At 70.5% G+C, this 113,007-nt stretch carries 108 protein-coding genes and 2 tRNA genes (2 of these 110 only partly in view); 41 read left to right on the top strand and 69 right to left on the bottom strand.

The window, feature by feature from the left end:
* On the bottom strand, positions 1–5 hold the start of the coding sequence (gene gatC / locus KZC57_RS01370; protein WP_025103377.1) for an Asp-tRNA(Asn)/Glu-tRNA(Gln) amidotransferase subunit GatC. It extends 295 nt beyond the left edge of the window; the window shows 5 of its 300 coding nt (coding positions 1–5); it begins with the start codon at positions 3–5; its stop codon lies off the left edge, out of view.
* A 64-nt stretch (positions 6–69) separates the two neighbouring features.
* Between gatC and KZC57_RS01365 the strand changes: the two genes are divergently transcribed.
* The 3 genes from KZC57_RS01365 to KZC57_RS01355 are packed head-to-tail and all read left to right on the top strand — an operon-like array spanning position 70 to position 4,161.
* A complete protein-coding gene (locus KZC57_RS01365; protein ID WP_247640885.1) occupies positions 70–1,770 on the top strand; it encodes a long-chain-fatty-acid--CoA ligase in 1,701 nt (566 codons plus the stop codon).
* 46 nt (positions 1,771–1,816) lie between these two features.
* A complete protein-coding gene (locus KZC57_RS01360) occupies positions 1,817–3,670 on the top strand; it encodes a DEAD/DEAH box helicase (RefSeq protein ID WP_374206591.1) in 1,854 nt (617 codons plus the stop codon).
* A gap of 11 nt (positions 3,671–3,681) precedes the next feature.
* Positions 3,682–4,161, top strand: coding sequence for a GNAT family N-acetyltransferase (locus KZC57_RS01355; RefSeq protein ID WP_060923553.1), 480 nt, complete (start codon positions 3,682–3,684; stop codon positions 4,159–4,161).
* A gap of 3 nt (positions 4,162–4,164) precedes the next feature.
* Here KZC57_RS01355 and ligA read toward each other — a convergent pair whose 3' ends face one another.
* From ligA to KZC57_RS01340, 3 genes are read right to left on the bottom strand one after another with little or no spacing between them, the layout of a single operon-like run.
* On the bottom strand, positions 4,165–6,480 hold the full coding sequence (ligA, locus tag KZC57_RS01350) for an NAD-dependent DNA ligase LigA (RefSeq protein ID WP_247640884.1): 2,316 nt from the start codon (positions 6,478–6,480) through the stop codon (positions 4,165–4,167).
* Between the two features lie 38 nt (positions 6,481–6,518).
* A complete protein-coding gene (gene mnmA, locus KZC57_RS01345) occupies positions 6,519–7,616 on the bottom strand; it encodes a tRNA 2-thiouridine(34) synthase MnmA (RefSeq protein ID WP_247640883.1) in 1,098 nt (365 codons plus the stop codon).
* A gap of 9 nt (positions 7,617–7,625) precedes the next feature.
* Positions 7,626–8,801, bottom strand: coding sequence for a cysteine desulfurase family protein (locus KZC57_RS01340; RefSeq protein WP_247640882.1), 1,176 nt, complete (start codon positions 8,799–8,801; stop codon positions 7,626–7,628).
* A 101-nt stretch (positions 8,802–8,902) separates the two neighbouring features.
* On the opposite strand from KZC57_RS01340, the gene glgX reads away from it, so the two are divergent.
* From glgX to glgB, 3 genes are all read left to right on the top strand, one after another.
* Positions 8,903–10,975 carry a glycogen debranching protein GlgX gene (glgX, locus tag KZC57_RS01335; RefSeq protein ID WP_247640881.1) on the top strand — a complete coding sequence of 691 codons (2,073 nt, stop codon included), beginning with the start codon at positions 8,903–8,905 and terminating at the stop codon, positions 10,973–10,975.
* Positions 10,976–11,039: 64 nt separating this feature from the next.
* Positions 11,040–13,109: an alpha-1,4-glucan--maltose-1-phosphate maltosyltransferase gene (locus tag KZC57_RS01330; protein ID WP_247640880.1), complete on the top strand. Its 2,070-nt coding sequence runs from the start codon at positions 11,040–11,042 to the stop codon at positions 13,107–13,109.
* Positions 13,106–15,307, top strand: a complete 2,202-nt coding sequence (glgB, locus tag KZC57_RS01325; RefSeq protein WP_247640879.1) for a 1,4-alpha-glucan branching protein GlgB — start codon at positions 13,106–13,108, stop codon at positions 15,305–15,307. The genes KZC57_RS01330 and glgB overlap by 4 nt, the downstream gene beginning before the upstream one ends.
* Before the next feature lie 54 nt (positions 15,308–15,361).
* Here the strand turns inward: glgB and KZC57_RS01320 are convergent, their stop codons facing one another.
* Together KZC57_RS01320 and KZC57_RS01315 are read right to left on the bottom strand one after the other, a co-directional pair.
* On the bottom strand, positions 15,362–16,288 hold the full coding sequence (locus KZC57_RS01320) for a tetratricopeptide repeat protein (RefSeq protein WP_281732348.1): 927 nt from the start codon (positions 16,286–16,288) through the stop codon (positions 15,362–15,364).
* Positions 16,289–16,293: 5 nt separating this feature from the next.
* Positions 16,294–18,237, bottom strand: coding sequence for a glycosyl transferase (locus tag KZC57_RS01315; RefSeq protein WP_247640878.1), 1,944 nt, complete (start codon positions 18,235–18,237; stop codon positions 16,294–16,296).
* A gap of 178 nt (positions 18,238–18,415) precedes the next feature.
* On the opposite strand from KZC57_RS01315, the gene KZC57_RS01310 reads away from it, so the two are divergent.
* Complete coding sequence (locus KZC57_RS01310) at positions 18,416–19,477, top strand: AI-2E family transporter (RefSeq protein WP_060922797.1); 1,062 nt, start codon at positions 18,416–18,418, stop codon at positions 19,475–19,477.
* 18 nt (positions 19,478–19,495) lie between these two features.
* Here KZC57_RS01310 and KZC57_RS01305 read toward each other — a convergent pair whose 3' ends face one another.
* The 9 genes from KZC57_RS01305 to rpsB all read right to left on the bottom strand — a co-directional run bounded on the left by KZC57_RS01305 (position 19,496) and on the right by rpsB (position 26,261).
* Positions 19,496–20,218: an alpha/beta hydrolase gene (locus KZC57_RS01305; RefSeq protein WP_247640877.1), complete on the bottom strand. Its 723-nt coding sequence runs from the start codon at positions 20,216–20,218 to the stop codon at positions 19,496–19,498.
* Complete coding sequence (locus tag KZC57_RS01300) at positions 20,215–20,502, bottom strand: hypothetical protein (protein WP_082750107.1); 288 nt, start codon at positions 20,500–20,502, stop codon at positions 20,215–20,217. The genes KZC57_RS01305 and KZC57_RS01300 overlap by 4 nt, the downstream gene beginning before the upstream one ends.
* Positions 20,503–20,511: 9 nt before the next feature.
* Positions 20,512–21,201: a transglycosylase SLT domain-containing protein gene (locus tag KZC57_RS01295; protein ID WP_247640876.1), complete on the bottom strand. Its 690-nt coding sequence runs from the start codon at positions 21,199–21,201 to the stop codon at positions 20,512–20,514.
* Between the two features lie 67 nt (positions 21,202–21,268).
* Positions 21,269–21,850 (bottom strand): DivIVA domain-containing protein, encoded by a 582-nt coding sequence (locus KZC57_RS01290; protein WP_060922799.1) that lies wholly within the window; start codon positions 21,848–21,850, stop codon positions 21,269–21,271.
* 20 nt (positions 21,851–21,870) lie between these two features.
* Positions 21,871–23,016: a phosphatidate cytidylyltransferase gene (locus KZC57_RS01285; protein WP_247640875.1), complete on the bottom strand. Its 1,146-nt coding sequence runs from the start codon at positions 23,014–23,016 to the stop codon at positions 21,871–21,873.
* A 5-nt stretch (positions 23,017–23,021) separates the two neighbouring features.
* Complete coding sequence (gene frr, locus KZC57_RS01280; RefSeq protein WP_060922801.1) at positions 23,022–23,576, bottom strand: ribosome recycling factor; 555 nt, start codon at positions 23,574–23,576, stop codon at positions 23,022–23,024.
* A 67-nt stretch (positions 23,577–23,643) separates the two neighbouring features.
* Positions 23,644–24,360, bottom strand: a complete 717-nt coding sequence (gene pyrH / locus KZC57_RS01275; RefSeq protein ID WP_060922802.1) for a UMP kinase — start codon at positions 24,358–24,360, stop codon at positions 23,644–23,646.
* A 90-nt stretch (positions 24,361–24,450) separates the two neighbouring features.
* Positions 24,451–25,278, bottom strand: coding sequence for a translation elongation factor Ts (gene tsf / locus KZC57_RS01270; RefSeq protein ID WP_060922803.1), 828 nt, complete (start codon positions 25,276–25,278; stop codon positions 24,451–24,453).
* Positions 25,279–25,319: 41 nt separating this feature from the next.
* Positions 25,320–26,261, bottom strand: a complete 942-nt coding sequence (gene rpsB / locus KZC57_RS01265; protein WP_025103356.1) for a 30S ribosomal protein S2 — start codon at positions 26,259–26,261, stop codon at positions 25,320–25,322.
* Between the two features lie 361 nt (positions 26,262–26,622).
* Here rpsB and KZC57_RS01260 point away from each other — a divergent pair, with 361 nt between their 5' ends.
* Complete coding sequence (locus KZC57_RS01260) at positions 26,623–27,168, top strand: peptidoglycan DD-metalloendopeptidase family protein (protein ID WP_247640874.1); 546 nt, start codon at positions 26,623–26,625, stop codon at positions 27,166–27,168.
* A 21-nt stretch (positions 27,169–27,189) separates the two neighbouring features.
* On the opposite strand, the gene KZC57_RS01255 is transcribed toward KZC57_RS01260, so the two are convergent.
* The 9 genes from KZC57_RS01255 to KZC57_RS01215 form a co-directional block, all read right to left on the bottom strand.
* Complete coding sequence (locus KZC57_RS01255; protein ID WP_247640873.1) at positions 27,190–28,092, bottom strand: tyrosine-type recombinase/integrase; 903 nt, start codon at positions 28,090–28,092, stop codon at positions 27,190–27,192.
* A gap of 56 nt (positions 28,093–28,148) precedes the next feature.
* The gene (gene dprA, locus KZC57_RS01250; protein ID WP_247640872.1) at positions 28,149–29,339 is read right to left on the bottom strand and encodes a DNA-processing protein DprA; all 1,191 of its coding nucleotides are present in this window, start codon (positions 29,337–29,339) and stop codon (positions 28,149–28,151) included.
* On the bottom strand, positions 29,336–30,865 hold the full coding sequence (locus KZC57_RS01245) for a YifB family Mg chelatase-like AAA ATPase (RefSeq protein ID WP_083370851.1): 1,530 nt from the start codon (positions 30,863–30,865) through the stop codon (positions 29,336–29,338). The genes dprA and KZC57_RS01245 overlap by 4 nt, the downstream gene beginning before the upstream one ends.
* The gene (locus KZC57_RS01240; RefSeq protein ID WP_060922195.1) at positions 30,862–31,224 is read right to left on the bottom strand and encodes a YraN family protein; all 363 of its coding nucleotides are present in this window, start codon (positions 31,222–31,224) and stop codon (positions 30,862–30,864) included. The genes KZC57_RS01245 and KZC57_RS01240 overlap by 4 nt, the downstream gene beginning before the upstream one ends.
* Before the next feature lie 111 nt (positions 31,225–31,335).
* Positions 31,336–31,662, bottom strand: a complete 327-nt coding sequence (locus KZC57_RS01235) for a DUF2469 family protein (protein WP_017204525.1) — start codon at positions 31,660–31,662, stop codon at positions 31,336–31,338.
* Positions 31,663–31,718: 56 nt separating this feature from the next.
* Positions 31,719–32,378: a ribonuclease HII gene (locus tag KZC57_RS01230; RefSeq protein ID WP_105949775.1), complete on the bottom strand. Its 660-nt coding sequence runs from the start codon at positions 32,376–32,378 to the stop codon at positions 31,719–31,721.
* Positions 32,375–33,100 (bottom strand): signal peptidase I, encoded by a 726-nt coding sequence (gene lepB / locus KZC57_RS01225; protein WP_060922197.1) that lies wholly within the window; start codon positions 33,098–33,100, stop codon positions 32,375–32,377. The genes KZC57_RS01230 and lepB overlap by 4 nt, the downstream gene beginning before the upstream one ends.
* A gap of 119 nt (positions 33,101–33,219) precedes the next feature.
* Complete coding sequence (rplS, locus tag KZC57_RS01220; RefSeq protein ID WP_025103348.1) at positions 33,220–33,570, bottom strand: 50S ribosomal protein L19; 351 nt, start codon at positions 33,568–33,570, stop codon at positions 33,220–33,222.
* A gap of 169 nt (positions 33,571–33,739) precedes the next feature.
* Positions 33,740–34,228 carry an MFS transporter permease gene (locus tag KZC57_RS01215; RefSeq protein WP_144881039.1) on the bottom strand — a complete coding sequence of 163 codons (489 nt, stop codon included), beginning with the start codon at positions 34,226–34,228 and terminating at the stop codon, positions 33,740–33,742.
* Between the two features lie 108 nt (positions 34,229–34,336).
* Between KZC57_RS01215 and map the strand changes: the two genes are divergently transcribed.
* On the top strand, positions 34,337–35,119 hold the full coding sequence (gene map, locus KZC57_RS01210) for a type I methionyl aminopeptidase (RefSeq protein WP_060922199.1): 783 nt from the start codon (positions 34,337–34,339) through the stop codon (positions 35,117–35,119).
* Here map and KZC57_RS01205 read toward each other — a convergent pair.
* The 6 genes from KZC57_RS01205 to rpsP are packed head-to-tail and all read right to left on the bottom strand — an operon-like array spanning position 35,082 to position 38,341.
* Complete coding sequence (locus tag KZC57_RS01205) at positions 35,082–35,564, bottom strand: pyrimidine dimer DNA glycosylase/endonuclease V (RefSeq protein WP_144881038.1); 483 nt, start codon at positions 35,562–35,564, stop codon at positions 35,082–35,084. The two genes, map and KZC57_RS01205, sit on opposite strands and share 38 nt — an antisense overlap.
* Positions 35,561–36,295, bottom strand: a complete 735-nt coding sequence (locus KZC57_RS01200) for a class I SAM-dependent methyltransferase (RefSeq protein ID WP_247640871.1) — start codon at positions 36,293–36,295, stop codon at positions 35,561–35,563. The genes KZC57_RS01205 and KZC57_RS01200 overlap by 4 nt, the downstream gene beginning before the upstream one ends.
* 46 nt (positions 36,296–36,341) lie before the next feature.
* Positions 36,342–37,046, bottom strand: coding sequence for a tRNA (guanosine(37)-N1)-methyltransferase TrmD (trmD, locus tag KZC57_RS01195; protein WP_105949770.1), 705 nt, complete (start codon positions 37,044–37,046; stop codon positions 36,342–36,344).
* A 19-nt stretch (positions 37,047–37,065) separates the two neighbouring features.
* On the bottom strand, positions 37,066–37,665 hold the full coding sequence (rimM, locus tag KZC57_RS01190; protein ID WP_105949769.1) for a ribosome maturation factor RimM: 600 nt from the start codon (positions 37,663–37,665) through the stop codon (positions 37,066–37,068).
* Position 37,666: 1 nt separating this feature from the next.
* Positions 37,667–37,897: an RNA-binding protein gene (locus tag KZC57_RS01185; protein ID WP_025103341.1), complete on the bottom strand. Its 231-nt coding sequence runs from the start codon at positions 37,895–37,897 to the stop codon at positions 37,667–37,669.
* Positions 37,898–37,903: 6 nt separating this feature from the next.
* Positions 37,904–38,341, bottom strand: coding sequence for a 30S ribosomal protein S16 (gene rpsP / locus KZC57_RS01180; RefSeq protein ID WP_060922204.1), 438 nt, complete (start codon positions 38,339–38,341; stop codon positions 37,904–37,906).
* Between the two features lie 208 nt (positions 38,342–38,549).
* Between rpsP and KZC57_RS01175 the strand changes: the two genes are divergently transcribed.
* Positions 38,550–39,701, top strand: coding sequence for a glutamate--cysteine ligase (locus tag KZC57_RS01175; RefSeq protein ID WP_247640870.1), 1,152 nt, complete (start codon positions 38,550–38,552; stop codon positions 39,699–39,701).
* A 12-nt stretch (positions 39,702–39,713) separates the two neighbouring features.
* Here the strand turns inward: KZC57_RS01175 and KZC57_RS01170 are convergent, their stop codons facing one another.
* Positions 39,714–40,685 carry a sugar-binding transcriptional regulator gene (locus tag KZC57_RS01170; RefSeq protein WP_247640869.1) on the bottom strand — a complete coding sequence of 324 codons (972 nt, stop codon included), beginning with the start codon at positions 40,683–40,685 and terminating at the stop codon, positions 39,714–39,716.
* 102 nt (positions 40,686–40,787) lie between these two features.
* On the opposite strand from KZC57_RS01170, the gene KZC57_RS01165 reads away from it, so the two are divergent.
* The 3 genes from KZC57_RS01165 to glpK all read left to right on the top strand — a co-directional run bounded on the left by KZC57_RS01165 (position 40,788) and on the right by glpK (position 44,913).
* A complete protein-coding gene (locus tag KZC57_RS01165; protein ID WP_060922207.1) occupies positions 40,788–42,497 on the top strand; it encodes a glycerol-3-phosphate dehydrogenase/oxidase in 1,710 nt (569 codons plus the stop codon).
* A gap of 91 nt (positions 42,498–42,588) precedes the next feature.
* Entirely contained in the window at positions 42,589–43,362 is a 774-nt protein-coding gene (locus KZC57_RS01160; protein WP_060922208.1) for an MIP/aquaporin family protein, read from the top strand.
* 36 nt (positions 43,363–43,398) lie between these two features.
* Positions 43,399–44,913 (top strand): glycerol kinase GlpK, encoded by a 1,515-nt coding sequence (gene glpK, locus KZC57_RS01155; RefSeq protein WP_060922209.1) that lies wholly within the window; start codon positions 43,399–43,401, stop codon positions 44,911–44,913.
* Between the two features lie 89 nt (positions 44,914–45,002).
* On the opposite strand, the gene KZC57_RS01150 is transcribed toward glpK, so the two are convergent.
* Complete coding sequence (locus tag KZC57_RS01150) at positions 45,003–45,878, bottom strand: LysR family transcriptional regulator (protein WP_247640868.1); 876 nt, start codon at positions 45,876–45,878, stop codon at positions 45,003–45,005.
* Positions 45,879–45,956: 78 nt separating this feature from the next.
* Here KZC57_RS01150 and KZC57_RS01145 point away from each other — a divergent pair, with 78 nt between their 5' ends.
* Positions 45,957–46,862: an EamA family transporter gene (locus KZC57_RS01145; RefSeq protein ID WP_247640867.1), complete on the top strand. Its 906-nt coding sequence runs from the start codon at positions 45,957–45,959 to the stop codon at positions 46,860–46,862.
* Positions 46,863–46,873: 11 nt separating this feature from the next.
* On the opposite strand, the gene ffh is transcribed toward KZC57_RS01145, so the two are convergent.
* Positions 46,874–48,436, bottom strand: a complete 1,563-nt coding sequence (ffh, locus tag KZC57_RS01140; RefSeq protein ID WP_105949766.1) for a signal recognition particle protein — start codon at positions 48,434–48,436, stop codon at positions 46,874–46,876.
* A 149-nt stretch (positions 48,437–48,585) separates the two neighbouring features.
* Positions 48,586–49,173, bottom strand: coding sequence for a TetR/AcrR family transcriptional regulator (locus tag KZC57_RS01135; RefSeq protein WP_105949765.1), 588 nt, complete (start codon positions 49,171–49,173; stop codon positions 48,586–48,588).
* 87 nt (positions 49,174–49,260) lie between these two features.
* Here KZC57_RS01135 and lipB point away from each other — a divergent pair, with 87 nt between their 5' ends.
* Both lipB and lipA read left to right on the top strand, forming a co-directional pair.
* The gene (gene lipB, locus KZC57_RS01130; RefSeq protein WP_144881035.1) at positions 49,261–49,911 is read left to right on the top strand and encodes a lipoyl(octanoyl) transferase LipB; all 651 of its coding nucleotides are present in this window, start codon (positions 49,261–49,263) and stop codon (positions 49,909–49,911) included.
* Positions 49,908–50,897 carry a lipoyl synthase gene (gene lipA / locus KZC57_RS01125; RefSeq protein WP_105949763.1) on the top strand — a complete coding sequence of 330 codons (990 nt, stop codon included), beginning with the start codon at positions 49,908–49,910 and terminating at the stop codon, positions 50,895–50,897. The genes lipB and lipA overlap by 4 nt, the downstream gene beginning before the upstream one ends.
* A gap of 10 nt (positions 50,898–50,907) precedes the next feature.
* On the opposite strand, the gene KZC57_RS01120 is transcribed toward lipA, so the two are convergent.
* The gene (locus KZC57_RS01120) at positions 50,908–51,408 is read right to left on the bottom strand and encodes a DUF2004 domain-containing protein (RefSeq protein WP_060922216.1); all 501 of its coding nucleotides are present in this window, start codon (positions 51,406–51,408) and stop codon (positions 50,908–50,910) included.
* A gap of 43 nt (positions 51,409–51,451) precedes the next feature.
* Positions 51,452–52,324 carry a signal recognition particle-docking protein FtsY gene (ftsY, locus tag KZC57_RS01115; RefSeq protein ID WP_025103328.1) on the bottom strand — a complete coding sequence of 291 codons (873 nt, stop codon included), beginning with the start codon at positions 52,322–52,324 and terminating at the stop codon, positions 51,452–51,454.
* 28 nt (positions 52,325–52,352) lie between these two features.
* On the opposite strand from ftsY, the gene KZC57_RS01110 reads away from it, so the two are divergent.
* On the top strand, positions 52,353–53,030 hold the full coding sequence (locus KZC57_RS01110; protein WP_083370850.1) for an alpha/beta hydrolase: 678 nt from the start codon (positions 52,353–52,355) through the stop codon (positions 53,028–53,030).
* A gap of 111 nt (positions 53,031–53,141) precedes the next feature.
* On the opposite strand, the gene smc is transcribed toward KZC57_RS01110, so the two are convergent.
* Positions 53,142–56,687: a chromosome segregation protein SMC gene (gene smc / locus KZC57_RS01105; protein ID WP_247640866.1), complete on the bottom strand. Its 3,546-nt coding sequence runs from the start codon at positions 56,685–56,687 to the stop codon at positions 53,142–53,144.
* Positions 56,688–57,208: 521 nt separating this feature from the next.
* Here smc and KZC57_RS01100 point away from each other — a divergent pair.
* The 4 genes from KZC57_RS01100 (at position 57,209) to KZC57_RS01085 (ending at position 60,792) form a co-directional block, all read left to right on the top strand.
* On the top strand, positions 57,209–57,493 hold the full coding sequence (locus tag KZC57_RS01100) for a hypothetical protein (RefSeq protein ID WP_060923102.1): 285 nt from the start codon (positions 57,209–57,211) through the stop codon (positions 57,491–57,493).
* Between the two features lie 109 nt (positions 57,494–57,602).
* Entirely contained in the window at positions 57,603–58,682 is a 1,080-nt protein-coding gene (locus KZC57_RS01095; protein ID WP_105949761.1) for a GNAT family N-acetyltransferase, read from the top strand.
* A 98-nt stretch (positions 58,683–58,780) separates the two neighbouring features.
* Positions 58,781–59,476 carry an ABC transporter ATP-binding protein gene (locus KZC57_RS01090; protein WP_247640865.1) on the top strand — a complete coding sequence of 232 codons (696 nt, stop codon included), beginning with the start codon at positions 58,781–58,783 and terminating at the stop codon, positions 59,474–59,476.
* The gene (locus KZC57_RS01085) at positions 59,473–60,792 is read left to right on the top strand and encodes an FtsX-like permease family protein (protein WP_105949760.1); all 1,320 of its coding nucleotides are present in this window, start codon (positions 59,473–59,475) and stop codon (positions 60,790–60,792) included. Before KZC57_RS01090 ends, KZC57_RS01085 begins: the two co-directional genes overlap by 4 nt.
* 50 nt (positions 60,793–60,842) lie before the next feature.
* Here KZC57_RS01085 and mutM read toward each other — a convergent pair whose 3' ends face one another.
* The 6 genes from mutM to KZC57_RS01055 form a co-directional block, all read right to left on the bottom strand.
* Entirely contained in the window at positions 60,843–61,706 is an 864-nt protein-coding gene (mutM, locus tag KZC57_RS01080; RefSeq protein WP_247640864.1) for a bifunctional DNA-formamidopyrimidine glycosylase/DNA-(apurinic or apyrimidinic site) lyase, read from the bottom strand.
* Positions 61,699–62,391 carry a ribonuclease III gene (gene rnc / locus KZC57_RS01075; protein ID WP_060923098.1) on the bottom strand — a complete coding sequence of 231 codons (693 nt, stop codon included), beginning with the start codon at positions 62,389–62,391 and terminating at the stop codon, positions 61,699–61,701. The genes mutM and rnc overlap by 8 nt, the downstream gene beginning before the upstream one ends.
* Positions 62,392–62,401: 10 nt before the next feature.
* Complete coding sequence (rpmF, locus tag KZC57_RS01070; RefSeq protein WP_013586329.1) at positions 62,402–62,611, bottom strand: 50S ribosomal protein L32; 210 nt, start codon at positions 62,609–62,611, stop codon at positions 62,402–62,404.
* Positions 62,612–62,613: 2 nt separating this feature from the next.
* Positions 62,614–63,108 (bottom strand): DUF177 domain-containing protein, encoded by a 495-nt coding sequence (locus tag KZC57_RS01065; RefSeq protein ID WP_025103319.1) that lies wholly within the window; start codon positions 63,106–63,108, stop codon positions 62,614–62,616.
* Between the two features lie 136 nt (positions 63,109–63,244).
* The gene (coaD, locus tag KZC57_RS01060) at positions 63,245–63,742 is read right to left on the bottom strand and encodes a pantetheine-phosphate adenylyltransferase (protein WP_060923097.1); all 498 of its coding nucleotides are present in this window, start codon (positions 63,740–63,742) and stop codon (positions 63,245–63,247) included.
* Between the two features lie 31 nt (positions 63,743–63,773).
* Positions 63,774–65,948, bottom strand: coding sequence for an ATP-dependent DNA helicase RecG (locus tag KZC57_RS01055; protein ID WP_060923096.1), 2,175 nt, complete (start codon positions 65,946–65,948; stop codon positions 63,774–63,776).
* A gap of 60 nt (positions 65,949–66,008) precedes the next feature.
* On the opposite strand from KZC57_RS01055, the gene rsmD reads away from it, so the two are divergent.
* Positions 66,009–66,623: a 16S rRNA (guanine(966)-N(2))-methyltransferase RsmD gene (rsmD, locus tag KZC57_RS01050; protein WP_105949758.1), complete on the top strand. Its 615-nt coding sequence runs from the start codon at positions 66,009–66,011 to the stop codon at positions 66,621–66,623.
* Here rsmD and thiL read toward each other — a convergent pair.
* Positions 66,593–67,588 carry a thiamine-phosphate kinase gene (gene thiL, locus KZC57_RS01045; protein WP_247640863.1) on the bottom strand — a complete coding sequence of 332 codons (996 nt, stop codon included), beginning with the start codon at positions 67,586–67,588 and terminating at the stop codon, positions 66,593–66,595. The two genes, rsmD and thiL, sit on opposite strands and share 31 nt — an antisense overlap.
* 23 nt (positions 67,589–67,611) lie before the next feature.
* On the opposite strand from thiL, the gene KZC57_RS01040 reads away from it, so the two are divergent.
* Positions 67,612–68,094, top strand: a complete 483-nt coding sequence (locus KZC57_RS01040) for a DUF3515 family protein (RefSeq protein ID WP_105949756.1) — start codon at positions 67,612–67,614, stop codon at positions 68,092–68,094.
* 22 nt (positions 68,095–68,116) lie between these two features.
* Here KZC57_RS01040 and KZC57_RS01035 read toward each other — a convergent pair whose 3' ends face one another.
* From KZC57_RS01035 to leuC, 6 genes are all read right to left on the bottom strand, one after another.
* Positions 68,117–69,199, bottom strand: a complete 1,083-nt coding sequence (locus KZC57_RS01035; RefSeq protein WP_247640862.1) for a D-alanine--D-alanine ligase family protein — start codon at positions 69,197–69,199, stop codon at positions 68,117–68,119.
* Positions 69,099–70,220, bottom strand: a complete 1,122-nt coding sequence (locus KZC57_RS01030) for an NAD(P)H-dependent glycerol-3-phosphate dehydrogenase (protein WP_247640861.1) — start codon at positions 70,218–70,220, stop codon at positions 69,099–69,101. Before KZC57_RS01030 ends, KZC57_RS01035 begins: the two co-directional genes overlap by 101 nt.
* Before the next feature lie 7 nt (positions 70,221–70,227).
* The gene (locus KZC57_RS01025; protein ID WP_247640860.1) at positions 70,228–70,983 is read right to left on the bottom strand and encodes a 1-acyl-sn-glycerol-3-phosphate acyltransferase; all 756 of its coding nucleotides are present in this window, start codon (positions 70,981–70,983) and stop codon (positions 70,228–70,230) included.
* Between the two features lie 5 nt (positions 70,984–70,988).
* Entirely contained in the window at positions 70,989–72,356 is a 1,368-nt protein-coding gene (gene murA, locus KZC57_RS01020; protein ID WP_060922898.1) for a UDP-N-acetylglucosamine 1-carboxyvinyltransferase, read from the bottom strand.
* A gap of 61 nt (positions 72,357–72,417) precedes the next feature.
* Complete coding sequence (gene leuD / locus KZC57_RS01015) at positions 72,418–73,038, bottom strand: 3-isopropylmalate dehydratase small subunit (RefSeq protein ID WP_060922897.1); 621 nt, start codon at positions 73,036–73,038, stop codon at positions 72,418–72,420.
* Positions 73,039–73,040: 2 nt separating this feature from the next.
* Positions 73,041–74,477 (bottom strand): 3-isopropylmalate dehydratase large subunit, encoded by a 1,437-nt coding sequence (gene leuC / locus KZC57_RS01010; protein ID WP_144881027.1) that lies wholly within the window; start codon positions 74,475–74,477, stop codon positions 73,041–73,043.
* A gap of 187 nt (positions 74,478–74,664) precedes the next feature.
* Here leuC and KZC57_RS01005 point away from each other — a divergent pair, with 187 nt between their 5' ends.
* Together KZC57_RS01005 and KZC57_RS01000 are read left to right on the top strand one after the other, a co-directional pair.
* A complete protein-coding gene (locus KZC57_RS01005; protein WP_247640859.1) occupies positions 74,665–75,960 on the top strand; it encodes an O-acetylhomoserine aminocarboxypropyltransferase/cysteine synthase family protein in 1,296 nt (431 codons plus the stop codon).
* A complete protein-coding gene (locus KZC57_RS01000) occupies positions 75,957–77,270 on the top strand; it encodes an LLM class flavin-dependent oxidoreductase (protein ID WP_247640858.1) in 1,314 nt (437 codons plus the stop codon). Before KZC57_RS01005 ends, KZC57_RS01000 begins: the two co-directional genes overlap by 4 nt.
* 16 nt (positions 77,271–77,286) lie before the next feature.
* On the opposite strand, the gene KZC57_RS00995 is transcribed toward KZC57_RS01000, so the two are convergent.
* Positions 77,287–78,294, bottom strand: coding sequence for a TerC/Alx family metal homeostasis membrane protein (locus tag KZC57_RS00995; RefSeq protein ID WP_105949750.1), 1,008 nt, complete (start codon positions 78,292–78,294; stop codon positions 77,287–77,289).
* A 265-nt stretch (positions 78,295–78,559) separates the two neighbouring features.
* Between KZC57_RS00995 and KZC57_RS00990 the strand changes: the two genes are divergently transcribed.
* The 4 genes from KZC57_RS00990 to KZC57_RS00975 all read left to right on the top strand — a co-directional run bounded on the left by KZC57_RS00990 (position 78,560) and on the right by KZC57_RS00975 (position 82,056).
* Positions 78,560–79,117 (top strand): RNA polymerase sigma factor, encoded by a 558-nt coding sequence (locus tag KZC57_RS00990; RefSeq protein WP_105949749.1) that lies wholly within the window; start codon positions 78,560–78,562, stop codon positions 79,115–79,117.
* Positions 79,114–80,202: a DUF4349 domain-containing protein gene (locus tag KZC57_RS00985; RefSeq protein ID WP_247640857.1), complete on the top strand. Its 1,089-nt coding sequence runs from the start codon at positions 79,114–79,116 to the stop codon at positions 80,200–80,202. The genes KZC57_RS00990 and KZC57_RS00985 overlap by 4 nt, the downstream gene beginning before the upstream one ends.
* A gap of 64 nt (positions 80,203–80,266) precedes the next feature.
* Entirely contained in the window at positions 80,267–80,815 is a 549-nt protein-coding gene (locus KZC57_RS00980) for a helix-turn-helix domain-containing protein (protein WP_247640856.1), read from the top strand.
* Positions 80,815–82,056: an MFS transporter gene (locus KZC57_RS00975; protein WP_247640855.1), complete on the top strand. Its 1,242-nt coding sequence runs from the start codon at positions 80,815–80,817 to the stop codon at positions 82,054–82,056. The genes KZC57_RS00980 and KZC57_RS00975 overlap by 1 nt, the downstream gene beginning before the upstream one ends.
* A 60-nt stretch (positions 82,057–82,116) precedes the next feature.
* Here the strand turns inward: KZC57_RS00975 and KZC57_RS00970 are convergent.
* Positions 82,117–82,189, bottom strand: a tRNA-Glu gene (locus KZC57_RS00970).
* A gap of 151 nt (positions 82,190–82,340) precedes the next feature.
* Between KZC57_RS00970 and KZC57_RS00965 the strand changes: the two genes are divergently transcribed.
* Positions 82,341–82,979, top strand: coding sequence for an MBL fold metallo-hydrolase (locus KZC57_RS00965; protein WP_247640854.1), 639 nt, complete (start codon positions 82,341–82,343; stop codon positions 82,977–82,979).
* The gene (locus tag KZC57_RS00960; RefSeq protein ID WP_231919612.1) at positions 82,976–83,506 is read left to right on the top strand and encodes a GNAT family N-acetyltransferase; all 531 of its coding nucleotides are present in this window, start codon (positions 82,976–82,978) and stop codon (positions 83,504–83,506) included. Before KZC57_RS00965 ends, KZC57_RS00960 begins: the two co-directional genes overlap by 4 nt.
* Here KZC57_RS00960 and pepN read toward each other — a convergent pair.
* The 4 genes from pepN to KZC57_RS00940 all read right to left on the bottom strand — a co-directional run bounded on the left by pepN (position 83,503) and on the right by KZC57_RS00940 (position 89,039).
* On the bottom strand, positions 83,503–85,986 hold the full coding sequence (gene pepN / locus KZC57_RS00955) for an aminopeptidase N (RefSeq protein WP_247640853.1): 2,484 nt from the start codon (positions 85,984–85,986) through the stop codon (positions 83,503–83,505). The genes KZC57_RS00960 and pepN overlap by 4 nt on opposite strands.
* A gap of 49 nt (positions 85,987–86,035) precedes the next feature.
* Positions 86,036–87,046, bottom strand: coding sequence for a DNA topoisomerase IB (locus KZC57_RS00950; RefSeq protein WP_060923370.1), 1,011 nt, complete (start codon positions 87,044–87,046; stop codon positions 86,036–86,038).
* A 73-nt stretch (positions 87,047–87,119) separates the two neighbouring features.
* A complete protein-coding gene (locus KZC57_RS00945) occupies positions 87,120–87,626 on the bottom strand; it encodes a hypothetical protein (RefSeq protein ID WP_247640852.1) in 507 nt (168 codons plus the stop codon).
* 9 nt (positions 87,627–87,635) lie between these two features.
* Entirely contained in the window at positions 87,636–89,039 is a 1,404-nt protein-coding gene (locus tag KZC57_RS00940) for an MFS transporter (RefSeq protein WP_374206590.1), read from the bottom strand.
* On the opposite strand from KZC57_RS00940, the gene KZC57_RS00935 reads away from it, so the two are divergent.
* Positions 88,998–89,792, top strand: a complete 795-nt coding sequence (locus tag KZC57_RS00935) for a hypothetical protein (RefSeq protein ID WP_144881018.1) — start codon at positions 88,998–89,000, stop codon at positions 89,790–89,792. The genes KZC57_RS00940 and KZC57_RS00935 overlap by 42 nt on opposite strands.
* A 144-nt stretch (positions 89,793–89,936) precedes the next feature.
* Positions 89,937–90,470: a DUF1269 domain-containing protein gene (locus KZC57_RS00930; RefSeq protein WP_247640850.1), complete on the top strand. Its 534-nt coding sequence runs from the start codon at positions 89,937–89,939 to the stop codon at positions 90,468–90,470.
* 36 nt (positions 90,471–90,506) lie between these two features.
* On the opposite strand, the gene KZC57_RS00925 is transcribed toward KZC57_RS00930, so the two are convergent.
* Genes KZC57_RS00925 through KZC57_RS00910 form a run of 4 tightly spaced genes read right to left on the bottom strand, consistent with a single transcriptional unit; the run spans position 90,507 to position 95,348 of the window.
* The gene (locus KZC57_RS00925; RefSeq protein ID WP_247640849.1) at positions 90,507–92,030 is read right to left on the bottom strand and encodes an MFS transporter; all 1,524 of its coding nucleotides are present in this window, start codon (positions 92,028–92,030) and stop codon (positions 90,507–90,509) included.
* A 36-nt stretch (positions 92,031–92,066) separates the two neighbouring features.
* Entirely contained in the window at positions 92,067–93,425 is a 1,359-nt protein-coding gene (locus tag KZC57_RS00920) for a dipeptidase (protein ID WP_247640848.1), read from the bottom strand.
* 40 nt (positions 93,426–93,465) lie between these two features.
* On the bottom strand, positions 93,466–93,882 hold the full coding sequence (locus KZC57_RS00915; RefSeq protein WP_247640847.1) for a hypothetical protein: 417 nt from the start codon (positions 93,880–93,882) through the stop codon (positions 93,466–93,468).
* A complete protein-coding gene (locus tag KZC57_RS00910; protein WP_144881014.1) occupies positions 93,879–95,348 on the bottom strand; it encodes an APC family permease in 1,470 nt (489 codons plus the stop codon). Before KZC57_RS00910 ends, KZC57_RS00915 begins: the two co-directional genes overlap by 4 nt.
* Before the next feature lie 196 nt (positions 95,349–95,544).
* Between KZC57_RS00910 and KZC57_RS00905 the strand changes: the two genes are divergently transcribed.
* Both KZC57_RS00905 and KZC57_RS00900 read left to right on the top strand, forming a co-directional pair.
* A complete protein-coding gene (locus tag KZC57_RS00905) occupies positions 95,545–95,955 on the top strand; it encodes an SHOCT domain-containing protein (protein ID WP_247640846.1) in 411 nt (136 codons plus the stop codon).
* Positions 95,956–95,977: 22 nt separating this feature from the next.
* Positions 95,978–97,183 carry an AI-2E family transporter gene (locus tag KZC57_RS00900; RefSeq protein ID WP_247640845.1) on the top strand — a complete coding sequence of 402 codons (1,206 nt, stop codon included), beginning with the start codon at positions 95,978–95,980 and terminating at the stop codon, positions 97,181–97,183.
* A 3-nt stretch (positions 97,184–97,186) separates the two neighbouring features.
* Here KZC57_RS00900 and KZC57_RS00895 read toward each other — a convergent pair whose 3' ends face one another.
* The gene (locus tag KZC57_RS00895; protein WP_247640844.1) at positions 97,187–98,599 is read right to left on the bottom strand and encodes an ATP-binding protein; all 1,413 of its coding nucleotides are present in this window, start codon (positions 98,597–98,599) and stop codon (positions 97,187–97,189) included.
* A gap of 236 nt (positions 98,600–98,835) precedes the next feature.
* Between KZC57_RS00895 and KZC57_RS00890 the strand changes: the two genes are divergently transcribed.
* Together KZC57_RS00890 and KZC57_RS00885 are read left to right on the top strand one after the other, a co-directional pair.
* Positions 98,836–99,687 carry a class II glutamine amidotransferase gene (locus tag KZC57_RS00890; protein WP_085606952.1) on the top strand — a complete coding sequence of 284 codons (852 nt, stop codon included), beginning with the start codon at positions 98,836–98,838 and terminating at the stop codon, positions 99,685–99,687.
* Positions 99,662–100,906, top strand: coding sequence for a glutamate--cysteine ligase (locus KZC57_RS00885; protein ID WP_247640843.1), 1,245 nt, complete (start codon positions 99,662–99,664; stop codon positions 100,904–100,906). Before KZC57_RS00890 ends, KZC57_RS00885 begins: the two co-directional genes overlap by 26 nt.
* On the opposite strand, the gene KZC57_RS00880 is transcribed toward KZC57_RS00885, so the two are convergent.
* The 3 genes from KZC57_RS00880 to KZC57_RS00870 form a co-directional block, all read right to left on the bottom strand.
* Entirely contained in the window at positions 100,903–101,265 is a 363-nt protein-coding gene (locus tag KZC57_RS00880; protein ID WP_144881010.1) for an SHOCT domain-containing protein, read from the bottom strand. The genes KZC57_RS00885 and KZC57_RS00880 overlap by 4 nt on opposite strands.
* 26 nt (positions 101,266–101,291) lie before the next feature.
* Positions 101,292–101,711 carry a DUF6325 family protein gene (locus tag KZC57_RS00875; protein WP_247640842.1) on the bottom strand — a complete coding sequence of 140 codons (420 nt, stop codon included), beginning with the start codon at positions 101,709–101,711 and terminating at the stop codon, positions 101,292–101,294.
* Positions 101,712–101,788: 77 nt separating this feature from the next.
* On the bottom strand, positions 101,789–104,422 hold the full coding sequence (locus KZC57_RS00870; RefSeq protein ID WP_247640841.1) for a LuxR C-terminal-related transcriptional regulator: 2,634 nt from the start codon (positions 104,420–104,422) through the stop codon (positions 101,789–101,791).
* A gap of 248 nt (positions 104,423–104,670) precedes the next feature.
* Here KZC57_RS00870 and KZC57_RS00865 point away from each other — a divergent pair, with 248 nt between their 5' ends.
* The 4 genes from KZC57_RS00865 to KZC57_RS00850 all read left to right on the top strand — a co-directional run bounded on the left by KZC57_RS00865 (position 104,671) and on the right by KZC57_RS00850 (position 109,091).
* Positions 104,671–105,660, top strand: a complete 990-nt coding sequence (locus tag KZC57_RS00865; protein WP_144881007.1) for an alpha/beta fold hydrolase — start codon at positions 104,671–104,673, stop codon at positions 105,658–105,660.
* 237 nt (positions 105,661–105,897) lie between these two features.
* Positions 105,898–107,742 carry a glycoside hydrolase family 15 protein gene (locus KZC57_RS00860; protein WP_247640840.1) on the top strand — a complete coding sequence of 615 codons (1,845 nt, stop codon included), beginning with the start codon at positions 105,898–105,900 and terminating at the stop codon, positions 107,740–107,742.
* A gap of 4 nt (positions 107,743–107,746) precedes the next feature.
* Positions 107,747–108,439 (top strand): ion channel, encoded by a 693-nt coding sequence (locus tag KZC57_RS00855; protein ID WP_247640839.1) that lies wholly within the window; start codon positions 107,747–107,749, stop codon positions 108,437–108,439.
* A gap of 112 nt (positions 108,440–108,551) precedes the next feature.
* Positions 108,552–109,091, top strand: a complete 540-nt coding sequence (locus tag KZC57_RS00850) for a hypothetical protein (RefSeq protein WP_247640838.1) — start codon at positions 108,552–108,554, stop codon at positions 109,089–109,091.
* Between the two features lie 54 nt (positions 109,092–109,145).
* Here the strand turns inward: KZC57_RS00850 and KZC57_RS00845 are convergent.
* The 5 genes from KZC57_RS00845 to KZC57_RS00825 all read right to left on the bottom strand — a co-directional run.
* A tRNA-Gln gene (locus KZC57_RS00845) sits at positions 109,146–109,217 on the bottom strand.
* Between the two features lie 100 nt (positions 109,218–109,317).
* On the bottom strand, positions 109,318–110,823 hold the full coding sequence (gene gltX, locus KZC57_RS00840; protein ID WP_247640837.1) for a glutamate--tRNA ligase: 1,506 nt from the start codon (positions 110,821–110,823) through the stop codon (positions 109,318–109,320).
* A gap of 29 nt (positions 110,824–110,852) precedes the next feature.
* Positions 110,853–111,617: a class I SAM-dependent methyltransferase gene (locus tag KZC57_RS00835; protein WP_247640836.1), complete on the bottom strand. Its 765-nt coding sequence runs from the start codon at positions 111,615–111,617 to the stop codon at positions 110,853–110,855.
* Positions 111,614–112,873, bottom strand: coding sequence for an MFS transporter (locus tag KZC57_RS00830; RefSeq protein ID WP_247640835.1), 1,260 nt, complete (start codon positions 112,871–112,873; stop codon positions 111,614–111,616). Before KZC57_RS00830 ends, KZC57_RS00835 begins: the two co-directional genes overlap by 4 nt.
* A protein-coding gene (locus KZC57_RS00825; protein ID WP_060922668.1) for a fumarylacetoacetate hydrolase family protein crosses the window boundary here: on the bottom strand, positions 112,870–113,007 show its final stretch. The gene runs 642 nt beyond the window's last position; the window shows 138 of its 780 coding nt (coding positions 643–780); its start codon lies off the right edge, out of view — the gene reads right to left on this strand; it ends in the stop codon at positions 112,870–112,872. Before KZC57_RS00825 ends, KZC57_RS00830 begins: the two co-directional genes overlap by 4 nt.

Here is a 113,007-nt window from a genome sequence, read left to right as displayed (position 1 = left end):
GACACGCCCCCAGTCTAGTTGGCGAGCCGCCCGCCGCTCGGCGCGGCGCGGCCCGCCTAAGCTGGGCGCGTGAGCACGTTCCAGCCCCCTCGCCCGTGGATCGCCAGCTACGCCGACGGCGTTCCGGAGGACCTCGCCCCCGTCAGCGGCTCCCTCGTGGACATCGTCGCCGCCTCGGCCCGCGACTACCCCGACGCACCGGCTCTGCAGTTCTTCGGCAGGGAGACCACCTACGCACAGCTGCAGGAGGCGATCGATCGCGCCGCCGCGGGACTCCGGGATCTCGGCGTCCGTGCGGGCGATCCCGTCGCGATCGTCCTGCCGAACTGCCCGCAGCACATCGTCGCGTTCTACGCCGTGCTGCGTCTCGGTGCGGTCGTGGTCGAGCACAACCCGCTCTACACCCCTCGCGAGCTGCGCAAGCAGTTCGAGGACCACGGCGCCAAGCACGCGATCGTCTGGAACAAGGTCGTCGCGACGGTGCAGGAGTTCCCGAGCGACCTCGCCGTCTCCACACTCATCTCGGTCGACGTTACGCGAGCCATGCCGGCCCTCACCCGCTTCGCCCTCCGGTTGCCGGTCGCGAAGGCGAGGGAGTCACGGGCCGCACTGACCGAGCGCGTCCGCGGCACCGTCCTCTGGGAGTCGGTACTCGCCGGTGCCCCGATCCCCACCTCGCATCCGAAGCCGGGCACGGACGACCTGGCGATCATCCAGTACACGTCCGGGACCACCGGCACGCCGAAGGGCGCCGCCCTCACGCACCGCAACCTGCTCGCCAACGCGGCCCAGTCCCAGGCGTGGGTCCCGTCCATCCAGCGCGGCAAGGGCTGCGTCGTGTACGCCGTGTTGCCCATGTTCCACGCCTACGGCCTGACGCTCTGCCTCACCTTCGCGATGTCGATGGGGGCACGTCTGGTGCTGTTCCCGAAGTTCGATCCCGATCTCGTGCTGGACGTGGTCAAGAAGCACCCCGCGACCTTCCTGCCGCTCGTGCCGCCCATCGCCGACCGGCTGCTCGCGGCCGCCAACGCCAAGGGCGTCTCGCTCGAGGGCATCGAGGTCGCGATCTCCGGAGCCATGGCCCTGCCGCACGAGCTCGTCGTCCCGTTCGAGGCCGCCACGCACGGCTACCTTGTCGAGGGCTACGGTCTGAGCGAGTGCTCGCCCGTGCTCATGGCGAACCCGGTGGCCAACAACCGCGTCCCCGGCACGGTGGGGCTCCCGCTCCCCGGGACGGAGTGCCGCGTCGTCGATCCGGAGAACCCCACCGAGGACGTCCCGGCCGGTTCCGCCGGCGAACTCGTCGTGCGCGGCCCCCAGGTCTTCTCCGGGTACTACGGCAAGCCGGAGGAGACCGAGGCCGTGTTCGTCGACGGCTGGTACCGGACCGGCGACATCGTCACGATCGACGACGCCGGATTCGTGCGCATCGTCGACCGCATCAAGGAGCTCATCATCACCGGCGGCTTCAACGTCGCCCCGACCGAGGTGGAGAACGCGCTGCGCCAGCATCCGTCGGTCGCGGACGCCGCGGTCGTCGGACTGCCCAGCGACCACTCGGGCGAGGAGGTCGTCGCGGCGATCGTCGTCGACCCCGGCGCCGATGTCGACGTGGAGGCGATCCGCGAGTACGCCCGCAGCATCCTCACCCCGTACAAGGTGCCGCGCCGCGTCTTCGTCGTCGACGAGCTGCCGAAGTCCCTGATCGGGAAGGTGCTCCGCCGGCAGGTGAAGGAGAAGCTGCTCGCCCTCACGTCGGGGGTCTGAGCCGGCCCCACAGGAAGCGGGGGGCCTGGCGCGCTACCCTTGGGAAGTGACCCCTGAAGAAGTGACCCCCGCCGACGCCCCCGACGAGTCCCCTGCCACCCCCGGATTCGAGGACCTCGGCATCACCGGGCCGGTCCTCAAGGCCATCAAGGATCTCGGCTACGAGACCCCCTCGCCCATCCAGGCCGCGACCATCCCGACGCTGCTTGCCGGCCGCGACGTGGTCGGCATGGCGCAGACCGGAACCGGCAAGACCGCCGCCTTCGCCCTGCCCGTGCTGGAGCGGCTCGACATCGCGCAGAAGACGCCGCAGGCCCTCGTCCTCGCCCCGACCCGTGAGCTCGCGCTGCAGGTCTGCGAGGCGTTCGAGTCGTACGCCTCCCGCATGAAGGGCGTGCACGTGCTGCCCGTCTACGGCGGTCAGGGATACGGTGTCCAGCTCTCCGCGCTCCGCCGCGGCGTGCACGTCGTGGTCGGCACCCCCGGCCGCATCATGGACCACCTGGCCAAGGGCACCCTCGACCTCTCGGAGCTGCAGTACCTCGTCCTCGACGAGGCGGACGAGATGCTGAAGATGGGCTTCGCGGAGGACGTCGAGCAGATCCTCGCTCAGACCCCCGAGGAGAAGCAGGTCGCCCTGTTCTCCGCCACGATGCCCGCGCAGATCCGCCGTCTCGCGCAGCAGTACCTCCGCGACCCGGAGGAGATCACGGTCAAGTCCAAGACCGCGACCAACACGAACATCACCCAGCGCTACCTCGTCGTCTCGTATGCGCAGAAGGTGGACGCGCTGACCCGCATCCTCGAGGTGGAGAACTTCGACGGCATGATCGTCTTCGTCCGCACGAAGAACGAGACCGAGACCCTGGCCGAGAAGCTCCGCGCCCGCGGGTACTCCGCCGCCGCGATCAACGGCGACGTGCCGCAGGTGCAGCGCGAGCGCAGCGTGAACCAGCTCAAGGACGGGAAGCTCGACATCCTCGTCGCGACGGACGTCGCCGCCCGCGGACTCGACGTCGAGCGCATCAGTCACGTCGTCAACTTCGACATCCCCACCGACACCGAGTCGTACGTGCACCGCATCGGACGGACCGGGCGGGCCGGGCGGACGGGCGACGCGATCAGCTTCATCACCCCGCGGGAGCGCTACCTGCTCAAGCACATCGAGAAGGCGACGCGGCAGCAGCCCACGCAGATGCAGCTGCCGAGCACCGAGGACGTGAACACGACGAGGCTCGCGCGCTTCGACGACGCCATCACGACTGCACTGTCGGAGACGTCGCGCATCGACGCGTTCCGCGACATCATCGCCCACTACGTGCGGCATCACGACGTGCCGGAGGGCGACGTCGCGGCCGCTCTCGCCGTGGTCGCCCAGGGCTCCACCCCGCTGCTCCTCGACCCCGCAGACGACGCCCTGTCGCAGGCGGTCGCCGCGGACAACCGCCCGCCGCGCGAGCGGCAGACGCGGGAGCCCCGGGAACCCCGGGAGCGTCGCAGCCGCGGCGACTACACCCCGTACCGCATCGAGGTGGGTCGGCGGCACCGCGTCGAGCCGCGGCAGATCGTGGGCGCGCTCGCGAACGAGGGCGGTCTGGGCCGCGACGACTTCGGCGCGATCAACATCCGTCCCGACTTCTCGATCGTCGAGCTCCCGGCGAACCTCGACCCCGCCGTCCTCGACAAGCTGCGCGACACCCGCATCTCGGGACGGCTGATCGAGATCGCCCCTGACCGCGGTCCCGGCGCACGGCGCGGTTCGTCCTCGCGCGACGGCGAGGGCCGCGGCCGGCCGGCCCGCTACGACCGGACCGATCGGCGCGACCGCGACGATCGCCCGGCGCCCCGCGACCGCGACCGCGAGGAGAAGCCCTTCCGGAAGCCCCGCCACAAGGCCTGAGCGGACCGACGATGCGCATCGACCGCGCCGGCAGGGAGGATCTCGCCGCGCTCGCCCAGCTCAAGTGGGAGGACGTGCCCGCGGACCTGACGGCCGGTCGATCGCTCGACGCCTTCACCGCCGAGCTGGGCGCCTGGTGGCGGGCCCACGACCGCACCCACGTGGCCTTCGTCGCGCGGGGCGATGACGACGACCACATCGTCGGCGCGGCCTGGGTCGCCCTCGTACCGCGCGTGCCGCGGCCGGGCGCTCCGCACCGCCTCTCCGCGGACATCCAGAGCGTCTTCGTCCTTCCCGGGCATCGAGGACAAGGAGCGGGCCGCGGCCTCGTCGCCGCGGCCTGCGCCCACGCGGTCTCCGTCGGCGCCGAACGGATCACCGTGCACTCGAGCGAGGCGGCCGTCGGGCTCTATCAGGAGCTGGGGTTCGCGGACTCCCCACGGCTGCGGCAGTTCCTCGCTCCCACCACGGCAGCGCCGGAGAGCGCCTGATCCTCAGTCCAGCGCCGCTGGACCCTCGGTGACCAGCACATGGAACTGTGCGGCGTCGAGGATGCGGACGCCGAGCTCCTCCGCCTTCGCGAGCTTGGAGCCCGCTCCCGGCCCCGCGGCCACGAAGTCCGTCTTCTTGGACACACTCGAGGCGGCCTTTCCGCCGGCCTTGATGATCGCCTCCTGCGCCCCCTCGCGGGTGTACCCGTCGAGAGATCCCGTCGCCACCACGGTGAGACCCTCCAGCACTCCCCCGGCCGCGACCGCTGCTCCGGGACCGGGGTGCCCCGGCGTCGCCCACTGCACGCCCGCGTCCGCCCACTGGCGGACGATCTCCTGGTGCCAGTCGACCTCGAACCAGGCGCGCAGGGAGTCGGCGATGATGCCGCCCACGCCCTCGACCGCCGCCAGCTCCTCGCGCGACGCGGCACGGATCGCATCCAGCGACCCGAACCACTGCGCGAGCGCCCGCGCCGCGACCGGTCCGACGTGCCGGATGTTCAGCGCGACGAGGAGCCGCCAGAGGTCTTTGGTCTTCGCCTTCTCCAGCTCCGCCAGCAGGGTCAGCGCCTGGGAAGACGGCTGCGGGCCCTCCAGACCCGACTTCTTCTCGGCCGCGGTCGGGTTGCGTCGGAACGGCGCGCGGGTCTTCACGAGGCCGTCCTCGTCCTCGCGCGGCAGACCCGTCTCCGCATCGCGCACGACGACCTCGATCGGCACGAGCTGCTCCAAGGTCAGGGCGAACAGGCCCGCCTCCGTGACCAGTGGAGGCTCCGCCGGACTCGTGGGTTGGGTCAGGGCCGCCGCCGTCACCTCGCCCAGGGCCTCGACATCGAGGGCTCCCCGCGAGCCGATGTGCTCGACACGTCCGCGCACCTGGGCGGGGCACGACCGGGCGTTCGGGCACCGGAGATCGATGTCCCCTTCCTTCATGGCGCGCAGCGGCGTGCCGCACTCGGGGCAATCGACGGGCATGACGAACTCCCGCTCGGTCCCGTCCCGCTTCTCGACCACCGGGCCGAGCACTTCGGGGATCACGTCGCCAGCCTTGCGCAGCACCACGGTGTCGCCGATGAGAACGCCCTTCGCCTTCACCACGTCCTTGTTGTGGAGCGTGGCCTGACGGACCACGGATCCGGCGACGTGAGCCGGCGCCATCACCGCGAAGGGCGTCGCGCGACCGGTGCGACCGACGGAGACGACGATGTCGAGCAGCTTCGTCTGCACCTCCTCCGGCGGGTACTTGTAGGCGATCGCCCAGCGGGGCGCCCGGCTCGTCGCTCCCAGCTCGTCATGCAGGTCGAGCTCGTCGACCTTGACCACGATGCCGTCGAGCTCGTGCTCGATGTCGTGCCGGTGCTCGCCGTAGTACTCGACGAAGGCGACCACGTCGTCGATGCTGCGGCACACCTTCGTGTGCGGACTCGTCGGCAGCCCCCAGGCGGCCAGCAGCTCGTAGACCTGGCTCTGGGCCGCGACCGGCGGGTTCGTCCAGGCACCGATGCCGTGCACGTACAGCGCGAGCGACTCGATGCGCAGCAGCCCCGCTTCCAGCTCCAGGCCGTCCTTCTTGTCGATCTGCTGACGCAGGCCGCCGCTGGCCGCGTTGCGGGGATTCGCGAAGGCCGGGAAACGCCGTGCCGCCGCGGTGCGCGCCTTCTCCTCGTCGAACGGCTTCTTCGCGCCTCCCCTGGCCTCCCAGCGCGCAAGGGCGTCCGCGTACGCCCGATCTCGGAACGCCGCCTGCGCCGCGTTCAGCCGCTCGAACGCGGCGACGGGGATGAAGACCTCTCCGCGCACCTCGACGATCGGCGGGTGCCCCTCCCCGGCGAGCCGTTCCGGGATCTCCGGGAGGCGGAGCGCATTCTCGGTGACGATCTCGCCGACACGCCCGTCGCCACGGGTCGCGGCCGACGTCAGCACGCCGTCCTCGTACCGCAGGTTGATCGCGAGGCCGTCGATCTTGAGCTCGGTCAACCAGTCGACGTCCCGCCCGGCGGCGGCCCGCGTCTTCTGCGCCCACTCGCGCAGCTCCTCGATCGAGAAGACGTTGTCGAGGCTGAGCATGCGCTCGGCGTGCTCGATGGTCGCGAGCCCCGTCGCCTCGGCCGCGCCGACCATCTGCGTCGGCGAGTCCTGTCCCTGGAGCTCGGGGTGCAGGCGCTCGAGCTCTTCCAGGCGCCGCATCCAGCCGTCGTACGTGGCATCGTCGACGAGCGACGTGTCACGCCCGTAATACGCGTCCTTCGCCTCGAGGATGCGGGTCGTCAGCTCCTCCGCCTCGCTGCGGGCGTCTTCCAGTGAGATGTTCTCCGGCACTCCGTCAGTCTAGGAGCGGCGACCGACATCCGCCCGGATCAGACGCCGACGGGTACCGCGGACACGGTGGAATCGATCGTGAACTGCCCGAGAACGCGCGTGCCGATGTAGAGCACGGCGGTCTGCCCGGGGGCGACACCGTCAAGCGGAGAATCGGGAACGACGCGGACGCCCTCCGTCGTCACGGTGGCCGTGGCGGGTACCGGCTCGGCATGCGCGCGGATCTGCACGTCGCACGCGAACACCGACGCGGTCGGCGCAGCGCCGGCCCAGCTGAACCGCTCCCCGGAGATCTCGGCGATCGCCAGGGCCTCCTTCGGGCCGACGACCACCGTGTTCGACACGGGGCGCACCTCGAGCACGAAGCGCGGCTTGCCGTCCGCCGCCGGGACGCCGAGCTTGAGTCCGCGCCGCTGACCGACAGTGAACGCATGAGCGCCCTCGTGCGCGCCGACGACGGCACCGGAGCGGTCGACGATCTCGCCGGCGGCGGTGCCGACCTTCTCGGCCAGCCAGCCCCGGGTGTCCCCATCCGGGATGAAGCAGATGTCGTGGCTGTCCGGCTTCTGCGCGACGCTGAGACCACGCGCCTCGGCCTCCGCCCGCACGAGCGCCTTCGACGGCGTGGTGCCCAGCGGGAAGTAGGTGTGTGCGAGCTGGTCGGCCGTCAGGACGCCGAGCACGTAGGACTGGTCCTTCGCGTTGTCCGATGCCCGGTGCAGTTCGAGACCCTCCGCGCCGTCGACGAGGGTCGCGTAGTGTCCCGTGCACACGGCGTCGAAGCCGAGCTCCAGGGCGCGCTCCAGCAGGGCGGCGAACTTGATCTTCTCGTTGCACCGCATGCACGGGTTCGGCGTCCGACCCGCACGGTACTCGGCGACGAAGTCGTCGATCACGTCGTCGCGGAACCGCTCCGAGAAGTCCCACACATAGAAGGGGATGCCGAGGAGGTCGGCGGCGCGACGCGCGTCGAGGGCGTCCTCGATCGTGCAGCAGCCGCGGCTGCCGGTGCGCAGGGTCCCCCCGGCGCGGGAGAGCGCGAGGTGCACGCCGACCACATCGTGCCCCGCCTCGACGGCCCGGGCGGCCGCGACAGCGGAGTCCACACCACCGCTCATGGCCGCAAGGATTCGCATGGGTCCAGTCTACGAGCGCTCGGCTGCACGGGCCCCGGATGCCCGTGCGTAGGCCTCGCCGATCACCGCCAGCACCGCGTCCACATCGGCATCCGCCGATGTGCGCCCGAGGGAGAAACGCAGCACGCTCCGGGCGTCCGCCTCACTTCGCCCCATCGCCATCACGACGTGCGAGGGCTCGGCGACCCCCGCCTGACACGCGGAGCCCGTGGAGGCCGAGACGCCGGCCATGTCCAGCAAGAACAGCAGGCTCTCCCCCACTGCGCCGGGGAAGAGCAGATGAGCCGTGCCGGGGAGGCGGTGGTCGGGGTCGCCCAGGAGCTCGGCGGCCGGCACCCGCGCACGGATGCCCTCAACCAGGCGGTCGCGCAGCTCGCCCACCCGGACGCTCTCGGCGGCCCGCTCACGCTCGGCGAGTTCGAGCGCTGTCGCCAGCGCCGCCGCTCCCGGCACGTCCTGGGTGCCCGCGCGCAGACCCCGCTGCTGGCCGCCGCCCCGCAAGAGCGGGGTCAGCCGGGCCGACCGCGCCACCACCAGCGCCCCGACGCCGACCGGCGCTCCGACCTTGTGGCCGGCGATGCTGAGCGCCACAAGGCCCACAGCGTCGTCGGCGCGGCCCCGCAAGTCGCGGAACGACAGCGGCAGGTGTCCGAGCGCGGCGACCGCGTCGAGGTGCAGCGGGACTTCGGCATCCGCAGCCGCAGCGGCGAGGGCGGGCGCGTCGTTGATGGTCCCGGTCTCGTTGTTCGCCACGAGCGCCGTCGCGAACGCTGCCCCGGGAAGGGCGGCTGCGAAGCGGCCCTCGTCGATCCGCGCCTGCGGAGACAGCGGAACAGCGCGCACCTCGGCCCCGTCGGCCACCAGGGCTGCGATCGTGTCCATCGTCGCGTGATGCTCGCCGTCCGGCACCACGACGGCCGTCGTCCCCGGACCACGCGAGTGCCACAGTCCCTGGAGGGCGAGGTTGATGGACTCCGTCCCACCGGAGGTGAGCACGACCTCGATCGGGTCGGCCCCGAGGACCGCGGCGATCCGCTCCCGTGACTCCTCCAGCACCCGGCGCGCGTCCTGCCCGGCTCCATGCGTCGATGACGCGTTGCCGATGATGGCCGACGCCTCCAGCCACGCGTCCCTGGCCTCCGGGCGCAGCGGCGTCGTCGCCGCGTGGTCGAGATAGTGCCGCATGCTTCGATTCTCCCCGATCCACGCCCCGGCCGGTCCGTCTGCGCGTGAGACCGGGTGCGTCCTGTCATGAGACTGAAATGCAACACGTTTAGGGTGTATCCATGTCTTCGTCCCCCGACTCCGTCGTGCCCGGTGGGGCGATCCTCGACAACCTCGGCGTCCGGCTGCACGACCGCGTCGGCACGCTGCGGGTCTGGTCGCAGAACGCCTCCGCGGTCGAGCTCGTCGTCTTCGACGCGACGGACCTCGACTGGGTCGTCGACCAGGCGCCGCTCGAACGGCGGCCCGGAGGCGTCTGGGAGGTGACGACGCCGTTGCTGCAGCCCGGAGTCCGCTACGCACTCCGCGTCGAGGGTCCGCACGGCCCCGGCAACACGTTCAACCCGGAGACGCTGCTCCTCGATCCGTACGCGCGGGGCCTCGCAAAGGGACACGGCTACCAGGAATGGCGAGCCGTGGTCATCGAGGACGGCTTCGACTGGGGCGATTCGACCAAGCCACGCGTCCCGGCGGACCGCACCGTCATCTACGAGGGCCACTTGAAGGGCCTGACCAAGCGGCACCCCGACATCCCGCCCGCGCTGCACGGCACCTACGCGGGCCTCGCGCATCCGGCCATGATCGCGTACCTCCGCACGCTGGGGGTGACGTCGGTGGAGCTGCTCCCCGTCCACGCCTTCGTCCCGGAACCGCGGCTGCTGGAGCGGGGGCTGACGAACTACTGGGGCTACAACACGCTCAACTTCTTCACACCGCACGCCGCCTACGCGACGGAGGACGCCCGGAAGCGGGGACCCGAGGCGATCATCGCCGAGTTCAAGGGCATGGTCAGGCTGCTGCATGAGGCCGGCCTCGAGGTGATCCTCGACGTGGTCTACAACCACACGTCGGAAGAAGGTATCGGCGGACCGCGCTCCAGTCTCCGCGGTATCGACAACGCGCGGTACTACCGGCAGGACGACGCGGGCGTCTACATCGACACCACGGGATGCGGCAACACGCTCAACACGGCCACCGACGCGGGCGCACGACTGGTGCTGGACTCGCTCCGGTACTGGGCCGAGGAGATGCAGATCGACGGCTTCCGCTTCGACCTGGCGACGGCGATCGCGCGCGACGGCGCTCACGCCTACACTCCGGATCATCCGCTTCTGCAGGCGATCGCCGCCGACCCCGTCCTCGCGGAGACCAAGCTCATCGCGGAACCCTGGGACGTCGGACTGGGCGGCTGGCAGACGGGCAACTTCCCCGCCGGGTGGCACGAGTGGAACGACCGGTACCGCGACCGGGTGCGCAACTTCTGGCTGAGCGACATCGACTACGCGCGGCGGGCCTCGGCACCGGTGGGGATCGGCGGCTTCGCCACCCGCCTCGCCGGATCGTCGAACACCTTCAGCGAGGAGCGCGGGCCGCTCGCGAGCATCAACTTCGTCACGGCGCACGACGGGTTCACGCTGCACGACCTCGTCTCGTACGACGTCAAGCACAACGAGGCCAACGGCGAGCACAACCGCGACGGCGCCGACCTCAACCGGTCCTTCAACCACGGCGTCGAGGGACCGACCGACGATCCCGCGATCCTCGTGGCCCGGCGCAAGGCCATGCGCAACCTGCTCGGCACCCTGCTGCTCTCGGCCGGCATCCCCATGCTCACCGCCGGGGACGAGGTGGGGCGTAGCCAGCGCGGCAACAACAACGCCTACGCGCAGGACTCGCAGCTGTCATGGCTGTCCTGGGAGTTCGAGCCCTGGCAGGAAGACCTCCGGGCTCACGTCGCGCGCCTGGTGCGGCTGCGGCAGGAGAACCCCGCACTGCGTCCGAGCCGGTACGCGCGCCTCGGCGAGCACATCCCGAACGCGTCGGTCATGGACTGGTACGACCAGGACGGCGCGACCATGGAGCCGAACCAGTGGACGGATCCCGGCAACCGCACCCTGCAGTACGTCGCCGCGTCCACGCCGGACAAGGAAGCCGCCAACCGCATCCTGCTGATCGTGCACGGGACGGAGGCGCCGATCGATGTCCGGCTGCCGGAGGAGATCGATGACGCCACGCGGTTCGTCTCCCTCTGGTCGAGCGCCGACGAGCGCCCGTCGGAGGCCGAGGAGATGTTCGCGCCTGGCGATGTCCTGCCGATCCCCGGCACCTCGATGCGCCTGTTCCGGGTGGAGTGATAGCACGGTTCGCCGCCGGGGTCGAGCGGTAGGTTCCGACAGGCCCGAGCGGTAGATTCGGCATGTGACTGCACGTGCTGGAACCCGACCCACGGCTCTACGGAGCCCCGTTCAGATCCCGACGCGCGCCGCCGACGCGGATCTCCCCGGAGCTCTGCGGACGACCCGTATCCCCTTGCTCGACGGTACCCCTGCGGTCCCCGGCGGTTTCCCGGCCAAGGCCTTCGCTGGCGAGGTCGTCCCCTTCCGGGTCGTGGCATTCCGGGAAGGGCACGATCTCATCGGTGTGCATGTACGACTGACGTCTCCGACCGGCGAGGAGAGCCTGCACCGGCTGACGGCCCTCGCGGACGGCACCGACCGCTGGGAAGCCGAGATCGCGCTCGACGCGGAGGGCGTCTGGCGGTACCGCTTCGAGGGATTCTCGGACGACTTCGCCACCTGGGCTCATGCCGCGCACCTCAAGATCGCCGCGGGAGTCGATGTCGAGGTGATGGCCGCCCTGGGCGCCGAGCTCCTGCAGCGCGCCGCCGGAGAGAAGGACCGCCCCGCGGCGCAGCGCACGCGGCTACGCGCCCGTGCCGAGGAGCTCCGGAGAGGTGACGCCGCCACGACCGCTGCTTCGGCCGTCGACCCCGAACTCGCGGCGATCTTCCGCGACCGTCCGGTCACGACCCTGCGCTCCGCCTCCGCGGAGCAGGTCCTCCGCGTCGAGCGCACCCGTGCGGGTGTCGGCTCCTGGTACGAGTTCTTCCCACGATCCGAGGGTGCCCGTCGCCTCAAGGACGGCACGGTCCGCAGCGGGACGTTCCGCACCGCCGCGAAGCGCCTGCCCGAGGTCGCCCGGATGGGATTCGAGGTGATCTACCTCGTCCCGGTGCACCCCATCGGCACGACCAACCGCAAGGGTCGCAACAACACCCTCGTCGCCGAAGCGGGTGACCCGGGCTCGCCGTACGCGATCGGAGCGGCGGAGGGCGGACACGACGCGATCCATCCCGACCTCGGCACCCCGCAGGACTTCCGCGCATTCGTCCGCGCCGCGCGGAAGGAAGGACTGGAGGTCGCCCTGGACCTCGCCCTGCAGGCCTCCCCCGACCACCCATGGGTACGCGACCACCCGGAATGGTTCACGACCCTGCCGGACGGGAGCATCGCCTACGCGGAGAACCCGCCCAAGAAGTACCAGGACATCTACCCGCTGAACTTCGACAACGATCCGGAAGGCATCGCCGCCGAGATGCTCCGGATCGTCCGGCACTGGGTGGGCGAAGGCGTCCGGATCTTCCGCGTGGACAACCCGCACACCAAGCCGCTGCAGTTCTGGGAGTGGCTGATCGCGACGGTGAACGAGACGGATCCCGACGTCATCTTCCTCGCCGAGGCGTTCACCCGACCCGCCGTGATGCGTGCGTTGGCCGCGGTGGGCTTCCAGCAGAGCTACAGCTATTTCACCTGGCGCAACACCAAGCCCGAGCTGGAGGAGTTCCTCACCTCGATCTCCCACGAGACGGCCGACTACATGCGTCCGAACCTCTTCGTGAACACGCACGACATCCTCACCGAGTACCTCCAGTTCGGTGGTCGCGCGGCGTATCGCATCCGTGCCTGCATCGCCGCGACGGCCGGGCCCGTGTACGGCGTCTACGCCGGTTACGAGCTCATCGAGAACGTGGCCCGTCCGGGTTCCGAGGAGAACATCGACAACGAGAAGTACGAGTACAAGTTCCGGGACTGGGCGGGGGCCGAGGAACGCGGGGAGTCCCTGGCTCCGCTGCTCCGGCGACTGAACGAGATCCGTGCGGCGCATCCGGCGCTGCGGCAGCTCCGCAACCTCGAACTGCACTGGAGCGACGACGACGCCGTCCTCGTGTTCAGCAAACACCTCGACGCTGCCTTCACCGGCACCGGCAAGCCGGACACCCTCATCGTCGTGGTGAACGTCGACCCGCACTCGGTGCGCGAGACCACGGTCCACCTCGACACCACGCGTTGGGGGGTTCCCCTGGGTGAGACCTTCGAGGTAGAGGATCTCCTGACCGGCAGCGTCTGGACCTGGAGCGACCACAACTACGTCCGGCTCGACGCCTTCGCCGAGCCCGTCCACATCCTGAAGGTGAGGGAGCGCGCATGAGCCGCATCGAGGACACCGCCGACGCCGAATGGGAAGCGGTCGCTGCCGGTCAGCATCACGACCCGCACTCCCTGCTCGGTGCACACCCCGCCAAGGACGCCGCCGGCCGTACGGTCACCGCCGTCCGCGCCCGCCGGCCGCTCGCCGAGACCGTCGAGGCCGTCTTCGGAGACGGGAGCAGGCTCACCCTGTCCCACGTCGCGCACGGCGTCTGGGAGGGCACGCACCCCGGACCGCCGCTCCCGTATCGCGTCGCGACACGCTACCGCGGCGAGGAGGAGACCGTCTCCGGTGACCCGTACCGGCATGCACCGACGCTGGGCGACCTCGACCTGCACCTCATCGCCGAGGGTCGGCACGAGCGACTGTGGGAGGCGCTGGGTGCCCATCCCCGCACCCAGGGCGACGAGCAGGGTGTGTCCTTCGCGGTGTGGGCTCCCGATGCGTCGGCCGTCCGGGTCGCGGGCGACCACAACGGTTGGAACGGCGAGAGCCACGCCATGCGCTCGCTCGGGGCCAGCGGCGTCTGGGAGCTCTTCGTCCCTGACCTCCCCGTCGGCACCCGGTACAAGTACCAGATCCGTACGCGGAGCGGCGCCTGGGTCCTCAAAGCGGACCCGATGGCTCTGGCGGCACAGGTGCCCCCGGAGACCGCGTCGGTCGTCACCGCGTCGTCCTACGTCTGGGAGGACGCCGCGTGGATGACCCGGCGTGCCGCGACCCACGCCGTCGCGCAGCCGCTGTCCGTGTACGAGGTGCACGTCGGCTCCTGGCGCGGGGGCCTGGGTTATCGCGAGCTGGCCGATCCGCTGATCGCGCACGTGCAGGAGACCGGGTTCACGCACGTCGAGTTCATGCCGCTCGCCGAGCATCCGTTCGGCGGATCGTGGGGTTACCAGGTCAGCGGCTACTACGCTCCGACGAGCCGGTACGGCTCCCCCGACGACCTGCGGTACCTCATCGACCGCCTGCACCAGGCCGGCATCGGCGTCATCATGGACTGGGTGCCGGGGCACTTCCCCAAGGACGACTTCGCCCTGGCCCGGTTCGACGGTCAGCCCCTCTACGAGCACCCCGACCCTCGGCGCGGCGAGCACCAGGACTGGGGCACGCTCATCTTCAACTACGGCCGACCCGAGGTCCGGGGGTTCCTCGTCGCGAACGCGCTGTACTGGCTCGAGGAGTTCCACGTCGACGGTCTGCGCGTCGACGCCGTGGCTTCGATGCTCTACCTCGACTACTCGCGCCGCGAGGGTGAGTGGGAGCCGAACATCCACGGCGGACGCGAGAACCTCGAGGCGATCCGCTTCCTCCAGGAGGTCAACGCCACGGCCTACCGGCTGCACCCCGGGATCCTCATGATCGCCGAGGAGTCCACGAGCTTCCCCGGCGTCACAGCGCCGACGGATCATGCCGGCCTCGGATTCGGTTTCAAGTGGAACATGGGCTGGATGAACGACTCGCTGCAGTACATCGGCAGAGACCCGATGTACCGGGCGCACCACGAGGGCGAGATGACGTTCTCGTTCGTCTACGCGTTCGGCGAGAACTACGTCCTGCCGATCAGTCACGACGAGGTCGTGCACGGCAAGGGCAGCCTGTTGTCGAAGATGCCGGGCGACCACTGGCACAAGCTCGCGAACGTCCGCGCCTACCTCGCCTACATGTGGGGACATCCGGGCAAGAAGCTGCTGTTCATGGGACAGGAGTTCGGACAGCTCGCGGAGTGGTCCGAAGGGCGTGAACTGGATTGGTGGCTCCGCGACCAGCCCTCCCACGCCCAGCTGCAGGACTTCGTCGCCGCGATGAACGCGGTGTACCGGTCGCAGGCTCCGCTCTGGGAGCGTGACAACGACGGCTCCGGATTCACGCGACTCGGCGCACCGAGCTGGGACCCGTCCGTGATCGCCTTCGAACGGCGGGACGCGCACGGCGGCCGTCTCGTCGTCGTCAGCAACTTCGCCGGAGTGGAGCGCACCGGGTACCGTCTCGGGCTCCCGCGCGAAGGCGTGTGGCAGGAGATCCTGAACTCGGATGCTGACGCCTACGGTGGGCGGGGCTCGGGCAATCTCGGAATGGTGCTCGCCGAGTCGGCGGACGCCGGCGCCCCCACCGCCTCGATCACGCTGCCCGCGCTGTCGACGCTGTGGCTCCGTCATCAGCCGGAGCCGCACGTCCCTACCGTGAACAACGGCTGACGGACGGCCGACGACGACCGATCTGCGCGGAGCAACGAGCTCCGCGCGGATCGATCAGAACAGCAGCGAGGAGAGTCGGTTACGAGCCGCGATCACGCGCGGGTCGCTGGCGCCGATGAGGCCGAACAACTCGACGAGGCGCTCGCGGACGGGTGTCCGCTGGTCGGACGGCAGCTGCGCGAACAGGTCGAGGAGCCGGCCGAAGGCGTCGTCGACGTGTCCGCCGGCGAGGTCGAGGTCCGCGACGTCGAATTGGGCCTGCACGTCCAGCGGAGCCGCTGCGGCCGCGGCTCGGGCCGTCTGCAGGTCGAGTCCCTGCACACGGTCCAGCAGTCGGACCTGGCCCAGGCCGGCGATGGCGTCCTCGTCACGCGGGTTCTCCGCGAGCGCCTTCTCATAGGCGGCGATGGCCGCACGGTAGTCGCCCCGCTCGATGGCGGAGAACGCCTCCGCGTGCAGCGGCGGTAGCTCGGGCTCGGCGGGAGATTCAGCCTCCCCTGCCTCGGAGTCGCCGACCGGGAGCGATCCCGAGACGCCGTTCTGCGCGGCCACCTGCAGCAGCTGCGCGAAGACCTCACGCACCTGCTGCTCAGGAACGGCGCCCGTGAACATCGGCACCGGCTGGCCTGCGATGAGGGCGACGACCATCGGGATCGACTGCGCACGGAAGCTCTGCGCGAGCTGCGGATTCGCATCGACGTCGACCTTGGCCAGGAGCACCCGGCCGCCGAGCTCCCTGGTCACCTTCTCGATGATCGGGCTCAGCTGCTTGCACGGCCCGCACCACTCGGCCCAGAGGTCGACGACCACGGGGACGGTGCGGGACAGCTCGAGCACCTGGCCGAAGTTCTCATCTGTCGCATCCACGACGACATCGGCCACCGGGGAGTTCGAGGGGGCAGCCGCACCGCTCGCGGGCGCGGACGGACGGTTGCGCAGACTGGACAGATCGACAGCGCCTCGCAGGGCGGCGGGAGACATCTCACTCACTTGATCACCTTCACGGAGACGAGATCCTGACGCGAGGCCAGGAGGCGGATCGGTTCACTCGAGCCCTGAGACGGCACGGCGAAGAACAACTGGAACTCGTATGTCGTCTCGGCGCCCTTCGCAGACTCCTTCGCCCCGGTGAGCGCCTTCGCCTCCTCGTTGTCACCGAAACGGATGACGACGTCGGAGGACGTGGGGGTGATCGTCTCGACATCGAGAACGGAGACCGCGACGATGGCGCCGCTGTCCAGCGTCGTCATCGAGACCGGATCCGCCGTCGTCGGCTTCATGTCGAACGCCGCCTTGGACGTCTTCGCGGCGCCGGCATCAGCCAGCCCCTGCACCAGGTTCTGCCTGCTGTCCCTGATCGACGTGGCGAGGTTGAGCGCCAAGTCGTCGAACTGCCCGTACGAGGCACTCTTCTCGCCCTTGTCGACGACATCGGCGAACGCCGCCGCGACCTCGTTCGGCGGCACGGACAGGAAGGCCGAGTCCGCCGGGACCAGCGAGGTCCCCAGCCAGCTTGCGGCCACCTCGGGGAACACCGCATCCGCCGACATCTCCGCCATGTTGATCACCTTGTAGTTGGACCAGGGGTCGGCCTGCGTCATGGTGAGCACCACCGGCGGCACTGTGTCGTCACCGGTGCTCTTCGAGAGCATGAGGACCGTGCGCGGCCAGCGATCCGTCGCCTCCGGGAGCACCACCTCGATGTCGTCTGTGGGGATCGCAGCGGGCGCGGCCCGATCCGGGAGCGTCGCCCGCAGGGCGTAGTCAGTGGTCCTCGTCGTCAGCGGAGCGCCGTCGAGACGGGTCGCCGCGAGGTCGAGGTCTTTCGCCTCATCGGCCTGCACCAGAGTTTCGGAGACCTCCCGGAGGATCCGCTCGGCCTGCGTCTCGGTGACCGCCGGCGGCTTCTGGTTCTCGGGGGCGATCACGGTCGGCGTCGGAGACGGCGATGCGGAGGCGTCCCCGAACTCCGGCCAGGAGTCGGCCGTGCAGCCTGAGGCCAGCAGAGCGGTCAAACCGATCGCGGGGAGGGCGAGCAGGCGCCGACGACGCCTCGGGCGCTCGGCTCGCATCGTACTCTTCCCGTCCTGCTCCTTCTCGTCGACGATCTCCGTGTCGTCCACGTCGTCCTTCCCCGCCGGTGTCGGCGACTGCGCCCCGTCCGCGGCCTCCAGGGCATCCCGCTCGGATGGCGGAAGGGCCGCCACGTCGATCGGCTGGGTCGAGGGAAGCGGCCCGGGACCCTTCCGGCGCGGGCCCCGACCACGGCGCTGGTGGCGGATCGCGAGCACGTAGAGGACCAGCCCCACGAGGAGCACCAGGCCGCCGGCCGCCATGAGCGGTCCTGCCAGAGGCGTCCGCGTGTCCAGCGGCCAGGAGACGACGATGTCGTCCGGCGCGTCCTTGGTGCCGTCGTAGGCGATCAGCACGCTGGTCCCTTCCGGGAGCTGCATCTTGTCGGTGGAGAGGAAGTTCTCATCGGTGAACGAGTCGAGCCACAGATCAGAGCCGGCGGGGTTGCGACCCGCGGGTGCATCGGCGTCGGCTTCCGGCGACGGTGTCTCCGTGGCCTCGGGCGCCGGCGTCTCGGTCGACCCCTCGTCGTCCGCGGCGGCGACGTGGTCGACGACGAGTTCGTCGTCGTCCCCGACGGTCACGTGGTTGTACTCCGAGTCGGAGAGCCAGGCCTCCATGTCGGCCGTGCGCCCGTAGCTGGTGAAGATCTCGCCCTCGCCGCGGATGAGCAGCTTCTGCGCGCCGGCGTTGATCCGCAGGACGTCGCCGTCCAGGAGCACGAAGGGCGCGGGCTCCTCGATGTCGACGCGGGCTTCCTCAGACGACGGGCCGACGAAGATGGTGCGTTGGGCGATCCCCGCACCGATCAGCACGGCAGCCAGCACGAAGGCCACCACGGCCCATACGAAACGCACGAATAGTCTCCTCACGCATCGCGGCTTCCCGCCCGCGACGCCACACTCGACATTTCAGACTAGCGAACCCACCTGTGTGTTGACCACGAGGGCCCTCCCTCCTCCGTCGCGCGGCACGTCGGCGGCGCGTCGAGCCGCGGCATGGGTAGCCTTGCTGCAGCCGTACCGAGGAGTCCGCATGAAGATCCACAACCCGTTCCGCACCGCCCTCGTGGCGACACTGGGCGTGGGCCTCGGGATCGTCCTGATCAGCAGCGTGCAGACGCTGTCGACCGTGCTGCTGTACATCGGGACCGCGCTCTTCCTCAGCCTCGGACTCGATCCCCTGGTCACGTTCCTCGAGCGTCGACGCCTGCCCCGGTGGCTCGCGGTCCTCGTGACGATCGTCGCCGTGCTGGCCGTCTTCGTCGGGATCATCCTCATCGTGCTGCCGGTGCTGGTCGACCAGATCTCGCAGCTCATCGCCCAGATCACGGCGATCGTGCAACGCGGAACCGCGATCGAGGACCTGCGGAGTTGGATCCAGGAGACGTTCCCCAACCTCCTCGTCGACGACGTCTTCGCGTACGTGGAGGACTGGCTGACCACCAATCTCGCGGAGATCGGCGGGTCGATCGGTCAGGGCGTGCTGATCGCCAGCGGCGCCGTGCTCAGCGGTGTGTTCGGCGCGTTCATCGTCCTCATCCTGACCATCTATCTCACGGCCTCGACGCCCTCGCTCAAGCGCGCGGTGTACCAGCTCGTCCCGGCGTCCAAGCGGGATCGCTTCATCGATCTCTCGGAGCAGATCACCGACTCGGTCGGCTACTACGTCATGGGCCAGGTCAGCCAGGGCGTGATCAACGGCGTCCTCAGCGCGATCTACCTCACGATCATCGACGCGCCGTTCCCCGCCGTTCTCGCGGTCGTCGCCTTCTTCTTCTCGCTCATCCCACTGGTGGGCACCCTGACCGGCTCGACGATCATCGTCCTCGTCTGCCTCATCCCTGGCCTCGGCTCCCCCGGCACGGCTCTCGCGGCGGCGATCTACTACCTGATCTACATGCAGATCGAGGCGTACGTGATCTCGCCGCGCATCATGAGCCGCGCGGTCTCCGTGCCCGGCGCCGTCGTCGTGGTGGCCGCCCTCGCCGGAGGCAGCCTGCTGGGCCTGCTCGGGGCGCTCATCGCGATCCCGGTGGCCGCCAGCATCCTGATCCTCTACCGCCAGGTGCTCATCCCGCGTATGAACGAACGATGACCAGGGTCGCCCGCGGCGTCAGTCCTCGGTCGACCAGTCGGTCGGCAGCGGCAGAGCCGACGGATTGACCGCGGCGACGATCTCTGTGAGCACCCGGCGCGTCTGGGTCTCCCCCACCCACAGGTGCTTGCCTCCTTCGACCGCGATCAGCTGCGCCTGGGGGATCGTCGCGAAGCGCTCCCGCGCTTCCGCCGGGCGCAGGTAGTCATCGAACTCGGGCACGAGGATGACCACGCGGTGGCCGGTCTTCCCCCAGGCGGCGACCTCCTCCGCCGTAGCGCGATGCAACGGCGGCGAGAGGAGGATGATGCCCTCGATGTCGTGGTCGGCACCGTACTTGAGGGCGAGTTCCGTCCCGAAGGACCACCCGACGAGCCACGGGCGCGGCAGCGCGCGGTCACGGACGAAGTCCATGGCGGCTGCGACATCGAACTGCTCCGCAGCGCCGCCCTCGAACGTTCCCTCGCTGGTGCCGCGCGGCGATGTGGTGCCACGCGTGTTGAACCGCAGCACCGCGAGATCGGCCAGGGCGGGCAGCCGCGCGGACGCCTTCCGGATGATGTGCGAGTCCATGAAGCCGCCGGCGGTCGGCAGCGGGTGCAGCGTGACCAGGGTCGCGGCCGGCGCGTCGGCCTCCGGCATCGCGAGCTCGCCGACGAGCGTCAGGCCGTCCGCGGTGTGCAGCTCGATGTCCTCACGACGCGCCGGAAGCTCCAGCGGTCCCCGGATCTCGATGGTCATGCGATCCTCCAACAGTGGTTGTGCCAGTGTCTGCGGTCGGCGAGAGCCGCGGCGTCGCCGAGAACACCGTCCGCGCGCCAGGCGACGAGGTGGGCGGTACCGGGCTCGACGGACCGTCCGCAACCCGGGCAGACGTACGCCTTCTGCGCCTGGAGTGCGGAGACGGGCTGCACCGTCCACTCCACGCCTCGGCGGACCTCGGTGCGCTTCCAGCCGGCGAGGAGACGCTCGAAGGAGTCATCGCCCTCAGGGCGCGCGGAAGGACGTCGGCGTGAGCGGGGCATGGTGCCGGCTCACCACCAGTGGTTGGTGACCCAGAAGTTGTACGCGCCTGCCCAGCTGCCGTAGCGACCGGTGGCGTATCCGGTGGCCCAACGGAGGTTGTCCACCGGGTTGTAGCCGTTGCCCGGCACCTTGCTGCAGGGCAGCGCCTGGACGAGGCCACAGGCGCCGGAGGACGAGTTGGTCGCGTTGGGGTTCCAACCGCTCTCCCGCGAGACGATGTAGTCGACGTACTGCCAGTCGCTCTGCGCGATCCCGGCGGCTGCCATCCACTCCGCGGGAGCGCCGCCGCCGCTGTACGGCGGGAGCCCACCGCCGCCGGAGGATCCGCCCTCCGGCTCGTCGGACGACGAGGACGTGGTCGCCGGGGCCGGCTTCGGCTTGGGCTTCGGCTTGGGCTTGACGTAGATGTCGAACGACCCGCGCTCGACGGGGGTGATCGCCGCTCCTTCCACCGTGACGGTGAGGTTCTGCGTGTCCGCCAGTGCTACCGCATACACGGAGTCCGGTGCGTCCGTGGCCATGGGCTGCGCCAGGGCGACACCGGTGGGCGCGACCATCGCGGCGGCGAATCCGACGACCGCGAGAGAGCTGAAGACCCCGACGACACCGCGGCGGCGAGACCAGCGGCGGGTGCCGCGGGAGGCCGACGCGGACGTCGCTGCGGGTACCAGCAGGGCGTCGTTTCGATCGGGCATCATGTCGTTTCGGGAGTTCACGATGGAGGACAGTTTACGCATACCTGCCTGAAGAGGCCATCAGACGTGCTCAGCGGACCGCCAGGATCACGTCGATGGTGGCGTCCAGGAGCGCGTCGACCTGCTCTTCGCGGTAGCCGCCGCGCTGCATGCGGAACGCCGCGGACCGCAGCTGCTCGGCCGACAGCGCGTCGCCGTCCCGCAGGTAGCGGACGATGCGGGAGGTGACGTGATCGACCTCGTCGACGCGGTAGCCGAAGGTGAGGAATCCGGTGCGGGCGAACCGGTGCCGACGCGGACGCGCCAGGTGGTCCAGGATCACCTGCGCGTCGGCCCTCGCCTGCTCCACCCATGCGCCCGCTCCGAGGGAGCGCACGGCGCGCTCCCGCTCGCGCGCGGCGAAGGCATCCTCGACGCGTCCGAGGGCCGCGTCGACGTCCGCCACCACGTAGCCCTCCTTGACGAGCGGGAAGGAGACGGTGCGCACGTCCTCGGCCGTGAGGTCGTCCGCACCGCTCTCGAATGTCTGTCGCGCCGACGCGAGGAACCCGTCCACCGCGGCGCGGTGGTACCCCTTCGTGCGTCCGGTCGTGAGTGCGAACGCCGGCTTGGCCGTGCTCTGCACGGTGCCCTCGCGGCGGTCGTCGTCCATCACAGCACCACTGTCGTTCATCACAGCACCAACCAGGGAGAGAGGAGGAAGTACAGGCAGAGGGCGGGGATCGTCGACGGCAGGATGCTGTCCAGCCGGTCGAGGAGTCCTCCGTGCCCTGGAAGCCACGAGCTCATGTCCTTGATCCCGAGGTCGCGCTTCAACATCGACTCGCCGAGGTCCCCGAGCGTCGCGGACAGCAGGATCGCGGCGCCGAAGATCACGCCACCCCACCAGGGCAGATCGAGCAGGAAGATCGCGAGGAGCACGCCCGCCACGAGCGACGCGACCACGGCGCCGCCGAAGCCCTCCCAGGTCTTCTTGGGACTGATCCGCGGTGCCATCGGGTGCCGCCCGAAGGCGAGTCCAGCCGCATACGCACCGGTGTCCGCGGCGACCGCGATCGCGATGAAGCTGAGCACCCACCACTGCCCGCCCTCCTGCTCGAGCAGGATGAGGGCCACGCCGGCGAGGAACGGCACGTACACCTGCACGAAACCGCCGATCACGGCGTCGGTGAGCACATCTCCGTATGTGCGGCCGTCCTTCGCGACCATCTGGGCGAGCAGGCGCCAGACGATGACGAAGGCCACGGAGACGAACAGCATGACCCAGCTCAGCCACGGCTCGGCGAAGTACGCGGACAGGACAAGGAACGTCGCGGCGATCAGCTGCGGGACGACGTCGACACGACGCCCGGCCGCTCGCAGGGCGCGGGAGAGCTCGTACACGCCGAGGAGGGCCGCAGCCAACGCGAACGGCACGAACAGCGCCTTGATGAACAGCAGCGAACCGAGCAGTGCCGCGCCGAATGCGAGTCCGATGAGGATCGCGAGGATCAGATCGCGACCGGTGCGCTGCTTGATGCGCTCGTTCGCCTGGTCGAGCTGATCGCGCGCATGGGAGACATGCGTGCCGAACTCGTCGCGCGCCTGACGCCACTGCTCGCGGATCGCGTTGTGGTCGGCGGTGTCGAGGCGGTCGGCGGTGACAGGAGCCGCACCCGGCGGCGCCGGGAGTGGTGGCCGGGGTGGCACCCGATCCGCGTCGAACGCCGGGAAGGCGGCGTCGGCGAGCGGCACGCCGCCGTCAGGACCGGCCTCCGGCCGCTCCTCCCGGCGCGTCACCGGAGTGCCCTCCTCAGCGCCGCGCGATTCATCGGACATACGAGCTACACCTCGAGGAGTTCGGCCTCTTTGCGCTTGAGCGCGTCGTCGATGAGATCGACGTGCTGACGGGTCAGCGCGTCCAGCTCCTTCTCGCCGCGGGCGATCTCGTCCTCACCGAGCTCGCTCTTCAAGCCGTCCAGCTCGTCCTTCGCCTTCCGGCGGATGCCGCGGACGTGGACCTTGGCGTCCTCGGCCTTGGACTTCACGAGCTTCACGTACTCCTTGCGCCGCTCGGCGGTGAGCTCGGGCATCGTGACCCGCACGAGGTTGCCGTCGTTCGTGGGGTTCGCCCCGAGGTTCGGCATGTCGCGGATGGCCTGCTCGATCGCCTTGAGCGCGGACTTGTCGTACGGCGTGATGATGAGCGTGCGTGCTTCCTGGTTCGCGAGCGAGGCGAGCTGCGCGAGCGGGGTCGGCGTGCCGTAGTAGTCGACCAGCACCTTCTGGAAGAGCTGCGGGTTCGCACGACCGGTGCGCACCGTGGAGAAGTCCTCCTTGGCAGCCTCGACGGCCCGGGACATGCGGGTGGTGGTTTCAGCGAGGACGTCCGCGATCACGGTGGCTCCTATCGTCGGGGTGTTCTGGAAATTCTATCGGGAGCGGGCTCCCGTCCCGTGCAGGCGCTCAGGCGGTGACGAGCGTGCCGATGGGCTCGCCCAGGAGCGCGCGGGTGACGTTGCCCGCCGGCTCCATGCCGAAGACGCGCATGTCCATGTTGTTGTCCATGCACAGGCTGAACGCCGTCGAGTCGACGACCTTGAGGCCCTGCTGCAGAGCATCGCGATAGGTCACGCGATCGATGCGCTCCGCGTCGGCGTGCTTGTTCGGGTCGGCGGTGTAGATCGCGTCGACGCCGTTCTTGGCCACGAGGACCTCCTGCGCGCCGATCTCCAGTGCGCGCTGCGCGGCGACCGTGTCGGTGGAGAAGTACGGCAGGCCCGCGCCGGCGCCGAAGATGACGACGCGGCCCTTCTCCATGTGCCGCTCCGCCCGACGCGGGATGTAGGGCTCGGCGACCTGGGTCATCGAGATCGCGGACTGCACACGCGTCGCGGCACCCGCCTGCTCGAGGAAGTCCTGCAGAGCCAGAGCGTTCATCACGGTGCCGAGCATGCCCATGTAGTCGGCGCGCCCGCGATCCATTCCTCGCTGGCTGAGCTCGGCCCCACGGAAGAAGTTGCCTCCGCCGACGACGACCGCCACTTCGACCCGGTCGACCGCGGCGGCGATCTCCCGCGCCATCTGGCTGACCACGTCGGGGTTGACGCCGAGCTGCCCGGCGCCGAACGCCTCTCCGGAGAGCTTGAGGAGGACGCGACGGCGTCCGGTGCGTTCAGTCATGGGGGGTGTCCTCTCGTCCCGATTCAAGATAGTGCCTGGTGGGCATGAAGAAGGGGTTCGGATCGAGCGATCCGAACCCCTTCGACAGTGCTACGCGCCGACCTTGAAGCGCGCGAAGTCCGTCACGGTGATACCGGCGTCCTTCGCCACCTGGGCGACAGAGAGCTTGTTGTCCTTGGCATAGTCCTGCTCCAGCAGGGCGACCTGCTTGATGAACGCGGAGACGCGGCCTTCGACGATCTTCGGCAGAGCGGCCTCGGGCTTGCCCTCGTTGCGGGAGATCTCGGTGACGATCTCGCGCTCCTTCTCGACCGCATCCGCCGGCACGTCCTCGCGGGACAGGTACGACGGGTTCGCGAACGAGATGTGCTGGGCGATGCTGCGCGCGGTCTCGGCGTCGTCACCCGTGTAGGCGACGACGACACCGATCTGCGGCGGCAGGTCCTTGCTCGTGCGGTGGAGGTAGACCTCGACGCTGTCACCGGAGACGGTGCGCACGCGACGGAGCTCGACCTTCTCACCGATGATGGCGGCCTCTTCCGAGATGAGCTGCTCGACGGTCTTGTCGCCCGCCGGAGCGGCGAGGGCGGCCTCGACCGAGTCGGCCTTCACGGCGGCGACGGCGTCGGCGACCTTGTCGGCCAGCGCGATGAAGCGCTCGTTCTTCGCGACGAAGTCGGTCTCGCAGGCGAGCTCGACGAGCGTCACGGCGCCGTCCTGCTCACGAGCGACGACGAGGCCCTCGCTGGTCGAACGGTCGGCGCGCTTGGCGTTGCCCTTCGCACCCTTCAGGCGCAGGATCTCGGTGGCCTTCTCGACGTCGCCGTCAGCCTCCTCGAGCGCCTTCTTGGTGTCGACCATTCCCGTGCCGAGCTGCTCACGCAGCGCCTTGAGGTCGGCGATGGTGAAGTTGGCCATGTGTGGTGGCTCCTTGCTTCGTTGTGTGGGTGTACGAGGGATTACTTGGCGTCTGCGGCCTCGGCGGCGGCGACCTCGGCGGTCTCCTCACCGGAAGCGGCGGCGATCGCCTCGTCGTGCGCCTGGGCACCGGCCTCGTCGGCGGCGGTGGCGTCAGCGGCCGGGGTCTCGACGACAGCGGCCTCGTCGTCCGCGGTCACGACCTCGGCGGCGTCAGCGGACTCCTGCACGGGAGCCTCGAGAAGCTCCTTCTCCCACTCGGCCAGCGGCTCCGCGTCGCCCGACTCCGGGTTGTGCTTCTGCTGCAGGCCCTCGGCGGCGGCGTCGGCGATGATGCGCGTCAGCAGCGACACCGAACGGATGGCGTCGTCGTTGCCGGGGATCGGGTACTGGAAGTCGTCCGGGTCGGCGTTGGTGTCGAGGATGCCGATCACCGGGATGCCCAGCTTCTTGGCCTCGTCGATGGCGAGGTGCTCACGCTTGGCGTCGACGACCCAGAGGGCGGACGGCGTCTTGGTGAGGTTGCGGATACCACCGAGCGACTTGTGGAGCTTGTCCAGCTCGCGCTTCTTGAGCAGCAGCTCCTTCTTCGTGAAGCCGGAAGCGGAGGGGTTCTCGTAGTCGAGCTCCTCGAGCTCCTTCATGCGGGCGAGACGCTTCGCGATGGTGGAGAAGTTGGTGAGGAGGCCGCCGAGCCAACGCTGGTTCACGTAGGGCTGGCCGACGCGTGTGGCCTGCTCCGCGAGGATCTCCTGCGCCTGCTTCTTGGTGCCGACGAAGAGGATCGTGCCGCCGTGCGCCACGGTCTCCTTGACGAAGTCGTAGGCCTTGTCGATGTAGCCGAGCGACTGCTGGAGGTCGATGATGTGGATGCCGCTGCGCTCCGTGAGGATGAAGCGCTTCACCTTCGGGTTCCACCGACGGGTCTGGTGTCCGAAGTGCACGCCGCTGTCGAGCAGCTGGCGGATGGTGACCACAGCCATGGTCGTCTCCTGATTCTGGCGCGGGGCGCCGTTGAGGTTGTCATGCCGACCGGACGGTCGGACATCCTGGTGCCCGGCTCACCCCCACCCGTTCGGAAACGGGACCTGCGGGAGTGGATGCCACGACAGAGTCGCTCTGGGCACGCGTAGTCACCCCGAGATCGAGGTGCTCGTCCAGCATACAGGATCATGCGGCGCCAGCTCGTCCTCCACAGCGGCGCGATGCTCGGCCTTCTCCCCTGCCACCGGCCCTGGCGGAGAGCGGCCGCTCCGCCGGCCCGCACCGGTCACGCACACTCGCGTGATGACTCCTCCGTCCCCTCCTCGCCCTCGCTCTCGCCCGCACCCCTCTCTCCTCCGGGTGCTGATCGCCACAGTCCTCGCCGCTGTCGCACTCCTGTGTGGCGGTGCTCCGTTCCCGTCTCCGCCCGCCGCCCGAGCGGCGTCGGCGGCACACGGCCTCGCGCCCGTGCCCGACGAGTTCGTCTCCGACATCCCCTGGCAGTGGCCCGTCGACGGGACGCGCCGCGTGAGCGTCGCCTACCGCGCGCCAGCGCACGCCTACGGCCCCGGACACCGCGGCGTGGACGTCGCTGCGGCTGCGGGCGGCACCGTCGTCGCCCCGGCGGAGGGGATCGTCGCGTTCCAGGGCGTCGTCGTCGATCGTCCGCTGCTCACGATCCGACACGCGGATGGCCTCGTGAGCACGTTCGAGCCCGTGGAGTCGCCCCTGCGCGCGGGAGACCCGGTCCGCCGAGGCCAGGACATCGGCCGTGTCGCCACGGGTGGTCACACTCCACCCGACTCACTGCACGTCGGCGTGCGACGCGACGGCGAGTACATCAACCCGATGCTCCTGTTCGGCGGCCTCCTGCGGGCGCGGCTCCTGCCCTGCTGCGACGGATGATCCGACGGGCGGGCTCCGCGCTCAGGCCCGCGGGTGCGCGAGGCGATACGTCGCCGTCAGCCGCTCCGCCGACACGTGCGTGTAGATCTGCGTGGTCCCCAGGCTCGCGTGCCCGAGGATCTCCTGCACGGCACGGAGATCCGCACCACCGTCCAGCAGATGGGTCGCCGCCGTGTGACGGAGGGCGTGCGGCCCGACGGTCTCCGCGCCGACGACGGGTGCGAGCGCACGGGCGACGACCTCGTAGACCGTCCGCGGACCGACGCGCCCACCGCGACTGCCGAGGAAGACGGCGGGCGAGGCGGCCCCGGCCCGTGCGAGGAGAGCTGGTCGAGCGCGACGCAGGTAGGCGGTGAGCGCATCCCGCGCCGGAGCGCCGAACGGGACGACGCGCTCTTTGTCGCCCTTGCCCCGCACGCGGGCCGTCCCCCGATCGAGATCCAGGTCGTCGATGTCGAGGCCGCAGAGTTCGGAGACGCGGACCGCCGCACCGTAGAGGAATTCCAGCACCGCGTGGTCGCGGAGGGCCGCGGGATCGCCCGAGGCCGCCGCCTGCCGATGTCGCTCCAACAGCTCCGACATCGCGTCCTTCGATGCCACCGTCGGCAGCGTCTTCGCGCGCTTCGGTGCCACGAGCCGCAGGCTGGGGTCGACAGGGACGAGGTCCTGCTCGCGCGCCCACCCGAAGAACGCTCGCGCCGTGGCCGCGCGTCGGGCCAGCGTCGCACGGGCGTCACCCCGCTGAGTCGCCTGCCACAGCCATTCGCGCAGCATCTCCAGGTCGATACGGCTCACCGGGCCACCCCCCACGCTCGTCCCGAGGTCCCGCAGATCGGAACGGTACGCCTTCACGGTCGCCGGAGAGAGCCGACGCACCTTCTCGAGGTGGTCGGCGAACGCCTCGACAGCGACCGCGAAGTCCATATCCCCAGCCTGCCGCTCCCCCGCCTTCAGAGCGACGCGCCCCGCCGGGACCCTGCCTACGATGTGCGTGCCGCGCCCACGCCACGCCAGCCGTCGCCGTCGCGTCGCGCGAGCCCGTCGAGATCGAGCAGGCCGAGCACGGCGCGGGTCCGGTCGACGGTGAGATCGGCGCGCTGGGCGAGCTCCGCCTCCGTGCGAGCGGCTCGCGTGCTGAGCGCACGGAGGAGCACGACCCGCGCGTCGTCCGTCGCATCGAGTCCCCGTTGCGACCGCGCGCCGGCCGGGAGCAGCTCGGCCACCTCCGCCGCGGAGGTGACGCACACCGCGTCGTACTCGCGCAGCAGCCGGTGACAGCCGGCCGACGAGGCGGACGTCACGGGACCGGGCACCGCGCCGAGCGGCCTGCCGAGCGTTGCCGCATGCCCCGCCGTGTTGAGGGAGCCGCTGCGCCAGCCCGCCTCCACGACCACGGTGGCCTGCCCCAGCGCCGCGATCAGCCGGTTGCGCGCGAGGAAGCGCCACCGCGTCGGGGCCGTCCCGCACGGCACCTCGCTGACGACGGCTCCGTCGACCGCGATGCGGGACAGAAGGTTCCGGTGACCGGCGGGGTACGGGCGGTCGACGCCCCCGGCGAGGACCGCGATCGTCCCCCCGCCGACGGTCAATGCGGCGCGGTGCGCTGCGCCGTCGATGCCGTACGCACCGCCGGACACGACCGCCGTCTCCCCGACAGCCAGGTCTCCGGCGATGTCGGCGGCGACACGCTCCCCGTAGGCGGTGGCCGCCCTGGCTCCCACGATCGCAACGCGCGCCGCGCTCGACAGGAGGTCGCTGCGCCCGCGCACCCACAGCACCATCGGCGCCTCCGCATCGAGATCATCGACGGACAGCGGCCAGTCGGGGTCTCCGGGGAGCAGCAGCTTCGCACCTGCCTTCCGTGCGCCACGGACGGCGCCGATCACCGCCGCCGGATCGGCGCGCTGCCGCCACCGGGCGCGCGCGTCGTCGAGGGCCCGTCGTGCCCCCACGGCTCGGACCACCGGCCACGGCCGTCCCGCCCCGTCCAACGCGAAGCGCAGCCCGTCGGCCGGCCCGAACTCGCGCACGAGGGTCGCGGCGACGGCGTCCCCGGGGTCGGCGATGACGGACCACGCGACCCGCGCCAGCGCCTCCGTCACCTCGTCTGTTCCGCGCACGCCCCGCGCCGCGTCGAGTGCCTCCTGTTGAGAGAGGAGTCCGTCGATCATCGTGCCACCCCCGTCCGCAGGAGCAGCGCCCGCCCGACCTCGTCCGTGCCGGGGCGGTCGCGTCCGGCCAGATCGGCCATGGTCCACGCCACCCGGAGGACGCGGTCGTAACCGCGGAGCGTCAACGCCCCGCGTTCCAAGGCGCGATCGAGCCCCGCCCGCACGTCCGACGGGAGACGGTAGCCGCCATGCCGGAGCACAGTGCCGGGGATCTCCGCATTCCGACGCCACGGTGTGCCGCGCCAGCGCCGCTCGGCTCGTGCGCGGGCCGCGCCGACGCGATCCCGGGCCTCGGCGGTCGTCGCTCCGGAGCGCTCCCCCGCGATCGAACGGGAGGCTGCGACGCGCGTGACCGGCAGATCGATGTCGAGACGATCGCGCAACGGCCCGGAGAGCCGCGTGGCATAGCGTCGCAGCGCCTGAGGCGGGCAGATGCAGTCGCCATCACGGACGCCGCGGTTGCCGCAGGGACACGGATTCATCGCCAAGAGCAGCTGGAACCGCGCCGGGAATCGCACCACGAAGCCCGAGCGATGCACATCGACGAATCCCGTCTCGAGCGGCTGGCGGAGCGCGTCCAGGGCCACCCGCGGGAACTCCGCCGCCTCGTCCAGGAACAGGACGCCCCGATGCGCACGGGCGACCGCGCCGGGGCGCGCCGTCCGCGATCCGCCTCCCACCATCGCCGCCACCGAGGCGCTGTGGTGCGGAGCGACCAGCGGGGGCTGGTGGTCGAGTCCGGTCACGGCCTCACCGCAGAGGGAGCGGACCGAGGCCACCTCGATCGCCTCCTGCTCGGTCAGCGGCGGCATGATGCCGGGCAGGCGCCCTGCGAGCATGGTCTTCCCTGCTCCCGGTGGACCGCTCAGGAGCATGTTGTGGCCACCGGCGGCAGCGACGATGAGCGCCTCGACGGCTTCCTCCTGCCCGAGGACGTCGCTCAGGTCGCGCTCGTCCGCTTTCTCCTCCGGCGGCTGCGGCCCCGGAACCGGCTCGACATCGGGCACCTCGACGTCCGCGCCGTGCCAGGCGGCGACCTCCGCGAGTGAGGCGGCGGCACGCACCTCCACGCCGCCGACGAGAACCGCCTCAGCCGCATTGCCGTGCGGCACGATCACGCGGTCGAAGCCGGCACGAGCGGCGGCGAAGACGGCCGGCAGCACTCCCGGCACGGGACGCAGCCTCCCGTCCAGCCCGAGTTCTCCCAGATGCACGGTCTGCCGGACGGCGCGACGGGCGATCACGTCGCCCGCGGCGAGGCAGGCCACCGCGATCGCCAGGTCGAAGGCGGCCCCGTGCTTCGGCAGACTCGCGGGCGAGAGGTTGACGGTCAGCCGTCGCCGCGGCAGCGGGAGGCCGGAGTTCCCGCAGGCGTTGTGCACGCGCTGCACGGCCTCGCCCAGGGACTTGTCCGGGAGGCCGATGATGCGGAACTCCGGCGTCTGCGCTGAGAGGTCGGCCTCGACCTCGACGACATGCCCCTCGGCCCCGGTGAGCGCCACGGACCAGGTTCGCGCCGTGCTCATGCGATGTCCTCGAGGTGCTCGATCGAGGCCGTCGCCACGGACGCGCCGATGATGCCGACCGCTTCCACCCGGAGGGCCCGTCCGCGCGCCAGCTCGGGGTGTGCCGCACGCCAGGCGTAGGCGAGACGCCACAGCCGGCGCCGCTTGCGGTCATCGATCGCATCGAACGGGTGCCCGAACGCCGCTGACCGCCGTGTCTTGACCTCGACCACCGCGACATGGGGGCCGATGATCGCGACGATGTCCAGCTCCCCCTGGGGACACCGCCAGTTGCGGTCGACGATCCGATACCCGCGCTTCGTCAGATAGTCCGCTGCCTGCTGCTCCCCGGCTCGCCCGAGGTCGTCTTTCGCTGCCATCCCGACAGAATGGACGTCAGCACCCCGTCACCGCCGTGGTCCCGCGCGAACAGTCCAGAGGCTGTGGAAACGACGAAGAATGTCACCGCTGTGCAGAAACGGCGCGCCGCGTCACTCTCCGTCGAGGGAGAGCTCCTGCGGCAGTTCGAACTCGCGGCGCTGGAGCTCCTCGACGTTCACGTCCTTGAACGTGAGCACCCGGACGGCCTTCACGAAGCGGTCAGCCCGGTAGATGTCCCACACCCACACGTCGCTCATGGAGATCTCGAAGTAGAAGTCGTGCTCGGTGTCCCGCCGCACGACGTTGACCTCGTTGGCCAGGTAGAAGCGACGCTCGGTCTCCACGACGTACTGGAACTGAGAGACGACGTCGCGGTACTCGCGGAACAGCGCGAGCTCCAGCTCGCGGTCGTAGTCGTCGAAGGCTTCCTCATCCATGATGAGTCCATCCTATGGTCGTCCGGCGCCGGTCGCGGCATCCCGGGCGCGGCCGCTCAGAACAGCGTCGGCGCGTCGGCGATCGCCCACGAGGACCGGTGGAACGGGGAGAGCCCGAACGAGCGGATGGCCTCCCGGTGCTCCGGGCTCGCGTACCCCTTGTTGCGATCCCACTGGTAGTCGCGGTGACCCTCGTGCAGCTCCGCCATGTGACCGTCTCTCGCGACCTTCGCGATCACCGACGCCGCGGACACCGAGGCGCAGTCGCGATCCGCCTTGATGACGGGCCGCACCCGCAGGGGCACGGGATGCACTCGCGAGACGTAGTCGTGATTGCCGTCGAGCAGGACCAGGGCGTTCTCCACCGTCGCGCCCTGTGCGACCACCGCCTCCACGGCCCGCGAAGCGGCGAGGCCCAGGGCCCGCATGATCCCGACCTCGTCGACCTCCGCCGCGGTCGCCCAGCCGACGGCGGAGGCCTGCACCCAGGCGGCGGCGCGGGTGGCCACGTCCGGGCGCCGGCGCTCGGGCACCAGCTTCGAGTCGCGCAGGCCCTCCGGAACCCGACGGCGGGCGCCTTTGGCGTCCATCACGGCTGCTCCGACGGCCACAGGTCCCGCCAATGCGCCGCGACCGACCTCATCGAGGGCGATGATGAGGTCGCACTCCCCCAGGAGCTTCCGCTCCAGGGTCAGTCGAGGCGTGATGACGGTCATTCGGGATCCGGGACCCCGTTGAAGATCTCGTGATGGCCGTCGATCGGTCCGAATCGGTCGAGCGGCCACGTCGTCAGGAACGCCTTGCCCACGATGTTCGAGACGGGGACGAATCCGCCGCTGGGCAGCTCCTGGTGTGCGCGGGCGTCGCGGGAGCGGTCGCGGTTGTCGCCGAGGAGCCACACGGAGTCTTCCGGCACGACGACGTCGAACGGCTCGTTGGAAGCCGCGGTGTCCCCTTCGGGAAGGTTCAGGTAGCTCAGCTCGTCGATCGGGGCCCCATTGATGGTGATCTGCCCCAACGCGTTGCAGCACACCACGTGATCGCCTTCGACCCCGATCACCCGCTTGACGAGGTGGTCCTGCGTGTCGGTGGCCGAGATGCCCACGAAAGTCAGCACCCAGTCGACGGCCTTGACCAGCGGCGGCTGTGCCGGGGTCTGCGGCATCGGGTCGAGCCAGCCCCCCGGGTCCTTGAAGACGACGATGTCGCCGCGCTCATAGCCGGTCCAGCGCGGCGTCAGCTCGTCGACGAGGATGCGGTCGTCGATCAGCAGCGTCCGCTCCATGGAGGCCGACGGGATGTAGAACGAGCGCACGACGAACGTCTTGATGACGAAGGACACCAGCGCGGCGATGACGACGATGACCAGCACGTCGCGGAGGAAGACCAGGAACCCGCGCCGCCGTCGTGTCGGGCGTGCGGACGGAGAGTCAGTCATCTGGTTCCTTCTCGAAGAGTGCACCGTGAGCGCACGGCAGTAACAAGGTTCGCACACCGGGGACAGAACGAAAGCACCCCGGGACATCGTGTCCCGGGGTGCTGTGAAGAAGCTTCGCGTCAGTTGTTGACGCGCTTCTCCTTGATCTTCGCCTTCTTGCCGCGAAGCTCGCGCAGATAGTAGAGCTTGGCGCGACGCACGTCACCGCGGGTGACGACCTCGATGTGGTCGATCACCGGGGAGTGCACGGGGAAGGTACGCTCGACACCCACCTGGAAGCTGATCTTCCGGACGGTGAAGGTCTCGCGGACGCTGTCACCCTGGCGGCCGATGACGACGCCCTGGAAGACCTGGATACGGGAGCGGTTGCCCTCGGTGATGTTGACGTGCACCTTGACGGTGTCACCGGGGAAGAACTCGGGGATGTCGGAACGGAGCGAAGCCGCGTCGACGGCGTCGAGGATCTGCATGATCGTCTCTCTCTGCACTCGCCTCAGGTCGGATGCACGGATTAGGAAGGAACAAGAATGGGAGTGTGCCGAACGGCGCTGACGCGTCCGCGGGCTCCCCTGGGGCAGAGCCGGTCACGGCACAAACAACCATTCTGCCACGGATGACAGGCCCGACCAAAACGACAGGTCAGAGCCGGTCGTCGGTCTCCCGCACCACGATCACCTCGTGCACACTCGTCTGCGGGCTCTCGGTGCGCGGCGGCGTCATCGTCGACCAGGAGATGGTTTCGCGGATCCGCGTCCCGCTCCCCCGCGCCTCGTTCCAGAGCTGCCACAGCTGCAGCCACACCAGGGCGATGCCCACGACGATGGCGGCCGCGAGGAGCCAGCCGAAGGCCCCCTCGATGAAGAAGCCGACTGCGATCGTGAGCGCGTGCCAGAGACCGAACCCGGCGACGTCCCACCACGAGACGGCGCGCTCGGCGCGGACCGACGGGCGGGAGCGCGTCAGCAGCGTGAGCAGGAGCTGCCCCACGAACACCGAGGGCATCGCGATGAGCAGCACCCAGAGGATCGACCAGCCGCCCTGGAAGACGGCCCAGCCGATGAGAAGCCACAGCGGCAGAAGGAACGCCGACGGCAGCAGCCAGCGGAAGAAGGCCTGTCGGATCCACATGCTCCGATGCTACGGCGACCGCGCCGGCGCGTCACGGGTGTTCGCTGAGAGCGGCAGGCGCCGGGCACCTTTGCGATCAGGGAGAATGGAGACGACGAGAGGACACTGATGATCGAACTGCGCACCCCTGCCGAGATCGATGAGATGCGCGCGGCAGGCCGGTTCGTCGCCGAGACCCTGGCGACCCTGCGCGACGAGACGAAGGTCGGCACCAACCTCCTGGCGATCGACCGCCGGGCCCATGACATGATCCGCAAGGCCGGCGCCGAGTCCTGCTACATCGACTACCACCCCTCCTTCGGGGCGAGCCCCTTCGGCAAGGTCATCTGCACCTCGGTGAACGACGCCGTGCTGCACGGCCTCCCGCACGACTACGCGCTCCGGGACGGCGACCTCGTCACCCTGGACTTCGCCGTCTCGGTCGACGGCTGGGTCGCCGACTCCGCGGTCTCCTTCGTCGTGGGTACACCGCGGGACGAGGACCTCCGTCTCATCGACACCACGGAGCGCGCGCTGGCCGCCGCGATCGAGACCTCGGTGGTCGGCAAGCGCATCGGCGACATCTCCGCCGCGATCGCCGACATCGCGCACGGCGAGGGCTACTCCATCAACACCGACTTCGGCGGTCACGGCGTGGGCCGCACGATGCACGGCGACCCTCATGTGGCGAACGACGGCCGCGCAGGACGCGGCTTCCCGCTCCGTGCCGGCCTCGTGCTCGCGCTGGAGCCCTGGTTCCTCGCGACGACGGACGAGCTGATCACCGACCCCGACGGGTGGACGCTGCGCAGCGCGGACGGCTCCCGCGGCGCGCACTCCGAGCACACCATCGCCATCACCGAGGACGGTCCGATCATCCTGACGGATCGCTCGTTCCTCGGCGTCGACTGACTCCGGCCGCGGGGTCGGCGCGCTCCCAGGGCGCGACCGGCCCGGGAACGACGACGAACAGCTGGTGCGCCCTCGGGAGCTCCACAGCCCCGTGTCGGGTGAGCACCTCCGGACTGCGCTCGGCGAGCTTCGCCCGCAGATGCTCCCACTCCCGCGCGAGCTGACCCGTGGTGACCGGGATCGGCGGTATCGCCGACTCAATCCGCCGGATCCGCGTGCGGTCGAAACGATAGCCGCGGGCGTCCGCCTCGTCGGCGACACCTGCCAGGTACGCGCCCACCGCGGCCACCGGATCGGCCACCGCCCGGAAGCGCTCGAGCTGCGGATGCCGCTGATACCCCTTCGTGGCGTCGGCGAGCACCGCCTGGGCGAGGAGCGTCTCCCGCCAGCAGGCGACGAGCCCCTGACGGTCGAGGTACTCGGGGTGCAGCGACCAGATCCTCATGCGCGGCGGTAACGGAACACGTCGGTGAGGTGCGGCAGCTCGAACTCCGCCTTCCCCCGCGTCTCGTCCGCGCCGTCCAGCACTGCCTCCAGGGCCGCCACCATCGCCGCGCGCTCCGCATCGTCCGCCACGAGGAAGCTGCTCACCGTGCCCCACCGTCGGAGGTAGTCCTCGCGGGTGATCCGCTCCGTCCAGCGCACCTCCTCGTGGATCTCCAGGAGGAAGCCGGGAAGGTCCGTCGCCGACGCGGAGGTGTCGTCGTCCGCGCCGACCGCGGGATGCGCCACCCGGTGGCACGCGAGATCCCAGTCGCAGGCGGGGTCGGCGCGATTCCACAGCAGCCCGAGCGTGCCGTGAGGCACGAGCGCGCGAGCGATCTCGGCCGCCGCCGCGTCCCGATCGAACCAGTGGAACGCCTGCGCGACGCTGACGGCATCGATGGAGCCGTCCGGCACGGGGATGCTCTCCGCGGTCCCCGGCCGCGCGTCGACCGTCGGCAGCGTCCGCGCGAGCACGGCGAGCATCGGCGCAGACGGCTCGACCGCGATCACCCGCCTCGCCCGCGCGACGAGCAGCCCCGTGAACTTCCCGGTGCCGGCGCCGAGATCGAGCGCCGTGGCGACCCGGTCCGGAACGACGATGTCGGCCGCACACTCCGGGAACCCCGGCCGGTAGCGGTCGTACTCCTCGCCGATGCTCTCGAACGATCGCGCGCGTGTCACATCCACCATGTATCGACGCTAACAGCACTCGTCGCGGCGGATGGTCGCGGCCCGGTCAGCCGTCGGTCGGTGCGTCCGGGAGCAGGTCAGGGCGCCGCAGGCGGGTGCGGACGAGCTGCTGCTCGCGACGCCATGCCGCGATCGCACCGTGGTTGCCGCTGAGGAGCACATCGGGGACCGCGCGCTCCCTCCACACCGACGGCTTGGTGTACGACGGGTACTCGAGGAGGCCGTCCTCGTGCGACTCCTCGACCAGGCTCTCCGGATTGCCGACGACGCCCGGGATCAGGCGGCCGATGGCCTCGATCATCGCCATCGTCGCCACCTCGCCGCCGTTGAGGACGTAGTCGCCGAGGCTCAGCAACCGCACCTCGCCCCGCTCGGCGGCGTACTCGAAGACGCGCTCGTCGATGCCCTCGTAGCGCCCACAGCCGAACACGAGGTGGTCGCGCCCCGCGAGTTCCCGCGCGGTCGCCTGGGTGAAGACCTCCCCCGCCGGCGACGGGAAGATGATGGTCGGCGCCGGGGCGGCGTCCGCCGTGAGCTCATCGAGAGCGAGGCCCCACGGCTCCGGCTTCATGACCATGCCGGCTCCCCCGCCGTAGGGGGTGTCGTCGACGGTGCGATGGCGGTCGTGCGTCCAGTCGCGGAGATCGTGCACCTGGAGGTCGAGCAGACCCGAGCCGCGCGCCTTGCCGAGCAGGGAGAGCGTCAGTCCGTCGAAGTACGAGGGGAAGATGGAGACGACGTCGATGCGCACGGGGGAACCGTATCAGCGGTCACTCGGCGGTGTCGGAGGGAGCGGTCTCGTCCTCCGACTCGGGAAGCTCCTCGAAGAGCCCGGCCGGCGGGGTGACGATGATGCGGCCGGCGGTGACCTCGACGGCGGGGACGATGGCCTCGACGAACGGGACCATCACCTCGTCCGTGCTGCCGGTCGCCGTGGGCTTGACGATCAGGAGGTCCTGCGCGGGCAGGTGCTCGACCCGGACCACGCGGCCGATGACCACCTCGTCGCGGACGACGTCCAGACCGACGAGCTGGTGGTCGAACCAGGCGTTGTCCTCGGTCTCGTCCTCGTCCTGGTCCATCCAGAGGATGGCGCGGACGAGGCTCTCGGCGGCGTTCCGGTCGTCCACGTCCTCGAAGAAGACGACGGGGTTCCCGTTCATCACGCGGTACTCGCGGACGACGATCTCCTTGCCGTGCCACGGAGATGCCTCGGGCACCTGCAACGTGAACGCGGCCCCGGGGACGAAGCGCCGCTCCGGGTTGTCGGTGTAGAGCTCGAGCTTCAGGGCGCCCTTGAGCCCGTGGGCCTTGACCAGGCGCCCGACGCGCAGCTGGTTACGGCCCTGGGTGCGGTCCTGCGACACCACGTCAGTCGTCCGCGACGTCGACGCGGACGCGGCGCCCGTCGGCGAGGGCGCTCACGAGAGTGCGCAGGGCCTTGGCCGTGCGGCCGCCGCGCCCGATCACGCGTCCACGGTCATCGGGGTGCACACGCACCTCGAGCAGGTCGCCACGAGGCGACGAGGATTCGTGGATGCGCACATCTTCGGGGTGATCGACGATCCCCTTGACGATGTGTTCGAGCGCGGCGGCGAGCACGATGGATTACTCGGCGTCGGCGGCGGGAGCCTCAGCGGCCTCCGCGTCGGCGTCAGCGGCGGGGGCCTCCGCAGCGGGGGCCTCCTCCTTCTTCTCCGCCTTGGGCTTGATGACCGACTTCTTCGAGGCGTCGGCCTCGAACGCGGCCTTCTCGCCGGCGACCTTGAGGGTGGACTTCGCGTCCTTGTCGCCCTTGAAGATGCCCCAGTCGCCGGTGATCTTGAGGATGGCGGTGACCTGCTCGGTCGGCTGCGCGCCGACGGAGAGCCAGTACTGCGCACGCTCGGAGTCGACCTCGATGAACGAGGGCTCCTCGGTGGGGTGGTACTTGCCGATCTCCTCGATCACACGACCGTCGCGCTTGGTGCGCGAGTCGGCGACGACGATGCGGTAGTACGGCGCGCGGATCTTGCCCATGCGCTTGAGACGAATCTTGACAGCCACGATTCTCCTGAATGGTGTGGAAGGAAACGAACCGGTCGCCTGGAGCGTGGGGTGCACACCCGGCGGAAGCTCAAATGAGGAGGACGAGCGCTGGATAGAGGGTCGAGCACGTCGTCCGACCCTCTATTCTGCCAGATGCGTGCGCCGCGTGCGAAACCCGGCGACACGGCGTTGCGGAGCAGGCCCGGCCCCGTGTCAGACTGTCCCCGTGCAGCTCGACTTCGCCGCTTCGGCCCGCTCCACCGTCGGTCTCGAGTGGGAGATCATGCTCGCCGATCCAGAGACCGGTGATCTCGTCGGTCGCGCGCCGGAGCTCCTCGCCGCGCTGGAGGCGGAGAGCGAAGACGAACGCCACACCGTCACCGGCGAGCTCCTCACCAACACCATCGAGGTGACCAGCGGGATCGGCGACTCCGTGGCCCACGCCGTCGACGACATCGCGAACGCGATCGCGGCGGTGCGGTCGGCCACCGACCCGGCAGGGATCGAGCTGCTCTCCGCCGGAAGCCACCCGTTCGCCCAGTGGTACGACCAGTCGGTGACCGACAAGACCCGCTACCACAGCCTGATCGAGCGCACCCAGTGGTGGGGGCGCAACATGATGATCTGGGGCATCCACGTGCACGTGGGCGTCGACGAGCAGCGCAAGGTCTTCCCCATCATCAACGCGCTGTCGGCCTATCTCCCCCACCTGCAGGCGCTGTCGGCGTCCAGCCCGTTCTGGGCCGGGGAACGCACGGGGTACGCCTCCAATCGCGCTCTCGTCTTCCAGCAGCTGCCCACGGCGGGTCTGCCCTGGCCGCTGCGCGACTGGTCGGAGTTCGAGCGCTACCTGGACGACATGGTCCGCACCGGAGTCATGGCCGACGCCACGGAGGTGCGGTGGGATATCCGTCCCGCTCCGCGCTGGGGCACGATCGAGGTCCGGGCGTGCGACGGCCTGTCCACGCTCTCCGAGATGGCCGCCGTGGCCGCGCTCGTGCAGGTCCTCGTCGAGCACTTCTCCCGGCTCCTGGACGAAGGGGCCGCCCTGCCCGACCTCCCCGCGTGGTTCCACCGCGAGAACAAGTGGCGCGCGGCCCGATACGGCCTGGACGCCCGGGTCATCGTCGACACGATCGGCACGCAGCGGCCCATGCGCGAGCACCTGACCGAGAAGATCGAGGAACTGACCCCGGTCGCCGTCGAGCTCGGGTGCGTGCGCGAGTTCGGCAGCATCGCGACGATCCTCGACGGCGGCGCGAGCTACGCCCGTCAGCTCGCGGTGGCGGACGCCACGGACGGCGACCTCCGGGCCGTGGTCCAGCATCTGATCCGCGAGTTCCGGACCGGACCGCAGTCCTCGATCGAAGGCGAGTGACGCGAACGCCGCTCAGTCCTCGACGAGCCGGCGCGCGAGCCCCTCGTCCAGGACCACGTCGGTGATGAGCTCGGCGGCGATAGCCGCGCGCAGGCTCGCGAGCTTGGGCACGCCGGAGACGACGCACACTCGTCGTGGCACGCGGCGCAGCCGGTCGAGTCCCGGGCCGGTCGCCCGCGCATTGAGCCGGATGTCGCGCCAGGAGCCGTCGGCGCGGAAGAAGACCGTCGCCACGTCGCCGAGCGCGTGGTCCTCCCGCAGACTGCGGTAGTCCTCCCGACCGAGGTAGCCGCCGACGTAGACCCGGCTGGGCACCTCCGCCGCCGGGGAGCCGAGACTGAACACGGCGATGTCCATCTTCGCCTGCAGGTCGAGGACACGCCGGGTGCTGCGCTCGCGCCACATCGCCTCGCGGGTGGCGGGGTCGTCGAAGAACGCGGGGACCGGGAACTGCTGTACCTGCGCCCCGAAGGCGCTGCCGAAGCGCTGCAGGATGTCACTGGAGTACTCCACACCGCTGGTCTGGGTGTTCCCGGCGCCGTTGAGCTGCACGAATGTCGTGTTGTGCGTCTCCTTCTGGGTGAGACCGCGGCTGACCGCACTGATCGTCGACCCCCATGCGACGCCGACGATCATGTTCGAGTCCACGAACTGGGACAGCAGCCGCCCGGCGGTCAGCGCCACCCGCTCCAGGCGCTCGACCTCGCTGACGATCTCGGCCATCGGAACCACGTGCGCAACGACGCGATGGCGATCCCTGATGCGCTGCTCGAGCATCCCGAGGCGTTCCAGAGGCGAGTTGATCCGGATGTCGACGAGGCCGCTCTCGCGCGCGAAGCTGAGCAGCCGTGACACGGACGATCGCGATGTTCCGAGCTCCTGCGCGATGACCTCCATGGTCTTGTCCTGCATGTAGTAGAGCTGGGCAGCCTTGAGCGCGGCGATCAGCTTCCCGTCGCGCGAAGGCGCTCCGGATTCCGCCATGATGACCTCCTCTCCCTCGATCCTTGCACATATGTGCAGCCAGCTTGCGCGCGGCGTCACAGAGGTCGATGCTGGTGGCAAGCAAGGAAGAGAGGGTCGACGATGATCGATTCCACCCACACGTCCCCGGAGCGGGACGCGGTCCGCGCGCTCCGTGAATCCGGGCGCACCAGTGTCCTCGTGATCGGCGGCGGCATCAACGGCATCTCGACGTTCCGCGATCTGGCGCTGCAGGGCGTCGACGTCGTCCTCGTCGAGCGCGGCGACTTCGCCTCCGGTGCCTCCGCGGCGTCGAGCCACATGATCCACGGCGGCATCCGCTACCTGGAGAACGGCGAGTTCCGTCTCGTCCGGGAGTCGGTGGAGGAGCGCAACGGTCTGCTCAAGATCGCTCCGCACTACGTCAAGCCGCTGCAGACCACGATCCCGATCTACTCGACGTTCTCGGGCATCCTCTCCGCTCCCCTCCGCTTCCTCACGCACAAGAGCGGGAAGCCGAAGGAGCGCGGCGCCTTCCTCATCAAGGTCGGTCTCACCATCTACGACACGTTCTCGCGCGACGGTGGCACCGTGCCCCGGCACCGCTTCCTCGGCCGCAAGAAGTCGCTGGCCGAGCTGCCGTCGATGGACCCGAAGATCAAGTACACCGCGACGTACTACGACGCGTCGATGCACGACCCCGAGCGCCTCGCGCTCGATGTGCTGCAGGACGGCCGCGCGAGCCACCCCGGCGCCGTGGCGCTGAACTACGTCGAGGCGATCGGCCGCGACGGCGAGCAGATCACCCTCCGCGACCGGGAGAGCGGCACCGAGTTCACCGTGACCGCGGATGTCGTCGTGAACGCCTCCGGCCCGTGGACCGACCTCACGAACGACGCCCTCGGCACCGACACCCACTTCATGGGCGGCACCAAGGGCTCGCACATCGTGCTCGACCACCCCGAGCTGCTGGAGGCCACGCGGGGACGCGAGATCTTCTTCGAGCACTCCGACGGTCGCATCGTGCTGATCTACCCGCTCAAGGGGCGCGTCCTCGTGGGCACGACGGACATCGACGCCGACCCGCGCGAGGTGCCGGTGTGCACGGAGGAGGAGATCGACTACTTCTTCGACCTCATCCACCACGTGTTCCCGTCGATCTCGGTGACCCGCGAGCAGATCGTCTACAACTTCTCCGGCATCCGTCCGCTCCCCCGGCACGAGGACACCGCTCCCGGCTTCGTCTCGCGCGACTACCGCGTCGAGGTCGACCGCCAGGGCGCTGTTCCGCTGGTGAGCCTCGTGGGCGGGAAGTGGACCACGTTCCGCGCTCTGGGCGAATCGCTCTCCGACACCGTCCTCGGACTCCTCGGGCGCACGCGCACCGTCTCCACGGCGGGCCGCGCGATCGGCGGCGGCCGCGAGTTCCCGCGTACCGAGAAGGCCAAGCGGATCTGGATCCAGGAGAACCTCGCCGGCGCCGGTACCCGGGCCGACCAGCTCCTCGCGCGCTATGGCACCCGGGCGGCGGCCGTGTGGGCGTACGTCGAGCAGGGGGACGACGCGCCCCTCGCCGGCGGCGACCTGTCGACCCGCGAGCTGGAGTGGATGGTGAACGAGGAGATGGTCACCCGTCTCGAGGACGTCATCCTCCGCCGCACGAGCATCGCCTTCACGGGCGGCGCCCGAGCGGAGGTGCTCGACGAGATCGCCGACGCCCTGGCTCCGCTCCTCGGCTGGGACCGCGAGCGTCACGACGCCGAGGTGGAGCAGACGCGCGTGCTGCTCAACGAGCGACACGGACTCCACATCCCGTCCCGCGCCCGCGGCTGACGGGGCCCGACCACCGCGCCCTCCTCGCGGTGCTACCCCATAAGGGGTCGGGGCAGAGGGGCCCCGACCCGCAAGAAAGGTCAACGAAGACATGACTGACGTCAATCTCGGTCTCTACTTCCTCTCCGAGCTCGTCGGCACCGCGATGCTGGTCCTGCTCGGCTGCGGTGTGGTCGCGAACGTCGCCCTGGCGAAGAACAAGGGCTTCGGCGGCGGCTTCCTGATGGTCAACTGGGGATGGGGTCTCGCGGTGTTCGCGGGTGTGCTCGTCTCGGCGTACTCCGGTGCCATCCTGAACCCGGCCGTCGGTATCGGCCTCTGGGTGCAGCACCTGCTGGACCCCGCCAAGGGCATCGACTTCACGATGTTCCTCACCGCGACCGCCGCGGAGCTCCTCGGCGCGATCATCGGCGCCATCGTCGTCTGGCTCGCCTACAAGCAGCACTTCGACCAGGAGCCGGAGGCCGCCAACAAGCTCGGCGTCTTCTCCACCGGCCCCGCCATCCGCTCGTACGGCTGGAACCTCGTCACCGAGATCATCGGCACGTTCGTCCTCGTCTTCGTCATCTTCGCGTTCGCGGACTACGGCGACATCGAGGTCGGCACGCCCGGTGGCCTCGGCCCGCTCACCGCCCTTCCGGTGGCCCTCCTGGTGGTCGCGATCGGTGCATCGCTCGGTGGCCCCACCGGCTACGCGATCAACCCGGCTCGTGACCTCGGTCCCCGCATCGCCCACGCGATCCTCCCGATCCAGGGCAAGGGTGCCAGCGACTGGTCCTACTCGTGGGTGCCCGTCGTCGGTCCGCTCATCGGCGGTGTCATCGCCGCCCTCGCCGCCCCCGGCCTGCTCAGCCTCGCCGGCTGATCCCCCTCAACCGCTCGGGAATTCAAAGGAGAACACATGGCTGACTACATCATCGCGATCGACCAGGGCACCACGTCGAGCCGCGCGATCATCTTCGACAAGAAGGGCAGCATCGTCGCCACCGGTCAGAAGGAGCACGAGCAGATCCTTCCCAAGGCCGGCTGGGTCGAGCACGACGCCGCCGAGATCTGGCGCAATGTCCAGGAGGTGATCGGTCTGGCCCTCGGTCGCGCCGATCTCACCCGCCACGACATCGCCGCCGTGGGCATCACGAACCAGCGCGAGACCGCCGTCGTGTGGGACAAGACCACGGGCAAGCCGGTCTACAACGCCATCGTCTGGCAGGACACCCGTACGCAGGAGATCGTCAACCGCCTCGCGGGCGACGAGGGCGTCGACCGGTTCAAGTCGATCGTCGGCCTCCCGCTGGCGACCTACTTCTCCGGCACCAAGATCACCTGGATCCTGGAGAACGTCGAAGGTGCCCGCGAGAAGGCGGAGGCCGGAGACCTGCTCTTCGGCACGACCGACACCTGGGTCCTGTGGAACCTGACCGGCGGCATCGACGGCGGCGTGCACGCGACCGACGTGACGAACGCCTCGCGCACGATGTTCATGGACCTCGAGACGCTGGAGTGGCGCGACGACATCCTCGAGGCGTTCGGCGTGCCGCGCTCGATGATGCCGGAGATCCGCTCCTCCTCCGAGGTCTACGGTGCCGCCGAGAGTTCGTCGCTGCTGCGCGAGACGCCGATCGCCGGCATCCTCGGCGACCAGCAGGCGGCGACGTTCGGGCAGGCCGCGTTCCAGAAGGGCGAGAGCAAGAACACCTACGGCACGGGCTGCTTCCTCATCTTCAACACGGGCGAGGAGATCGTCCGCTCGAAGAACGGTCTGCTCACCACCGTCGGCTACAAGCTCGGCGACCAGCCCACGCACTATGCGCTGGAGGGGTCGATCGCGGTCACCGGCTCGCTCATCCAGTGGCTGCGCGACCAGCTCGGCATCATCTCCTCCGCCCCCGAGGTCGAGGAGCTGGCGGAGAAGGTCGAGGACAACGGCGGCGTGTACATCGTCCCCGCGTTCTCGGGTCTGTTCGCACCGTACTGGCGTCCGGACGCCCGTGGCGCGATCGTCGGCCTCACCCGCTACGCGAACAAGAACCACATCGCGCGCGCCGCCCTGGAGGCCGTGGCCTTCCAGACCCGCGACGTGCTCGACGCGGTCAACGCGGACGCCGGAGTGGACCTCAGCGAGCTCAAGGTCGACGGCGGCATGGTCGCCAACGACGCGCTCATGCAGTTCCAGGCCGACATCCTCGGCGTCCCGGTCGTGCGTCCGGTCGTGGCGGAGACCACCGCGCTCGGTGCGGCCTACGCCGCGGGCCTCGCGGTCGGCTTCTGGAGCGGCCTCGACGACCTGTCCGCGAACTGGCAGGAGGACCGCCGCTGGGAGCCCTCGCTCGACGAGGCCGAGCGCGACCGCCAGCTGCGCCTGTGGCGCAAGGCCGTCACGAAGTCGATGGACTGGGTCGACGACGACGTGCGCTGATCACCACACGACGAGGCGGGTCCGGGTTCTTCCCGGGCCCGCTTCGTCGTCTCCGGCTCACCCTCCGCCCGGGCTGCGGGAACAGGGTCTCAGGAGGCTGCCGCGACGATGTCGAGGAACGCGCGGGCGGCGCTGCGCGGTGCCGCGGCGTCCCAGGCCACGTGTTCGACACGGACCGGGCCGTCCTGGACCGCCACCGTGTCGACGATGTCCCGATACCCCCGCACCACGCCGGGCGCGAGCAGCGTGACGGCGAGGCCCGCAGCGACCAGGCCGATCAGGCTCGCGGCCGTGTCGGATTCGAAGGCCACGTCCCGCCCGACCCCCGCGGCCAGGAACGCCGCGTCGCTCTGCGCCCGTCCCGAGGTTCCGGCCGGGAAGTCGGCGAAAGCGGAGTCCGCGAGGTCACTCAGCCGCACCCGCCGCCTCGCAGCGAGGACATGCCCGCGAGGCAGCACCGCTACCAGCGGCTCGTGGGACAGGGGTCGGGACGCCACACCCTGGGGCTCCACACCCTCCCGAAGCCCGAGGAACGCGACATCGATGTCGCCTTGGCGGATCGCGGTCATGAGGCCGTCGCTGTTCCCCTCGCGAAGCTCCACGCGGGCGGCCGGGTGCGCGCTGCGATAGGCCACGAGGAGGGCGGGGACATCGACAGCGGTCACCGTGGGGATGATCCCGAGCCGGAGCGTTCCGACGACTTCGCCGGCGGCGGCCGCGGCATCCTCCCGCGCCTGATCCGCGGCGCGCACGGCGAACCGCGCGGACCGGAGGAACGCCTCACCGGACTCGGTCGCGCGGACGCTACGACTGGTGCGCGCGAACAGCCGTACGCCCAACTCGCGTTCGAGAGCGGCGACCTGATGGCTGAGCGCCGACTGCGTGACGTGACAGCGCTCCGCCGCGCGGGTGAACGAACCGGTGTCCGCCACGGCGACGACATATCGCAGCTGCTGGAGTTCCATAAATCCATGATCGCTCGTCATGAATAGCGTGACAACAATGCGTTGGACTCATCTGCATGCGGCGCGCAGGCTGGGAGCATGAACCGCCTGATCCTCACCCTCATCACGGCCCTCGCGCCCGCGGCATGGGGAACGACCTACCTGGTGACGACGGAGCTGCTCCCCGCCGGGCATCCGATCCTCGCCGGCCTCCTCCGCGCGCTGCCTGCGGGTCTCCTCGCGGTGCTGCTGGCCCGGCGCCTGCCGCACGGGACCTGGTGGGGCAAGGTCCTCGTCCTCGGCGCCCTCAACATCGGCGCGTTCTTCCCGCTGCTGTTCCTCGCGGCCGAACGCCTCCCCGGTGGGGTCGCCGCCGCCGTCGCCGGAGCGCAGCCGCTCATCGTCCTGGGACTCGGAGCGCTCGTGCTCGGGGAACGTGTCCGACCGGTATCCGCGGCCGCCGTCGCCGGAGCGGCGGGGGTCGCCCTCGTCGTCCTCGGCCCTGCCGCCGCGCTGGACCTCTGGGGCCTCGTCGCGGCTCTCGGCGGGGTGACCGCGACCGGCCTCGGGATGATCCTCACCAAGCGCTGGGGACGCCCCCCCGGCGTCGGCCCCGTGGCGTACGCAGGCTGGCAGCTCAGTGCGGGCGGACTGCTGCTCCTCCCCCTCACCTTCGCGGTCGAGGGCCCGCCTCCTGCCCTCGACGCGGGGGCGCTCCTCGGCTATCTCTGGCTCGCGACGGCGGGAGGGATCATCGCCTACACGCTGTGGTTCCGAGGGATCCAGCGCCTGCCCGTGATCGTGCCCGGCCTGCTCGCACTACTCTCACCGATCGTCGCGACGCTGCTCGGCGTGCTCGTGGTCGGCGAGAGCTTCACGGTGCTCCAGGTGGCGGGCATCGTGATCACGCTCGCCGCCCTCGTCGGCGGGCAGTTCGCGGCGCGGCCGCGAGGCACGCCCGCGGCCACGGTCGGTCCTTCGTCCGCGCCGGTCGCCGTGCGCTGAGTTCCGGCCGCTCAGCTCTTGCCGAACAGCTTCTGGATCTCGGCGAGGTCGGCCTCCGAGGGGGCCGCGCCTCCCCCGCCGAGGCCGAAGCCGGAGCCGGTCGGTGCCGTCGAGGCCGCGAGGCCGGCGTTCTCCGCCGCGCGCTTCGCGGGGTTGCCGGAGCGGGAGCGGTTGCCGCCGCCGCCCTTGCCCTTCTTGCCGCGCTTCGACGAGGCGCCGGGCTTGCCCATGCCGGGGACCGGCCCCATGCCGGGGATGTTCGGCGTGCCACCGCGAGCGACGGTCTTCATCATCTTCGCGGCCTGCTCGAAGCGCTGCACGAGCTGATTGACGTCCGTGACGGTCATGCCGGAGCCGCGCGCGATGCGCAGACGACGGGAACCATTGAGGATCTTGGGGTTGCGACGCTCGACCGGCGTCATGGAACGGATGATGGCCTCCGTGCGGTCGATCTCGCGCTCGTCGAAGTCCTCGAGCTGCTGCTTCATCTGGCCCATGCCCGGGAGCATCCCGAGCATCTTCTTCATCGAGCCCATCTTCTTCATCTGCTGAAGCTGCTCGAGGAAGTCCTCGAGGGTGAAGGCCTCGTTCGCGAGCTTCTCGGCGACCTTGCGCGCTTCATCCTCGTCGAAGGCCTGCTGCGCCTGCTCGATGAGGGTGAGGATGTCACCGAGGTCGAGGATGCGGCTGGCCATGCGATCGGGGTGGAACGGCTCGAGGTCCTCCAGCCGCTCGCCCGTGGAGGCGAAGATGATCGGACGACCGGTGACCGAGGCGACCGACAGCGCCGCTCCGCCTCGCGCGTCACCGTCGAGCTTGGAGAGCACGACGCCGGTGAAGTCGACGCCCTCCTGGAACGCCTTGGCCGTGTTGACGGCGTCCTGACCGATCATCGCGTCGATGACGAAGAGCACCTCGTCCGGGTTGACCGCCTTGCGGATGTCGGCGGCCTGCTTCATGAGCTCGGCGTCGACGCCGAGGCGGCCGGCGGTGTCGATGATGACCACGTCGTGCTGCTGACGGCGGGCGTGCTCGACGCCGTCGCGCGACACCTTGACGGGATCGCCGACGCCGTTGCCCGGCTCGGGCGCGTACACGGTGGCGCCGGCCTGCTCGGCGACCACCTGGAGCTGGTTCACCGCGTTCGGGCGCTGGAGGTCGGCGGCGACGAGCAGAGGCGTGTGCCCCTCGCTCTCGAGTTGCTTGGCCAGCTTGCCGGCGAACGTCGTCTTACCCGAACCCTGGAGGCCCGCGAGCATGATCACGGTCGGGGCGGTCTTTGCGAACTGCAGGCGCCGCTGCTCACCGCCGAGGATCTGGACGAGCTCCTCGTTGACGATCTGCACCACCTGCTGCGCGGGGTTCAGCGCCTTGTTGACCTCGTCGCCGAGAGCGCGCTCGCGCACCTTGGCGGTGAAGTCCTTGACGACCGCGAGCGCGACATCGGCGTCGAGCAGAGCACGACGGATCTCGCGCACCGTGCCGTCGACGTCGGCGGCGGTGAGCTTTCCCTTCGTGCGCAGGTTGCGGAAGGTGTCGGTGAGCCGATCGGAGAGCGTGCCAAAGGTAGCCATGGTGCCTACGATTCTACGCGAGCGGAGCCCCCACGCTCAGCGCGGCACGGAGCAGAGTCGCCGAAGCCCCGCTGTGTCGTCGAGACCCCGCCCCGCATGCGTGAGCACGCCGGGGCCTCGGCGCGGAACCGGGGGCTCGCGAGGCCGCGTCACTCCCCCCAGGGCAGATCGTGCACGCGGGCGAGCGCCTCGCGGAGCACGGACTCCGGTGTACCGCGGCCCGCCCCCTCCTCGGCCCAGACGCGCAGGGCGGACAGGACGGCGGCCGCCTGCGCCGCTCCCAGCACGTCCGCACGCATCACATCGATACCCGCCGCGCACGCCGCACGGGAGACCGCGGCGGCGAGGCGGGCCAGACGGACACCCGTCTCCCGCACCAGCTCCACCTCGAGCGCCATGGCCTCCGCATTCCGCAGCGCCAACGCCAACGGATCCGGGGCGAAATCGTCCACGATCCCCTGCAGGATCCCGCGCACCCGCTCCCCCGTGGCGTTGCGGCCGAGGTCGTCCAGAGCGCCGACTGCGACGCCGATGCGCTCGTCGATCCCGGACCACAGCACGTCGCTCTTGGACGTGAAGTAGTTGAAGAAGCTGGAACGGCTGACGCCCGCCCGCTGCGTGATGTCGGCGATGGAGGTGGCCTCGTACCCGCGCTCCAGGAAGAGCTCGCAGGCGGCCTCGGCGAGGGTCTCGCGCGAGGAGGCCTTCGGGCGGCCGGCGCGACCAGTCCGGTTCATGACTTCACGGTACCGCGCGCCGCGTCGCACCCCGGACGAGGATGTATTGTTGGACGCAATCCATGTATCAGAGGGAAGCGACGACGCATGCTCGACATCCTCACCCCCGGCTTCATGCCGACCCCTGTCCCCTATCCCGAGGGCTGGGCCCTGCAGCGCCGTGTGCACGCGGACGTCGTGTCCGGTACCCGCCCTGACACGCTCATCCTGCTCGAGCACGCGGCCGTCTACACCGCGGGCAAGCGCACAGAGGACCATGAGCGCCCCCAGGACGGGACCCCGGTGATCGACGTCGACCGCGGCGGGAAGATCACCTGGCACGGACCGGGGCAGCTCGTCGGCTATCCGATCTTCCGCCTGCCGGAGCCGATGGACGTGGTCGCACACGTCCGGCGACTGGAGCGGATCCTCATCGAGGTGCTGCGTCCGTTCGGAGTCGACGGGCACCAGGTCGAGGGACGCAGCGGTGTGTGGGTGCGCCGACCGCTCTCGGAGGACAAGGTGGCCGCGATCGGCGTGCGCGTGCAGCAGGGTGTGACCATGCACGGCTTCGCCATCAACTGCGACAACAGCCTCGCCCCCTTCCGCGACATCATCCCCTGCGGCATCACCGACGCCGGTGTGACGACGGTGAGCGAGGTGTCCGGACGCGTGGCCGGTCCGCTCGACCTCGTCGACGCCGTGCAGGACGCCTTCCGCACCGCCCACGCACCCGACCTGACAGGAGTCCCGGCATGACCGCCGCACCCGAGGGGCGCAAGCTCCTCCGCCTCGAGATCCGCAACGCGGAGACCCCGATCGAGCGCAAGCCCGAGTGGATCAAGACCAAGGCCAAGATGGGGCCGGAGTACTCGGCCCTGCACTCGCTCGTGAAGAGCGAGGACCTGCACACGGTGTGTCAGGAGGCCGGCTGCCCGAACATCTTCGAGTGCTGGGAGGACCGCGAGGCGACCTTCCTCATCGGAGGCTCGCAGTGCACGCGCCGCTGCGACTTCTGCCAGATCGACACCGGCAAGCCCGCCGACTACGACACCGACGAGCCGCGACGCGTCGCCGAGAGCGTGCAGCGGATGAACCTCCGCTACGCGACCGTGACGAGCGTGGCCCGCGACGACCTGCCCGACACGGGGGCCTGGCTCAACGCCGAGACGGTGCGCAAGATCCACGAGCTCAACCCGAACACCGGGGTGGAGCTGCTGGCCAACGAGCACAACGCCGACCCGGCCTTCCTCGGTCAGATCTTCGATGCCCGCCCCGAGGTGTTCGCGCACAACGTGGAGACCGTGCCCCGCATCTTCAAGCGCATCCGCCCGGCTTTCCGCTACGAGCGGTCACTGAACGTGCTCACGCAGGCCCGCGACGCCGGACTCATCACGAAGTCGAATCTCATCCTCGGCATGGGCGAGGAGCCGGAGGAGGTCGTCCAGGCGCTGCAGGACCTCCACGACGCCGGCTGTGACATCATCACCATCACCCAGTACCTCCGTCCGACCCCGCGTCACCTCCCGGTGTCGCGGTGGGTGAAGCCGGCCGAGTTCGTCGAGTTCAAGGAGGAGGCGGAGCGGATCGGCTTCCTCGGGGTGCTCGCCGGTCCGCTGGTGCGCTCCTCGTACCGTGCCGGGCGGCTCTGGGCGCAGTCGATGACCTCGAAGGGGCGCGAGATCCCCGCGCACCTCGCGCACATCGCGGAGAGCGCCGACCTCGGCTTCGCGCAGGCGGTCTGACGAGCGGCGGTCAGTCGGCGCTCATGACCGACTGCACGCTGCCGTCGGATCCGAGGTTCACGAGCAGCACGTCGTCCGTGGCGCTGTCATCGAGCGCGTACTCCAGCACGGCGAACGGCTCGGAGCCGCCGTGCTCGTCCGCGAGGATCGTCATGCTCATCAGGCGCAGCGATCGGATGATGTCCACGGCCGCGTCTCCGGACACGTCGATGAGGACGTCGGGGAGGTCGTCGCCGAACACCTCCTGCTGCTGCAGGATGTACTCGGTGACCTCGCTCGTGCGGTCGTCCACCTCGGCGAGCATCCCGCGCCGTGCGGTCGCGTCCACGTTCTCCAGGCCGGCGATGAGCCCGGCGGCGATGTCGAGGGCATCGGCGGAGACGTCGTCCTGGTCCGGGGCCGTCAGGTCCACCGTGACGCTCTGGTCACCGAGCTCGACCGTCTCCGACCAGAAGATCGAGCCGTCGGGGCCCGACGACAGCAGTCCGAAGTAGTCGTGTTCGATCGCCATAACGCTATGAAACCAGCCTGGTGCTCGGGGCGGAAGCCCTGTGTCAGCCGACCAGCGCCTGCACGAAGACGTGCGGCGTGAAACCGGTCAGATCGTCGATGCCCTCGCCCTGCCCGAGGAGCTTCACCGGGATGCCCGTCCGCTCCTGAACGGCGAGCACGAAACCGCCCTTGGCCGAGCCGTCGAGCTTGGTGAGCACCAGTCCCGTGACCCCGGCGTGCTGCAGGAAGGTCTCCGCCTGCATGACGCCGTTCTGCCCCGTCGTCGCATCGAGGACGAGGAGCACCTCGCTGATGGGAGCCTGCTTCTCCACGACACGGCGGATCTTGCCCAGTTCGTCCATGAGGCCGCCCTTGGTGTGCAGGCGTCCCGCCGTGTCGATGATCGCGATCTCCATACCCTCGCGCTTCGCGTACTCGACCGTCTGGAAGGCGACGGAAGCCGGGTCCTGGCCTTCCTGCTGCGGGCGGACGATCGCCGCTCCCCCGCGCTGGGCCCAGGTGGCGAGCTGGTCCACAGCCGCGGCACGGAAGGTGTCCGCGGCGCCGACGACCACGCTCCGCTGGTAACCGCGGAGGAACTTCGTGAACTTCCCGATCGTGGTCGTCTTGCCCACGCCGTTCACCCCGACGACGAGGACCACGGCCGGGCGCTCGGTGAGCTTGAGCGTGGTGTCGAACTTCGCGAAGTGCTCCTCCAGAGTCTCCCGCAGCATGCGCTGGAGGTCCTTGGGGTCTGTGGTGCGGTACTTCGCGACCTTGTCGCGCAGCTCTTCGACGATGCGCTCGCTGATGTCAGGGCCGAAGTCCGCCGTGATCAGCGCCGTCTCCAGGTCTTCCCACGTCGTCTCGTCGATGGTGGGCTTCACGAACATGCCGCGCAGCGCGCGACCGAGAGACCAGGACTTCTCTGCCATGCGTCCAGCCTACGGGTAGCATCCAGGGATGCACCGCGCGCCGCTCCCGCACCGGGTGTTCCTCCATGGCGCCGGGAGGCGCGGTACGGCCGCGTGGCCCTCGCAGGATCCGGAGTCGGGGACCTTCCTCAGCTTCCCGCCGGAGTCGTCCGTCGAAGCGCAGGCGGGCGCTCTCGTCGAGGGAGAACGTGACCGGTCGCCGCTCCTGTTCGCCCACTCCATCGGCGCTGTGACCGCCGTCCGCGCCGTCGCCGACGGTCTGCGGGTGTGCGGCCTCGTCCTCGTCGAGCCCGCCCTGTACGACATCGCTCGCGGTGACGCGCCGATCGAGCGGCATATCGCCGTGGTCACGGAGGCGCGATCACGCGCGGCCGAGGACGACCTCTACGGCTTCTGGTCGATCCTGCGCCCGCTCATGTTCGGCGGCCCGCTGGACCGCGAGTCCTGGCCGGACGAACGCGCGGTCGCGGAGCACTGGGCGGCCGCGAATCTCCCCTGGGGACACGGGATCCGGGAGCGTTCTCTCGCCGCCGTGCCGACCTTCGTCGTCACCGGCGGCTGGAACGAGGAGTACGAGCTCATCGCCCGACGGCTCGTCGATGTCGGGGCCGACCACATCGTCCTCTCCGGTTTCGCTCACCGCCCCCAGGATCACCCCGAGTTCCCCGCCGCCGTCACCGGATTCGAACAGTCCCTCACGGTGTGACCCGCCGCGGTCCGTCCGAGCACAGCTTCGGAGACCGCGGGCGACACGCCGGATCGGACCGTCGACACGCCAGGTGGGGGTCACGATCTCCGCAGTTGTGCCCGGGGCGAGTCAGACCGCGGCGGCGGCGCGGTCGCCGACGCGCTGACCGACCACCGCGGAGACGCCGTCCTGGCGCATCGACACGCCGTAGAGCGCGTCGGCGATCTCCATCGTCCGCTTCTGGTGCGTGATGACGAGGAGCTGGGAGCTCTCGCGCAGCTGCTCGAAGACCGTGAGCAGCCGGCCGAGGTTCGCGTCGTCGAGCGCGGCCTCGACCTCGTCGAGGATGTAGAACGGGCTGGGACGCGCCTTGAAGATCGCCACCAGGAGCGCCACCGCGGCCAGAGACCGCTCACCACCGGACAACAGCGACAACCGCTCGATCTTCTTCCCGACGGGACGGACCGAGACCTCGATCCCCGTCGTCAGCATGTTCTCCGGATCGGTCAGCGAGATGCTGCCCGTGCCTCCGGGGAACAGCAGCGGGAAGACCTGGCCGAACGCCTCCTTGGTGTCCTCGAATGCGCTGGCGAAGATCGTCTGCATGCGCTCGTCGAGGTCGGCGATGATCGTCAGGAGATCCTGCCGGGTCTGCGTCAGGTCCGCGAGCTGGGTGGTGAGGAACGCGTGGCGCTGCTCGAGGGCGGCGAACTCCTCCAGCGCGAGCGGGTTGACCCGCCCGAGCTGGGCGAGTTTCCGCTCCGCGTCCGCCAGGCGCCGCTGCTGGATGCGCCGGTCGAACGGGATCGCGGTGTCGTCGAGCAGTTCGCCGTCGGCCGGCTCCGTCCCGGGATCCCGCGGCACGAGCTGATCAGGACCGTACTCGGCGACGAGCACGTCCTCGTCCAGCGAGAGTTCCGAGGACACGCGCTCCAACAGGCTGTTCAGGTGGAGCTTCTTCTCGTGGATCTGCAACTCCAGGCCGTGCACGCTCTCCGTGAGCCCGGCCAGCCGTTCCCGCAGGGACGACTCCTGGGCGCGCAGGGCGACGAGTTCCTCGTTCTGCGCCGACCGAGCTGCTTCCGCCTCCGCCAGGGCGACGCGGGCCTCGGTGACCGAGCGGTCGAGGGAGTCGAGGATGCGCGGCAGCTCGTCCACGACCCCGGACGCCGCCTCGCGCTGCGCCCGGCGGATGACGGCGCGCCGGGCGGCCTCCGCCGCGGCGTCCCGCTCCTGCTCGCGCTGGCGCTCCAACGCGGTCACCCGGGACTGCGCGGCACGGACCCGCTCGCGCAGGGTCTCGACCTCCAGGCGGGCGCGGACCTCGCCCTCGCGGGCCCGCTCCAGGGCCTCCAACAGGCCGTCCCGCGCAGACGCGTCGAGCACCGGACGCGGCGCCGCGACGGCGGCATCGAGCTCCGCCTTCGCGGCCTCCGCCTTCGCCTCCGCGTCCGCCACGGCGGCCTGCGCCTGAGCGAGCCCGGTCTCGAGACGATCGCATTCGGCGACAGCGGCCTCATGGCGCACGGTCACCTTGTTGACCTGCTCCGCGTGCGTCGCGAGGGCGGCGTCGTGCTCGCGGAGGGCGCGCAGCGCGTCCTTCGCCTGACGCCGTGTCTCCTCCACCGCCTCGTCGGCGTCGATGCGGGCCTCCCGCAGGGAGTCGACGACGATCTGGATCTCGGTCAGCCGCTCGGTCGCGGCATCGCGCTCCGCCGCGAGTTCGAGGCGGGAGCGCTCCCCTCCGGATCCGGTCCGCAGCGTCTGGGCGGTGATGACGTCGCCCCCGGTGGTCACGATCGTGGTCGCGGTGTCACCTGCCGCGTCCAGAGCGCGCCGCGCCGCCCGCGCCGCATCGAGGTCGTCGGCGATGAGCACATGCGCCAGGATCCCGAGAACGCCGTCCGGCGCCGTCACCGTCTCGGTCGCGGCGATCACGCCGTCGACGGCGGGGTGCGGCGCCCGCTCCCTCGGGGCCTCGGCGACCACGAAGTCGACCACCCCGCGGCGGCGCTCCGTGGTCTCCGCCGCCAGGATGAACGCGTCGTCCACGGAGCCGACCAGCACACCCTCGGCCAGGGGACCGAGCACGGCAGCGATCGCAGCTTCGTATCCCGCCCGCACCTGCACGGCATCGCCGACGAGACCGCGGATTCCGGGGCCGCCCTCCGCGACGATCTCGGCGGCACCTCCCGACAGCGACAGCGCACTGCTCAACGCTGCGGCCTTCGCCGTGAGGGCGTCGACCTCGCGCTCCGCGGCGTGCAGGCGCTCGCGGAGGCTCTCCCGCTCCGCCTCCGCCGCCGTTGCCGCACGCTGGGCGCTCTCGTAGGCGGCGGCATACTCGACGGCCGTGCCCTCGGGCGCTTCCGCATCGTCGATCGCCTCCAGGGCCTCTTCGGCCTCGCGTCGTCGGGCGTGCGCGGCCTCGAGCGCGTTCTCCTGGCGCAGCACCGCGCCGCGGACGGCGGCCAGAGCGGACGCGGCCGCATCGGCGTTGCCGCGGAGCGAGGAGAGCCGCATGTCGTATTCGGAGACGAGCGCGCTCTGCTCCGCGATGTCGACATCGAGCGTGTCGAGCTCGGCACGGGCATTCACGACCTCGCGGCTGGCGGCGGCCGCAGCGTCCTGAGCGTCGCCGAGGCCGGAGGAGATCGTCTCGATGTCCTCCTTCGCCTCGTCGATGGTCGCCTGCGTGACGGTCACCGCGGTCACGGCCGCGTCGTCCTCCTCGGACCCGAGGAGCGCGAGGCGCTGGTTGGCGAGGGTGTAGAGCCCGCGCATCCGCTCCTGCACGTGTTCGAGTCCGAACGCGACGCTGCGTGCCTCGTCGACCGCGATCGAGTTCTGGTTCTTCTCCAGCCGAGTAATCCCGGCGCGCACGGTCTCGGCCTGGTCGGACAGCACGAGACGCTCGGTGTGCCGCTCCTGCTCGGTCCGGGTGTGGTCCGCGAGGGCCGTGCGCAGCGCCACGACGTCGTCGGCGAACAGGCGGGCCTTGGCATCGCGCACGACGGCGGCGATGGTCTGCGCCTCGCGTGCGATCTCCGCCTGGCGCCCGAGGGGCTTGAGCTGGCGGCGGATCTCCCCGGCGAGGTCGCTCAGACGCGTGAGGTTGGCCTCCATCGCGTCGAGCTTGCGCAGCGTCTTCTCCTTGCGACGACGATGCTTGAGGATGCCGGCCGCCTCCTCGATGAAGCCGCGGCGATCCTCCGGCGAGGCCTGGAGCACGGTGTCGAGCCGCCCCTGACCCACGATGACGTGCATCTCCCGGCCCAGCCCGGAGTCGCTGAGCAGCTCCTGCACGTCGAGCAGCCGGCAGCTCTCGCCGTTGATGGCGTACTCGCTGGAGCCGTTGCGGAACAGGGTGCGGCTGATCGTCACCTCGGCGTACTCGATCGGCAGCGCGCCGTCGGCATTGTCGATCGTGAGCTGCACCTCGGCGCGCCCGAGGGGACCACGGGTCGAGGTGCCGGCGAAGATGACGTCTTCCATCTTCCCGCCGCGGAGCGTCTTCGCCCCCTGCTCCCCCATCACCCAGGCGAGGGCGTCGACGACATTGGACTTGCCGGAGCCGTTCGGTCCGACGATGCACGTGACGCCGGGCTCGAACACGAAGGTCGTGGGCTGCGCGAACGACTTGAACCCCTTGAGCGTCAGGCTCTTCAGGTGCATGGGGCGACCGCTCGTCCGGGGAGATTCACGCCGCTACGCTACCGGAATCCCGCGGAACGGCCGGTATCCCGCGCGGTCGTCGCGGACCCCGCCTCCACCGCGACACGCCGGTGCTACCACGAAATGCTTGACGATCTCCTGAGAGTTTCGCTACGGTGGCCTCCGGATCGCCACACGAAAGGAGGTTACCGATGATGATCACTCAGCACACCGCAGAGGTCTTTGGCCTCGCCGCGCCCGCGCACTCCGCGCCGCGCCTCGCGGCATCGGTGACCGCCGGCGTCCGTCACGGCTCGCTCGGCTAGAACCGCAGCCTGGGAACGCAGGCTCCCTCCGGGTCTTCTCCCGCCTGTTCTGTCGCGTCCCACCCTCTGATCCCCCGGATCATGGATCCCCGCCGCTTCCGGCCTCCGCATTCCGCGGCTCCGCAGGCGCTGCTCTCGTCCGCACCTGCCGCGGCCGACGACTCGGTCCTGACGTGGTGCTTCCGCACCCCATCCATCCCTTTCGAAGGAACCATCGTGAACATCACGCTGTCACACAGCACCACCCATCCGCCCGATACCGAGGACCGCGAGGTCCTCCAGATCCCCCGCGACGACGAGCTGCGTCAGCTCGGCATCGCGGACCGCCTCTCGCTCCGGATCGGCCTCTGGCTGTTCCAGCGGGCGCAGCGGCCCCGACGTCCACGCCGGTCGTGGACCGTCGATCCCGGAGACCTGTTCCTCGTCGGAGAACAGCGTCACCGTTCGGCCGCGGAAACGCACGCCCTCCTCATGCACGACATGCAGCGCGGAATGCGCTGATCGGGCGATGACGACCGCATCGACACCGACCCGGCGTCCGTCCGTTCACCTGCGGACGGACGCCGGGACACCCGGCACCTCCTCCTCCCTCCGACACGAAGGACCAGACATGACGACCGCCGCACTGACGATCACGCCGCTGATCGTCCCGGCCACCCTCGACGATGCGAACGCCGCGGACTTCCGCGCCTACGGCGCTCTGAACCGACAGATCTGCGACGAGCAGGTCGGTCTCCCCGACCTCGCCCCGGACGCCGCGCAGATGCTGCCCAACTGGCAGGACGACTCCGATTCGCTGGACCTCGGATTCGTCGCCCGGGACGGGGACGACATCATCGGCATGGTGACGGTGTCCTTCCCGCAGGAGGAGGACGCGCGCGCCGCCGAGGTCGACCTCCTCGTTCCGGCCGCCCACGCCGGGCGTGGCGTCGAGGACGCGCTGCTCGACCGCGCCGAGGCCGAGGCCAGGGAGCGCGGTCGGAGCGTCCTCCAGATCTGGACCCTGCACCGGCCGGAGGAGTCCGACCGCATGCTACAGCCGCGCACGGGATGGGGACGGATCCCGGCGACACCGCTGAGCGACGTCGTCGAGGCGCACGGCTTCACCCTGGAGCAGGTCGAGCGCAACAGCGAACTCGACCTGCGCGCCGATCCGGAGCCCCTGCACCGGGCGTTGGACGCGGCACTCGCGGTCGCGGGGCCGGACTACCGCGTGCTCGAGTGGGAGCTGCCCACCCCGCCGGAGCTCCGCGACGGGTACGCCGCTGTGCTCGCCCGCCTGTCGACCGATGCACCGAGTGGCGATATGGACTTCGTCGCCGAGGTGTACGACGCGGAGCGGGTGATCCGCCGGGATGCGCGTCTCACGGGCGCCGGGCAGACCGTCTCCGTCGTGGCGGTGGAGCATGTCCCCTCCGGCACGCTCGTCGCGTACAACGAACTGCTGATCGGCGCGGAGAAGACCGGGACCACCCACCAATTCGGGACCCTGGTCGCGAAGGACCACCGCGGTCACCGCCTCGGCACCATCGTGAAGTGCGCCAACCTCCTGCGCTGGCGGGAGCTCGTTCCGGGGTCGACCGTGGTCTCCACCTTCAATGCGGAGGAGAACCGGCCGATGCTCGACATCAACGAGGCGATCGGCTTCGTGCCCGTGTCGTACGCAGGGGCGTGGCAGAAGAAGATCTGAAGACGAGCGGTGGCCGTCATCCTCCCGGATGACGGCCACCGCTCAGCTTCATCCGCCGGGCCGACGACACCGGCACGGCGCACGGCGAGGCTGGGAACATGAACAGTCCCGTGATCGAAGCCCACGCCCTCGTCAAGACCTACGGCGTCACCCACGCCCTCGCCGGTGTCGACCTCGCGGTGCACCGCGGCGAGTCCGTCGCCATCATGGGCGCGTCGGGCTCGGGGAAGACGACGCTCCTGCATGTGCTGGCGGGAATCACCGCACCGGACAGCGGCCGCGTGGTCTTCCAGCCCTCGACGGGCACGGCCATAGACGTGACCGCGCTGGGTGAGGCGGCGCGCTCCCGGCTGCGTCGCGAGCGCTTCGGGTTCGTCTTCCAGCAGGGACTGCTGATCCCCGAGCTGACCGCGGTGGAGAACGTCGCGCTCGCCTCCATGATCAACGGCGTCGCAAAGAAGGACGCGCTCCCCCACGCGGTGTCGTGGCTCGCGGCGCTGGGCCTCGGCGGCATGGAGGAACGGCGCATCGGCGAGCTCTCCGGAGGACAGGCGCAGCGCGTGGCCATCGCGCGCGCCCAGGCGACGGGTGCGGACCTCGTCTTCGCGGACGAGCCGACCGGCGCTCTGGATTCGCACACCTCCGCCGAGGTCATGGACGCGCTCCTGTGGTCCACGACCGGGCAGGGGCGCACCCTCATCGTCGTCACGCACGACGCCGACGTCGCGGCGCGCTGCACGCGCACCGTCGCCGTCCGCGACGGCCGTATCCTCGGCTCGGCGGTGAACGCGTGAACCTCTCCGTTCTCGGCCTGCTCCTGCGTCCCGCTCCCGGACAGCGCAGCGTCCTCGCGCTCCCGATCGTCGCCTTCGCGGTGGTCACGACCCTCGTCCTCACCGTCGTCGGCGGGGCCCAGGCCTTCTGGACCTGGACCGACGACGAGGCTGTCCTCTACCAGGGCCTCGCCGCCATCGCTCTCGTCCTGCTTGTCGTGCCGCTGACCTCGCTCGGCGGCGCCGCCGCCCGGCTCTCGGCACGGCGCCGCGACGAGCGCCTCTCGACTCTTCGTCTGCTCGGCGTGACGCCCGGCGGGGTGACGACGGCAACCGTCGTCGAATCCGTCCTCGTCGCTGCGGCCGGAGCCGTCATCGGCATCGGCGGTCACCTGGCCCTGAGCCCGCTGATCGGTCTCATCCCGTTCCGGGGAGAACCGCTCGGCCTCTCGGCAGTCGTACTCCCCCCGGTGATGATCGCCGCCGTCGTGGCCGGCGTGCTCGTGCTCGCCGCCGGAAGCGCCGTCGTGGGGCTGCGTCGTGTCGTGATCTCGCCGCTCGGCGTCCGCACGCGCACGGCGCCGACGAACGTGCACTGGATCCGCGCCGTCATCGCGGTCACGGGGATCGCCATCGCGTTCGCGCTCATCAAGGTGTTCCCGATGATCGGCGGGGTCGTGGCGACGATCGCGGTACTCGCTGCGATGTTCGCCCTCGCGCTGAGCGTTCTCAATCTGCTCGGCCCGTGGGTGCTGAAGGTCTCGGCGGGGCGCCAGCTCCGGCGGGCGGAGCGTCCCGAGCGGCTGCTCGCCGCACGACTCGTGCTGGATTCCCCGAAGGCGGCCTGGCGTCAGGTCGGCGGCATCGCGATGGCGAGCTTCATGGCCGTCTTCGCGGGCACCGGCGTCGCGCTCCTCGACACGATCGGGGCGAGCGACGATCCGTCCAGCATCGCGCTCGCGGAGGACATCCGGACCGGCCTCATCATCACCCTCATCGGGTCGTTCCTCATGGTGGCTGCCTCCGTCGGCGTGAATCAGGCCTCGGACGTGCTCGACAAGAGCGACCTGCACGAGAGCCTGCATCACCTGGGCATGCCCGTCGAGACCGTGGACCGCGCGCGTCGCCGCGCGATCATGTCGCCGCTGCTGGTCACGGCGGTGGGATCAGCGCTGTGCGCTGCCGTGCTCGTGTTCCCGCTGGTGGGCATCGCGCTGATCGTCGCGCCCCTCTCGCTGATGACGATCGCGACGGTCGTCGCCGTCGGCATCGGCGTCGTGTGGGCGAGCACCTGGGCAACGCGTCCCCTGCTGGATCGCGCTTTCGCCCCGGCGTGAGACGGTGGCGGGCCGGGTGCGTCAGGCCCGCGACGCGCGCCCGGTCACGGTCAGCGCCTCCGCTGGCAGCGCGGGCAGAAGTGCGATGAGCGGTTCATGAACGCGGCTCGGGTGATCGGCGTGCCGCAGCGCGGACAGGGCTTCCCGCCACGACCGTAGGCGTTCAGGGAGTGGGCGAAGTAACCGGCCTGCCCGTTGACGTTGACGTACTGGGCGTCGAAGCTCGTGCCGCCCTCGGCGAGAGCCTTCTGCAGGACCGACCGCACCTCGGCGAGGAGGCGGTTCACGGCCCGGGTCGGCAGAGCATCGGCCGCTGTCTCCGGATGGATGCGGGCCGCCCACAGCGACTCGTCGGCGTAGATGTTGCCGATGCCGCTCACGACAACCTGGTCCAGCAGCACCCGCTTGATCGCGCTGTGCCGCCGGGCGAGAGCGGCCCGGAATACCCGGTCGTCGAAGAACGGGTCGAGCGGGTCGCGTGCGATGTGCGCGACCTGTGTCGGGATGCGGGAGGGGCCGTCGGCGATGAGAGCATCGACGGCGAGGGAGCCGAACGTCCGCTGATCCGCGAACACGATCGCGAGCTCGCCGCGTCGGGGATGCTCGATCCCGAGGCGGACACGCTCGTGGCGCTCGGTCGGCGCGTCCGGCGCGCGGAGCAGCATCTGGCCGCTCATGCCCAGATGCGCGATCAGAGCGGAGTCGCCATCGTCCACGGGGAGCCAGAGGAACTTGCCTCGCCGCGCGGCCGCGGTGAAGCGGCGACCCTCCAAACGCTGGACGAAGTCCCCGGCTCCGGCGATGTGCCGGGTGAGGGCGCGTTCGTCGAAGACGCTGACGCCCGTGATGACCGCGTCCACGGCAGCCGGTGCGAGGCCGGAGCGGACGACCTCGACCTCGGGGAGCTCAGGCACGCTCGCTGAGCGTGCGCCAGGCGCTGAGGGCCGCGGCCATCTCGGCCGTCTTCTTGCTGCTGCCGGCGCCCGTCATGCGCACGTCGCCGACGGCGACGGTCGCTGTGAAGCGCCGGTCGTGGTCGGGACCGCTGGCCTCGACCGAGTACTGCGGAGGCGTGGCTCCGAGACGGGCCGCGAGCTCCTGCAGGCTCGTCTTCGGGTCCATCGCCGCGCCGTACCGCTCGGGGTCGGCGAGTAGCGGCTCGGTCAGCCGCAGGACGAGCGCCGTGGCAGCCTCGGGCCCGGCGGACAGGTAGGTGGCGCCGATGACGGCCTCCATGGTGTCCGCGAGGATCGAGTCCTTGTCTCGACCACCGGTCTGCTCCTCACCGCGTCCGAGCAGCAGGTGGCTGCCGAGATCGATGCCGCGAGCGACCTCCGCCAGCGCGACCGTCGACACGACGCTCGCCCGACGCTTCGCCAGCTCCCCCTCGTCGAGCTCGGGGTGCCGCGTGAACAGCATGACGGTCACGGCCTGACCCAGCACCGAGTCGCCGAGGAATTCGAGACGCTCGTTATGCGGGATGCCGCCGTGCTCGTACGCATACGAGCGGTGGGTGAGGGCCAACTCCAGAAGCTCCGCGTCGATATCGACGCGGAGCTTATCTGGGAGAGGCCTCGTCCCCCCGGGGACCTCCGTCACGGTTCGCGACTCAGACGTCGGCGACCTTGCGGCCCTTGTACTCGAGGAAGAGTTCGGTGCCCTGCGAGTCGGTGACGACCTTCGCCTGGTGCGGACGGCTGTAGACGACCTTGCCGTTCTCGATGGTCTTGACGAGCGCGGGGGCCTCGGCCTTCCACTGCGCACGGCGCGAGCGGGTGTTCGAACGGGAGACCTTGCGCTTCGGGGGGTTACCAGCCATGACTAGCTCTCTTCTTTCTCGGCGGCACCGCGTTCTGCCGTGCCGTCCTGGTCTGTGATCTGCTGGAGCGCGCTCCACCGAGGATCGATGGGAGCGGCCTGCTCCGTTCCGGTGCTCTCGGTCAGCCTCTCGCCTGTGACCGGGTCGAGCCCGAGGCAATCCGGCTGACACACCGGCTGAAAAGGAAGGGCCAAAACGGCCGCATCCCTGACGAGAGTTTCAAGATCCACGTGGTCGTCTTGAACCTCGAAGTCAGTTTCTTCCTCACCAGGATACGCGAAAAGCTCCTGGAACTCGACTTCGACGGGCCGAGCGATGTCGGTGAGGCATCGACCGCACACGCCGACGTACTCGCCCTCCGCCTCTCCGGTGACGAGGATGCCCTCGTGGACGGACTCCAGCCGCACGTCGAGATCGAGTTCCGAGCCCGCCTCGAAGGAGACGATGCCCTCCCCCCACTGCTCCGTCAGGGGCACCGAGAAGGAGTGCTCGCGCATCTCCCCCGGGCGCCGGACGATGTCACGGACGGGGAGGACGAAAGGGCTGTTGAGTCGGGAACGCACCCCGCCATGCTACCCGGGTCACCGGAGAGGAGGGCCGGGAGACCGCCGGGAACGGGAGAGTGATCGCCGATCAGATCCCGCGCGCGCCGGTGTCGAGGAAGGAGGCCACGGCCGGCGGGACGAACGGCGAGACATCGCCTCCGAGACCGGCGACCTGGCGCACCAGCGAGCTGGAGACCATCGCGTGCGCGGGGTCGGGCAACAGGAAGACGGTCTCGATGTCGGCCAGATGACGGTTGACGATCGCCATCGGCGATTCGTATGCCACGTCGACCTGCGAGCGGATGCCCTTCACGAGGACGCCGGCGTTCACGTCGCGCGCATAGTCGACGAGGAGTCCCATGCTCCAGGAGCCGATGACGATGTTGCCGGACATGCCGTCCTCGGCGATCGAACGTTCCAGGAGGGCGAGCCGCTGCGCGATCGGCAGCATCGCCTCCTTGCCCGGGTTGTGCACCACGAGCACATGCAGCTCGTCGTAGAGGGCGGCCGCGCGCCGGATCACGTCGAGGTGACCCAGGGTCGGCGGATCGAAGGAACCCGGGACGACGGCGATCCGGCTGCTCATGGAATCCAGCCTAGGGCACCCGGAACGGCGATCAGTTCTTCGCCAGCGCCGCGCGATCCTCGTCGGTGACGCGCCGTCCGATGGCCTCCCGGAGCCCGGGGTGCGCCGTCAGCTCGGGGTCGGCGGCGAGGATGTCCTCCGCGAGCTCGCGCGCCCGGGTGATGAGAGCGGCATCCTTGACGACGCGCAGCAGCTTGAGGGACGACCGCACCCCGGCCTGTGCCGCGCCGAGCACGTCGCCCTCGCCGCGCAGTTCGAGGTCGACCTCAGCCAGCGCGAACCCGTCGAGGGTGGCGGCGACCGCGTCGACGCGTTCGCGAGCCACCGATCCGGCCTCGGCCTCGGTCACGAGCAGGCACAGCCCCGGGACGCCGCCTCGCCCCACCCGACCGCGGAGCTGGTGCAGCTGGGAGACGCCGAAGCGGTCGGCGTCCAGCACGATCATCGTCGAGGCGTTGGGGACGTCCACGCCCACCTCGATCACGGTCGTCGCGAGGAGGAGGTCGATCTCCCCGCGGGCGAAGGCCTGCATGACGGCGTCCTTCTCCTCCGAGGGCATCTTCCCGTGGAGCACCGCCCGTCGCAGACCGCCGAGGGTCGGATGCGTGGCCAGCGCCTCGTCGAGCTGCACGACACCCCACCGAGGGCCTTTGCCGCCCTCGGGGGCGAGCAGCGCCTGCTCCCCCGCCTCGGCCGTCTTCGCCGCGGTGTCGATGGCCGCGCAGACGGCGAACACCTGCCGGCCCTGCGCGATCTCCTCCGCCGCCCGTTCCCACACCCGGTTAAACCAGCCCGGGTGCTCGGCCAACGGCGCGACGTACGACTCGATGCCGGCACGACCGGCGGGCATCGTGCGGATGACCGAGGTGTCGAGGTCGCCGAAGACCGTCATCGCGACCGTCCGCGGGATCGGGGTCGCGGTGAGGACGAGCGCGTGCGGGCTGGATCCCTTCGCCCGCAGCGCCTCCCGCTGCTCGACCCCGAAACGGTGCTGCTCGTCGACCACGACCAGACCGAGATCGGCGAACGTGGTCTTCTCCCCGAGGAGCGCGTGGGTGCCGACCACGATCAGCGCCTGGCCGGAGGCGACGCGCAGCGCGGCCTTGCGGCGATCGGCCGCCGGCATCTGCCCGGTGAGCAGCGTCGGCATCAGCAGCGGGGCGAGCTGCGGGCCGAGCATCTTCGTGATCGAACGCAGATGCTGCGCCGCGAGGACTTCCGTCGGGGCGATCAGGGCCGCCTGTCCGCCGCTCTCGGCGACCTGCAGCATCGCCCGCAGCGCGACCAGCGTCTTTCCCGAACCGACCTCGCCCTGCACGAGCCGGTTCATCGGCCAGGAGCCGACGAGGTCGTCTGCGATCTGAGCGCCGACCGTCTCCTGATCCGGCGTGAGCGTATAGGGCAGAGCGGCATCGAAGCGCTCCAGCAGCCCGCCGGGTGCCGCCGGCCGCGAGGTGGCGGCCAGGGCGCGAACCGCGTCGCGCTGCTGGAGCAGGGCCGTCTGGAGCGTGAGCGCCTCGTGCATGCGCAGCGTGCGGACGGCGGGATCGATGTCGTTGCGGGAACGCGGGCGGTGGATCGCCTCCAGGGCCTCTCGCGCCGTCAGCAGCTCCTCGCGGGTGCGGATCTCCGGGGTCAGCGGGTCGGGGACCGACGAGAGGTCGTCGAGGACGCGCCCGACGAGGCGGGCGATCTGCCACGTCTGGATCGCGGAGGTGGCCGGATAGATCGGGATCGGGACCGCCGCCCTCGCATCCGCCCGCCGGCGCGCCGCGTCCTCGTCGTCGAACAGCTCGTATTCCGGGTGGGCGAACTGGGTCATCCCGTTGAACTCGCCGACCTTCCCGGAGAAGACCCCGCGGCGCCCGACAGCCAGATCCTTGGAGCGCCACTCCGCCGCGCCGACGTTCTTCGCGAAGAAGGTCAGCGACATGCGACCGACGCCGTCGCCGATGACGACGTCGACCATGGCTCCCGGTCGATTGCGCATCCGGCGGAAGCTCGACGAGAGGACCTCGGCGACGATCGTGACGGTCTCCCCGATCGGGAGGTCGCGGATGGGAGTGAGCTCCCCCGGGTCGGCGTACCGACGCGGGTAGTGCGCGAGCAGGTCGCCGACGGTCTTCATGCCGAAGGCGCGGTCGAGCGTCTTGGCCGACGCCGCACCGAGTGCCTCCTCGAGCGAGGATTCGAGCGTGAGCGACATGCTCCGAGTCTAGGGAACCGCACGGACACGACCGTCCGCGGCCTGTCGTATCGTGAACGGGTGACGAGGATCATCGCCGGAACGGCACGCGGCACCCGGCTCGACGTCCCCGGCGCCGGGACCAGGCCGACGAGCGACCGCGTGCGCGAGTCACTGTTCGGCGCCCTGGAGTCGCTCGACGCGATCGCGGACGCCCGCGTGCTCGACCTCTACGCGGGCTCAGGGGCGCTCGGGCTCGAAGCCCTCAGCCGCGGCGCCCGGAGCGCCGACCTCGTCGAGCGGGGCCGGCAGGCCGCCGCCGTCGTGCGGCGCAACGCCGCGGCCGTCGCGAAGGCTTCCGGCACCGCGACCGCTCGGGTGCAGGAGGCGACGGTCCGGGCGTTCCTCGGCCGAGCGTCCGGGCCCTACGACCTCGTGTTCACGGATCCGCCGTACGACATCGACAATGAGGCGATGGACGGCGACCTCGCCGCCCTCGCTCCGCTGCTCAGCGACGATGCCGTGGTGGTCGTCGAACGCGCCCGGCGTTCGTCCACACCCGACTTCGCCGCGGCCGGACTCCGGGTTTTCCGGGAGAAGACCTACGGCGACACGACCCTCTGGTGGGCGGAGCCCGACCTCGAGGACGCCGCCTCCGCGACCGCTCAACCGGCGACGGAGTCCCAGTCCCGGTAGGGATCCCAGCCGCTGACGTCCACGGGACCGTCGTCGCAGAGCAGGTCCTCCTCGCCGCGCTGACGCACGACGCCGATCGCACGGAAACCCGGCGGCAGCACGCCGTCCGAGAACGTCGCGAGCAGGGCGTGGTCCTCCCCGCCTGCGAGCGCGCGCTGCGGGTTCGCGCCGAGCGCGGCGCCGTCCAGCGCGAGGGTGACGCCCGAGGCCTCGGCGAGGCGACGCGCGTCGAGGGCGAGCCCGTCCGAGACGTCCATCATCGCGGTCGCCCCGGCCGCCGCCGCGACCACGCCGAGACCGATGGGCGGCGACGGCCGCAGCTGCGCGGCGACCGCGGCGCCCTCCCCGGGTGCGAGAGCCGCGGGATCGACCGGGACCGGCGTCTCGCCGTCCCGGAAGCGTCCGAACAGCACGGCCAGCCCGTGTGCGGCGTGACCCAGCTCTCCCGCGACGGCGACGACGTCCCCCGGTCGCGCCCCCGCCCTGGTCACCGGTGGGCGGCCTTCCAGGTCGCCCAGAGCCGTCACAGCGACGGTGAGCACCTCGGACACCGTGAGATCGCCGCCGACCACCGCGCACCCGGGGGCGAGCGCCGCGCAGGCCTCGCGGAAGCCGTCGGCCAGGCGCTCCACGAAGGACAGCCGGAGGTCGCGCGGCACGGCCAGAGCCACGAGCAGCGCGGTCGGGCGTGCGCCCATCGCGGCGATGTCGGCGAGGTTGACCGCCGCCGCCTTCCAGCCGAGGTCGTACCCGCTCGTCCAGGCGAGCCGGAAGTCGGGCCCGTGCACGAGCGTGTCCGTCGTCGCGACGACCGATGCCGAGGGGGCGACGATCACGGCCGCATCGTCGCCGGGACCGAGAAGCGTGTGCGCTCCCGGCGCGGTGCGCTGGAGGATGGCGCGGAGGATGCGACCCTCCGAGAGATCTCCCAGGCGCGGATCGTCGGAGTCGGGTCGGGAGGGCATGTCGTCAAAGGTAGCCTGGATACATGCTTCGTTCCCGCCGCCTCGCTGCCGTCGCGGGGGCGATCGCCCTCGCCGCCGGACTCGCCGGATGCTCCACGACCGTGCACCTCGAGCCGGCGGCCGACGCGAACGACCCGGCCTGCGCGAACGTCTCCGTGCTCCTGCCGAACACCGTCGGGGGGTACGAGCGCGTGTGGACCGACGCGCAGGCGACGGGCGCCTGGGGAGACCCCACGGTCGTCCTGCGCTGCGGCGTGGAGCCGCCCGCCCCGTCCGATCTCGTCTGCACCACCCTCGGCGGCGTCGACTGGCTCGTCCTGGAGCAGGAGGAGGAGCGCCAGCGCCTCGTCACCTACGGTCGGGAACCGGCCATCGAAGTGATCATCCGCCGCGGCGAGCAGGTCGACTTCCAGTCGATCGTCGACAGCCTGTCGTCGAACATCCAGTCCGGGCTCGCCCCGGCGACCGCGCAGTGCACCGACCGGGTGGAGTTCCCCGCGAGCTGAGCACGCGCGGGGAACCACGACGTCAACGGCGCAGACCGGCCTCGACGAGCTCGGTGATGAGGTCGCCGTAGCTCAGTCCCGATGCCACCCAGCACTTCGGGAACATCGAGATGGGCGTGAATCCGGGCATGGTGTTGAGCTCGTTCACGACGAGCTCGCCGGTCGGGGTGAGGAACATGTCCACCCGGGCGAGGCCGCGACCGTCGACCGCCTGGAAGGCCCGGACGCCGGTCTCCTGAACGGCGGCCACCTCCGCGTCGGTCAGCTCCGCCGGGCACACCACATCGACGCCGTCGCCGCCGAGGTACTTCCCCTCGAAGTCGTAGAAGCCGCGATCGGTCAGCACGATCTCGCCGGGGAGCGAGGCGCGGACGCCCTCGGCCGTCTCGAGGACGGCGACCTCGATCTCCCGGCCGGTGACACCGGCCTCGATGAGCACCTTGTCGTCCTCGGCGAACGCGATCGCGAGGGCGGCGTCGAGTTCCTGCGGCGCCGACACCTTCGAGACCCCGACGCTCGACCCGGCGCGGGCGGGCTTGACGAAGACGGGCAGGCCGAGGTCGGCGGCACGTGCGCGGAGGGCATCGGGATCGGCGTCCCACTCCCGACGGCGCACGGTCACACCCGGCGCCACCGCGATCCCGGCGGCCTGCAGGGCGATCTTCATGAAGTGCTTGTCCATGCACAGCGCCGAGTCGAGCACGCCGCCCCCGGCGTAGGGGACCTCGAGCGTGTCGAAGTAGCCCTGGATCGTGCCGTCCTCGCCGTGCGGTCCGTGCAGGATCGGCAGCACGACGTCGATCTCGCCGAGTCCCTCGGTCTCACCGCCCGGATGCACGACCCGCAGGGTGCGGTCACCTCCGGGTTCCGGCCAGAGCACCCGGGTGCCGTTGTCGACGACCTCCGGGAGATGCGCGGCGTCGAGCGGGAACTTCGCCGGGTCGTCGTCCTCGAGGACGAAGGCCCCCTCGCGGGTGATCCCCACCGGGATCACGGCATACCGCTCACGATCGATCGCGCCCAGCACTCCCCCCGCCGTTGCGGAACTGATCGAATGCTCGCTGGAGCGCCCTCCGAAGAGCACCACCACCGTCTGCTTGTCCATGGTTGGTCCTCTCCCCCTGCGGGGTGTCGTCGTCCGTCGTGAGATGCGGGGCGATGTCCCGGGGATCCATCTTGCCGTCGAGCACCATCTTCACCTGCTCGACGATCGGCATGTGCACATCGGCTTCGCGGGCGAGCTGCAGCACCGGCGCGACCGAGGCGAGCCCCTCGGCTGTCTGCTGCATCTGCTTCACGACGTCCTGGAAGCTGTAGCCCTGCCCGAGCAGCCGCCCGGCGGTGTTGTTGCGGCTCAGCGGCGACTGGCAGGTCGCGATGAGGTCGCCGAGACCGGCCAGCCCCTGCAGGGTCTCCGGCTGGGCGCCGTTCGCGACCGCGAAGTCGGTCATCTCGACGAGGCCGCGGGTGATGATCGACGCCTTGGTGTTCTCGCCGTAGCCGACGCCGTCGACGATGCCGATGGCGACGGCGATGAGGTTCTTGAGCACTCCGCCGAACTCCGTGCCGATGACGTCCGTGTTCACGAACGTCCGGAAGTAGGAGTTGCGCGCGGCCCGAGCCACGACGTCCGCGGTCTCCTGGCTGCGCGACGAGATCACGGCCGCGGTCGGCTGCTCCCGCGCGATCTCCAGGGCGAGATTCGGTCCGGAGGCCACGGCGATCCGGTCGGGGTCGCACTGCAGCTCCTGCTGGATGACTTGGCTCATGCGCAGACCGGTGCCCCGCTCGACGCCCTTCATGAGGCTGACGATCTTGGCGTCGCCCGAGGCGATCAGCGGGCGCAGTGCCTTGAGGTTCTCCCGCAGCGACTGGCTCGGCACGGACAGGTACACCTGGTCGACGCCGTCGAGCGCGGTCGCCAGCTCGTGCGTGGCCGCCATCGTGCGGGGCAGGTTGATGCCCGGCAGGTAACGCGAGTTGCGCTTCGCCTCGTCGATCTCATGCGCGAGCTCGGCCCGACGCGCCCACATCGTCACGTGGGCGCCGCCGTCGGCGAGGATCTTGCCGAACGTGGTGCCCCAGCTGCCGGCGCCGATCACGGCGACGCGGGGTCCGGCCGGCACGGTTCTCTTAGGGGTCAAGGCGTCCGGTCTCCTTCTGTCCGTGGCTCGCCGGGTTCCAGCGCTCCGCGGGGGCCTTCTCGCCGCGCACCTGCTCCAGCAGCGCGGTGATCGCGTTCATGAGTCGGTCGGTGGCCTCCGTCAGCGCCGCCGGCTCACCCGCGCGGCCGCGGAGATCGGAGACGTCGACGGGGTCGCCGACGATGACGGTGACGGGCTTCCGGAGCGGCCAGAGGCTGAGCCCCTTCTGGTAGCGCCCCATGATCGCCTGGGTCCCCCACTGAGCCATCGGGATCAGCGGGATGCCGTCGGCGAGGGCGAGCCGCACCGCCCCCGACTTGCCGCGCATCGGCCACATGTCGGGGTCACGGGTGAGCGTGCCCTCCGGGTACACGATCACGCCGCGGCCGTGCTCCACGAGAGCTGCCGACTGGGCCATCGTCTGCTTCGCGGACGACGCCGACGAGGTGCGCGCGACCGGGATCATCCCCGTCTTGCGCAGGAACCACCCGAGCACCGGCACGCGGAAGAGGCTCTCCTTGGCCATGAACCGCGGAGCGCGCCCGATCCGCCAGACCGCCAAGGCGACGATCAGCGGGTCGAACTCCGAGTAGTGGTTCGGGGCCAGGACGAACGCGCCCTCTCGCGGGAGCTTCTCCGCACCGATGATGCGGACCTTCGCGATCAGCGACACCAGCGGGACGACGATCGCCGCGAGCGGCCAGAACACGCTCGGCCGCGTCTTCTCCGGAGACCGGGAAGCCATGGGGCTCACCGGAGGACGTCGAAGTCGGCGCCGAGCGCGTCGAGCTTGGCGAGGAACTTCTCGTATCCGCGGCTCAGGATGTCGACGCCCGACACCTTCGACTCGCCCGTGGCCGTCAGGGCCGCGATCACATGGCTGTAGCCGCCGCGCAGGTCGGGCACCACGATGTCGGCGCCGTGCAGAGGGGTGGGACCGGTGATGACGGCTGCCTGCTCCAGATCACGACGCGGCACGCGCCGGGGCCCGTCCTGCAGACCGCGCGGGTGCACGACGATGTCGGCGCCCATCTTGACCAGCGCCTCGGTGAAGCCCATCCGGTTCTCGTACACGGTCTCGTGCACGACCGAGCGGCCGTGCGCCTGGGTGAGCGCGACGACGAGCGGCTGCTGCCAGTCGGTCATGAAGCCCGGGTGCACGTCTGTCTCGATCACGACCGGCTTGATGTCGCCGTCGCGACGGAAGAGGATGCCGTCCTCCTGGATGTCGAACCAGCCGCCCGCCTTGCGGAAGACGTTGAGGAAGGTGAGCATCTCCTGCTGCTTGGCACCGCCGACGAAGATCTCGCCGTCCGTGGCCAGAGCGGCCGACGCCCACGAGGCCGCCTCGTTGCGGTCGAAGATCGACCGGTGGTCGTAACCGCGGAGCTTCTCGACGCCCTCGATGAGGATGACGCGGTTCGGCTCGTAGGAGATGATCGCGCCCATCTTCTGCAGGACGGCGATCAGGTCCATGATCTCCGGCTCGATCGCCGCGTTGCGGAGTTCGGTGATGCCCTCGGCGCGCACCGCGGTGAGGAGCACCTGCTCCGTGGCGCCGACGCTCGGGTAGGGCAGGTGGATGTTCGCGCCGTGCAGGCGGGTCCCTCCCGTCGAGAGGCGGATGCCGCTGGGCAGCTTCTCGACGATCGCGCCGAACTTGCGGAGAGCGTCCAGGTGGAAGTCGATCGGACGGTCGCCGATGCGGCAGCCGCCGAGGTCGGGGATGAACGCCTGACCCAGGCGGTGCAGCAGCGGGCCGCAGAACAGGATCGGGATCCGCGAGGCGCCCGCGTGGGCGTCGATCTCCTCGAAATGGGCCGACTCGACGTCGCTGGGGTCGAACACCAGCGAGCCGGGCTCGTCTCCCTCCGACACCCGGACGCCGTGCACCTCGAGCAGCGAGCGCACCACGGCGACGTCGCTGATGGCCGGCACGTCGCGCAGGACGCTCGTGGTCTCCCCGAGCAGGGACGCGACCATCGCCTTGGTGGCGAGGTTCTTCGCGCCCTTCACGTCGACGCGTCCGCGCAGCGGACGACCTCCACGGATGGCGAGGACGTCTCCGGTCAGCGCGGGGACGTCGTCGGAGAGAGCGTCGCGCACGGGTGTCGTCATTCGGGGCCTCACTTCGTTCATCGGGGGCGGGGTTACCCCTGGCTCCCCCGCCCCCTCCGTCTCACTGGACGGGGAGGGTCCGCGGCCGCCACGACTCGCGACGGGCCTCGAACTGCGCGATCTTGTCTTCGTTGCGCAGCGTGAGCCCGATGTCATCGAGCCCTTCGAGGAGCCGCCATCTAGTGTAATCGTCGATCCCGATGTCGGCCTGGAAGCCGGCCTCCGCGCCCCCGGTGGGGTCGCCGATGGCGGCGGTGCGCGCCTCGAGGTCGACCGTCATCCGCGCGCCGGGAACAGCGTCCATGAAGGCCCAGAACCGCTCCAGGTCCGCTTCGGAGATGGTCGCCGCGAGGAGCCCCTGCTTGCCCGCGTTCCCGCGGAAGATGTCGGCGAACCGGGGGCTCAGCACGACCTTGAAGCCGAAGTCGCGAAGGGCCCAGACCGCGTGCTCACGGCTGGAGCCGGTGCCGAAATCAGGCCCGGCGACGAGCACGGACGCCCCCTGGTACGGCGCCTGGTTGAGCACGAAGGCAGGGTCCTGCCGCCAGCCGTGGAACAGCGCGTCCTCGAAGCCGGTCTTGGTGACGCGCTTGAGGAACACCGCGGGGATGATCTGGTCGGTGTCGACGTTCGACCGCTTCAGCGGCGCGGCGATGCCCGTGTGGGTGGTGAACTTCTCCATGATCAGGCCTCCAGATCGCTCGGGCTGGACAGGGTGCCGCGGATGGCGGTCGCCGCCGCGACGAGCGGCGACACGAGGTGCGTACGGCCGCCCTTGCCCTGGCGCCCTTCGAAGTTGCGGTTCGAGGTGGAGGCGCAGCGCTCCCCCGGGGCGAGCTGATCGGGATTCATGCCCAGACACATCGAGCACCCTGCGAAGCGCCACTCCGCCCCGAAGTCCTTGATGACCTGATCCAGGCCCTCGGCCTCGGCCTCCAGTCGCACGCGGGCGGAGCCGGGGACGACCATCACCCGGACGCCGTCGGCCTTCTTCTTGCCCTGGATGATGGAGGCGAAGGCCCGGAGGTCCTCGATGCGGCTGTTCGTGCACGAGCCCATGAACACCGCGTCGACCGGCACTTCCTTGAGCGGCGTGCCTGGCGTCAGGTCCATGTACTCCAGCGCACGCTCGGCAGCGGCCCGCTCGTTCGGGTCGGCGATCTCCGCCGGGTTCGGCACCGTGGCGGAGAGCGAGCTGCCCTGGCCGGGGTTCGTCCCCCAGGTCACGAACGGCTCCAGCTCGTCGGCGTCGATGAAGACCTCGGCGTCGAACGTGGCGCCCTCGTCGGTCGGCAGCGTGCGCCAGTAGGCGACGGCGTCGTCCCAGTCCTGACCCTTCGGCGCGTGCGGACGGCCCTCGAGGTAGGCGAACGTCGTCTCGTCCGGAGCCACCATGCCGGCGCGCGCACCTGCCTCGATGGACATGTTGCAGATCGTCATGCGGCCCTCCATGGAGAGCGCGCGGATCGCGCTGCCGCGGTACTCGAGCACATAGCCCTGACCGCCGCCGGTGCCGATCTTGGCGATCACGGCGAGGATGATGTCCTTCGCGGTGACGCCGGGGCGCAGCGTGCCCTCGACGTTGATGGCCATCGTCTTGAACGGCTTCAACGGCAGGGTCTGGGTCGCCATGACATGCTCGACCTCGCTGGTCCCGATGCCGAACGCCATCGCGCCGAATGCGCCGTGCGTGGATGTGTGCGAGTCGCCGCAGACCACGGTGATGCCGGGCATGGTCAGGCCGAGCTGCGGGCCGACGACGTGGACGATCCCCTGCTCCGCGTCCCCCAGCGAGTGCAGACGCACGCCGAACTCGGCGGCGTTGCGGCGCAGCGTCTCGATCTGCGTCCGGCTGGTCAGATCGGCGATGGGCTTGTCGATCTCCCACGTCGGCGTGTTGTGATCCTCCGTGGCGATGGTCAGGTCGAGCCGGCGGAGCGGGCGCCCCTCGCTGCGGAGGCCGTCGAAGGCCTGCGGGCTGGTGACCTCGTGCACGAGGTGCAGGTCGATGTAGATGAGGTCGGGCTGGCCGTCCTCACCCTTGACGACGAGGTGGTCGTCCCAGACCTTCTCGGCGAGCGTCCTGGGGCGTGCGGAATCCGCACCGGCGGTGGTGGTCATGGCGTGTCTCCTGTGGATGGCGGTTCGGCCCACGATGGACTCCGCGACGAGGAGGGGCTCAGATCGAGGTCTCGCCGCGGCCGCTAAGAAGGAGCACGGTCCGCATGACGTCAGGTTACCACCGCTCGGACACGCCGAGACACGCCGTGACACTCTGTTGCTCACCCGATCGACCGAGAGGCCCCGCATGACCGTCGAGACCGCCCGCTTCGCCACCCGCGCCGTCCACGCCGCGAGAGGCCGAGCCGCTGCCGCCTCCCGTGTGACGCCGATCTACCTGACGGCGGGCTTCGAGTTCGACGACTTCGATCACGCCGCCGACCACTTCGGCACGGGCACCGGATTCGGATACACCCGCACCGGCAACCCCACGGTGCACGCGGTGGAGCGACAGGTCGCGAGTCTGGAGTCCGGTGCCGACGCCGTGCTCGTGGCCAGCGGACAGGCTGCAGTGACCACTGCTCTGCTCTCGGTCGTGGGGGCGGGCGACCACATCGTCTCCTCGACCCACATCTACGAGGGCACCCGCGGGCTGTTCCTGGACAACCTCGCCCGCCTCGGCGTCGAGACGACGTTCGTGGACGACATCGCGGACCCGGATGCCTGGCGGGAGGCCGTACGCCCGACGACGAGGGCGCTGTTCGCGGAGTCGCTCGCCAACGCCCGCAACGACGTGCTCGACGTGGCGGCGGTGAGCGCCGTGGCCGACGAGATCGCCGTCCCCCTGATCGTCGACAACACCCTGGCCACGCCCGCCCTCCTCCGACCGCTGGAGCACGGCGCGGCCATCGTCGTGCACTCCGCGTCGAAGTTCCTCGCTGGCCAGGGCGCGGTGCTCGGCGGCGTGGTGATCGACGACGGCCGGTTCGATGCGGAGCGCGCCGGGCACAACGCCCCGCACCTCGTGCTGCCGGGGCGGGGCGGCGTACCCAGCGTCTTCGCCCGGCACGGCGGCCGCGCCCGCATCGGGTACGCCAGGGAGTCGGTGGCCCCGCGATTCGGCGCGTCCCCCTCGCCCCTCAACGCGTTCCTCATCGGCCAGGGCACCGAGACGCTCGGCCTGCGTGTGGAGCGCCAGTCGCAGAACGCCCTCGCCGTCGCACGCTGGCTCGCCGCGCACGACGCCGTGGAGAGCGTGGACTACGTCGGCCTGCCCTCGCATCCTCATCACGAGACTGCGCTGCGCTACCTCGACGGCGGATTCGGCTCCATCTTCACCTTCACGCTGCGCGGCGGTCTCCCCGCGGCCCGTCGCTTCGTGGAGGAGGTGTCCGTCTTCACCCACATGACGCACATCGGCGACGTGCGGTCGCTCGTGCTGCACCCCGGCACGACCAGCCACGCGCAGCGCACCGAGGAGGAGCGCCGGGTCCTCGGCGTCGGCCCCGGCACGCTGCGGCTGTCGATCGGCATCGAGGATGTCGACGACCTGATCGGCGACCTCGCGCGGGTGCTCGAGAGCGTCAGGGAGACGGTGGCATGAGCCGCCTGCAGCACTTCGGGTGGTTCCTCGCCCGGGGCTTCGGTCCCCAGGGCTGGGGATATCCGTCCCTGGACTGGGACTACGACTGGACGCGGCCGGAGGTCTACCAGGAGGCCGCCCGCACCCTGGAGCAGGCCGGTTTCGACCTCGTGATCATCGAGGACAGTCCCTCGCTCGGCTCGGCGGACACGATCGACCTGCGCGTGCGTCATGCGTTCGGCGGCCCGAAGCACGACCCCCTGCTGCTCGCACCGTACCTCTTCCAGGCGACCCGTCATCTCGGCGTGGTGCCCACCGTGAACCCCGCGGCCTCGCTGCCCTACACCTCGGCCCGTCAGTTCGCGACCCTGCAGCACCTGAGCGGGCACCGGCTCGGCCTCAACGTGGTCACCGACACCGGCAGCGCCCGGCACTTCTCGGCGGCCCCGCAACTCGGCCACGACGAGGCGTACGACCGTGCCGAGGAATGGCTCGCGGGCATCCGCGCGCTCTGGCGGAGCTGGGACGACGGCGCGCTGGTCGCCGATCCCGTCTCCGGCGTCTACGCGGACGGCACGCGCATGCGTCCGGTGCAGCACCGCGGCGCCCACTACGACTTCGACGGCCCTCTCAACGCCCTGCCCTTCACGGACGGCGAGCCGGCCATCGTCTCCCCCGGCGGCTCCGGGCGCGGCCTGGCGTTCGCGGGGGCGAACTCCGACGTCCAGCTGGCGCTCGCTCCCCTGCACGAGACGGCGGTGCGGGAGTATCGGCAGCGGGTGCACGACGCGGCTCTCGCCCGCGGGCGCCGGGCCGAGGACGTCAAGATCCTCTTCGCGATCCAGCCCGTGATCACGGCGTCCGCCGAGGAGGCCGACCGGATCGTGGCCGCCTCCGCCCACCCGGACGACGCCGCGCTCGCGCAGATCGCCCGCAAGCAGTCGAGCGACCTGGAGACCGACCTCACGGCCCTCGATCTGGACCGCCCTCTCGACCCCTCGATCTTCGGAGCTCACGTCTCCCGTGGGAGCATCCAGCGGCTGATCGGGGATCGTGGGGAGGATGCACCGCTCCGCGCACACCTGACCGCGCTGGCCAGGACCGGGCGCCTTCGTGATCGCAGCGGCTTCGTGGGCACCGCGGAGGAATTCGCCGATCTCGTCGAGGAGCTCGGCGAGTGGGGCAACGACGGCGTGCTCCTCTGGGGCGACTTCCATCCCGTGACGCTGCACCGGACCCTCGACGAGCTGGTGCCGATCCTCCGCCGCCGCGGGCTCCTCCGCCGCGAGTACGCGGACGGCGGCCTGCAGGCCAACCTGCAGGCGTTCTGACCCGCGCCCCGCCGGATCAGTCCCGGATCGCAGCCGTGCGCTTCTCGGCGCGCTTCTCCCGGGACGAGGCGATCAGGCTCGCGATCGTCGCCACCGTCATCGAGACGAGGATCACGGCGAGCGACACCATGTTGTCGATGTCCGGCACCCATTCCACGTGCTCGCCGCCGTTGATGAACGGGAGCTCGTTGACGTGCAGCGCATGCAGGATCAGCTTGATGCCGATGAACCCGAGGATCACGGCGATGCCGTAGTGCAGGTAGCGGAGGCGGTCCAGGAGGTCGCCGAGGAGGAAGTAGAGCTGGCGCAGCCCCATGAGCGCGAAGATGTTGGCGGCGAAGACGAGGAAGCCGTTGGTCGTGATCTCGAAGATCGCCGGGATCGAGTCGATCGCGAAGATGAGGTCGGTGACGCCGATCGTGATGAACACGATGATCATCGGCGTCCACATCCGCTTCCCGTCGACGGTCGTGCGGATCTTCGAGCCGTCGTAGGTCTCGCTGATGTCGATCCGACGGCGGAGCAGCCGGACGATGAAGTTCTCGCGCTTGACGTCGTCCTCGTGCTCGCCTTCCGGCATCGCCTGCCGGATGGCGGTGTAGACGAGGAAGGCGCCGAACAGGTAGAAGATCGGCGAGAAGTTCTCGATGATCGTCACGCCGACGAGGATGAACAGTCCGCGCAGGATCAGCGCGATGATGATCCCGACCATGAGCACCTGCTGCTGCAGACGTCGCGGCACCGCGAACTGCGCCATGATCAGCACGAAGACGAACAGGTTGTCGACGGAGAGGCTGTACTCCAGCGCCCACCCGGTGATGAAGTCCCCGGCGTTCTGCCATCCGCCCACGTTCCCCAGCAGCACCGCGAAGAGCAGCGCGAGACCCACGTAGAACACGACCCACAGCGTCGACTCCTTGGTGGAGGGGATGTGCGGGCGCAGCCGGATGAGGAGCAGGTCGGCGATCAGGATGATCGTGAGGACGACCATCGACGTGATCTCGAACCAGACGGGGATGTCCACGGGCGCTGTGCACCTTTCGCGAGGGGTCGGGAATGAGTCGAAAGTCTCTCCCCCGCAGATGTGCGGCGCGCGCCCGGAGCAGCGATGTCGGTGCTCGTGATGACGTTACGCGCGGATTCGGGATACTCCCTCTCGCCCGGGCCATGCTACCCGAGGTGGAGGTCGCCGGGACGAGGAAGTCGACACACGATGCGCATCCGGATCCGTGCTGAGACGATGGGACATCCGCCGACACTCTCGAGGAGAGACACCGAACGGAACCAGGATGCCCGCACAGACGAGTGACCAGCGCTGGGCCGCCCAGGCGGCGGCCGGCGATCAGAGCGCCTTCCGCGCCCTGTATCGCGCCCATGTGCGCCCCGTGTACTGGATCGCCCATGGCATCCTGGGCGCCGTTGCCGACGCGGAAGACGTGACGCAGGAGACCTTCGTGGTCGCCTGGCGCAAGCTTCCGGGTCTGCAGCTGCAGGGAGAGTCGATCCTCCCCTGGCTCGCGACGATCTGCCGCTTCCAGGCGGCGAACCGGCTGCGCCAGCGCCGCCGCGACCAGGCGCACACGACGGACGCGGCCGACGACCAGCTCCCCGACGTCGTCAGCGTCGAGGACCAGGTGATCACGGCGGCGCTCGCCGCTCGGATCGCCGCGGAGGTGGGCACCCTGAGCGCGCTCGACCAGGAGATCTTCCGGCTCTGCGCCTCCGAGGGCTACGCCTACCAGGCCGCCGCCGACGAGCTCGGCGTGACGCACGCCGTCGTCCGAAACCGTCTCTCGCGCGTGCGCACTCAGCTGCGCGGCGCCGTCAAGGAAGTGAGGGACGCATGAACGACCAGACCCCGCAGCAGAGCCTCCCGCCCGTGTCCGACGCGACCGTCGCGCGGATCGAGGAGGCCGTGTTCACCGAGATCCAGGGCGAGCGGCCGCCGGTTCCGCCGCGCGCAGAGCGCGCCAGGAGACGACGGCGCCGGTGGCTCACCGCCGGCGGGATCGCGGCGGCCTTCGTCGTCGGAGTCCTCGTGACGCCGCCGATCCTCGGTGCCGTGGGAGGGGGCGGCTCGTCCGTGTCCACAGCGGACGGCGTCGTGGGCTGGTCGACCGACGAGGCGGGGTCGGCTGTGCCGGACCGCGCCGTCGAGGGGGCGACCCTGCCCGGTGCCATCGGATCGGACGCCGCGGCATCCGCCGAAGACGCCAGGGAGATCGTCGCCTCGGCCCAGGCCTCGGTGCAGGTGAAGGACATCGCCGATGCCGCCGCCGCCATCGGCGACCTCGCTGTCGAGCACGGCGGCTACGTCGAGAGCACCGAGGTCGGCAAGGCGCTCGCGACGGGTGCCCCCGCCGAGCGGGTCCCCACGGACTCCGGGTACGGCTGGGTCACGGTCCGCGTCCCCGCCGACGACTTGACCACGGTGATCGCGGCCCTCGGCGACACCGGGGAGGTGCTCTCGTCCTCCGTCACGAAACAGGACGTGACCGCCACCGCGATCGACCTCCGCGCCCGCGTGGAGTCGACCCGCGCCTCGGTGCAGCGGCTCACGGAGCTCATGAGCCAGTCGGGCACGGTCGCCGATCTCATCGAGGCCGAGGTCGCGCTCACCGATCGCCAGGCGCAGCTCGAGTCGTACGAACAGCAGCTCGCCGCGCTGGAGGATCAGGTGGCCCTGTCGTCCCTCACCGTGGATTTGTCGAGGGCGGACGCACCGGCCGCGGCGGACCCCGCGGGCTTCGGCGACGGGCTCCGGGCCGGATGGAACGGTCTGGTGGTCTCGCTGAACGCCCTGGTGATCGCGTTCGGCTTCCTCCTCCCCTGGCTCGCGGTGACCGCTGTCGTCGTGCTGGTCGTCTGGGTCGTCCGCCGCGGCCGACGGCGCCGGAAGGCCGCGTCCGCTGCGCCCCACGCGGAGGAATAGCCCGCCGTTCCGGGGTATACAAGAAGTCTTGTGCGTCTCCGCACCGCTGCATAGCCTTCGGAGCGTGGAAGACATCTCCGTGATCACCGCCGTGCACCATCCGCTGCGTCGCCGCATCTACGACTACCTCCTGCTGTACGGCACCTCGCAGGTGACGGCGATCGCCCGTGCGCTCGAGAGTCAGGTCGGCAGCATCAGCCATCACCTCCGGATGCTCGAGCGTGCCGGCATCGTCCAGCGCGCCGCCGACCCGACCGGCGATCGGCGCACGAGCTGGTGGACGGTCGCACGGCGGGGCCTGACCTGGTCGGTGGAGGACTTCGCCGACTCCCCCGCCGATGCCCTGCTCGCCCGGGAAGCACAACGGCAGGGCATCCGCATGCAGATCGACCGTCTGCAGCGCTGGCACCGCCGCCGAGGCGAGCCCGCCGTGGCTGACTACGACGCCTCCAACACGGAGACCACCGCGTGGGCGACCCCGGAGGAACTGCGCGACCTCTCCGCGCGCGTGCTGGGCGTGGTGCGGGACTGGCAGGCCTCGATCGACGAAGACGACGGTCGGGCGCGCACGCCGGTGTTCTTCTTCGCCCACGCGTTCCCCACGGAGCCGTGATGACCGCGCTCACCCCGCCCGTCGAGCTCTCCAGTCCCCCTCCGTTCCGGCGTGACCGGATGGTGCACGCGTGGATCGGCGTGAAAGCCCTGTCCGACGCCGGCGACGCCGTGTGGACGATCGCGTTGGCGTGGACAGCCGTGCAGATCGCCTCTCCCGCCGTCGCCGGACTCATCGTCGCCGCCGGCACGGTGCCGCGCGCGATGGTGCTGCTCTTCGGCGGGGTCATCGCGGACCGCGCCGATGCCCGCCGGGTGATGGTGGTCTGCAACACGGTCCGCGTGGGGGTGCTCGTCGCCGCTGCCGTGTGGACGGTCTCGCATGCACCCACCGTGCCCGTCCTGCTCGCCGCCGCCGTGGCGTTCGGAGTGTGCGACGCGTTCTACGAACCCTCGGCCGGCACCATCGGGCGACAGCTGGTACGCACCGACGACCTCCCCTCCTACGCGGCTGTCCTGCAGACGGCGTCTCGCCTCGGCACGATGGGAGGCGCCGCTCTCGGCGGCCTGCTCGTCGCCCATGCAGGTCTCGCGGGGAGCGCGTCGGCGAACGCGGTGACCTTCGCTCTGGTCGTCGGGTTCCTGGCGATCGCCCTCCGTCCGCGGTTCCGGCTCGCCCGGGCCCCGCGCACGTCATCCCTGCGGGCGATCGGCGCGGCGTTCGCCCACCTCGGAGCGAACCCCACGACGCGCACGCTCGTCATCGCCCTCTCCGGACTCAATCTCGCCGTGGGACCCGCCGTCGGCATCGGCCTGGCTCTGCGGGCGCACGACGAGGGTTGGGGTGCTCCCGCGGTCGGCCTCTTCGAGGGCCTGCTCGGCCTCGGCGCCGCCGTGGGGGCTGCCACGGTCGCGAGATGGCGGCCGCGCCACGAGGCGCGGAGCGGGTTCGGCGCTCTCCTCGTCCAGGGAGCGGGCATCGTCGCGCTCGGGTTCGGCCCCGCCTGGACGGTGGCCGTCGCCGCCACCGTCGTCGGCGCCACCGCCGGCTACGCCTCCGTGCTGCTGAGCGCGACCTTCGCAGCGACGGTGGACACCGCGTTCCTCGGTCGCATGGGCTCCCTCACCCGGCTCGGCGACGACTGCCTGATGCCGCTCGCGATGGCGGGCTTCGGCGCGCTGGCCTCCCTCACCACCGTCTGGGTGCCGTTCGTCGCGGCCGGTGGCGCGATGATGGCGCTCATGCTCGTGCCGCTCCAGGCCCGGGCGTTCCGGACCCTGTCGCTGCGCGCGGACGACTGACGCGCACGCTCGGAACGACGAAAGCCCCCCGGAGAACCGGAGGGCTTTCGTCGTGTTGTGTGACCCCAGCGGGATTCGAACCCGCGTTACCGCCGTGAGAGGGCGGCGTACTAGGCCGCTATACGATGGGGCCGTCTTGCAGAACTTTTCCGTTCCGCGACAACCGTTCAAGTATGCCACGGCGATTCTCATGGCGCCAAATCGAGGCCGCTCCAACCAGGATCCCGGGCGTGGCGCGCCGATCTCCGTTTGCCGCAGCCCCCGGGAAGGAGTTGACTCGTCTCATGCGCGTCACCAAGTTCGAACATGCCACCCTCCGTCTGGACCAGAACGACGACACCCTCCTGATCGATCCGGGATCCTTCACCGCGCCGCTGCACGATCTCAGCGGACTGATCGCCATCGTGCTCACGCACGAGCACCCCGACCACTGGACGCCGGAGCACCTCGACCGGATCCTGCGCGCGGCCCCCGGGACCCCGATCTTCGGGCCGGAGGGCGTGGCGAAGGCGGCGGAGGGCTATGAGGTGACCGTCGTCTCCCCCGGCGACACCGTGGAGGTCGGCGCCTTCACCCTGCGCTTCTTCGGAGGCACGCACGCGGTGATCCACTCGTCGATCCCGACGATCGACAACGTGGGCGTGCTCGTCAACGACACGTTCTACTACCCCGGTGACTCGTATGCGGTGCCCGAGGGCGTCGAGGTCGGCACCCTCGCCGCGCCGCTCGGAGCCCCGTGGCTCAAGATCGGGGAGGCCATCGACTACGTGCTCGCCGTGAAGCCCCGCCGGGCGTTCGGCACGCACGACATGACCCTGTCCGTGATCGGCAAGAACATGCACCGCCAGCGACTGCAGTGGGCGACCGAGCAGGGCGGCGGCGAGTTCCTCGTGCTCGAACCCGGCGACGCCGTGGATCTGTGACCGCACCGCGACGCCTCCTGCCCTCCCCGACGCCGCGGCTCGCCTTCCGGGAGATGACCGCCGACGACCTCGACGAGATGGCGGCGCTCCTCGGGGATGCGGAGGTCATGGCCTACTACCCGGCGCCGAAGTCGCGAACGGAAGCCGCCGCGTGGATCGCGCGCATGCAGCAGCGCTACCGCGAGGACGGCCACGGTCTCTGGGTCATCGAGACGCACGACGGGGAGTTCCTCGGCGACTGCGGTCTCACCTGGCAGTCGGTGAACGACTCCCCCGTGCTCGAAGTCGGGTATCACGTCCGCACCGACCGCCAACGACGCGGCTATGCGACCGAAGCTGCGCGCGCCTGCGTCGACCTCGTCGCGCAGACCTTCGCACCGACCCTCCTCACCGCCATCATCCACCCCGAGAACCAGGCGTCACGAGGCGTGGCGGAGAAGCTCGGCATGACCCACATCGCCGATGACCATGCCCATCCGTGGATCGTGCGGACCGTGATGGGCATGACCGTGGAGGCCGCGACCTAGTCCTGAGCGCCCCGCACCCGCAGGTCACGCGCGAGGTGGTCGCGCTGCTCGATGAGGAGTCGTCGCAGCGCCGCCGGGGCCTCGGGGCTGGCCGACAGCCAGGCATCGACCAGGTCCAGCGAGGACCGCGCGGGGAACAGACCGATCACCAGTCGACGAGCGATCTCGATGCTCCGCTCCGACCACGCCGTCCCGATCCGCTCGAAGTACTCCTCGTCGAAGGACTCGATGAGGTCGCGGCGGCCGCCGGCGCGGAAGCCCGCGATCTCGGCATCGAGGTGGTCGTTGGTGAGAGACCGGTCATCCCATGCGGCCGTCCAGGCGGCCGCGCGCACCGTCGCGTCGGGCACGGAGGCACGAGCGCGGCGGGCGGCGGTGCGTCCGTCGCCGGTGTCGTCCCGCTCCTCCTCCGCGGCGATGTCCGTGAGATCGGCGCGGCCGGTCGTCACGAGGGCCGTGAGGAGCTGCCAGCGCAGGTCGGGATCCACGACGAGCCCCTCGGGCACATCGCCGTCGAGCAGGGCACGGACCTCGGCGTGATGGATGTCGTCGAAGGCCGAGGCCGCCGCCAGCGCGCGCGCCCAGGAGAGCTGGGCGTCGCTGCCGGCGTCCGCCTGCTGCAGCGCCGACCACGTGGCTTCGGTCCAAGCGCGCTGCTCCGCGTCGCGTCGGTCGTCGCGGACGAAATGCCGCAGCGCGAAAGCGGCGTCGAGGAGCGCTGCGGCCAGCAGACCGCCGTTCGACTCCCGCGGCGCGTGCGCCCGCACGATCGCGACGAAGCGGGCCGCGTCGAGCTCGCCGTCGCGGGTCGCGTTCCACAGCGACGACCACACGAGCGCACGGGCGAGCGGGTCCTCGATGTCGGAGAGGGACTCCTCGACGGTGCGCAACGACCGCTCGTCGAGGCGCGCCTTCGCATAGGTGAGGTCGTCGTCGTTGAGCAGCACTAGATCGGCCTCGGGGAGGTCGATGTCGACGCGCTCCCCGATCAGGTCCAGCTCCCGCTGCTCCCGCCGCACGATGCGGCCGTCCACGCGGTCGTACAGCCCGATCCGCAGGCGGTGCGGACGCACATCGTCCTGCACGAGGTGGTGTCCTCCGTCGTCGTCGGTCTCCGTCCAGATCGTCGAGACGCCCGTCGTCTGCAGCCAGGCGGCTGCCCAGTCGGTCATGTCCCGCCCGGACACCGCGCTGAGCTCGACGAGGAAGTCGTCGAGAGTGGTGTTGCCGAAGGCGTTGGCGGCGAAGTACCGGCGAGCCCCCTCGAAGAAGGCGTCATCGCCCACGAACGCGACGAGCTGCTTCAGCACCGAAGCGCCCTTGGCGTAGGTGATGCCGTCGAAGTTCAGCTTCGCGGCCTCGAGGTCGGGGATGTCGGCGACGATGGGATGCGTCGTGGGGAGCTGGTCCTGCTGGTAGGCCCAGGCCTTGCGCCGCATGGCGAACGTCACCCAGGCGTCGTGGAACCGGGTGGCCACCGCCGAGGCGTGCGAGCCCATGTAGTCGGCGAACGACTCCTTGAGCCAGAGGTCGTCCCACCACGTCATCGTGACGAGGTCGCCGAACCACATGTGCGCCATCTCGTGGAGGATCGTGTTGGCCCGGCTCGCCCGCTGCGCCTCGGTGGCGGCGCCGCGCGAGAGGTAGCCCTCCGTGAAAGTGACCAGACCGGGATTCTCCATCGCACCGAGGTTGTACTCGGGGACGAAGATCTGGTCGTACTTGCCCCACGGATAGGGATAGGCGAAGGCGTCGGTGAAGAAGTCGAGCCCCTGCCGGGTGACCTCGAGGATCTCGTCGGCCTCGAGGTGGTCGACGAGCGAGCGGCGGACGAACACCCCGAGGGCGACCCGCTGTTCGTCTCTGGTCCACTCCCCGTCGACGCGGGCATAGGGGCCGGCTGCGACCGCCGTGATGTAGCTCGAGATCGGCAGCGTGGGAGCGAACTGCACCCGCTGCACGCCGACGCCGAGGTCGACGTGAGCCGGCGACTGGTTCGAGAGCACCTCCCACCCGGACGGCGCGTCGACGACGAAGGTGTACTCCGCCTTCATGTCCGGCTGCTCGAAGCAGGCCATCACCCGGCGGGAGTCCGCGGGCTCGTACTGGGTGTACAGGTAGGTGCGATCGTCCGCCGGGTCGTGGAACCGGTGCAGGCCCTCCCCCGACCGGCTGTAGGCACCGACCGCCTCGACCAGGACGACGTTCGAGGCAGCGAGGCCGTCGATCGTCAGGCGCGCCCCGTCGTAGACGACGTCCCGCTCCTCGCCGTTCACTTCAACGCGGACGACCTCTTCGCCGATGAAGTCCAGCCACGTGCTCTGGACGGTCGCATCGAACTCCAGCACGGTCGTGGTCGGGAAACCCGTGCGCGCCCGCTCGGGGGCTCCGGTCAGGTCCAGCTCGACGCGGATGCGGTGCAGGGTGATCGCAGCGGATCGCGCCGCGGTCTCCTCACGGGTCAGGTTCGCGGTGTGCATCCCCCCATCCTGGCATCTTCCCGGGCGCGATCGGGGAGCGTCGGCGCGTTCAGCCGCGCCGCCCTGTTCCTCGCCGGTTGACCTTGCGCGACGTCTCCGGTCCGCCCAGCAGTCGCCGGATCGCCGTCTCCGGGGTCACGTCGAGATCGAGCGTTCGGCCCCGACCGTACTGCCGGAACACGCGGGGATCGATGTAGCTGTTGCGGGCGACCGCGGTCGTGTTGCCGAGGGCGGTCGCCGCCGCCTGCACCGCGAGGCGTTCGGCCTGGTTCCGCTGACCGCGGCGGTCGAGGGCTCCGATGCGGGCGAGGGCGTCCGCGGCGATGATCGTGCCGTGGAGGGTGCGGAAGTCCTTGGCCGAGAAGCTGGCCCCGAGCACGTCCTTGAGGTACGTGTTGACCTCGGCGGGCGTGATCTTCACCCGCCGCCGGCCTTTCCGGTACGCCAAGAGGAAGGCGCTCGAGGCACCGCTCGCGAAGTCGGTGAGAGCTTCGGCGAGGGCTTCGTCGGTGATCTCGATCGCGGCGGTCTGTCCGCTCTTCGCCGGGAAGGAGAGGGCGACGTCGCCGCCGTCGATGCGGACGTCGCGGCGGCGGAGCGTGGTCAGGCCCCGGCTGCCGTGGCGCGCCAGGTAGCGCTCGGAACCGATCCGCAGCGCGGCGTCGTCGAGGAGGCGGAAGGCGATCGCGAGGGCTCGCTCCTTCGTCTGCCCGTCCTCCTTGAGAGCCTTGGTGACCTGCGCCCGGGCGCTGGGCAGGGCCGCGGCGAGGTCCAGCGCACGGACGAACTTGCGACGGTCGCGGGAGACCCGCCAGAGCGGGTGGTAGAGGTACTGCTTGCGCCCGGCGGTGTCGATCCCCACGGCCTGGATGTGCGCGAGCGGGTCGGCCGCGATCCACACGTCCTGCCACGCCGGCGGGATCACCAGGTCGCTGATGCGTTCGCGATCCGCCTCGGGCGCCGGCTCCCCCGTCGGATCGACGTACCGGAATCCCGAGCTCGTCCGCTTCCGTGTGAAACCCGGGTCCTGGCCGGGTACCACTCGCACCAGTCGCGCCATGCGTCTCTCCTCCCGCCGTGCAGCTCCTCCGAGTGTGGAGTGACCGCAGTCTCGGCGGGAAGGGAGTGGCGTCTCACCCTGCCCGCGTGCTATCTGCGTCGGCGTCCTTCGCGAAGACCGCCCGCATGTGGTCGCTGGTGAGGAAGTCCGCGATCCCGATCATGATCAGGCTGAAGACGATCTGCTCGGTGACCATCCAGACCGGGTAGAGGCCGGGGATCGCCGCCATGACGAGCGTGATGACCGGGAAGATCTGTGCGAACAGTCGCAGCCGGAGGTAGGCCCAGCGCCATCCGCGACGCGCGCGCCACGCGAAGTAGAACAGCGTCGCCGTCATCGCCAGCACCACGAGGGTGCGCATCCACACGGCGAAGGGCACCCTGTCGCCGTCGGCGGCGAGCACCAGGGCGACCACCACGGCGCCCACCCCGAGCACCAGTTCGGCGACGAGCAGCCAGAGGATCCACGTGAAGGCACGGACGGTCCGCGGATGGGTGCGACCGGCGTCGCTGATCAGCACGCCGGCCTGCCGCCCACCCGCGATCCGGTCGAGACGGAGGAAGAGCGGTTCGAGGGCCATGCTCGGAGCCTAGACCGGCGGCGTCCGTTCGACCTCGTCCGTTCGATGGACCTCGGCGCTGCTGCCGTTGGCCGCTGCCGGGAGCACCCGCTCCAGTACGACCGCCAGCACGCCGACTGCGAGGCTGCCCGCGACCATGACCGCGATGAACCAGCCGCTGACGCCGACGCCGAGGAGCACCCCCGCGACGAGCGGACCGAGGATCGCTCCGCCCTGGAAGGCCGCGGAGTTGAGGGCGTTGTAGCGCCCGCGGGTGCGGTCCGTCGCGAGATCGTTGTAGATGGCCGGGATCGTCGGCTGCATCATCGTCTCTCCGAACGCGAACACGCCCATGAACGCGATCACCGCGATCGCGGCCGTGACCGAGTCGGGAAGCAGGCCCGCGGCGCCGAGCATGACCCAGGAGACGGCCCAGATGAGGGCCATGACCTGCATGACCCTGGTGCGTCGGCGCCCGGTGATGAGCCGGAGGACGGCGAACTGCAGCAGCACGATGACGGCCGTGTTCACCGCGAACGAGATGCCGACGAGGGCGGTCGAGACCTGGGCGATCTGACGGGCGTAGGCGGGGAAGCCCGCCTCGATCTGTCCGTAGCCGATGAAGACGGAGAAGAAGGTCAGCAGGGTCATCCACAGCACCGCCGGTCGGCGGAGGATCTCCCGGTAGCCGCCCTCGGTAGTGACCGACGGGTCGGGGTCCGGCTGCGTGCGCACGTGCCGGAGCGGGCCGAGGAGCAGAGCGAGCGGGATGAGGCTCGTGGCCGCGTCGATGAGGAAGATCGTGGTGAAGGTCGACGGCTCCGTCACGTCGACGAAGAACCCGCCGATGATGCCGCCCACGCCGATGCCGAGGTTGACGAGGGCGAAGTTCACGCCGAAGTACTGCTGACGGACCTCGCCGTCGACCACCGAGGCGATCAGCGCGTTGAAGCCGGGCCAGGAGACCCCGAAGTTCACCCCGATGAGCACGACCGCGACGGTCGCGACGGCGGGATGCGTGGCATAGGCGAGGAGCGTGCACCCCGCGATCATCGCGAGCAGTCCCACGATCAGCACGCGCCGGGCGCCGAAGCGATCGATGAGCGTGCCCCCGGGACCGGTGACGACGAGCCCCGTGATCGCGATGAGGCTCATCAGCGCTCCGGAGAACCCGAGGTCGAAGCCGCGGACCTCGTGGAGGTAGATGATCGTGAACGGCAGCGTCATCCCCCGCCCGAGGGTCTGGATCGCCACGGTCGACAGCAGCCAGCGCCCCTCGGTGGGCAACGCGTTCCAGAAGGACTTCATACCGATCACCTCGTCATTGTTCCAGGAGCCGGGGACATCGGATGACCGCCGGGGTCTCGGGGAGGAAGCCGATATTCTGCGAGCATGCCCGTGTCGTTCGAAGACTTCCGCTCCGCCCTCCCCCATGCACCGGCCCGTGACGCGTGGGGCCTCGTGCTCACCGACGCCGAGGCGCAGCAGGTCGCCGCGGACGAGCAGGCGAGCCGGGCCTGGTACGACTACTTCCTCGCGACCACGGCCGCGGCGCCGACCGCCCCTGCGGCGGCGGCACCGCTCGGGGGACACGAGCTCCCCGTCGCCGCCGCGCCGGGATTCGCCGCGGCACCCCCGCCGGCACCCGCCGCCGCCCCGTGGACCCCCGCGCCCGCGGAGGGCCCGGACCGGAAGAGCCGGGTGGGACTCTGGGTGACGCTCGGCATCGTGGGCGCGCTGCTGCTGATCGCCGCGATCGTCACGGTGTTCGCGTTCACGACCGCACGCCACTGGACCAAGGTCGACGTGCCGGAGAAGCCCGAGACCTTCCACAGCGAGGAGTACGAGACCGGCAAGTACCTCGTCGCCGACGACGGCGTGAGCCCGTGCGCGGTGGACCAGGACTGGACGGACTGCATCGGCCTCATGGAGGCCGAGTATTCGGGCGCCTGCGCCGGGGTCGAGCTCGTCCCCGCCGCCGCGGACCTGTGCGCCCAGCACCGCGCCGAGATCGACCGGATGATCGCGGAGGACGCGGACGGGATGTACGTGGCCTCCCTCGGCGATTTCGGACACCTCACCCGGACGCCCGAGACGGCGACGCGGCAGGTCTCGAACGACGATGCCGAACCGGCCGTCACGCACGAGGCCGTGTGCTATCTCGGGTTCCTCGGGGAGTGCGAGTAGCGCTTCACGGTCCCGTGCTCCCCGTCGGACGTCACCTCATCGGGATGATGTCGTGGGCTCCCGCGCGGTTCTAGGCTTCGCGTGACCAGCGCGGGACGACCCGCCGGGTCCCGTGATGTCGATGCTGACGAGAAGGAGTGACCCATGTCCGACGAGACCTATGTCGCGGTCGCGGCGCAGTACGCCGACCAGGAGCGCGCCGTCGAGGACTTCGGCGCGATCCGCGCGCACTACCGAGAGGATGACAGGCACGAGCACGGCCCGCTCGACGCGGCGGTAATCGCCCGCGCGCTGGACGGGCGGCTCACGATCGTCGAGCGCGATGACGGCGGCAGGAGCCACGGAGCCCGCAAGGGCCTGGCCATCGGGCTGGCGAGCGGGCTCGCGCTCGCCCTGTTCCCCGCCGTCGCCGTGGGCACGGCCGTCGTGGCCGCCGGAGGGGCCGGCGCCGGCATCGGAGCCGTCGCCGGACACATCGGACGGAAGACGCCCTCCAAAGACCTCGAGGCCATCAGCGAGACCCTGGACGCGGGAAGCGCGGGCATCGTGTTCGTCGTCGACCCCGACGACGCGGCCGAGGTCGAGGAGCTGCTGGTCCACGCGACCCGGGTGACGCGGCGCGAGCTCTCCGTCGATCAGGACGAGCTCGACAGCGCCGTCGACGGCGCGTACGAGTGAGGTGGACGGCTCGCCGGGTCCCGGCCCGGCGAGCCGTCAGCGTCCCCGGCCCACCGGTCCCCCGGCTCGCTCCCCGTCGCCGGACGCCGTCGCCGAGGTCGGCAGGGTGATGCTGATCGCCGCGGCCGCGGCGGCAGCGTCCGCGATGGTGCCCTCCGCCGGACGGTGCCGCCCCATGACGACGGCCATCAGCACGCCGGCGAGGCTGAATCCCGCCATCACCCACGAGGTCGCGGCGAGTCCGTCCGCGAGCGCGTCGGACGTGTCGACGCCCCCCGCGGTCCGCGATGCGATCACCGAGCCGTAGATCGACGCCGCGAGCGCCGTGGCCACGGCGGCGCCGATGTACCGCGCCATGTTCGAGACCCCGGACGCCTCGCCGACCTGATTCGCGGGCACCGCCGCCGTCGCCGCCGAGGACGCGGGACCGTTCGAGAGCCCCATGCCGACCGCGACGGCGATCAGCGGGAGGACGAAGACGGCGTAGGTCCAGGAGGCACCGGTGAAGCCGATGACCGCGAAGCCCGCCGCGGAGATGGCGAACCCGGCGCCGACGACCTGTCTGCCGCCCAGACGCGCGGCGAGGCGGGGCACGAGGGGCGCGACCAGGACGAGGCCCACTGTGGCGGGCAACGTGGCCAGCCCCGCCTGGAGCGGACTGAATCCGAGGCTGGCCGGGTCTTGGAAGTACAGGCTCAGGAGGTACATCAGAGCGTTCACGGTGCCGGCGCCGATCAGGATCGCGACCGTGGAGCCGACCAGGACCCGGTTTCGCAGCAGGGCGAGATCCAGCAGCGGGACCTTCACCCGACGCTCGACGAGCACGAACGCGATACCGGCGACCACGCCGAGGGCGAGGGACCCGAGAGTCGCCGGCGATCCCCAGCCCCACTCAGCCCCCTTGCTCATGGCGAGGATGATCGGAGCGAGGGTGAGGGCGACCAGGGCGGTGCCGGCGTAGTCGATCGAATGCGAGCGGTTCTCATCCCGGGACTCGGACACCGTGGCGGCGGTGATGACGATGCACACGACGCCGACGACGGCATCCACCCAGAACAGGCCCTGCCAGCCGGTGATCCCGACCAGCAGGCCCCCCAGCAGCGGTCCCGCCGCCGCACCCACCGCGGCCGCCGCCCCCCACAGCGAGACGGCGCGCAGCTGTGCCTGACCGCTGTTCGCCACCGACAGCAGGCTCATGCCGCAGGCGAGGATCGTCGCACCCGCCGCCCCCTGGATCATCCGGCCCGCGATCACCATCCCCCCGTTCGGCGACAGCGCGATGAGGACGCAGGAGGCGACGAAGAGGAGCAGGCCCAGCTGGAAGACGCGTCGGCGCCCGAACACGTCGCCGAGCGAGCCGGACGTGATGATGACGGCCGCTCCGACGAGGGAGTACCCGGTGACCGCCCACTGCAGGTCGGTCACGGACATGCCGGTGTCCTCGCTGATCGCCGGAAGCAGGATGCTGACGGCGGACGTGTTGGCGTTGACCACGAGGGTCGACAGGCAGGTCGCCGCGAGCACCCCTCCGGTCCGCGCTGCGGTCGGTGTGCCGCTCATCGCCACTCCCTTCTGCGTCCGCTCGGGCCGGTGCGCTCAAGCATCGCCCGCGACCGCCGCCGCGTACCGTTCCAGGAAGAGCGCCTCGACGAGTGCCATGTTCTCGATCTCGGTGGGATCGACGCTCTCGTTCGGCGCATGGATGAGGCACAGCGGTTCCTCGACCCCCATCAGCATGATCTCCGCGTCGGGGAACGTCTCGGCGAACACGGCGCACAGCGGGATCGATCCTCCCTGACCCTGCGTGATGAGCTCGCGACCGTACGCGTCGTGCATCGCCGCCCGCATGGTCTCGAAGCCCGGGCCGGCGAGCGTCGACTGGAACGGCGCCCCCTCCGCCTCCGGCTCGATCTCGACCTCCACGTTCCACGGTGCCGCGGCGGTGAGGTGCGCGATCAGTGCCGCCTGCGCCTCGGCGGGGTCGGTGCCCGGCGGGATCCTGAGCTCGATCCGCGCACGGGCCGAGCCCTGGATCGCGGCGGAGGAGCCGACGACGTCGGGACAGTCGATCCCGAGGACCGTCGCGGTCGGGCGCGCCCACACCATGTCGGCGACGGCGTCGCCGAGCAGGTCCACCCCGTCGATGACGTTCGCATCCGTACGGAACCGCTCGGCATCGTACGGGGCGCCGTCCCACCGCTGCGAGGCGTCCACCCCTGTCACGGTAGTGTTCCCCCGTTCGTCACGGAGAGTGGCGAGGATGGCGATGAGCGCGGCGAGCGCGTCCGGCGCGGCGCCTCCGAACATGCCGGAGTGCATGGGACTGGTGAGGGCGCGGACGGTGAGGACGACCTTGGTCATGCCCCGCAGGCTGGTGGTGAGGCTCGGCACTCCGACCGCGAAGTTGCCGGTGTCGCAGACCAGGATCGCGTCGGCCCGCAGCAGATCGGCGTTCTCGGGGACGAACGCCTCCAGGCCTCCCGTGCCCTGCTCCTCCGAGCCCTCCCCGACGATCTTGACGGTGACCGGCAGATCGTCGCCGAGCGCGCGCAACGCGGTGAGGTGCATCGCGATGTTCCCCTTGCAGTCCGCCGCTCCCCGTCCGAACCATCTGCCGTTCCGCTCCGTCAGCTCCCACACTGGGCTGTCCCACGCCGCGTCGTCGAGCGGCGGCTGCACGTCGTGGTGGAAGTACAGCAGCACGGTCGGCGCGCCGGGCGGACCCGGTCTGTGCCCGCAGACCGCCTGGCTGCCGTCGGGCGTCTCGTATCCGCGGACGTCCTGGAAGCCCAGGTCGCGGAAGGCGTCGACGAGGAAGTCGATCATCCCCTGGCATTCCTCGGGCGGGAACTGCTCCGCATCGTGCACCGACCGGAAGGCCACCATGGATGCGAGGTCGCGCTGCGCCTGCGGCATGAGGTCGTGGATGGTCGATCGCAGCTTCTCTTCGGACATCAGGTCTTCTCTCTCGTCGGGTTCCGCACCGGCCTCCGACTCAGCGGCGGATCGTGTCGCTGAGATTCAGGCCGTCGATGAAGTCCTCGGCGTCCGGGATGCTGTCGGGACAGTAGGTCTGCACGATGGCCAGCAGGCCGGTGGCCAGGGCGCGGTCGGCGATGACGGCGCGGGTGAAGAACGCGCCCCCGACCGACATGTTCAGCTTCGCGAGTCCTCGCCCCACCCCCGGCTCCACCGCGTCGCACACCGAGCCGCCGTCCGTGCCGAGCACCCTGGCGACCTCGACCGGGTCCCGCAGCTCAGGCAACCCGGCCTCCTGAAAGGCCACGTTGAGCTCCTGCGCCTTGTCGAGGGCCTCCTCGGTCGATCGGTTGTAGTTGAAGGTGATCAGCATCGTCACCAGGAGCAGGGCCATCACGGCGCCGACGCTCCAATAGATGATTCGATGGGTCATGATGGTGCCTCCTCGGACGTGGTCGCCGGGGCGACCTGCCAGCTCGGACGCCGCAGCTTCACGAGCAGGAACGGGATGACGAAGCCGAGCAGGAGGATTCCGCCGCCGACGATGGCGACGAAGATCAGGGGGTTCCCGTCGCCGAACTGGGACGGCGGCACGAAGCTGATCAGGATCGCGGCGAGCGAGGCGGTGAAACCCACCACGCAGAGCAGGTTGAGGAACGGCGCGCGGTAGCCCCGGGGGTGATCCGGCTGGCGCCGGCGCAGGTTCATCGCGGCGATGAAGAGCCAGAGGTACATGAGCAGGTAGACCGAGGTCGTGATGGTCATGAACATCCAGTACGCGTCGGACACCGCCGGGACGAAGGCGAACAGCAGGGCCAGGATGGTCGTCACGATGCCCTGGGCCGCGAGGATGTTGATCTGCACGCCCTCGGCGTTCGTCTTCTGGAACCACGGCGGCATGTACCCTCCCCCGCGCGAGGCCAGCAGCAGGCTCTTGGACGGGCCGGACAGCCAGGTGAGGAATCCGGCGAGCGACGCGGAGACGATGGCCAGACCGACGATCGGCGTGAGCCATTGGATGCCGAAGTGCGCGAAGACCGCATCGAACGCCTGCATCACCCCCGCCGTCAGACTCAGCTCCTCCGCGGGGATGAACCAGCTGATCACCAGCGGCGGCAGGGTCAGCACCAGCAGCACCAGGATCATCGCGAGGAACATGGCCTTCGGGAACTGCTTCCCCGGATCCTTGAGGCGGTTGACGTGCACGGCGTTCATCTCCATCCCGGAGTAGGCGCCGAAGTTGCTGACGATGAGGACGATGCTGGCGATGCCGGTCCAGGCGGGCAGCAGGTGGTCCGGGGTCATCGGCGCCGCCGACGCGTTCCCCTGCCCCAGGTAGATCACCCCGAGGACGACCAGGAGGCAGCCGGGGATGAGGGTGCCGACCATCACGCCACTGGAGGCGAGCTTGGCGATGACGCCGATGCCGCCGCGCAGCGCGATGATCACGCCCAGCCAGTAGACGGAGATGATGACCACGGCCGTCCACACGCCGCTCGACGCCCACGGCGGATAGATCACGTAGGCGAGGGTGCTGGCCACGAACGAGAGCAGCGTCGGATAGTAGAAGATCGTCATCGCGTACTGGTGCCAGGCGGCCACGAAACCCATGTTCGGCGAGATGCCCTCGCCGACCCACCGGGCGACGCCTCCGGACCATCCGGAGGCCAGTTCCGCGGAGACCAGTGCCGTCGGGATCAGGAAGATGATCGCCGGCAGGACGTAGAGGAAGACGGCGGCGAGTCCGTAGATCGCCATGGTCGGGGCGGGACGCAGACTGGCGACCGAGGAGACGGTCATCAGGGCGAGCGCGGCCCAGCTGATGTAGTTGGGCCTTCCGGCCACCCGGCCGGTGGGCGCGGACGGCGTTCCTCCGGCCTGCGAGTCGACAGTTGACATGTTCGCTCCTCGTCGTCCTGAGCCGCTGCTCCGGACGCTCGGCGACACGGCCAGGAGAGGCCCGGAATGGTGAGATCAGGGTGGCGTTCCGCGCGCAGCCGCCGCCTCACCCGGCCGGGGTGATATCCCGGTGCGCCGAATCACCCCGCCCGGATGATGCCGTCGGATGACCGCCCGGCCACGCTGGGTTCGTCACATGACGAAAGGGCGGATCATGAACTTCTGGTACTCCTTCTGGGACATCCTCTGGCTGTTCTTCTGGGGCTTCGTCTTCGTCGCCTACCTCATGGCGCTGTTCACCGTGATCGGCGACATCTTCCGCGATCCCGACCTGAACGGCTGGCTGAAGGCGCTGTGGATGATCTTCCTGATCTTCGTGCCCTTCCTCACCCTTTTCGTGTACCTCATCGCCCGGGGGCGCTCCATGGCCGAACGCAGCACCCGGGAGGCAATCGAGACCCGCCAGGCCACGGACGACTACATCCGGGGCGTCGCGGGGTCCAGCTCCGTCGACGAGATCGCGAAGGCGAAGTCGCTCTTCGATGCCGGAGCGATCACCGCCGAGGAGTTCGCGGATCTGAAGCGCAGGGCGCTCCAGGCGGGATGAGCACCGCGCCAGGGGTCGGACCATGAACCTCCGCTTCTGGCGGCGTGGGGCGGGCGCTGCTCCGGACCGGGGCGCGGCCCTGCCGGCGGCTGCCGAACCCCTCCCCACCGCATCGGGCCCGCCCCGGGTGGCGTTCATCCTCATGGGCTGCGGTGGGGCGGCAGCCGCCGCGTTCGGTCTCTGGGCCGTGCGCGGGATCGCGGCACCGGTCCTGCTCGCTCTCGTCCTCACCATCTGCGCCCATCCGGTCCGCGCCGTCCTGGAGCGGGTCCGGGTCCCCCGCGGCGCGGCGACGGTCATCGCCATGCTCCTCGTCTTCGCCCTGCTGGCGGCGTTCGCCGCGGCGCTGGTCATCGCGCTCGCCCAGTTCACGACGCTGATCCCCGAGTACACGCCTCAGCTCGAGCAGATCGGCGCGAGCATCGGCGCGTGGCTGTCCGGCCTCGGGATCGACGCGGCGTCCGCGGAGACGATCGTCTCGGGTCTCGAGCCGTCGAACCTCCTGGACTTCGCCGCCGGGCTCCTCGGCGGCGTGACAGGGATCGTGTTCGGACTGGTCGTGATCCTGACCCTCGTGATGCTGATGGCGATGGACGGGGCCTACCTGCCCGCGCTCCTGGACCAGATGCGTCCGCGCCGTCCCGACCTCGTCGGGGCCTTCGCCGGCTTCGCCTCGAGCGTGCGCCGCTACATGATCGCCGCCACGGGCCTCGGCGTCCTGCAGAGCACCCTGAACTGGATCGCGCTGGCGGTGCTCCAGGTGTCCGCCGCCTTCCTCTGGGCGCTGCTGTCCTTCATCTGCAGCTTCATCCCCAACGTCGGCTACTTCATCGCCATCATCCCGCCGGCCGTCTTCGGGTTCCTCGCGGGCGGCTGGCCCACCGGCATCGCGGTCATCGTCGTCTACGGCATCATCAACGTGATCGTCCAGTCCATCGTGCAACCCCTTCTGGTGGCCAACGTGGTGGCGCTGAACCAGACGCTCACCTTCGTGTCCGTGCTGTTCTGGGCCGTCATCCTCGGCCCCGTCGGCGCTCTGCTCGCCGTCCCGCTGACGCTGCTGGTGCGGACCATCCTCATCGACGCCGATCCGCGCGCCCGCCTGTGGCGCCCGCTGACCGGGGACATCGACGAGGCCAAGGAGCTGATCGAGGCCAGAGACGCCGACCGGAAGGCGACGCGGGTGGCGCGCAAGGAGGAACGGCAGCGCCGCGCGAAGCCGCTGTGAATCTCAGCTGCCCCGGACCGGCACCGGGACGTCCGCGCCGCCCTCGCGGGTGAGGCGTGCTCCCACCCGCACCACCGACGGCGCGGGCGCGAACCCCCCGGCGAAGAGGGCCTCGCCCTGGCGGAACCCCGTCGCCCGCGCGAGGATGCCGGCGGGGACGAAGCCGAACGTCCTGGCGAGGTCGTCGAGGTCGACCGCCGAGGTCATCTTCATGAGCGCGAGGTTGTCGCACTGGGACAGGATGCTCGGATCGATCCGTGAGGGCCGCTGCGTGGAGAGCAGGAGCCAGAGGCCGAACTTGCGGCCCTCGGCGGCGATCTGCACGATGCGCTCGCGGACGAGGGCGCGCAACGGACTCCCGCCGTCGGGCGCGCAGAGGTTGTGCGCCTCGTCGATCACGATCAGGATCGGCCGCCGTCGCTCGCGCTGCGCCCACAGGTCGTCGAGCACCGCCAGGGCGACGACCAGAGGCTCATCGGGGGCCGTGAACCCTCCGAGATCCAGCACGGTCGCATCCGGACGCGAATCGAGCACTCCGGTCACGGGCTCCGACCCCCGCGCCCAGACGTTCCAGTCGATCAGACCGAGGTTCTGGATGCGGGCGGCGAGATCCAGGGCCGCCGGAGTCCGCCGTTCGAGCAGTCGCGGCACCACCGCGTGCGAGTCGAGCGTGCCGACCGTCTCCTCCAGACGTACCAGCTCGTTGTACTCGGCCCGATCGTCCAGCGGATGCAGACGGAGCACCGCGGCCCTGGACTGTATCGGAAGGTCGACGAACCGCACGCGCAGCGCATCCGCACCGTCGGCGGTCGGCCGGAGGATACGGATGTCGCGCTCCGCCAGCAGGTGCCGGGCCGCGGACGGCGCGCTGCCCCCATCGGACTCGCGCATGCGGACGAAATCGGCGTTCGGGTCGAAGATCACCATCGGAAGGGAGGTCCGCAGGAGGATCTGCTCGAGGAGCACGCCGAGGGCGTACGTCTTGCCCGAGCCGCTCTGACCGCACCAGAACGTGTGCCGGTTCAGGCGGCGCGGCAGGAGGTGCGCGGGAACGTCGCCATCGACGAGGTGCGACCCGATGTCGAGCGACGCCGCGACGCCGTCGTACAGCGCCGCGACCATCGAGGCCGCGGCCGGGCGCATGTCGGCCATCGGGAACGGGACGGACAGCCGGCTGTCGGGAGCGCCGCCTTCCCCGGGGATCGCCCCCAGGATCCGCCCACCACCGTGCACGTCACCGCCGATCGTGAACGCGACGTCCTCGACCTGGCCGAGCTGGAGCGCTCCGGTGGCCGGGCGCAGCGTCACGAAACCTCCCGGCTCGAAGCCCGGCTCCAACGGCCCGGCGAACTGGAAGCGGCGTCCGTCCAGCGAGACCACCCGCGCCTCGGCGGTGAGGGTGTCGTCATCGATCATCGCCCGCTCCTTCGACCCCGCCGCTCCGGCGCTCAGCGGCAGAGTAGCCAGGTCGGACGCGGAACCGGAAGGCCTCCCGCCGGTTCCCGAGGGATCTCATCCTCGCCGGGTGAGAAGATCGCGCCCCCACCCGCCGAGTGGGACGGTCAGCATCACCCGCGGCGGATGACGACCCGGCGGCCGACCGATCGTATCGTCGGGCCAGGACCCGACCGGGTCAGGGATGAGGTGTCGACATGTGTCGGTGGTTGGCGTACGCAGGAGAACCGCTGCACCCCTCGGAGGTGATCCTCGACTCGCGGCACTCCCTCGTGGCGCAGTCGCTGGACTCGCCGCTCGGCGCGGAGACCGTGAACGGAGACGGCTTCGGTCTCGGCTGGTATCCCGAGCCGGGCCCGGACGATGCCGGGCAGCCTCCGAAGCCCACCCTGTTCCGCAGCATGGAGCCGGCCTGGAACGATCAGAACCTGCGCGAGATCTCCCGCACGGTCCGGAGCCCGCTGTTCCTCAGCCACGTCCGCGCGGCGGCCGGCCCTCCGGTCCAGCAGACCAACTGCCACCCGTTCCGGCACGCGAACTGGCTCTTCATGCACAACGGCGGCCTGGCGGACTTCCTGACGATCAAGCGCGACCTCACTCTCGCCGTCGACCCCTCCCTGTACCCGGAGATCCAGGGCACCACCGACTCCGAGGTGCTCTTCTACCTCGCGCTGACCCTTGGCCTGCAGGACGATCCGATCGCGGGGATGCGGGCCGCGATCCGGGAGACCGAGCGGATCGGGCACGCGCACGACATCCGTTTCCCGGTGCAGGGGACCTTCGCCGTGTCCGACGGCACCACCCTGTGGGCCTTCCGCTACTCCAGCGTCGGCCGCTCGCGCTCGCTCTACCATTCGACCGACATCGAGACCCTTCGCCAGATGTACCCCGAGGCCGAGCGGCTGCGGGCGTTCGGCCGGCGCGCCCACGTCATCGTCTCCGAACCGCTGAACGACCTGCCGGGGGTGTTCCAGGAGGTCCCCGAGTCGACGGTCTCGATCCTCGACGACACGGGCTATCGCCATGAGCCCTTCCTCGAAGCGGCGTGAGGGTTCCCGCACCTCCGGTGGCCCGGCGCGTCCGCCGCGGACCGTCGGCATCGAGGAGGAGCTGCTCCTCGTTGACGCCCGGACTCTGATCCCGGTGCCGGTCGCCGGACGGATCGTCCGGGCGGCGGCCACCGCGGACGGTGACCCTCTCGGCCCCGCCCTGGAGTTCGAGGTGAAGCAGGAGCAGATCGAGGTCGTGAGCCCGCCGCTGACCACGGTCGAGGAGATCGTCGCGACCGTACGTCGAGGGCGGGCGGCCGCGGACACCGCAGCGCGAACGGTCGGCGCTCGCGCGGTCGCTCTGGCGACGGGCACCGTCCCGTTCGAATCGCACCTCGCCCCCGTACTGCGCTACCGCCGCATGCAGGAGCGCTTCGGCCTCACCATGACGGAGCAGCTCACCTGCGGACTGCACGTCCACGTCGCCGTCGAGTGCGGCGAGGAGGGCGTGGGGGTGCTGGACCGCATCCGCCCCTGGCTCCCGGTGCTCCTCGCGATCAGCGCGAACTCGCCGCTCTTCCAGGGGATCGACACGGGCTTCGCCAGCTATCGGTACCAGGCCTGGAGCCGCTGGCCCTCGGCCGGCGCCTACGAGGTCTTCGGCTCGGCGGCGGCGTATGACGCGGCGGCCGAGGCGATGCTCAGGACCGGGGTCTCCCTGGACGCCGGAATGATCTACTCCGACGCCCGCCTGTCGCGGCACGCCCCGACGGTGGAGACGCGGATCATGGACGTCTGCCTCCGCGCGGAGGAGTCCGCCGCGCTCGCCGTGATCACGCGGGCGCTCGTCGACTCGGCCGCCGACCGGTGGAGAGCCGGGGAGCACGCCGATCCGGTCCCCGCCGCCCTGCTGCGCCTGGCGTCCTGGCGAGCCAGCAAATCGGGACTCGACGACGTGCTCCTGCACCCCCGGACCCTGCTCCCCGTCCCGGCGGCCGCCGCCGTGCACGGTCTGCTCGACCACGTCCGCACCCACTTCGTCGACGACGTGGAGGAGCGCTTCGCCGTCGGCGTGGTGCAGGAGGTCCTCGCCGGGGGCACCGGCGCCGCCCGGCAGCGGGCCGTGCTCGCCGCGGGAGGGTCGCGCGAGGACGTGATCGCCGCCGCCGCCCGCGAGACGACGGCCGCCCCGATTCCCGCGCCGGAACGCCGATGGCCGCGCCCCCGTGGCGCGCCGCGCTCGCCCGGCCGCGCCGTCGACCTTCCGACGAGCGGCTAGATCAGCAGGCGGGCCTTGCCGGCGATGAACTCGTCTTCCGAGAGGAGTCCGCGTTCATGGAGATCAGCCAGCGCCTGGATCTGCGCGACGAGCTCGCTCCCGGCCCTGCTCGCCGAGACAGGCTCCGGTGACGGGGACCCCCACCGCTGCCGTTGCGCGCTCACGGCCTGCTGCGCCGTCATGTCGATCTGCGCCTGCTGCCGCTGCTGCGCGTACGCCTCGTCGAGGACGTCCTGCGGCACCCGCGAATCCTGACGGGCCCGGACGCCCCCGGTGACCGCCGTGGCCGTCCCCGTGACCACCGTCGTGGCCGCGGCTGCGCGGATGAGCCCTCCCCGACCCGCTCTGCGACCGAACATCCCCCCTCCTCTCCTGTGCACGGCCGTCAGGTGACGGCGACCAACTCGTTGACGACCGCGGCAGGGATCTCCTGCGTCTGGAGCACGCGCCCACCCGCGTCGAACAGCGCCTGGGCGAAACGCCGTGCCCAGACGTGCTCGACGACGAGGATCGCCGCCGAGGTGCCGGGTTCGATGGCGGCGCCGAGCTGACGGATGTCCTCCTCGCCCGTCAGGCCCAGTTCGAGGAACTCGAGACTCGCGAGGCCGTGATCGTCGATGACCTCCTCGAGCTCCCGCACGGTCATCGTCCCGCCCCACTGCCGGGACACGAGAAGCAGGTCGAGCACCCGCACGGTGCCGGCCCCGACGAGGTCGATGATTGCGGCGGCGACCTCCCTGCCCGGGCGGTCGCCGTCGAATCCGATCAGGTAGATCTCGACGGGTCCGTACGGGAAATCTGTCATCGTGCCGCTCCCTTCCCGATCGAGGGTAGGTCGCAGGGCGGACGACCGACATCACCCGCGGAGAATGAGGCGGGAGATCAGTAGTCGCGGTCGACGAACGACAGGACGGGGGTGCTGCGGGTGCTCAGCAGACCCAGCTGCGTGGCGCGGGCGATGGCCTCGCTCCGCGTGGAGACGCCCAGCTTCCCGTAGATGTGGGCGGTGTGCGTCTTGATCGTGTTGACCGAGACGTAGAACCTCTCCGCGAGCTCGACGTTGGTGAAGCGCGTGGGGAGCAGCGCGAGCAGCTCCCGCTCGCGCTCGGTGAGGTGCACGGGCGGCCCGTCGGCGCGCTGGGCCTCGATCCCGTACGGCGCGAGCGCCCGCACCGCTTCGGCGATCGGTGCCGGGTACCCCTCGGTCAGCTCGACCACTCTCCGCAGCGTCGAGGGACCGGCGTGGACGAACACCGTCACCAGCACGTCCGCCTCGGCGAGCTGCAGGGCCTCCTGGAGAAGCGCACGGGCGCGACCGCCCATCGCGCCCTCCGCGGCGCACCACGACGCGAGGAGCAGACCGCGGACGCGGCCGAGCGGACTCCGCGCATCGGGGAGCGTCGTGAACTCCCGGAGCAGTGTCTGCGCCTCCGGGAGCTGTCCGAGCGTCAGTTCGGCCGCGACCTTCTCGAACATCACAGCGGTCGTGAGCGTCGGTGCGGCGCTCAGCAGACGACGCGCGCCCTCCGGAGAGCCGTTCAGCCGCATCGCCCTGGCGCGGCGTGCCAGCAGCGCCTCCGCGACGAGCGGGGGTGGTGAGCCGAGCGGCGTCGTACGGATCTGGTCGCTGCCGCGGAGGTCATCGAGAGAGGACCCCGCGGCGAACGCCACCCAGCTCAGCGAGGCGCGGCAGTCCGTGCTCGCCAGTCGGGCTCCCACCCGCAGCGCGGCTTCGGCGCGGTCCAGCCCTCCTTTGATGAGGGCGACCAGCGCGTTCGCCAGATGCGCCTCCGCGGTAGCGGGGTGGTCCTGCTGGCCGCGCTCCCGGGCCAGGGCCTGCGCCTCCGCCGCGAAGTCGCTCGCCTCTCTGGTGCGCCCGCACCACGCATGGACGAGCGCGAGGGCGCCCAGGGCGCCGATCCGCAGGACGGAGTAGCCGGCGCCCTCTGACCGGAGCGCCTCCTCGAGAGACTGCTGCGCCTGGGGGAAGTCCCCGACGAAGAGGTACGCGCGTCCCCGGGACATCAGTGCGATCGTGCGGAGTATCGCGGGCGAGAGGAAGTGGGCAGGCGTCTCGGGGGCGCCCAAGGAGTCGATTCCCTCCAGGGCGCGCTCCGCGAACTCGATCGAGACGTCGGGCCGGGAGCGCCAGTGCACGAGGCTCGCCAGGAACGTCTGGGCGTAGGTCGTCTCCCCCGCCGTGATTCCCGGCGTCGCCAGGATCGCCCGCAGGCGGTCCTCGGCGAGCGCGGTGGCACCGGTCGTCGCGGTCAGGACCGCACGCAGCAGCTGCACGTCGATGCGGCCGGAGAGGGCGGAGTCGGGGATCTCGTTGAGCTGGCGGGCCACCGCGACGGTGTCGATCTGCTCGAACAGATCGACGTTGCAGGCGACGATCGCGTCGATCGCGCGGTCCCAGGCGTGCGCTCGGAGGAGGTACTCGATCGCGGTGCCGGACTCTCCGCGATCGAGATGCCAGGTGGCCGCGCGCACCAGCACGCGCGTTTCCGCCGCCGCGTCCGCCGCGCGCAGCTGATGCTGCAGGAGCTCGCGCAGGAGCGGATGCAGCCGGAACCACTCCCCGGAGTCGTCGAGAGGCGTCGCGAACAGCGCCCCCTGCTCGAGTCGACCGACGAGGTCCCACGTGGACGGCGGGTGGCCGAGCGCGGTGACCAGATCGACGTCGAAGCGGTCCACCACCGACAGCTCCTGCAGCACACGGCGGGCCGCGGGCGCCAGCGGATCCAGGACCTCCCTCGTCAGATAGCCCGCGACCAAGCGATCCGCCCCGTGGAACTCGGCGACGAACCGGGCCGTGTCTGAGCGCTGGCGCAGCTCCGACGCCGCGAGCTGCAGGCCGGTCACCCACCCCTCGGTGCGCTCCAGCAGCACCGCCACCTCCTCGGCGTCCAGACGACGGCCCGCGAGCGTGGCGAGGAGCGTGGCGGCCTCCTCGAGATCGAGCACGAAGCTGGACTGCCCGATCTCCCCCACCTCACCGCGAAGCCTGTTGTCGTTCCACACCTCGGGGGTGTCGATCCGGCTGGAGATGACCAGGTGCACCGTCGGCGGGAGCAGGGCGGCCGCCGTGCTCAGCTCCGTGACGATCGACCTGTTGTGGACGGCGTGCAGGTTCTCCAGCACGATCCCGGTCTCGCCGACGGCTCCGAGCCGCGCGGCGACGTCCCGCAGCAGCAGGGGGTCGTCGCCCGGAACGCCCCCGCGGCGATCGGGCTCCGGGACCGACCGCATCTCCGGGGCGATCCGCCGCACGGTGTCGATGAGGTGCTTCACGAAGAGATGCGGATCGTTGTCGTCGTCGCTGAGGTCCACCCAGGCGAACCGGCGCTCGGGATGCGCACGGACCCACTGGCTCAGGAGGACGGACTTGCCCGCGCCGGCGGGCGCGGTGACGAGGGTGAGCGGCCGCAGGAGCGCGCCGTCGAGTTCACCGCGCGCCGCCGGCCTGTCGACGGCGTAGGAGGGGATGAACTGACCGCTTACGACCTTCAGCACATTCAGCGACGCTTCCTCTGAGGTCCCGTGAGAGAGGGACAGCGAAGTTCCCGTGGCGATGGAGCCTACTGAGGGTGACACCACCCGGGGAGATGCGGATCACCCGATCAGGGTGACTTTCCCGGAGTGGGTCGGCCCGCCATCATCATCCGCGACGGATGACGTCGGCGCCGCATCTCGTGAGTACCCTCGACGCACGCGAGGTGCTGCGCGATCCGTCGTCCGGTCGGAGGAGGTGAGGCATCGCCATGAGCCACCGCCGACGCCGGGGCCACCCCTGGAACACGAGCCCCGAGAATGAACCGGACGATCCGTACGACGACTACCGGCGGTGGCTGGCCGCGCGCCCGGCGCCCGCCCTCGCGGCGGCCCCGCCCCGTGCGCGGCGTCTGCCCCGGCACCGCGCCTCCGCTCTCGAGGAGTGCTGGACCACGATCGACGGGGTGGACGTGTTCTATCGCGAGGCCCCTGCGCCCGCGGTCTCCCGCACGATGATGCACATCCACGGCTTCGGTCTGTCCGGCCGCTACCTGCTCCCCACCGCAGAGGTGCTCCGACACGACTTCCACACCTTCGTGCCCGATCTGCCGGGTTCCGGTCGGAGCGGGAGGCCCCGCACCCCTCTCGACGTCCCCGGACTGGCCGACGCCGTCGCCCGCTTCCTCGACGACCGTCAGGTCGAGCGCGCGACGCTGGTCGGCAACTCGATGGGCTGCCCCGTCATCTGCGAGTTCGCGCGCCTCCATCCCGACCGCATCGACCGGGCGGTCCTGGTGTCGCCCGCGGGCGGCATGCACAACCAGCCTGTGCAGCGCGCCATGCTGCAGCTCGCCAGGGACGGCGTGCGCGAGCCGCCGGGACTGATGCGGATCGCCGGCCCGGACTACCTCCGCTTCGGGGTGTCGAGCACCGTGCGCCTGTTCCGGGCCCTCACCCACTACCCGTCGTTGGAGAGGCTCCTCGCCCTGGACATCCCCACCCTGGTGGTCATCGGCGACCGGGATCCGCTGATGCCGGGACCGGAGCGCCTGCAAGCGGTGGCGTCGCGCACGGACAACCACGTCCTCGCGGTGGTCATCGAAGGGGCGGCGCACGCCATCAACTACAGCAACCCCCGCGAGCTGGCGAACGTCATCCGCCTGTTCATGGCGGATCGGCCCATCGTCGACGATCCCGAGGCGCCGGGGGTCACCCGTACCTACGAGATCCACCGCGGCTCGCTGCCGTCGAGCACCTGACACGGTCCGCCGTCCCACTATCACCCCTTCGGAGTGATCCGACTCCGCGCGCCCCGGACGTACGGTGGCGCCGTGCGCCCACCGGGGGCGCGCGAACGAGGGAGTCGCCATGCGCACGATGGATCCCACCCCGACGGACACGCAGCCGATCGATATCTCCGCGCTCCTGCGCCAGGAGGCAGACCGTGCCGCACCGCCACCCGCCGCCGCGCGGCACGACCAGCCGGGACGGCAGAGATGAACACCCCGGCCCCCGAGTCGCCGGCGTCCATCGCCGAGCACGGGCTCATCGGCGACCTGCAGACGGCCGCCCTCGTCGCGACCGACGGCACGATCGACTGGTTCTGCAGCCCGCGCTTCGACTCGCCCAGCATCTTCGGCGGGCTGCTGGACGAGGACGGCGGGAGGTTCCGCATCCGCCCGGAGACCGACTCCTTCACGAGGAAGCAGCTCTATCTCCCCGACACCGCGATCCTGATCACCCGCTTCCTCACGGACGAGGGCGTCGCCGAGCTCGTCGACTTCATGCCCACGGCAGGGGAATCCGCCCGCGAAGGCCACAGCCTGATCCGTCTCCTCCGCTGCGTCCGCGGAACCGTGACGTTCGCGGTCGAGATCGCCCCGCGGTTCGACTACGGCCGGCGGGCGCACACGCTCGAGGTGAGCGACGTCGGTGCGCTCTTCGTCGCCGAGGACGCACGGCTCGCCGTCAGCGTGGTCCGCCATCCCACCGATCAGCGGTCGGCGGGTGCGCTCACGGACGACGACGGAGACCTGACCCTCCGCGTGTCGCTCCGCGCCGGCGATGTCCGAGGCGTGGTGCTCGAGACCAGCCCGGACGCCGTCCCGAGGGAGATCAGCCCCGAGGAGATCCAGCGGCTCCACGACGACACCGCGAGATTCTGGCAGGACTGGGTGGGCCAGTCGCCGTACTCCGGCCGTTGGCGCGAACTCCTGCACCGCTCCGCGATCACCCTGAAGCTGATGACCTACGCGCCGAGCGGCGGCCTCGTCGCCGCTCCCACCGCGGCGCTCCCGGAGCAGATCGGCGGCGGACGCAACTGGGACTACCGGTACACCTGGGTGCGGGATTCCTCCTTCACGGTCCACGCGCTGCTGCGGATGGGGTTCCACGACGAGGCGGTGACGCTCGGCGGCTGGCTCAAGGACCGGGTCGCGGAACGCGCGCCGGATGCCGCCGGCCCGCTCGCCATCATGTACCGGGTGGACGGATCCCCCGACCTCCGCGAGGAGACCCTCGACCACTGGAGCGGCTATCGCGGCTCCTCCCCCGTGCACATCGGCAACGGCGCGGCCGACCAGCTGCAGCTCGACATCTACGGGGAGGCACTGGACGCCATCTGGTACCTCGATCAGCACGGGGCGCCCATCGGCCATCCGGGCTGGGTCACCATCTGCGAACTGCTCGACTGGCTCGTCGACAACTGGGATCAGCCGGAGGAGGGCATCTGGGAGACCCGCGGCGGCCGCAAGGACTTCACCTACGGACGGCTGATGTGCTGGGTGGCCTTCGACCGCGGCATCCGTCTCGCGACGGTCCACGGTCGGCCGGCGCCGCTCGATCGGTGGATCCGCGAGCGGGACGCCGTGTACGAGCAGATCATGGCACACGGCTGGAACCCCGAGCGGCAGGCGTTCGTGCAGCACTACGGCGACACGGTGCTGGACTCCTCGCTGCTGAAGATGGCGCAGGTGGGCTTCATCGCGCCGAGGGATCCGATGTGGCTGTCCACGCTGGATGCCATGGGCGACGAGCTGCTCTCGGACAGCCTCGTCTACCGATACGACCCCGCGGCGTCCCCCGACGGGCTCGCCGGTTCGGAGGGCACGTTCTCCCTCTGCACCTTCCTCTACGTGGAGGCGCTCGCGGGTGCGGGGCGCGTCGCCGAGGCACGGCTCGTCTTCGAGAAGATGCTCACGTACGCCAATCACGTCGGGCTGTTCTCGGAGGAGATCTCGCCGACCGGGGAGCAGATCGGCAACTTCCCGCAGGCCTTCACGCATCTCGCCCTCATCGACGCGGCACTGTCGCTGAACGACCGGCTCGATCGAGCGCGCTGAGGCGATGGGCACGCGATCGACCTGGAGGCGTCTGCGCGGCTACCCGCTGGTCCTGGCCTCGATCGTCGTGTCGTACGGCTTCACGGCGGCGCAGGCGTCGGCGAGCCCGAGTCTCGTCGCGCTCGCCGCGCAGCTGCTCACCGTCGCGGCGGCGCTGCACGCCGCAGGGGTGCGGCGGAGGACGGAAGCGGTGGGCGACGCCGCGCTCGGGATCGTCCTGCTCGTCACCATCGCCGCCTTCGCGATGGGACAGCCCGGCACCGTGCTCGCCGTCGGGCTGAGCGTCGCCGCCGCAGCCGCCTACCTGTTCGCCCTGGTCGTGATCATCGCCTCCGAGCTGCGCGGCCGGCGCATCGACGCCCGGACCCTCTGGGCGGCGGTCTGCGCCTACCTCCTGATCGGCATGTTCTTCACCTACGTCTTCAGCGCGATCGCGCTCACCGGCGGTCCGCTTTTCGGAGGACGCGAGCCCGACGCCATCACCGACGTGCTCTTCTTCTCGTTCACGACGATGACGACGACGGGCTACGGCAACGTCGTCCCCGTCGAGGCCGGCGCCCAGAGCGTGGCGATCTGTGAGGCCGTCGTCGGACAGCTCTTCCTCGTCACCGTCGTCGCGCGCGTCGTGACGGGCTGGGAGCGGCACCCCCGGGAGGACGCCGTCGATGACGATCCCGGCCGCGCGGCGGAGACCTGAGTCGTCACACTCCTGGGGTGATGTGCCCCGACCGGTTCCCCGCTACGGTTCGACGCGTCGGCGTGCGCGTCGCACGGCCACGGCCGACGACGCGAGGAGGGAGGTGACGGCGATGAGCGACCCGGCTCCTCGGCCCGACCCCGCCAGCGCCGCCCTGCTGAACGCCAGCCGCACCCTGCGTACCGGTTTCGGCACCGAGTCCGCCGTGTACGGCACCATCCTGGTGAGCGGTCTGGTCGCGCTGTCCTCCTCCCATGGCGAGACGTCGGCGTCAGTGCTCTTCACGGTCATCGCGACGGTGCTGGTCTTCTGGGGTGCCCACGTGTACGCCGGCACGGTGGCCCGGCACGGTGAGGTCGACGGCCACGTGATCGGCATCGGAGCGGCCCTCCGCCATTCCCTCGCCGACTCCCTGGGGATGCTCGGCGCTGCGGCCATACCGTGCCTCATCCTCACCGCCGGGACGACGCGGCTCATCCCCGACGACCTCGCCAACGACGCCGCCCTCTGGTCCGGCGTCGTGATCCTGGCGCTGCTCGGCTACATCGCGTTCCTCGGACGGGGCAGCGTCTGGTGGGTGCGTCTGCTCGGGGCCGCGGGCACGGCGGCGTTCGGCATGGTCTTCATCGTGCTGAAGGTCTTCGTGCACTGAGAGCCCGTGCCGGAGAACGAGAAAACCCCCGCCAGAGCGGGGGTTTTCGAAGTGCTGGGGTACCTGGACTCGAACCAAGAACAACTGAACCAGAATCAGCCGTGTTGCCAATTACACCATACCCCAAGGGCGAAACCGGAGCCTCGCACCGAGAGTCAAGCTTACCCGAGCGGCGACCGATCACCAAAACCACCGGTGCCGTGTCGCCGCTCGGGCGCGTCGCGGATCAGTTCCCGAGGAACGCCGAGAGCGCGCGCAGGCGGCGCAGCGACTCGTCCTTGCCCAGCAGCTCCATCGACTCGAACAGGGGCGGCGAGACGCGGCGGCCGGTGATGGCCACACGCGGCGGCCCGTAGGCGACGCGCGGCTTGAGCTCGAGGTTCTCCACGAGCGCCGTCGACAGCACCTCCTGGATCTTCTCCGGGGTGAAGTCGGTGACCGGCTCCAGCGCGGTGACGCAGGCGTCCAGCACCTCGGCGGCGTTGGCCGGCAGCCCCTTGAGCGCATCCGCCTCGTACGACACCTCGTCGCGGAACAGGAAGCCGAGCATGCCCGGCACCTCGCCCAGCAGCTGCACGCGCTCCTGCACCAGCGGAGCCGCGCGGAAGGCGAGGACGAGCTGCTCGTGGGTCGGCTCGTCGAACAGGCCGGCCGCGGCGAGGTACGGCACCGTGCGCTCGGCGAAGTCCTTCACGTCGAGCATGCGGATGTGGTCGCCGTTGATCGACTCGGCCTTCTTCTGGTCGAAGCGGGCCGGGTTGGGGTTCACGTTCTCGATGTCGAACGCGGCGATGAACTCGTCGAGCGAGAAGACGTCGCGGTCCGGGCCGATCGACCAGCCCAGCAGCGCGAGGTAGTTCAGGAGCCCTTCGTGGATGAAGCCGCGCTCCCGGTGCAGGAACAGATCGGCCTGCGGGTCGCGCTTGGAGAGCTTCTTGTTGCCGGTCTCCCCCAGCACGAGCGGCATGTGGGCGAACCGTGGCACGAACGTCGTCACACCCGCGTCGATGAGAGCGGCGTAGAGCGAGAGCTGCCGCGCGGTGGACGGCATGAGGTCTTCGCCGCGGAGCACATGGGTGATGCCCATCAGCGCGTCGTCGACGGGGTTCACGAACGTGTACAGCGGCACACCGTTGGGGCGCACGACGACGAAGTCCGGGAAGGAGCCCGCGGGGAACGTGACCTCGCCGCGGATCAGGTCGACGTACGTGAGGTCCTCATCCGGCACCCGCAGGCGGAGGGCGGGCTGCCGGCCCTCGGCGCGGAAGGCGGCCTTCTGCTCATCGGTGAGGTCACGGTCGAAGTTGTCGTAGCCGAGCTGCTTCGCGCGGCCGTTGGCCTCGTTGCGGGCGTCGATCTCCTCGGCCGTCGAGTAGCTCTCGTAGAGCGCGCCCGTCGCGAGCAGCTTGTCGATGACCTCGCGGTAGATGTCGTGCCGCTCGGACTGGCGGTACGGGGCGTGCGGGCCGCCGACCTCGACGCCCTCATCCCAGTCGATCTTCAGCCACGTGAGCGCGTCCACGAGCTGGCGGAAGCTCTCCTCGCTGTCGCGTGCGGCGTCGGTGTCCTCGATGCGGAACACCATCTTCCCGCCGTTGTGACGGGCATACGCCCAGTTGTACAGAGCCGTGCGGACCATGCCGACGTGCGGCAGCCCCGTCGGAGAGGGGCAGAAGCGGACGCGGACGTCGGCGCCGCTGGCGGTCGTGGTGAGGGGATGCGGAGTAGCCATAGCCCTTCGATTCTACGGGTGCGGGCCGGTCAGCCCCGGCGCGAGACCGCCACGGCCGCGCGGTGCTCCAGCGGGAGCACCGCACCCACCCGATGCGCGGCGACCGTCTCCTCGAACCCTGCGCGGAACCGGGATCGCTCGGCGAAGGAGAGCCCGGCGTAGTGCGCCCCGGCGCCGGCCACACCGCCCTCGACCGAGACCCACAGGGCGTCCGGGTCGGCGTGCCAGGTCCAGGTGTGCTCGGTGACCGACACCTCCGGGAGTCCGGCGTCGACGAGCATGGCCGCGAAGCCGTCCGCGGTGCGATCGAAGTCCTCCTCCGCCGGAAGCCTCTCCCCCGCAGAGGGCCGCAGCCCCGCGCGTTCGACGACCTCGGCCCAGAACCACGACGGCGAGCGGGTCCAGGTCGTCGCGGCGACCGGTCCGCGTGCGACCCGCCCCAGCTCCCGGGCGGCGGTCCGCGGGGAGGAGACGTGGTTCAGCACGAAGTTCGCCACGACGGCGTCGACGGCGCGGTCGGCGAACGGCAGCGTCGGCAGGCCGCCGTCGATGATGCGCAGCGTCGGGTGCCGCCGGCGGGCGACGGCGCGCATGGTCGGCTCCGGCTCGCAGGCCGTGACGTCCCACCCCAGGCCGGCGAAGCGGACCGCCAGGCCACCCTCCCCCGCCCCGACGTCGAGGAGGCTGCGACCCTCCGCCGGTCCGAGGGCGGCGGCGAGGACGTCGAAGGTCCCCGCGCACAGGGCCGCGTACGAGGCGGCATAGGCCTCCCCGACGCCACCCCAGGCCTTCACCGCGCGCTGCTCCGGGCGAGCGGCGACAGCGCGACGATCGCGAGGACGAGCACGGAGGCCGCGATACCGAGCCCGGCGTACTGGAAGTTCGACAGCACGACGCCGGCGAGGACGGACCCGGCGGCGGCCGACAGGCTCATCAGCGAGTCGCTGCGTCCCTGCCGCCGCGTGCGGACGTCGGGGGCCGAGGCCTCGGTGAGCAGGGCGGCGCCGGCGACCGTGGCGGCGCTCCACCCGAGGCCGAGGAGGATGAGCGCCACCATGACGCCCCACGCCTCGGTGCCCGCGAAGACGGCGAAGGCCAGGGCGCCGCCGAGCAGAGCCTGACCGAGCAGCACCACGCGCAGCCGCCCCCAGCGGTCGGCCAGCACGCCGAACACCGGCGAGAGCGCGTACATGCCGCCGACGTGCAGCGCGATGGTGATCCCGACGAGCGCTGAGACGTCGGCCGGGGTCGCGGCCGCACCGTGGGCGCCGTGCGCCATGTGGGACAGATGCACGGGGGTCATCGCCATGACCGACGCCATCACCACGTGCGACCCCGCGATCGCGAAGATCGCGTAGCGGGCCACGCGCGGGCGGTCCGCCACGGCGGCGCTCGTCGCGGCGGCCGCCGCCTGCGCGAGTCGCTGCGCGGCGAGCAGCGGATCGGGTCGGAGCGCGACGAGATAGAGCGCCAGAGCCGCGCACTGCGCGACGAACGAGAAGACGTACGAGCCGGTCTGCGGCGGCATGCCGATCGCCTGGCCGACGATCTCCCCCGGACCGAGCAGCAGCGGCCCCGCCACGCCGCCGATCGTCGTGGACCACACGACGATCGAGAGGTCGCGCCCACGATGCTGCGGGGCCGCGAGGTCCGTGGCCGCGAACCGGGACTGCAGGTTGCCCGCGTTCCCCGCACCGATCAGCAGGATGCCGACGAGCAGGAGCGGGAAGACGCGCACGGATGCTGCGAGGATCACCACGGCGATGCCGATGAGGGCGAAGAGGTTGCCGAGGGTGAGTGCACGACGCCGTCCGAGCCGCGCGGCCATCCGGGCGAGCGGGATCGCGCAGACCGCGGCCCCGAGGGTCACCGACGCCGTCGCGAGTCCGGAGAGCGCGTCGCTGCCGGAGATGTCCGCGGCGAGCAGCGCACCGAGCGACACGGTGGCTCCGAACGCGATGCCGCCGAGCACCTGCCCCAGCGACAGCACGAGCACGGTGCGACGCTGGACCGCCTGCTGCTGCGTCGCCGTGAGGGCGACCTCGATCATGACGTGGGAGCGGCGTCGCGCGCGGTGTTGCGGAGGATGCCGAGTCCGGAGATCTCGACCTCGACCGTGTCGCCCGCCTCGAACGTGCCCACGCCGGCGGGAGTCCCCGTCATGATGACGTCGCCCGGAAGGAG

Source organism: Microbacterium sp. KSW4-4, assembly GCF_023091185.1.
Taxonomy (GTDB): domain Bacteria; phylum Actinomycetota; class Actinomycetes; order Actinomycetales; family Microbacteriaceae; genus Microbacterium; species Microbacterium paraoxydans.
This window is presented reverse-complemented; position numbering and strand designations above follow the sequence as displayed.

Coding starts and splice junctions, on each gene's coding strand:
- KZC57_RS00965 (WP_247640854.1), top strand. CDS start 82,341: ATGCGCGTCACCAAGTTCGAACATGCCACCCTCCGTCTGGACCAGAAC.
- rpmF (WP_013586329.1), bottom strand. CDS start 62,611: ATGGCTGGTAACCCCCCGAAGCGCAAGGTCTCCCGTTCGAACACCCGC.
- KZC57_RS00975 (WP_247640855.1), top strand. CDS start 80,815: ATGACCGCGCTCACCCCGCCCGTCGAGCTCTCCAGTCCCCCTCCGTTC.
- KZC57_RS01035 (WP_247640862.1), bottom strand. CDS start 69,199: ATGGACAAGCAGACGGTGGTGGTGCTCTTCGGAGGGCGCTCCAGCGAG.
- KZC57_RS01290 (WP_060922799.1), bottom strand. CDS start 21,850: ATGGACGACGACCGCCGCGAGGGCACCGTGCAGAGCACGGCCAAGCCG.
- KZC57_RS01005 (WP_247640859.1), top strand. CDS start 74,665: ATGACCGTCGAGACCGCCCGCTTCGCCACCCGCGCCGTCCACGCCGCG.
- KZC57_RS00930 (WP_247640850.1), top strand. CDS start 89,937: ATGTCCGACGAGACCTATGTCGCGGTCGCGGCGCAGTACGCCGACCAG.
- leuC (WP_144881027.1), bottom strand. CDS start 74,477: ATGACCACCACCGCCGGTGCGGATTCCGCACGCCCCAGGACGCTCGCC.
- KZC57_RS00890 (WP_085606952.1), top strand. CDS start 98,836: ATGTGTCGGTGGTTGGCGTACGCAGGAGAACCGCTGCACCCCTCGGAG.
- thiL (WP_247640863.1), bottom strand. CDS start 67,588: ATGCCCTCCCGACCCGACTCCGACGATCCGCGCCTGGGAGATCTCTCG.
- KZC57_RS00915 (WP_247640847.1), bottom strand. CDS start 93,882: ATGACCCATCGAATCATCTATTGGAGCGTCGGCGCCGTGATGGCCCTG.
- KZC57_RS01160 (WP_060922208.1), top strand. CDS start 42,589: ATGACTGACGTCAATCTCGGTCTCTACTTCCTCTCCGAGCTCGTCGGC.
- KZC57_RS00875 (WP_247640842.1), bottom strand. CDS start 101,711: ATGACAGATTTCCCGTACGGACCCGTCGAGATCTACCTGATCGGATTC.
- KZC57_RS00935 (WP_144881018.1), top strand. CDS start 88,998: ATGCCCGTGTCGTTCGAAGACTTCCGCTCCGCCCTCCCCCATGCACCG.
- KZC57_RS01065 (WP_025103319.1), bottom strand. CDS start 63,108: ATGCGCGAGCACTCCTTCTCGGTGCCCCTGACGGAGCAGTGGGGGGAG.
- pepN (WP_247640853.1), bottom strand. CDS start 85,986: ATGCACACCGCGAACCTGACCCGTGAGGAGACCGCGGCGCGATCCGCT.
- ffh (WP_105949766.1), bottom strand. CDS start 48,436: ATGGCTACCTTTGGCACGCTCTCCGATCGGCTCACCGACACCTTCCGC.
- KZC57_RS00855 (WP_247640839.1), top strand. CDS start 107,747: ATGGGCACGCGATCGACCTGGAGGCGTCTGCGCGGCTACCCGCTGGTC.
- KZC57_RS01095 (WP_105949761.1), top strand. CDS start 57,603: ATGACGACCGCCGCACTGACGATCACGCCGCTGATCGTCCCGGCCACC.
- KZC57_RS01110 (WP_083370850.1), top strand. CDS start 52,353: ATGCACCGCGCGCCGCTCCCGCACCGGGTGTTCCTCCATGGCGCCGGG.
- KZC57_RS01300 (WP_082750107.1), bottom strand. CDS start 20,502: ATGCCCCGCTCACGCCGACGTCCTTCCGCGCGCCCTGAGGGCGATGAC.
- lepB (WP_060922197.1), bottom strand. CDS start 33,100: ATGACTGACTCTCCGTCCGCACGCCCGACACGACGGCGGCGCGGGTTC.
- KZC57_RS00985 (WP_247640857.1), top strand. CDS start 79,114: ATGAACGACCAGACCCCGCAGCAGAGCCTCCCGCCCGTGTCCGACGCG.
- smc (WP_247640866.1), bottom strand. CDS start 56,687: ATGCACCTGAAGAGCCTGACGCTCAAGGGGTTCAAGTCGTTCGCGCAG.
- KZC57_RS00900 (WP_247640845.1), top strand. CDS start 95,978: ATGAACCTCCGCTTCTGGCGGCGTGGGGCGGGCGCTGCTCCGGACCGG.
- glgB (WP_247640879.1), top strand. CDS start 13,106: ATGAGCCGCATCGAGGACACCGCCGACGCCGAATGGGAAGCGGTCGCT.
- KZC57_RS00920 (WP_247640848.1), bottom strand. CDS start 93,425: ATGTCCGAAGAGAAGCTGCGATCGACCATCCACGACCTCATGCCGCAG.
- rplS (WP_025103348.1), bottom strand. CDS start 33,570: ATGCAGATCCTCGACGCCGTCGACGCGGCTTCGCTCCGTTCCGACATC.
- lipA (WP_105949763.1), top strand. CDS start 49,908: ATGACCGCCGCACCCGAGGGGCGCAAGCTCCTCCGCCTCGAGATCCGC.
- KZC57_RS01170 (WP_247640869.1), bottom strand. CDS start 40,685: ATGGCGGAATCCGGAGCGCCTTCGCGCGACGGGAAGCTGATCGCCGCG.
- KZC57_RS00990 (WP_105949749.1), top strand. CDS start 78,560: ATGCCCGCACAGACGAGTGACCAGCGCTGGGCCGCCCAGGCGGCGGCC.
- gltX (WP_247640837.1), bottom strand. CDS start 110,823: ATGGCTACTCCGCATCCCCTCACCACGACCGCCAGCGGCGCCGACGTC.
- KZC57_RS01165 (WP_060922207.1), top strand. CDS start 40,788: ATGATCGATTCCACCCACACGTCCCCGGAGCGGGACGCGGTCCGCGCG.
- KZC57_RS01090 (WP_247640865.1), top strand. CDS start 58,781: ATGAACAGTCCCGTGATCGAAGCCCACGCCCTCGTCAAGACCTACGGC.
- KZC57_RS01215 (WP_144881039.1), bottom strand. CDS start 34,228: ATGTGGATCCGACAGGCCTTCTTCCGCTGGCTGCTGCCGTCGGCGTTC.
- KZC57_RS00945 (WP_247640852.1), bottom strand. CDS start 87,626: ATGGCCCTCGAACCGCTCTTCCTCCGTCTCGACCGGATCGCGGGTGGG.
- KZC57_RS01295 (WP_247640876.1), bottom strand. CDS start 21,201: ATGATGCCCGATCGAAACGACGCCCTGCTGGTACCCGCAGCGACGTCC.
- KZC57_RS01230 (WP_105949775.1), bottom strand. CDS start 32,378: ATGACCGTCATCACGCCTCGACTGACCCTGGAGCGGAAGCTCCTGGGG.
- KZC57_RS01240 (WP_060922195.1), bottom strand. CDS start 31,224: ATGGCAGCGAAAGACGACCTCGGGCGAGCCGGGGAGCAGCAGGCAGCG.
- KZC57_RS00865 (WP_144881007.1), top strand. CDS start 104,671: ATGAGCCACCGCCGACGCCGGGGCCACCCCTGGAACACGAGCCCCGAG.
- ftsY (WP_025103328.1), bottom strand. CDS start 52,324: ATGGCAGAGAAGTCCTGGTCTCTCGGTCGCGCGCTGCGCGGCATGTTC.
- lipB (WP_144881035.1), top strand. CDS start 49,261: ATGCTCGACATCCTCACCCCCGGCTTCATGCCGACCCCTGTCCCCTAT.
- KZC57_RS01285 (WP_247640875.1), bottom strand. CDS start 23,016: ATGTCCGATGAATCGCGCGGCGCTGAGGAGGGCACTCCGGTGACGCGC.
- KZC57_RS01055 (WP_060923096.1), bottom strand. CDS start 65,948: ATGTCGCTCACGCTCGAATCCTCGCTCGAGGAGGCACTCGGTGCGGCG.
- KZC57_RS00925 (WP_247640849.1), bottom strand. CDS start 92,030: ATGAGCGGCACACCGACCGCAGCGCGGACCGGAGGGGTGCTCGCGGCG.
- KZC57_RS01340 (WP_247640882.1), bottom strand. CDS start 8,801: ATGCGGCACTATCTCGACCACGCGGCGACGACGCCGCTGCGCCCGGAG.
- KZC57_RS01025 (WP_247640860.1), bottom strand. CDS start 70,983: ATGGCTTCCCGGTCTCCGGAGAAGACGCGGCCGAGCGTGTTCTGGCCG.
- KZC57_RS01040 (WP_105949756.1), top strand. CDS start 67,612: ATGCTTCGTTCCCGCCGCCTCGCTGCCGTCGCGGGGGCGATCGCCCTC.
- KZC57_RS01200 (WP_247640871.1), bottom strand. CDS start 36,295: ATGGTGGATGTGACACGCGCGCGATCGTTCGAGAGCATCGGCGAGGAG.
- KZC57_RS00880 (WP_144881010.1), bottom strand. CDS start 101,265: ATGTTCGGTCGCAGAGCGGGTCGGGGAGGGCTCATCCGCGCAGCCGCG.
- KZC57_RS00895 (WP_247640844.1), bottom strand. CDS start 98,599: ATGATCGATGACGACACCCTCACCGCCGAGGCGCGGGTGGTCTCGCTG.
- rpsB (WP_025103356.1), bottom strand. CDS start 26,261: ATGGCTGTGGTCACCATCCGCCAGCTGCTCGACAGCGGCGTGCACTTC.
- KZC57_RS01320 (WP_281732348.1), bottom strand. CDS start 16,288: ATGTCTCCCGCCGCCCTGCGAGGCGCTGTCGATCTGTCCAGTCTGCGC.
- KZC57_RS01305 (WP_247640877.1), bottom strand. CDS start 20,218: ATGACCATCGAGATCCGGGGACCGCTGGAGCTTCCGGCGCGTCGTGAG.
- KZC57_RS00910 (WP_144881014.1), bottom strand. CDS start 95,348: ATGTCAACTGTCGACTCGCAGGCCGGAGGAACGCCGTCCGCGCCCACC.
- dprA (WP_247640872.1), bottom strand. CDS start 29,339: ATGATCGACGGACTCCTCTCTCAACAGGAGGCACTCGACGCGGCGCGG.
- KZC57_RS00905 (WP_247640846.1), top strand. CDS start 95,545: ATGACGAAAGGGCGGATCATGAACTTCTGGTACTCCTTCTGGGACATC.
- KZC57_RS01235 (WP_017204525.1), bottom strand. CDS start 31,662: ATGGATGAGGAAGCCTTCGACGACTACGACCGCGAGCTGGAGCTCGCG.
- KZC57_RS01120 (WP_060922216.1), bottom strand. CDS start 51,408: ATGGCGATCGAACACGACTACTTCGGACTGCTGTCGTCGGGCCCCGAC.
- KZC57_RS00860 (WP_247640840.1), top strand. CDS start 105,898: ATGAACACCCCGGCCCCCGAGTCGCCGGCGTCCATCGCCGAGCACGGG.
- KZC57_RS01145 (WP_247640867.1), top strand. CDS start 45,957: ATGAACCGCCTGATCCTCACCCTCATCACGGCCCTCGCGCCCGCGGCA.
- KZC57_RS01150 (WP_247640868.1), bottom strand. CDS start 45,878: ATGGAACTCCAGCAGCTGCGATATGTCGTCGCCGTGGCGGACACCGGT.
- KZC57_RS00950 (WP_060923370.1), bottom strand. CDS start 87,046: ATGGCGCGACTGGTGCGAGTGGTACCCGGCCAGGACCCGGGTTTCACA.
- coaD (WP_060923097.1), bottom strand. CDS start 63,742: ATGAGCAGCCGGATCGCCGTCGTCCCGGGTTCCTTCGATCCGCCGACC.
- pyrH (WP_060922802.1), bottom strand. CDS start 24,360: ATGACTGAACGCACCGGACGCCGTCGCGTCCTCCTCAAGCTCTCCGGA.
- KZC57_RS01205 (WP_144881038.1), bottom strand. CDS start 35,564: ATGAGGATCTGGTCGCTGCACCCCGAGTACCTCGACCGTCAGGGGCTC.
- leuD (WP_060922897.1), bottom strand. CDS start 73,038: ATGGAGAAGTTCACCACCCACACGGGCATCGCCGCGCCGCTGAAGCGG.
- KZC57_RS01255 (WP_247640873.1), bottom strand. CDS start 28,092: ATGGACTTCGCGGTCGCTGTCGAGGCGTTCGCCGACCACCTCGAGAAG.
- KZC57_RS01000 (WP_247640858.1), top strand. CDS start 75,957: ATGAGCCGCCTGCAGCACTTCGGGTGGTTCCTCGCCCGGGGCTTCGGT.
- KZC57_RS00830 (WP_247640835.1), bottom strand. CDS start 112,873: ATGATCGAGGTCGCCCTCACGGCGACGCAGCAGCAGGCGGTCCAGCGT.
- mnmA (WP_247640883.1), bottom strand. CDS start 7,616: ATGCGAATCCTTGCGGCCATGAGCGGTGGTGTGGACTCCGCTGTCGCG.
- map (WP_060922199.1), top strand. CDS start 34,337: ATGATCGAACTGCGCACCCCTGCCGAGATCGATGAGATGCGCGCGGCA.
- murA (WP_060922898.1), bottom strand. CDS start 72,356: ATGACGACACCCGTGCGCGACGCTCTCTCCGACGACGTCCCCGCGCTG.
- KZC57_RS00885 (WP_247640843.1), top strand. CDS start 99,662: ATGAGCCCTTCCTCGAAGCGGCGTGAGGGTTCCCGCACCTCCGGTGGC.
- KZC57_RS01135 (WP_105949765.1), bottom strand. CDS start 49,173: ATGAACCGGACTGGTCGCGCCGGCCGCCCGAAGGCCTCCTCGCGCGAG.
- KZC57_RS01245 (WP_083370851.1), bottom strand. CDS start 30,865: ATGAGCACGGCGCGAACCTGGTCCGTGGCGCTCACCGGGGCCGAGGGG.
- glgX (WP_247640881.1), top strand. CDS start 8,903: ATGTCTTCGTCCCCCGACTCCGTCGTGCCCGGTGGGGCGATCCTCGAC.
- KZC57_RS00850 (WP_247640838.1), top strand. CDS start 108,552: ATGAGCGACCCGGCTCCTCGGCCCGACCCCGCCAGCGCCGCCCTGCTG.
- tsf (WP_060922803.1), bottom strand. CDS start 25,278: ATGGCCAACTTCACCATCGCCGACCTCAAGGCGCTGCGTGAGCAGCTC.
- glpK (WP_060922209.1), top strand. CDS start 43,399: ATGGCTGACTACATCATCGCGATCGACCAGGGCACCACGTCGAGCCGC.
- KZC57_RS00940 (WP_374206590.1), bottom strand. CDS start 89,039: ATGGGGGAGGGCGGAGCGGAAGTCTTCGAACGACACGGGCATGCTCGC.
- KZC57_RS01355 (WP_060923553.1), top strand. CDS start 3,682: ATGCGCATCGACCGCGCCGGCAGGGAGGATCTCGCCGCGCTCGCCCAG.
- KZC57_RS01310 (WP_060922797.1), top strand. CDS start 18,416: ATGAAGATCCACAACCCGTTCCGCACCGCCCTCGTGGCGACACTGGGC.